The organism is Caballeronia sordidicola (assembly GCF_000729995.1).
Taxonomy (GTDB): domain Bacteria; phylum Pseudomonadota; class Gammaproteobacteria; order Burkholderiales; family Burkholderiaceae; genus Caballeronia; species Caballeronia sordidicola_A.
Genome location: NZ_JNFG01000005.1, coordinates 169,430 through 284,772, shown reverse-complemented (window position 1 = coordinate 284,772; position 115,343 = coordinate 169,430). Strand labels below are relative to the sequence as shown.

Annotated in this window: 87 protein-coding genes and 3 pseudogenes (1 of these 90 cut by a window edge); 38 read left to right on the top strand and 52 right to left on the bottom strand. The window is 59.5% G+C overall.

Annotated features, from left to right (window positions below; all coding sequences use genetic code 11):
• Nucleotides 1-269, top strand: partial view of a LysR substrate-binding domain-containing protein gene (locus tag FH08_RS0105735; RefSeq protein WP_031357408.1) — the end only. The gene continues 658 nt to the left of window position 1, outside the view; 269 of the gene's 927 nt are visible here — the last part of the coding sequence; its start codon lies off the left edge, out of view; the stop codon is at nt 267-269.
• Between the two features lie 196 nt (nt 270-465).
• On the opposite strand, the gene FH08_RS0105730 is transcribed toward FH08_RS0105735, so the two are convergent.
• From FH08_RS0105730 to FH08_RS0105715, 4 genes are all read right to left on the bottom strand, one after another.
• A complete protein-coding gene (locus FH08_RS0105730) occupies nt 466-858 on the bottom strand; it encodes a DUF1493 family protein (protein ID WP_031357407.1) in 393 nt (130 codons plus the stop codon).
• Nucleotides 851-1,282, bottom strand: a complete 432-nt coding sequence (locus tag FH08_RS0105725) for an STM2901 family protein (RefSeq protein ID WP_031357406.1) — start codon at nt 1,280-1,282, stop codon at nt 851-853. The genes FH08_RS0105730 and FH08_RS0105725 overlap by 8 nt, the downstream gene beginning before the upstream one ends.
• A 9-nt stretch (nt 1,283-1,291) precedes the next feature.
• Nucleotides 1,292-1,765, bottom strand: coding sequence for an Hcp family type VI secretion system effector (locus FH08_RS0105720; RefSeq protein WP_031357405.1), 474 nt, complete (start codon nt 1,763-1,765; stop codon nt 1,292-1,294).
• 390 nt (nt 1,766-2,155) lie between these two features.
• On the bottom strand, nt 2,156-3,070 hold the full coding sequence (locus tag FH08_RS0105715; protein WP_031357404.1) for a LysR family transcriptional regulator: 915 nt from the start codon (nt 3,068-3,070) through the stop codon (nt 2,156-2,158).
• Between the two features lie 101 nt (nt 3,071-3,171).
• On the opposite strand from FH08_RS0105715, the gene FH08_RS0105710 reads away from it, so the two are divergent.
• On the top strand, nt 3,172-4,053 hold the full coding sequence (locus FH08_RS0105710; RefSeq protein WP_031357403.1) for an aldo/keto reductase family oxidoreductase: 882 nt from the start codon (nt 3,172-3,174) through the stop codon (nt 4,051-4,053).
• A gap of 12 nt (nt 4,054-4,065) precedes the next feature.
• On the opposite strand, the gene FH08_RS0105705 is transcribed toward FH08_RS0105710, so the two are convergent.
• On the bottom strand, nt 4,066-5,043 hold the full coding sequence (locus tag FH08_RS0105705) for a nitrilase-related carbon-nitrogen hydrolase (RefSeq protein WP_031357402.1): 978 nt from the start codon (nt 5,041-5,043) through the stop codon (nt 4,066-4,068).
• Nucleotides 5,044-5,145: 102 nt separating this feature from the next.
• Here FH08_RS0105705 and FH08_RS0105700 point away from each other — a divergent pair, with 102 nt between their 5' ends.
• Complete coding sequence (locus FH08_RS0105700; protein ID WP_031357401.1) at nt 5,146-6,024, top strand: LysR family transcriptional regulator; 879 nt, start codon at nt 5,146-5,148, stop codon at nt 6,022-6,024.
• A 292-nt stretch (nt 6,025-6,316) separates the two neighbouring features.
• Here the strand turns inward: FH08_RS0105700 and FH08_RS0105695 are convergent, their stop codons facing one another.
• The 3 genes from FH08_RS0105695 to FH08_RS53225 form a co-directional block, all read right to left on the bottom strand.
• Nucleotides 6,317-6,499 carry a hypothetical protein gene (locus tag FH08_RS0105695; RefSeq protein WP_031357400.1) on the bottom strand — a complete coding sequence of 61 codons (183 nt, stop codon included), beginning with the start codon at nt 6,497-6,499 and terminating at the stop codon, nt 6,317-6,319.
• 125 nt (nt 6,500-6,624) lie between these two features.
• Entirely contained in the window at nt 6,625-8,511 is a 1,887-nt protein-coding gene (locus FH08_RS52925) for a hypothetical protein (protein ID WP_200878709.1), read from the bottom strand.
• A gap of 1,088 nt (nt 8,512-9,599) precedes the next feature.
• A complete protein-coding gene (locus tag FH08_RS53225) occupies nt 9,600-9,941 on the bottom strand; it encodes a hypothetical protein (protein WP_031357398.1) in 342 nt (113 codons plus the stop codon).
• A gap of 153 nt (nt 9,942-10,094) precedes the next feature.
• Here FH08_RS53225 and FH08_RS0105680 point away from each other — a divergent pair, with 153 nt between their 5' ends.
• The gene (locus tag FH08_RS0105680; RefSeq protein ID WP_031357397.1) at nt 10,095-11,396 is read left to right on the top strand and encodes a hypothetical protein; all 1,302 of its coding nucleotides are present in this window, start codon (nt 10,095-10,097) and stop codon (nt 11,394-11,396) included.
• Between the two features lie 283 nt (nt 11,397-11,679).
• Here FH08_RS0105680 and FH08_RS0105675 read toward each other — a convergent pair whose 3' ends face one another.
• Complete coding sequence (locus FH08_RS0105675) at nt 11,680-11,925, bottom strand: BamA/TamA family outer membrane protein (protein WP_152602738.1); 246 nt, start codon at nt 11,923-11,925, stop codon at nt 11,680-11,682.
• 380 nt (nt 11,926-12,305) lie between these two features.
• On the opposite strand from FH08_RS0105675, the gene FH08_RS0105670 reads away from it, so the two are divergent.
• Both FH08_RS0105670 and FH08_RS48175 read left to right on the top strand, forming a co-directional pair.
• Nucleotides 12,306-12,863 carry a hypothetical protein gene (locus FH08_RS0105670; protein WP_031357395.1) on the top strand — a complete coding sequence of 186 codons (558 nt, stop codon included), beginning with the start codon at nt 12,306-12,308 and terminating at the stop codon, nt 12,861-12,863.
• 215 nt (nt 12,864-13,078) lie between these two features.
• A pseudogene (locus FH08_RS48175) lies at nt 13,079-13,393 on the top strand (alpha/beta fold hydrolase); the annotation flags it as partial.
• A 42-nt stretch (nt 13,394-13,435) separates the two neighbouring features.
• Here FH08_RS48175 and FH08_RS0105660 read toward each other — a convergent pair.
• A complete protein-coding gene (locus FH08_RS0105660; protein ID WP_031357394.1) occupies nt 13,436-14,188 on the bottom strand; it encodes a tetratricopeptide repeat protein in 753 nt (250 codons plus the stop codon).
• 554 nt (nt 14,189-14,742) lie between these two features.
• Complete coding sequence (locus FH08_RS0105655) at nt 14,743-15,084, bottom strand: DUF4760 domain-containing protein (RefSeq protein WP_031357393.1); 342 nt, start codon at nt 15,082-15,084, stop codon at nt 14,743-14,745.
• 65 nt (nt 15,085-15,149) lie between these two features.
• Here FH08_RS0105655 and FH08_RS0105650 point away from each other — a divergent pair, with 65 nt between their 5' ends.
• Complete coding sequence (locus FH08_RS0105650; RefSeq protein ID WP_031357392.1) at nt 15,150-16,124, top strand: hypothetical protein; 975 nt, start codon at nt 15,150-15,152, stop codon at nt 16,122-16,124.
• Nucleotides 16,125-16,393: 269 nt separating this feature from the next.
• Here the strand turns inward: FH08_RS0105650 and FH08_RS53220 are convergent.
• The 4 genes and pseudogenes from FH08_RS53220 to budA all read right to left on the bottom strand — a co-directional run.
• Nucleotides 16,394-16,636, bottom strand: a pseudogene (locus tag FH08_RS53220) (IS5/IS1182 family transposase); the annotation flags it as partial.
• Between the two features lie 770 nt (nt 16,637-17,406).
• Nucleotides 17,407-19,044, bottom strand: coding sequence for an alpha-keto acid decarboxylase family protein (locus tag FH08_RS0105640; protein ID WP_200878713.1), 1,638 nt, complete (start codon nt 19,042-19,044; stop codon nt 17,407-17,409).
• A 163-nt stretch (nt 19,045-19,207) separates the two neighbouring features.
• Nucleotides 19,208-20,884, bottom strand: coding sequence for an acetolactate synthase AlsS (gene alsS / locus FH08_RS0105635; RefSeq protein ID WP_031357390.1), 1,677 nt, complete (start codon nt 20,882-20,884; stop codon nt 19,208-19,210).
• Between the two features lie 10 nt (nt 20,885-20,894).
• A complete protein-coding gene (budA, locus tag FH08_RS0105630) occupies nt 20,895-21,725 on the bottom strand; it encodes an acetolactate decarboxylase (RefSeq protein WP_031357389.1) in 831 nt (276 codons plus the stop codon).
• A gap of 549 nt (nt 21,726-22,274) precedes the next feature.
• Here budA and FH08_RS0105620 point away from each other — a divergent pair.
• The 4 genes from FH08_RS0105620 (at nt 22,275) to FH08_RS0105605 (ending at nt 25,375) form a co-directional block, all read left to right on the top strand.
• Entirely contained in the window at nt 22,275-22,964 is a 690-nt protein-coding gene (locus FH08_RS0105620) for a YoaK family protein (protein WP_031357388.1), read from the top strand.
• A 279-nt stretch (nt 22,965-23,243) separates the two neighbouring features.
• The gene (locus tag FH08_RS0105615; RefSeq protein WP_031357387.1) at nt 23,244-24,644 is read left to right on the top strand and encodes an amidase family protein; all 1,401 of its coding nucleotides are present in this window, start codon (nt 23,244-23,246) and stop codon (nt 24,642-24,644) included.
• 33 nt (nt 24,645-24,677) lie between these two features.
• Nucleotides 24,678-25,001 carry a DUF4148 domain-containing protein gene (locus FH08_RS0105610; RefSeq protein ID WP_031357386.1) on the top strand — a complete coding sequence of 108 codons (324 nt, stop codon included), beginning with the start codon at nt 24,678-24,680 and terminating at the stop codon, nt 24,999-25,001.
• A gap of 176 nt (nt 25,002-25,177) precedes the next feature.
• Nucleotides 25,178-25,375: a hypothetical protein gene (locus FH08_RS0105605; RefSeq protein WP_031357385.1), complete on the top strand. Its 198-nt coding sequence runs from the start codon at nt 25,178-25,180 to the stop codon at nt 25,373-25,375.
• A 186-nt stretch (nt 25,376-25,561) separates the two neighbouring features.
• Here the strand turns inward: FH08_RS0105605 and FH08_RS52920 are convergent, their stop codons facing one another.
• The 8 genes from FH08_RS52920 to FH08_RS0105570 form a co-directional block, all read right to left on the bottom strand.
• Nucleotides 25,562-25,702, bottom strand: coding sequence for a hypothetical protein (locus FH08_RS52920; protein WP_200878708.1), 141 nt, complete (start codon nt 25,700-25,702; stop codon nt 25,562-25,564).
• A 9-nt stretch (nt 25,703-25,711) separates the two neighbouring features.
• Nucleotides 25,712-26,710: a cytochrome d ubiquinol oxidase subunit II gene (cydB, locus tag FH08_RS0105595; protein ID WP_031357384.1), complete on the bottom strand. Its 999-nt coding sequence runs from the start codon at nt 26,708-26,710 to the stop codon at nt 25,712-25,714.
• The gene (locus FH08_RS0105590; protein ID WP_051887803.1) at nt 26,707-28,143 is read right to left on the bottom strand and encodes a cytochrome ubiquinol oxidase subunit I; all 1,437 of its coding nucleotides are present in this window, start codon (nt 28,141-28,143) and stop codon (nt 26,707-26,709) included. The genes cydB and FH08_RS0105590 overlap by 4 nt, the downstream gene beginning before the upstream one ends.
• Before the next feature lie 87 nt (nt 28,144-28,230).
• On the bottom strand, nt 28,231-29,952 hold the full coding sequence (gene poxB, locus FH08_RS0105585) for a ubiquinone-dependent pyruvate dehydrogenase (protein ID WP_031357382.1): 1,722 nt from the start codon (nt 29,950-29,952) through the stop codon (nt 28,231-28,233).
• A gap of 105 nt (nt 29,953-30,057) precedes the next feature.
• On the bottom strand, nt 30,058-31,878 hold the full coding sequence (locus FH08_RS0105580; protein WP_031357381.1) for a cytochrome c biogenesis protein DipZ: 1,821 nt from the start codon (nt 31,876-31,878) through the stop codon (nt 30,058-30,060).
• Nucleotides 31,879-32,500: 622 nt separating this feature from the next.
• Nucleotides 32,501-32,845 carry a response regulator transcription factor gene (locus FH08_RS50260; protein ID WP_326928929.1) on the bottom strand — a complete coding sequence of 115 codons (345 nt, stop codon included), beginning with the start codon at nt 32,843-32,845 and terminating at the stop codon, nt 32,501-32,503.
• Between the two features lie 273 nt (nt 32,846-33,118).
• Nucleotides 33,119-33,790, bottom strand: a complete 672-nt coding sequence (locus FH08_RS0105575) for a response regulator transcription factor (protein WP_031357380.1) — start codon at nt 33,788-33,790, stop codon at nt 33,119-33,121.
• Nucleotides 33,791-34,172: 382 nt separating this feature from the next.
• Nucleotides 34,173-34,496 (bottom strand): DUF4148 domain-containing protein, encoded by a 324-nt coding sequence (locus FH08_RS0105570; protein WP_031357379.1) that lies wholly within the window; start codon nt 34,494-34,496, stop codon nt 34,173-34,175.
• Between the two features lie 802 nt (nt 34,497-35,298).
• On the opposite strand from FH08_RS0105570, the gene FH08_RS0105565 reads away from it, so the two are divergent.
• Nucleotides 35,299-35,925, top strand: a complete 627-nt coding sequence (locus FH08_RS0105565) for a hypothetical protein (protein ID WP_152602737.1) — start codon at nt 35,299-35,301, stop codon at nt 35,923-35,925.
• 160 nt (nt 35,926-36,085) lie between these two features.
• Here the strand turns inward: FH08_RS0105565 and FH08_RS0105560 are convergent, their stop codons facing one another.
• The 3 genes and pseudogenes from FH08_RS0105560 to FH08_RS0105550 form a co-directional block, all read right to left on the bottom strand.
• A complete protein-coding gene (locus FH08_RS0105560) occupies nt 36,086-37,426 on the bottom strand; it encodes an ATP-binding protein (RefSeq protein WP_031357377.1) in 1,341 nt (446 codons plus the stop codon).
• Between the two features lie 405 nt (nt 37,427-37,831).
• Nucleotides 37,832-37,921 (bottom strand): annotated as a pseudogene (locus FH08_RS54310) (RidA family protein); the annotation flags it as partial.
• A 103-nt stretch (nt 37,922-38,024) separates the two neighbouring features.
• Nucleotides 38,025-39,062, bottom strand: coding sequence for an alpha/beta fold hydrolase (locus FH08_RS0105550; protein ID WP_031357376.1), 1,038 nt, complete (start codon nt 39,060-39,062; stop codon nt 38,025-38,027).
• A gap of 1,111 nt (nt 39,063-40,173) precedes the next feature.
• On the opposite strand from FH08_RS0105550, the gene FH08_RS0105545 reads away from it, so the two are divergent.
• Nucleotides 40,174-40,527 carry a BON domain-containing protein gene (locus FH08_RS0105545; protein ID WP_031357375.1) on the top strand — a complete coding sequence of 118 codons (354 nt, stop codon included), beginning with the start codon at nt 40,174-40,176 and terminating at the stop codon, nt 40,525-40,527.
• Nucleotides 40,528-40,866: 339 nt separating this feature from the next.
• Nucleotides 40,867-41,253, top strand: a complete 387-nt coding sequence (locus tag FH08_RS0105535; RefSeq protein WP_031357373.1) for a response regulator transcription factor — start codon at nt 40,867-40,869, stop codon at nt 41,251-41,253.
• Nucleotides 41,254-41,326: 73 nt separating this feature from the next.
• On the opposite strand, the gene FH08_RS50255 is transcribed toward FH08_RS0105535, so the two are convergent.
• Nucleotides 41,327-41,707: a DUF3331 domain-containing protein gene (locus FH08_RS50255; protein ID WP_326928928.1), complete on the bottom strand. Its 381-nt coding sequence runs from the start codon at nt 41,705-41,707 to the stop codon at nt 41,327-41,329.
• Between the two features lie 506 nt (nt 41,708-42,213).
• On the opposite strand from FH08_RS50255, the gene FH08_RS0105525 reads away from it, so the two are divergent.
• Nucleotides 42,214-48,180 carry an AAA family ATPase gene (locus FH08_RS0105525; RefSeq protein ID WP_031357372.1) on the top strand — a complete coding sequence of 1,989 codons (5,967 nt, stop codon included), beginning with the start codon at nt 42,214-42,216 and terminating at the stop codon, nt 48,178-48,180.
• Between the two features lie 109 nt (nt 48,181-48,289).
• Here the strand turns inward: FH08_RS0105525 and FH08_RS0105520 are convergent, their stop codons facing one another.
• The 3 genes from FH08_RS0105520 to FH08_RS49285 all read right to left on the bottom strand — a co-directional run bounded on the left by FH08_RS0105520 (nt 48,290) and on the right by FH08_RS49285 (nt 52,056).
• Nucleotides 48,290-48,754, bottom strand: coding sequence for a RidA family protein (locus tag FH08_RS0105520; protein WP_031357371.1), 465 nt, complete (start codon nt 48,752-48,754; stop codon nt 48,290-48,292).
• A gap of 191 nt (nt 48,755-48,945) precedes the next feature.
• Nucleotides 48,946-49,992, bottom strand: coding sequence for an alpha/beta fold hydrolase (locus FH08_RS0105515; protein WP_031357370.1), 1,047 nt, complete (start codon nt 49,990-49,992; stop codon nt 48,946-48,948).
• 411 nt (nt 49,993-50,403) lie between these two features.
• Nucleotides 50,404-52,056 (bottom strand): PAS domain-containing sensor histidine kinase, encoded by a 1,653-nt coding sequence (locus tag FH08_RS49285; protein WP_160172433.1) that lies wholly within the window; start codon nt 52,054-52,056, stop codon nt 50,404-50,406.
• Nucleotides 52,057-53,589: 1,533 nt separating this feature from the next.
• Between FH08_RS49285 and FH08_RS0105500 the strand changes: the two genes are divergently transcribed.
• The 14 genes from FH08_RS0105500 to FH08_RS0105440 all read left to right on the top strand — a co-directional run bounded on the left by FH08_RS0105500 (nt 53,590) and on the right by FH08_RS0105440 (nt 68,421).
• Complete coding sequence (locus FH08_RS0105500) at nt 53,590-55,161, top strand: hypothetical protein (protein WP_051887801.1); 1,572 nt, start codon at nt 53,590-53,592, stop codon at nt 55,159-55,161.
• Nucleotides 55,162-55,196: 35 nt separating this feature from the next.
• A complete protein-coding gene (locus FH08_RS0105495; RefSeq protein ID WP_031357367.1) occupies nt 55,197-55,523 on the top strand; it encodes a hypothetical protein in 327 nt (108 codons plus the stop codon).
• Nucleotides 55,524-55,579: 56 nt separating this feature from the next.
• Nucleotides 55,580-57,277, top strand: coding sequence for a tubulin-like doman-containing protein (locus FH08_RS0105490; protein ID WP_051887799.1), 1,698 nt, complete (start codon nt 55,580-55,582; stop codon nt 57,275-57,277).
• Nucleotides 57,278-57,336: 59 nt separating this feature from the next.
• Complete coding sequence (locus tag FH08_RS0105485; protein WP_031357365.1) at nt 57,337-58,314, top strand: CobW family GTP-binding protein; 978 nt, start codon at nt 57,337-57,339, stop codon at nt 58,312-58,314.
• A 39-nt stretch (nt 58,315-58,353) separates the two neighbouring features.
• Nucleotides 58,354-58,563, top strand: a complete 210-nt coding sequence (locus FH08_RS50250) for a CbtB domain-containing protein (protein ID WP_075583289.1) — start codon at nt 58,354-58,356, stop codon at nt 58,561-58,563.
• Between the two features lie 13 nt (nt 58,564-58,576).
• The gene (locus tag FH08_RS0105480; protein WP_031357364.1) at nt 58,577-59,332 is read left to right on the top strand and encodes a CbtA family protein; all 756 of its coding nucleotides are present in this window, start codon (nt 58,577-58,579) and stop codon (nt 59,330-59,332) included.
• Between the two features lie 862 nt (nt 59,333-60,194).
• The gene (locus tag FH08_RS0105475; RefSeq protein WP_031357363.1) at nt 60,195-61,349 is read left to right on the top strand and encodes a transporter substrate-binding domain-containing protein; all 1,155 of its coding nucleotides are present in this window, start codon (nt 60,195-60,197) and stop codon (nt 61,347-61,349) included.
• A complete protein-coding gene (locus FH08_RS0105470; protein WP_035565368.1) occupies nt 61,350-62,003 on the top strand; it encodes an ANTAR domain-containing response regulator in 654 nt (217 codons plus the stop codon).
• Between the two features lie 709 nt (nt 62,004-62,712).
• Nucleotides 62,713-64,062 carry a flavin-containing monooxygenase gene (locus FH08_RS0105465; RefSeq protein ID WP_031357361.1) on the top strand — a complete coding sequence of 450 codons (1,350 nt, stop codon included), beginning with the start codon at nt 62,713-62,715 and terminating at the stop codon, nt 64,060-64,062.
• A gap of 283 nt (nt 64,063-64,345) precedes the next feature.
• Nucleotides 64,346-64,783: a RidA family protein gene (locus FH08_RS0105460; RefSeq protein WP_031357360.1), complete on the top strand. Its 438-nt coding sequence runs from the start codon at nt 64,346-64,348 to the stop codon at nt 64,781-64,783.
• 17 nt (nt 64,784-64,800) lie between these two features.
• A complete protein-coding gene (locus tag FH08_RS0105455; protein ID WP_031357359.1) occupies nt 64,801-65,478 on the top strand; it encodes a DUF1028 domain-containing protein in 678 nt (225 codons plus the stop codon).
• Nucleotides 65,471-66,619, top strand: a complete 1,149-nt coding sequence (argE, locus tag FH08_RS0105450) for an acetylornithine deacetylase (protein ID WP_031357358.1) — start codon at nt 65,471-65,473, stop codon at nt 66,617-66,619. The genes FH08_RS0105455 and argE overlap by 8 nt, the downstream gene beginning before the upstream one ends.
• A complete protein-coding gene (locus FH08_RS0105445) occupies nt 66,588-66,818 on the top strand; it encodes a hypothetical protein (protein ID WP_031357357.1) in 231 nt (76 codons plus the stop codon). The genes argE and FH08_RS0105445 overlap by 32 nt, the downstream gene beginning before the upstream one ends.
• A gap of 178 nt (nt 66,819-66,996) precedes the next feature.
• Nucleotides 66,997-68,421, top strand: a complete 1,425-nt coding sequence (locus FH08_RS0105440) for a purine-cytosine permease family protein (protein ID WP_035565365.1) — start codon at nt 66,997-66,999, stop codon at nt 68,419-68,421.
• Between the two features lie 246 nt (nt 68,422-68,667).
• On the opposite strand, the gene FH08_RS0105435 is transcribed toward FH08_RS0105440, so the two are convergent.
• From FH08_RS0105435 to kdpF, 10 genes are all read right to left on the bottom strand, one after another.
• Entirely contained in the window at nt 68,668-69,450 is a 783-nt protein-coding gene (locus FH08_RS0105435; protein ID WP_031357355.1) for an EF-hand domain-containing protein, read from the bottom strand.
• Nucleotides 69,451-69,725: 275 nt separating this feature from the next.
• Entirely contained in the window at nt 69,726-69,893 is a 168-nt protein-coding gene (locus tag FH08_RS52455) for a hypothetical protein (protein WP_160172432.1), read from the bottom strand.
• Nucleotides 69,894-70,447: 554 nt separating this feature from the next.
• On the bottom strand, nt 70,448-71,878 hold the full coding sequence (locus tag FH08_RS0105420; protein WP_051887797.1) for an ATP-binding protein: 1,431 nt from the start codon (nt 71,876-71,878) through the stop codon (nt 70,448-70,450).
• Entirely contained in the window at nt 71,875-73,536 is a 1,662-nt protein-coding gene (locus FH08_RS0105415) for an FAD-dependent oxidoreductase (protein ID WP_031357352.1), read from the bottom strand. The genes FH08_RS0105420 and FH08_RS0105415 overlap by 4 nt, the downstream gene beginning before the upstream one ends.
• A 434-nt stretch (nt 73,537-73,970) precedes the next feature.
• The gene (locus FH08_RS0105410; RefSeq protein WP_031357351.1) at nt 73,971-74,669 is read right to left on the bottom strand and encodes a response regulator; all 699 of its coding nucleotides are present in this window, start codon (nt 74,667-74,669) and stop codon (nt 73,971-73,973) included.
• On the bottom strand, nt 74,666-77,344 hold the full coding sequence (locus FH08_RS0105405; RefSeq protein ID WP_031357350.1) for a sensor histidine kinase: 2,679 nt from the start codon (nt 77,342-77,344) through the stop codon (nt 74,666-74,668). The genes FH08_RS0105410 and FH08_RS0105405 overlap by 4 nt, the downstream gene beginning before the upstream one ends.
• Nucleotides 77,345-77,432: 88 nt before the next feature.
• Nucleotides 77,433-79,517 (bottom strand): potassium-transporting ATPase subunit KdpB, encoded by a 2,085-nt coding sequence (gene kdpB / locus FH08_RS0105400; protein WP_081889367.1) that lies wholly within the window; start codon nt 79,515-79,517, stop codon nt 77,433-77,435.
• 14 nt (nt 79,518-79,531) lie between these two features.
• Nucleotides 79,532-80,200 carry a potassium-transporting ATPase subunit KdpC gene (kdpC, locus tag FH08_RS0105395; RefSeq protein WP_031357348.1) on the bottom strand — a complete coding sequence of 223 codons (669 nt, stop codon included), beginning with the start codon at nt 80,198-80,200 and terminating at the stop codon, nt 79,532-79,534.
• A 10-nt stretch (nt 80,201-80,210) separates the two neighbouring features.
• Complete coding sequence (gene kdpA, locus FH08_RS0105390) at nt 80,211-81,914, bottom strand: potassium-transporting ATPase subunit KdpA (RefSeq protein WP_031357347.1); 1,704 nt, start codon at nt 81,912-81,914, stop codon at nt 80,211-80,213.
• Nucleotides 81,915-82,054: 140 nt separating this feature from the next.
• Complete coding sequence (gene kdpF / locus FH08_RS54305; protein WP_075583288.1) at nt 82,055-82,135, bottom strand: K(+)-transporting ATPase subunit F; 81 nt, start codon at nt 82,133-82,135, stop codon at nt 82,055-82,057.
• Nucleotides 82,136-82,727: 592 nt separating this feature from the next.
• Between kdpF and FH08_RS0105380 the strand changes: the two genes are divergently transcribed.
• The gene (locus FH08_RS0105380) at nt 82,728-83,162 is read left to right on the top strand and encodes a GNAT family N-acetyltransferase (RefSeq protein ID WP_031357346.1); all 435 of its coding nucleotides are present in this window, start codon (nt 82,728-82,730) and stop codon (nt 83,160-83,162) included.
• Nucleotides 83,163-83,613: 451 nt separating this feature from the next.
• Nucleotides 83,614-84,771, top strand: a complete 1,158-nt coding sequence (gene dinB, locus FH08_RS0105375; protein ID WP_031357345.1) for a DNA polymerase IV — start codon at nt 83,614-83,616, stop codon at nt 84,769-84,771.
• 100 nt (nt 84,772-84,871) lie between these two features.
• On the opposite strand, the gene FH08_RS0105370 is transcribed toward dinB, so the two are convergent.
• A complete protein-coding gene (locus FH08_RS0105370; RefSeq protein ID WP_031357344.1) occupies nt 84,872-86,104 on the bottom strand; it encodes a sensor histidine kinase in 1,233 nt (410 codons plus the stop codon).
• Nucleotides 86,105-86,283: 179 nt separating this feature from the next.
• Nucleotides 86,284-87,243 (bottom strand): LysR family transcriptional regulator, encoded by a 960-nt coding sequence (locus FH08_RS0105365; RefSeq protein WP_031357343.1) that lies wholly within the window; start codon nt 87,241-87,243, stop codon nt 86,284-86,286.
• A 117-nt stretch (nt 87,244-87,360) separates the two neighbouring features.
• On the opposite strand from FH08_RS0105365, the gene FH08_RS0105360 reads away from it, so the two are divergent.
• Together FH08_RS0105360 and FH08_RS0105355 are read left to right on the top strand one after the other, a co-directional pair.
• Nucleotides 87,361-88,281, top strand: a complete 921-nt coding sequence (locus FH08_RS0105360) for a dihydrodipicolinate synthase family protein (RefSeq protein ID WP_031357342.1) — start codon at nt 87,361-87,363, stop codon at nt 88,279-88,281.
• A gap of 44 nt (nt 88,282-88,325) precedes the next feature.
• On the top strand, nt 88,326-89,909 hold the full coding sequence (locus FH08_RS0105355) for an aldehyde dehydrogenase (NADP(+)) (protein ID WP_031357341.1): 1,584 nt from the start codon (nt 88,326-88,328) through the stop codon (nt 89,907-89,909).
• 27 nt (nt 89,910-89,936) lie between these two features.
• On the opposite strand, the gene FH08_RS0105350 is transcribed toward FH08_RS0105355, so the two are convergent.
• Both FH08_RS0105350 and FH08_RS0105345 read right to left on the bottom strand, forming a co-directional pair.
• Nucleotides 89,937-90,686 carry a TenA family transcriptional regulator gene (locus tag FH08_RS0105350; RefSeq protein WP_031357340.1) on the bottom strand — a complete coding sequence of 250 codons (750 nt, stop codon included), beginning with the start codon at nt 90,684-90,686 and terminating at the stop codon, nt 89,937-89,939.
• Nucleotides 90,686-93,145, bottom strand: a complete 2,460-nt coding sequence (locus FH08_RS0105345; protein ID WP_051887795.1) for a putative bifunctional diguanylate cyclase/phosphodiesterase — start codon at nt 93,143-93,145, stop codon at nt 90,686-90,688. The genes FH08_RS0105350 and FH08_RS0105345 overlap by 1 nt, the downstream gene beginning before the upstream one ends.
• A 561-nt stretch (nt 93,146-93,706) precedes the next feature.
• On the opposite strand from FH08_RS0105345, the gene FH08_RS0105340 reads away from it, so the two are divergent.
• Both FH08_RS0105340 and FH08_RS0105335 read left to right on the top strand, forming a co-directional pair.
• Nucleotides 93,707-95,398 carry a zinc ribbon domain-containing protein gene (locus FH08_RS0105340; RefSeq protein WP_031357338.1) on the top strand — a complete coding sequence of 564 codons (1,692 nt, stop codon included), beginning with the start codon at nt 93,707-93,709 and terminating at the stop codon, nt 95,396-95,398.
• A gap of 136 nt (nt 95,399-95,534) precedes the next feature.
• Nucleotides 95,535-96,611 (top strand): TAXI family TRAP transporter solute-binding subunit, encoded by a 1,077-nt coding sequence (locus FH08_RS0105335; RefSeq protein ID WP_031357337.1) that lies wholly within the window; start codon nt 95,535-95,537, stop codon nt 96,609-96,611.
• A 66-nt stretch (nt 96,612-96,677) separates the two neighbouring features.
• Here the strand turns inward: FH08_RS0105335 and FH08_RS0105330 are convergent, their stop codons facing one another.
• Genes FH08_RS0105330 through FH08_RS0105315 form a run of 4 tightly spaced genes read right to left on the bottom strand, consistent with a single transcriptional unit; the run spans nt 96,678 to nt 103,232 of the window.
• Nucleotides 96,678-99,410 (bottom strand): MGH1-like glycoside hydrolase domain-containing protein, encoded by a 2,733-nt coding sequence (locus FH08_RS0105330; protein WP_035565360.1) that lies wholly within the window; start codon nt 99,408-99,410, stop codon nt 96,678-96,680.
• Between the two features lie 41 nt (nt 99,411-99,451).
• On the bottom strand, nt 99,452-101,419 hold the full coding sequence (locus FH08_RS0105325) for an amylo-alpha-1,6-glucosidase (RefSeq protein ID WP_051887794.1): 1,968 nt from the start codon (nt 101,417-101,419) through the stop codon (nt 99,452-99,454).
• Nucleotides 101,416-101,892, bottom strand: a complete 477-nt coding sequence (locus tag FH08_RS0105320) for a nuclear transport factor 2 family protein (protein WP_031357334.1) — start codon at nt 101,890-101,892, stop codon at nt 101,416-101,418. Before FH08_RS0105320 ends, FH08_RS0105325 begins: the two co-directional genes overlap by 4 nt.
• 59 nt (nt 101,893-101,951) lie before the next feature.
• Nucleotides 101,952-103,232, bottom strand: a complete 1,281-nt coding sequence (locus FH08_RS0105315; RefSeq protein ID WP_031357333.1) for a DUF445 domain-containing protein — start codon at nt 103,230-103,232, stop codon at nt 101,952-101,954.
• Between the two features lie 212 nt (nt 103,233-103,444).
• Between FH08_RS0105315 and FH08_RS49280 the strand changes: the two genes are divergently transcribed.
• Together FH08_RS49280 and FH08_RS51670 are read left to right on the top strand one after the other, a co-directional pair.
• Nucleotides 103,445-104,359 (top strand): hypothetical protein, encoded by a 915-nt coding sequence (locus tag FH08_RS49280; protein ID WP_051887790.1) that lies wholly within the window; start codon nt 103,445-103,447, stop codon nt 104,357-104,359.
• A gap of 65 nt (nt 104,360-104,424) precedes the next feature.
• Nucleotides 104,425-104,670: a hypothetical protein gene (locus FH08_RS51670; RefSeq protein WP_235210289.1), complete on the top strand. Its 246-nt coding sequence runs from the start codon at nt 104,425-104,427 to the stop codon at nt 104,668-104,670.
• An 873-nt stretch (nt 104,671-105,543) separates the two neighbouring features.
• Here the strand turns inward: FH08_RS51670 and FH08_RS0105295 are convergent.
• A complete protein-coding gene (locus tag FH08_RS0105295) occupies nt 105,544-105,948 on the bottom strand; it encodes an ACT domain-containing protein (RefSeq protein ID WP_031357329.1) in 405 nt (134 codons plus the stop codon).
• Nucleotides 105,949-106,039: 91 nt separating this feature from the next.
• On the opposite strand from FH08_RS0105295, the gene cynS reads away from it, so the two are divergent.
• The gene (gene cynS, locus FH08_RS0105290) at nt 106,040-106,489 is read left to right on the top strand and encodes a cyanase (protein ID WP_031357328.1); all 450 of its coding nucleotides are present in this window, start codon (nt 106,040-106,042) and stop codon (nt 106,487-106,489) included.
• On the opposite strand, the gene uvrA is transcribed toward cynS, so the two are convergent.
• The 3 genes from uvrA to FH08_RS53215 form a co-directional block, all read right to left on the bottom strand.
• Nucleotides 106,483-112,317: an excinuclease ABC subunit UvrA gene (uvrA, locus tag FH08_RS0105285; protein ID WP_031357327.1), complete on the bottom strand. Its 5,835-nt coding sequence runs from the start codon at nt 112,315-112,317 to the stop codon at nt 106,483-106,485. The two genes, cynS and uvrA, sit on opposite strands and share 7 nt — an antisense overlap.
• Before the next feature lie 187 nt (nt 112,318-112,504).
• Complete coding sequence (locus tag FH08_RS0105280) at nt 112,505-114,724, bottom strand: SulP family inorganic anion transporter (RefSeq protein ID WP_081889366.1); 2,220 nt, start codon at nt 114,722-114,724, stop codon at nt 112,505-112,507.
• Nucleotides 114,725-114,988: 264 nt separating this feature from the next.
• Nucleotides 114,989-115,147 (bottom strand): helix-turn-helix domain-containing protein, encoded by a 159-nt coding sequence (locus tag FH08_RS53215; RefSeq protein WP_235210288.1) that lies wholly within the window; start codon nt 115,145-115,147, stop codon nt 114,989-114,991.
• Nucleotides 115,148-115,343: the final 196 nt, after the last annotated feature.

Here is a 115,343-nt window from a genome sequence, read left to right as displayed (position 1 = left end):
CGGTACGCGGCGCGCGCTATGAATTGTTCACGATGCTCACCAGCGCGGCTCAGGCGGGCCTGGGGGTCGCGCTGCTGCCGGAGATTTTGCTCGCGGATGAATTGTCGTCTGGCCGGCTGGTCGTGCCGTTGAACAAGCCGATGTCCGGCACGTCCGGCTATTACCTCGTCGCCCCCGATGAAATCGCCCACGACGAACCGTTCGTCGCGCTCTCGGACTGGTTGAGTTCGATCGTGCCGCAAGCGCAACGCGAGGCGGAGGCCACCTAAATTCATTCCGTAACTTTCTGAAGCGAGACTCCTTAAACTCACCCGCTTCATAAGTCCCGTAACAGGTAAGCGCCCGCCGCGCGAGAGGGTATTTAGCAACATGACGCTTACTGCGCTTGCGCGCCGGGTCAAGGCGGAAATTGATACGCCGCAAGGTCTGGTGGACCCGTCCTCCTTCTTTCGACTCCGGCACAATCTACGTCTGCGGTCGTTGACTCGCTTCAATCGCCTCAGTGTCCCAACGTCCGGCGCGTGTTGCTTCGAGCAACATTCCAAGCGTCAGAGATTGCTTTGTTTCAAAGCGCTTGCCTGTTCGCATCAGGTGCAACAACGCGGGAATTGCGCCGAACAATGCCGGGGTGTCAACGCCTTCGCCGCTGAAGTAGCGATTGAGGGGAAAGCCCTCCACATTCGCGATGTTGAACGTGTCAAACAGCTTTTCAAGGAATTCGGTCGCATCATCGCCATCGATGCCAAGGTCGTAATTAACGCGGGTTGACGGGGTAAGCGTCGGTTCCTTGCCGAACAGCGGACGCCCGACTTCTTCGCGGGTGAAATCCTTCAGTGCTTCCCAGAGCGGATCATCCAAGCCTGTCCTCCGGGTCTACCGTTGAGTTGTAACGGGAGACGGTGCGATACATGATAACGGTCGCGTCGTACCCCAGGAACACGACGTCAAGGACAGGAATCGCCCTACCGACGAATCCGCCAAGGCTTTTTGTATAGATGAATCGGAATTCTGTAACGCTTTTCCATGTCAAGGTCGGGAGCCGCATTGGCGCTCGCTTCTTTATCACGCTTCGAAAGAACATAGACAGAACAGACGTTCCTTCCGTTGCGGTTTTCATTTTCCCCGAAACCGGCACGTCGTTGACGCTAAGCAACCAAGTCGCAACAGCGGCAAGATCGGCAAAGCCCAACTGTGTTTTGGTTTGATCGAGTGCGATCCATAGAAACAGTTCGGCGGGCGACAGGTTGTTGTGACTTTGAAAATAATAGGTGTTGTTACTCATGCAGATGCCTTATTGAGTAACGTTCTGTTTGACATCAATCAACGCCGTCACCGTGCCGCCGTTTCCACCCAACGCGTTTTGAAGGACGTATTCTTTTTTCATTCTCGCAAAGGACAGCCGAACGCATTCAATAGCGCCATTTGCATCAACGAAGGGTTCAACGTGCGAAATGATGACATCGGACAGGGTGATGCGCAAAAATTCGTGCGGAATTCCGCCCGCCTTGCGCATGACAAGCCTTGCTTGGGGAAGGTGTTTCCCGGTGAAACAGTATTGAGCGAGGTTAGGACTCGCCTTGTCAATTTGATGCGTAAACTCCAGGTCCGATACTGTGGCCTTTGCCGCGCCGCCGCCTGAACCGGACATCATGTTTGATTGCTGCGTCACCTTCCACGTCCAGTCAATCACGTCGATCTCGTCAGTATGTGCTGCGTCCCGCGATTCGCCGGCGATTCCATCAATCTTGAGAAAAATATCAGCCATTCCGGCTCCGGTTGCGTTTATGATCTTCCAGCATATTTCGTACTTCTCAACGAATTCTTGAGGAATCTTCAACCTTTCGAGTCGTTGTCATTTTCGTTTTGACAGGAAATTCCAGACCTGGCTTGGACCGTCAACACTTAGCAAAGCTGATTCAATCGCGACCAAGTAAACCTATCAGATTGCGCGATGCCCATGTTTTTGGGATATCCGTGGCCGACAAAAATACGACCCTTGCAGGTAAGTTGGGATCTAAGCCTGCGATCAATGCCAGAGGGAATCGCCCCAAACACGTGCCTGACGATGAGCCGAATGCTGGACCGACAAAAACAAAAACCCCGTAAGCTCCAGCACTTCTTGGGTTTCATCCTCCTACTTTGACAGAGGCGTAAATCAAAGGCCTGAACGGTCCGATGCCCCACCACTCTTGAGGAAATCCACAAAAGCGCGCAACGGCGCGGGCAGGTGCCGACGCCCCGGATAGTAAAGAAATGGCCCCGAAAAGGACGGCCACCACGGTTCCAGGATTGGCTCCAACGCGCCGCTATCCAGATACTGGCGCAGCATTCCCTCGAACAGGTGAATCACGCCCACGCCTTCCACGGCCATGCTGATTGCGAGGTCCATTGCCGCGCCGGGCCTGACCAGGAGCGGTCCCGCAGGATCCAGCCGCACCACTTCCCCGTCCCGCTCGAAATCCCATGTAGGCTTCGCGCCGCCGGCAAACTGGCCACGCAGACACGCATGCGAAAGCAGCTCACGGGGGTGCTCGGGCCTGCCGTGCGTATCGAGATATTCCGGTGCCGCAGCGGTCGCGAAGCGCTGCACGCGTGGCCCGATCGGAATGGCGATCATGTCCTGCTCAAGCCGCTCGTCATAACGAATGCCCGCATCGCAGCCGATCGACAGCACATCGACGAAACCATCCTCGACCACCACTTCCACGCGGATGTCGGGATAAGCCTTCAGGAACGGCGCGATGACAGATGGCAACACGATGCGCGCGGCGCTCGACGGCACGTTGAGCTTCAGCGTGCCGCTCGGCTTGTCCCTGAACCCGTTCAGGACATCCAGCGACGCTTCCATCTCGCTGAACAACGGCGCCAGCTTTTCGATGAGCCGCAGCCCCGGTTCGGTCGGGGCCACGCTGCGAGTGGTCCGGTTGAGCAAACGCAGGCCGAGTTTCGCTTCGAGCCGACGCACGGCGATGCTCAGGCTCGAGGCGGAGACACCGCTGATCCGGGCTGCATCGCGAAAACCGCCGGCGCGAGCGACTGAAACGAACGCGGCAAGATCATTTAATTCCATGGTCACTGTGCACTTTTTTAAACAACCCGTGCAATTTAGACCGGATTATCTAACAACACAATCGCCTCCATACTGGCTTCACATTCACCAAGGAGCACTTCATGCCGAATTTCACACCCGCTAACACCTTTGAATTCGCCGGCCGCCCGGTGCATCGCCTGGGTTACGGCGCCATGCAGCTGGCCGGACCCGGCGTCTTCGGGCCGCCGAAGGATCGTGGCACTGCCATTGCGGTTTTGCGCGAAGCGGTGGCGTCAGGTGTCGATCACATCGATACCAGCGACTTCTACGGGCCGCACATCACCAACCAGCTCATTCGCGAAGCGCTTCATCCGTACCGGGATGATCTGGTGATCGTCACGAAGCTTGGCGCGGTCCGCGGCGAAGACGGTGCGTGGCTACCGGCGATGGAACCGGAAGACCTCCGGCGCGGCGTCCACGACAACCTGCGCAATCTCGGTCTGGACGTGCTCGACGTGGTCAACGTGCGCATCATGGGGAACATTCATTCCCCGGCGGAAGGATTGATAGAAAAGCAGGTTACAGCGCTTGCCGAACTCCAGCGCGAGGGGCTTGTCCGACACATCGGACTGAGCAACGTGACCGCGGCCCAGATCACCGAAGCACAGGGCATCGCGGAGATTGTCTGTATCCAGAACCACTACAACCTCGTTCATCGTGAAGACGACACGCTGATCGAGGAACTGGCGAGCCAGGGCATTGCGTACGTGCCGTTCTTCCCGCTTGGCGGATTCACGCCGATTCAATCGTCCGTGCTGTCCACGGTCGCACAAACGATCGGCGCGACACCGATGCAAGTCGCGCTCGCCTGGTTGCTGCATCGCTCGCCCAATATTCTGCTGATTCCGGGCACGTCGACGCTTACGCATCTGCGGGAAAACTTGGCGGCGGCGCAGTTGAATTTATCGGACGCGGTGCTTGCTGAACTGGACGCGATCGGTGAAGCCGGCGGTGGACATTGATGGGATGGCGCACTAGGTCTGACGGATGCGGCTGACCTGAGCAAAGCTCAATGCGATCGCGCCTCTCGGCGCGGTTCCGTTGCGCTCCGCATATCCGTTTGCGCTTGGCAACATCGAACGGGCGCGCGGCGCGTTGGTGTCAGAGCGACGGGCCGCCAGACATTGCTGGCCGACGCTTCCCGCTATCAGGCCGAGATCCACGCTTGCGCAAAGCATCGTGCCAGATGAGGAGCCGTGGTCGGCCAGCACTTGTCCGCCGGGATCGATGATCATGCCGTCTTGATGGGCGGCCACGTCCGACCCATTGCTAAAGACTACGAAAATTCCGTTGTCGGACGCTCGCGCGATCAACGAGCGCCGCAGCCAGCCGGCACCTCCCACGCTCTCTGTGGCGTGCGACCGAGTTCGTTGCTCCGTGGAGAGCCGCTGCAACGCAGCCTCTCCATTGCTGTCTGAACCATATGTTCGATGCGGCGCGACGAGCAATGTCGCGCCCATCAGCGCCGTCATGCGAACGTTTTCGACGAGATAATTATCTGCGCCAATCAGAATACCGATTCGAACGCCCCACTTCGTATCCAGCACGGTGTACTGCTCGCCACATTCGATAACGGGATGTTCGACCATATGCAGTTTTCGATGACAACAACGCACGCCTCCCGGCATGCAAATCACATAGCTGTTGAACAAGCTCCCATTCGGAGCACGCTCGAGAAATCCGACGCCCGCCGCTACGCCGGAGCGTTCCACTGCCTTGGCGACTTCATCGATCGAACGACCATCGAGCGGTTCGGCGAGCGTTTCAAGTTCGCGGCGACGAAGGTTCAGCGTATCGCCGTATCCGACGAGGTTGGCCTCGGGAAAAACCACCAGCGAGATTCCTTGAAGCGCGGCATCGGCGAGTCGCGCAGATACGTTCGCGACGTTCTGCGACGCATCCCCCCGTACGGAGACGAGCGGGACCGTTGCAACCTTAAAAGGAGAAGCCATATCGTTTTCCGCCTGACTAAATAGTCCAATGAAGAGTCCATTGGACCGCCGCGCATTCAATAAGTAAAATGAATCATTCGACACATTCAATTACCTGACGGAATGGAACTCAAACTACTGCGCGCCTTCCTGACCGTGACCGAACTCCACCATTTCGGCCGCGCCGCCGAAGCGCTCAATGTCACTCAACCCGCACTTAGCAAGCAGGTAGCGGCCCTGGAAGACACCCTGGGTGCGCGGCTTTTTGAACGCGGCAGGCACGGCGCCGAACTGACGTCATTTGGCGCCGAGTTCCTTGGCGGAGCGCAAACGCTGGTACGCGATGCAGACGAACTCGTCGCACGGGCGCGCGAAGCGAGCAGTGGAAAGCGTGGATATTTGCGCGTAGGGCTCGGGCTCACGACCTTGACCCTGGCGCCGCAACTGATTGCGCAATTTCGAAGACTGAACCCGAACGTCAGCGTGTCGCTCAATGATCTTTCTTCCGACGAGCAAACCCGCCGGCTTCTCGCAGGGAAGCTCGACGTCGGCTTCCTTCGCATGCCGGCCGATAGCGGGTTATCGTGTGTACCGTTGCTCACTGAGACATTAGCGCTAGCCGTGCCTCAACACGCGAAATGGAAGCGTCTTCCGTCTGACCTGAATGATCTCAACGAACTTGGCTTGATCGCGCTCGCGCGCAGCCGTGGCCCGGGGTTGGCAGCGCAGATCGATCGCTGGTGCAGTGAGCACGGTTTCGTGCCGCGGGTGATCCAGCAGACCGATGATATCCAGTCGGTTCTTGCCGCTGTCGCTGCGGGCGTCGGCGCTGCATTCTTGCCGTCCAGGGCAAAGTATCTTTTGCGCGATGCCAGGGTGCTTCCTTTGCGCGATGCAGCCGCGCGTTGGCAAGTCGGGCTGGCGTGGCAGACAAGCCGTGATAACGCAGTGGCCACACGCTTCATCGAATTCGTACGCGCGGCGAAGATACCGGCTTCGTGAATCATCGATTGTTTGAAATCGATGACGTAGCGTTCACTGCCTCTCTCGAGGCGACGTGTGAACTGCGTTACTTTCCGGCAGAGCGTGACTTTATCCCGGCTCCGGACCGCCGCTCGGCACCGCAAGCGACCGCGGTATTGTCGGGAAACGGAATTCGTTGGACTGGCGCGCAGTTAGCTGGACTCGAAAGCACAGATTAGAGAGGGTGGCGCGGCTTATCCGTCCAGGTTATCGACGTCATTTGTTTCGACCACGCCCTACTCGTCGTTCAACTTCTAATGTGGCAGCGCCACTACCGCTTACGAACGATGCTATAGGAACCATCCTCATTCCGGACGACCATCTGGTCCGGTCCCACCTGATGAACCTGATCCTTGGGAAGTGGTCCGGCTGGAGTGAGAACCTTGCCCGGTTCCTCCGGCGGCAGTTTGCGCTTCTCGTGGGCCCGCTGACGCGTCGCTTTTGCCTTGGGCATATAAGCATCTCCTCCTGATAACGACGCGGCGATCGCTACATGATCATAAATCGACCCTGCCCCCTCGCGTAGTGCAATCGGGAGAAAACAGGGCCCACAACGCGTCAAACCGCTGGTTCGGCGGGTCAGCCCACCGCTGGGTCGTCTACCAGCACTCCGCCAAGAGAAGCCCACGCTGACCAGGGACCGGCATGCGGCACTGTCTGCCAGATATGCCACAGCGCGTTGTCAGTGCCTCGGGCAAATAGCTCCAGACGGCCATCGGCGTTGTCGATCGCCACTGGATCGCTGGTAATCACGCCCCCCAGCGAAGCCCAACCCGACCAGGGGCCCGCATGCGCTACAGTCTGCCAGGTGTGCCAGAGCGCGTTATCGGTCCCGCGCGCAAACGTCTCCAACCGGCCATCAGAGTTGACGTATACAGCGGGATCGCTTGTTATCACACCTCCCAGCGATGCCCAGGCCGACCAGGGACCTGCATGCGGCGCGGTCTGCCAGATATGCCACAGCGCGTCATCCGTACCGCGCGCGAACACCTCCAACCGGCCGTCAGAGTTGTCGACCACTGCGGGATCGCTGGTGATGGCTCCGCCCAGCGATGCCCAGGCGGACCATGGACCTTCATGCGCTACAGTCTGCCAGGTGTGCCAGAGCGCGTTATCGGTCCCGCGCGCGAACGCCTCCAACCTGCCGTCAGAGTTGACGTATACAGCGGGATCGCTTGTTATCACACCTCCCAGCGATGCCCAGGCCGACCAGGGACCTGCATGCGGTGCGGTCTGCCAGGTATGCCAGAGGGCGTTGTCGGTGCCACGCGCGAACACCTCCAACCGGCCGTCAGAATTGTCGACCACTACTGGATCGCTGGTGATGGCTCCGCCCAGTGAGGCCCAGGCCGACCAGGGACCTGCATGCGGTGCGGTCTGCCAGGTATGCCAGAGGGCGTCATCAGTGCCGCGGGCGAATACCTCCAACCGGCCATCAGAGTTGACGAACACGGATGGATCGCTCGTGACCACTCCACCCAGAGATGCCCAACCGGACCACGGCCCTGCGTGCGCAACCGTCTGCCAGTTATGCCAGACCGCATCGTCGGTGCCGACCCCGAACACCTCAAGCCGGCTATCCGAGTTGCACGCGGCTGATGCGACCCGGGTCAGCGCAACCGCGAAGTTCTCATAGGAGATGTCGACTTCGCCGGCGCTTGCCGAGTTGCTGACAACCACGCAGTGCTGGCCACAGTCCGTCACAGCGCTCTGGGCTGTCCACGTAATTGCCGGCGTCGTAGCTCCACAAGCTATGGCGATATTGCGCATGGAAGTGAGCTGGCAGTCCGGGTAGTCCGAACAGTGCTGAACGCTGTAGGCCTCGAGTGTCTGGGCGCACCACGTCAACTGTTCGACGTTCTGGATGGGCAAACCGGTGTTGGCGACCCCTTGAAATTGGCAGTTGTAGCTGAACCCGCTTGCCGACTGTGAAGTCAAGGTCATGATGCCGTCCAGGACCTGGCCAGAGTTCACACGGACAGGGGACGTATAGAACGCCTGTCCGCCCTGACCGTCCGCATACCAACTCGCAACTGACCAGTAGTTGCCACCACCTGCCGCAGATGGCCCCCATTGAAGTACTGGCTGGTAGATCATCGTGGCATTCTGAATGCCGTTAAACAAAAAAATGGTCTGCCCGGATTGTGTCGCCGGTTCAGGTGGAACGACCCACGTGGTCCGGAAAGACGAGATTGGCTGTCCCGAGTTGTTGCTCCAGTATGCGTAGCTAATCCACCCGCTGCCGAGCGATGGTGTTATCCCCTCAGGGACGAAGACGTTTTCGGGCATCAGGGGACGGCCCCCGGCACGCGGTGCGATCGCACCGAAATCTGCCAACATGTCACCCGACGGATGGATTTTCTGTGCACGACCAGCCTGCATCTTCAGCGAATTCCCCGCCTCAATTAAATGGACCTGAGACTTCGGCCTGTAACCGCCGGGGGTGAGAACCTGTTCTTCGACCATTTTGTATCTCCTGTGTGTCGATCAATGGGCACTCGCCGAGGATCAAAAAGCGCACACGGGACAGCCCAGCCCCGAACATCGAGCCCCGATGACACAGAGCCCGCCGGCGTGCTTAAAAGCCAAAACGATCTGTCATATCCTTTTTCAACCTTTGCCGTACCATTTCCGATGCCCAAATTTGTGTACCGCGCGAAACGAACCCACGGGTTAAATGCCAAAAGCGCACTCACCCCAAAACAAAGGTAACTGAGCAGGCTAACAACGGAAGTGCATGCGCGTTGTTACTGGTCAGCGCAAGCCAATGCCGGGCGCTCCTGGACGCCCTCGGTCAAAAAGAGACCCGTAACGGTAAATTAAAAATGTTAGTTAGCATCTCTAATAATCTTTTATTTATAAAGTAACTTAAAAATGAATGCGGCACAAACCACGCGGGGAAGGCGTCGTCGCCGACTGATTTCAGTACCTGTCGCTATGCGTGTGATGCGCAACATTGTGTCATTACGATGGCACGACCGTGACTAGAGAAAGGTCCTCACAAGTGATTTCGCCAACTTGCAGTTCAAGGTTCATTGCAAACCCTTGCGGACAAGGCGCAGCGACAGGGAATTTTTTATGTTCTTCTGCCTTCACTGACAGGCAAATACTTCACAGCCGGAACGCCTGCCATTTATCCTAGGTTAAGCGTCACCGAAGTCAAGGGCTAGCTCGGCCGTCGAAAACCGCATATTTAGTTACGCCACTTCTTGCGGCTTGGACCGGACCCATGGCTAGCCCCGTGAAGTTCAATATAGAAAGGCGCGCCTACAATGGATAGGCTATTCCTTGTTCCAGGAATAGCGTCCGGAAGTCGCCGTTAACGTTTGCAAAGGCCAGAGCCGTGCCCGTCCCCGAAATCGTTCGCTCCGAAAGTTTGTACCCCGCACGCTGACAAACGCCCCGCGACGACGCCCGCGTGCCCGGCAACATGGGGCATGAATGCAAACGAATTCTCACGTCAATTTTTGAACGGTATCCGCAAAGTGACGGTCACGGCCCGTCGAAGGCGCGCTTTGCCGCGTAGCAAGCGGCGATTTGATCGCCGAGCGAATTCAATGGTTCATCCCGTTCGCGGGCGAAACGATCGAGTGGCTTGCGCCCTCAATCGGCGAAGGGGTCATGCTGTCGACGATGACATGCTCGTCGGTTTCGAGCGTGAACAGGTTGTCCGCTGCGAGCGTTGTCACGGTGCAAGAAATTCTGGATGCTTTGGCGAACGCCTTGCGGGCGTTCTCGAGGCCGAACTTTTCCGCCGGCGGCAGCGCAAACCGGCGCGTCAAAGACGCTAACATCGCAAAACCGAGGCGCCAGCGTGTCGGATGCACGCCATGACCGCCGGAGCAGGCAAAAATTTCCGGACCGGCAACGTCGGTACCGCTATGGTTGTTCTGCATATAGTCTTTCGCTCGGGTTATACCCGGAAACAGTATCCTGGGCCCTTCAGGACGTGCTAAAAAGAGTCGATATCCCGGTAGCACGACTGAAAGTCCGGTCCGGAGATTGGAGAATCCCACGCGGTCTGTCGCACGGAATTCCGAGGTGAAAGAATGGAAAAGAAAGTGCTCGTCGCGGTAGCCGCTGCGCTGATGTCTTCTGTGGGCGCGCTGCATCCCGAATCCGCCTGTGCCGCTGATGCTGCAGCCTCGGCCCACGAAGACGCGACCGTCGATGCATCTCTCGATCCCGGCGAAGAACGCGTCTCCGCCGATGCCGACAATCAGGCGCACCTGAAAGACCTGCGCTACGCGTATTTCATCGGCTATAACGCGCGCGCCAGGGAAGACTCAAAATCCTATTCGACCCTGGCTGACGAGGTGAAGCATCCGCAGAAGCAGCTTGCCGCGCCGGCCATGCCCGCACCGCCGAAGCCGGTTGCTGAACGTGTTACCGAGCGGGTTGCGCCGCCAAGGCGGGTCGTAGCGCAAGCCGCGTCGCCGAGGCAAGTATCCGCGCCGGTCGCATCGCCGAAGCGGGTCGCTGCTGCGCGAGCCACGCCGTCCAGGCAGGTCGTCGCACACGCCGAGCCTGTGCCGCTGAAGCGCGTTCCCGCGCAAGTCGCACCCGTGCCGCAGAAGCATGTTTACGCGCAAGTCGAGCCTGTGCCGCAGAGGCGGGTCGCGGCGCCGGTCGTGTCGTTCAAGCAGGCTTCGGTGCAGGTCACGCCGCCTAAGCGGGCTGAAGTGCAACCTGTGCATCTGAAGCAGGTTTCTACGCGGACTACGCCGTCGAAGATGTTTGGCCCCGAGTCCGAGCCGCCGATACTGATTCCGACGCAAGCCGTGACGGCATTACCGGACGAAAAATCGGACAATGACGACGACGCACAGGTAGCGCAGAGCCGCCATTCGCAGAACGCTCAGCGGGCGGTGCCGCAGTATCGGCCGGCAGATGAGGAACCGCAATACGCCGCGGAGCCGGGAACTCAAGCGGCTCCGGCGATGCAGGCGACTCAAGCGGCGCAGAACTGGCAAGCTCGGCAATATCAGAATCGGCAGCCCCAGCAATATGCGGCAGCGCCGGCCTATAACCCGGTGTCAACAGAGTCTCGGGAGTCAGGTGGGTATTCCGGGCGGGAATACGGACCACCGCCGTTGCCGCCTCGAACCGTTCAGGCTAACCAGTACGCGCCCGCGCAGTATCCCTCCGCTCAGTACCAACCGGCTTACGCGCAGTCCGCCTATGTACCTCGGCCTCCCACTCAGGCTGCGGCGCAGCAGGTCGTCATAGTGGCCCGCCCGCCTGCCTATCCTGCATATAACCAGATGTACACGCCGCCTGAACTGCGGCGGCCGTACCCCGCCGGTTACGGTAATCCGGCGCAGCCAGCCGGGTATCAGGGATGGGAGTAGGCAAACTCGGTCGCACTATTCGCCGAGTTCCTGGCTCCGATCTTTCATTTCATCGGTTTGTCTGTCTTCAAGTTCACGGCGCTCTTCGTGCTCCTGCAGGTTCTGCAGGTCCTGTCGCTAAGCGCAGTTTTTTTGTGTAGCCCAGCGCTCAGTGCGCGAGCCTGCCGCCAAGAGCGCATTTGGGCTCGCCTTTGTGATGGTCACCTTCCAGACTTCGCTGTGGCTCATCAACATTCGTCAGCCCTATTTTCATTGTTGGCTCACTCGGTTCTTTTGGCCGGCCCTAACTCCCCACCACAAGCATCATCAAAACCATCGGCGCTTTCGACCCATTCGGCACGCCCGCCTTAAGCGGCACCCCATAAGTCATTCGAAAATCAACAAACCGGCCGAGCTGGAATCGCAATCCCGCACCCACACTCGCCAGCAGACCACTCTGCGTCTCCGCCGGCTCATCGATACGATTCCATACATACCCAGCATCGAAGAAGACGAACAGCCGCACGGTCGCTTGCTTGACTTCTGAAATGCGAAATCCTAACTTGAGTCGTGTCCAACACGAGTTTCAACGCGATATTGATCCGTGTTCAGAGAGCTACTTGTTTGAGGATGAGTATGCAATCAAGGATGGGCTGGCCCTTACTGTTTATCGAACTGGTCGACAATCAAAAATATAGGATTCCGTAAGGATACTTGTAAACGACATTACGATTTCAACCTAACCCCATCGATGGTAAGTTCAACCACAGCGCGACCATCGGTTCACGGCATGAATGCGCCGGTGCTCTCCTACTCACCTACTACTTGCTGACAATTCGAGCAGACCGTCCATCGAATGTAAGCGTTGGAAAGCCGATAGAAAAGAGGCGACAGACAGGATCAATTTCCTTAACCCCGCTGGAGAAAATCATGACGCGCGCACAGAAAATCATGGTCATTCGTCATGGCGAAAAGCCTGAGGGGACATCACCGCCATATGGCGTGACGACTGCGGGCGAACAGGATGTGGAATCGTTGCTGGTTGACGGATGGACGCGTGCCGGTGCATTAGCTGTTCTTTTCGCGCCTTCACGAGGACCACTGCAAAGCGCCACCCTCGCGGTGCCGCAATACGTGTTTGCAGCGGCGGATGAAGATGGAAGCGCGAGCCAACGTCCTGTCGAGACGGTGAGCGTGGTCGCTCAAAAGCTGGATCTCACGACCAATTCAACGTACAAAGTTGGCGACGAGACTGACCTGGCTGCCGCGGCCATGGCATGCGACGGAGTGGTGCTCGTGGGCTGGGAGCACAAGCATATTCCGCTCATCGCCAACGCGATTCTGGGTAACACGACCGCTCCGCAAAGCTGGCCGGGCAACCGTTTCGATATGGTCTGGGTGTTCGACCTGAAGGCGGGTGGCGGCGTGTACAGCTTCAGTCAGGTGCCGCAGCTACTGCTCGCGGGCGACCTGCCGAATCCGATCTGAGCCGCCGCAGCCGCAGCCGGACAATAGCGGTTTCGTACAGGACTTCGCGCAGACTCTCGCGTGGGAAACGAACCAACCCTTGCTTGATCCTGCCAGGCACGGTCGAGGCGAACATCATGGGCATGTTCACGCCAGCGATGCTCCCGGTCCTATCCGGGCTGGCAGGCCATGGATACGCAACTGCGCTGGCAAAATGTATCAACGAGGAGTACAGCATGAGCGAGAAACCTACAGTCATTTTGGTGCGCGGTTTCTGGGGTGGCGCGGCGCACTGAGGGAAGGTCATCGTCGAACTGGCGCGCAAAGGCTACACATCCATTCACGCCGTCGACATGCCGTTGACGTCCCTTGCCGACGACGCCGAGCGCACGCGCAAGATGATCGCGCAGCAGAAAGGGCCTGTCCTGCTTGTCGGCCACTCGTACGGCGGCGCCGTTATCACGGAAGCGGGGAATCAGCCGAACGTGGTCGGGCTCGTCTATATCGCCGCGTTCGCGCCTGATGCAGGCGAAAGCCCTGGCGGCATCACTCTTGCGCTCAAAGTCTGCCGCTCTGCCGCGGGGGGCCTTGGATTATCGGCTTAGGGCGGCCTGGGCCCGTTGTAGCCACTCGCTGTTATGTTCGCGGGCGTGGCGTGGCCAATGCTTGGCATCGTGCACGATCTCAGCGTAAAGTTCGCGCGCACGCTGGCGGTCGGCATCGTCGGGCTGCGCCGTTAGCCAATCGGCGTACAGGCAACGGGGTGCGGCGTCGCTTGCGCAGGTGAGCGCCGTCTCGAACGCGGCGCGCGCGCCTGGTGCGCCAATCGTAGCCAGGGCCCGTGCATACAGCAAGGCAGGTTCGGCTTGCTGGCGGGCAGGAGGATCGACGGCGAACAGTTTTTCCAGCGTGTCCTGCGTGGCCGAAGCTTGGCCGGTGGCAAACTGCGCACGCGCCAGCCCCTGGAGCAGGGCCGGATCGGATGAGAACGGCCCGCTAACTGCCGATCGGTAGTGCACCAGGGCTTCGGTGGCATTGCCTGCATCGAGCAGCGCTGCGCCCAGCCGCATTCGATGCGCGACGGTCGGCGTGCGATCGAAATCCGTGCGCGCCTCGCGCACCGCCCGGTTGGGATCGACAAGCTGCGAGATGGCCCTCGTTGCCGTCCTTGCACCACGCGACTGGCGCAAGGTCGGCAAGTAGATGACAAAGAAGTAGACCAAACTGCCAAGGCCAGGGAAAAGAAACAGGATCAGCAGCCAGTACATGTTCTGCTGGTTGCGCACGGCATGCACCGCAAAGAACAGGGCGATGATGACGTAAAGGCTAATTCCGAAAATGCGCATTGACGAAAAGGTCAGTTGTGGTGCGTTGCCAGCGGCACGTCAGCGAAACGGCAGGACGCTATTGTGACAGAAGCGCATTGTCATGCCTGGTAACTCAGTGGGCTCCCGGGGCACGCGCTTATTCCGGCGGATTGGCAGTTAGCCCGGGCCGACGGACAGCGCATGCACATTTCCGGTCGACGGTATCAGACGGGGTCATCGGTCTTTGCTGGCGTTCGACAGTCAACGTGATCCGTTTGCTGACAGACTCTTACCGGTCGCTTACGACACCGTCGCTGCGGATGTCAGCTTACGGCTGAGGCGAACGCGTACCAGCGACCCCTTTGAGACGCTCAAACAGACATTTCTCTATGTCCGCAATTGGCCCGACATGAGTCAAGCTCTCACAATACCGCCGCCTCATGTCCCATGACTTTGACTAATTTACGACCCCGGCGAGTGCACGCGATTGAAGCTTCAAACGAAAACGTCCCTTGCTTCGAGCGCCACGCCAAGCTGGCGGCTTTCACGTGACTATTGACGAACGGAGACTTGGCTTCAACCAGGCAGAACATCTAGACATTCGATGAAATCGTGGCATCCCGTTGTAACTCGTTCTTATAAAATTTTTTAAATTCCGGCCAGTCAAGGCTCCGAAGGCACACTGCTGTCCTGTATGACGAGTTGTTGGTAATTATCTGACCAAAAAACCGCTGCACCAAATCTGGATCTGCAAGCTTTGAATTATATGCTGCTGCAACGACCTCCAGAAAATTCAAGCGGCGCGCAAAGTAATTTCTCAAAAGCTCCGCCTCGCGTTTCGGGATGTTGATGATGCCATCTTTCGCGGCAAAATCTGGAGGGCCTTTCTGCAAAGACTGGCCGTCCTTGATAATTTGGAGACGCCGCCCCGACACGTAGTTGGCATCCTCGTTGGATGGCGCGGTGATTCGATCGAGTTCACCTCAAACGTGCTGTCCGTATGGGATCGGAACTCGCCGCCCAAATCGTATCGGCTGGCGCGGTGCAGGGGCTATTCGAGCGTCTTCACCGTTTCTACCTGGACCACTCGTGCCATCCAAGCGGCAAAAAACCGCTGTCTGGCAACGCGTCTGAATGCGGCAAAGTCCACATGCTCACGATCGGTCACAGCTATGGTGCGCTCTTTAATTTCCGATCGTTGCTCGGGAATATGGAGACTGGCCTCAGTACGCCACCGGGAGACCGTGTCTATTCGTTCGGCGATCTCGTTGTTCTCCTCAACCCCGCGTTTGAAGGTACACGTTACGCCCCACCTTACTATTCCGCCAAGCAGCGCCCCTCATATCTCGGGCCAGACGCCGTAACCGGTGGCGCGCAACTACCGGTGGTCGTGACGCTCCAGTCCGTAGGCGATTGGGCCACTGGCGATACGTTTCCCATCTTCCGGCACGTCACGACGATCGGAGGCAATCCGCTCGGCATCGAGAAAACTGAGAGCGATCACGCGATGGGGTGGGTTCCGGCGTTCGAAACGCATCGGCTCTACCTTTCGCCGACCCTCCATTCTCCGAACTACCCTGATGGGCGCCGCCCAAAGTCGCTTTGCGATGACGGCCTAGCCGATGTCGACGTGTGTGACGCGTCGCCGACGCCGGTGGACTGCCGAGTCAAGATCTGGGCGCCAAACGGGATCGGAACCGGCGCCTTCTCGATTTTCGGTAAGTCGTCGATATACGTCGGCAATGGCATGTCGCTTCTCGCAACCGTTCCGCCCACGGAAAAACGCCCTGGCAATTTTTTTCCATACTGGGTTGTCCAGGTCGACAAAGCCATCATGAAGGACCACGACGACGTGTGGAACCCTCTGACGACCGAGTTCATTGTCGAGTTGTATCATGCTGCCGTCGCGCAGGCGGAAGTACAGGCCAAGCCGATCAGAGACGCCAACAAGCCGCCTCGCGCGCCCGAGCAATAGCCTGACCGAATCGTCCCGGACGCCAACGGTGCCGGTTCGTCCAGAATTTAGTTCTTACTTTGATGACCTAGCAGCAGTTCGCCCCTACCAGCCGCTCGACGATGCATTCCTCGTTTCTATTATTTAGTTATCGGAACTACAATTCCATTTATGTCGAGCTCATTGAATATCCAAAACGGAAGCCGTCCTGGAATACCGTAGTCGACACCGGTGCAACGCGGAACCAGGTTATTTAAAATCGACGCCGCGTGGACGGAGTGAAGACTCGCACCGACGCGGATCGTCATATCGGTCGCTTGTGAACCGACGCGGCGCGAGCACGGGCGATTACTTGTAAGTTTCTTAAAACGGTACATCGCGTTCTCGACGCGCGAACGCCAGTGATAGCCCCTGCGCTTCTTCCATTCGCCTCGGCCGTTTCGCGCGATGTCTCTAATCGCCTCGTTGCGCCAGCTTGCGCCGGGCGTGGGCCCAGACCAAGGCTTCGCCCTTACGCGCGGCGGAACCGAGGGCGTCACCAGCGAAACGAGCAACTACTTCGTCTGACCGAAAACCACTAACGGGAAGAGAGCCGGCAACGTGCGAACAAGCGCCTTGCTATCGATAGCGGCCCGAAGTCCGACACGGCCGAGCCGACGACCTGGTGATGACCTTTATCGCGCCGGCGAAGCGTCGGTTATCGGTCAACTGATTGTCCTTCGGATCTTGATTTGGACATCCCCGAACTCCTGCACTGAATCTTCGCACCGCTGCGGCTCTCCTTCTCGCGTGCACGGATCGGTCGATGTACAAATCCTCGGGTTGATTCGATCCGATCGGTGGTTCCACGTGCGAAGGGTGCAACGACGGACGCCCTTTCCTTGCTGTCAGCGGCTGCGCAGTCGCGACCCTCATGTCCCTTCGTGAACCAGTGTCAGTCAGCAAGTGCCTGGATCACGTCATCGGACATCAGCGACATCAGCGCCCAGCACGGAAGGGAGGCCGTGACAGATAGCGAGTCTGCCACCGATCTTCGTGTCAATCTGATCGACGAGTGTGACAATCAAGCGAACCAATACCATGCCGGATGGTATCTTGGGGGTTCGCGATTTCTCGAAGCTGAAAATTTTCCGGACTGCCGAACTCGGTTAAGACCCTCGCTCGCATGAGAGCACCTCCTAGCATTGGCTCCAGCATGCTTTGCCAAAGGAGCCTTATCTACGGCAGCTTCCAAGGTGAAAGGGCCACTCGTCCGGTCACTCCATTTCGACCCTTTCCACACGGCAAAAGATCACCCTGGACGCTAGGCCGAATATAGCGAGTCACGTGTCTCATGAAGCTTCTGCGATAAGGGTGACGCCGCATACCTGTCCGTGACTACCTCGATATAGGCGCCCGTTCCGCACAACTCCGCCTTGTTAATAGCCTCGTCCAACTCGAAGCAGGTTGTCACCCGCGTCGTAAACCAGCCGTCGCAGCCGAGTGCCTCCGGAAGCCTGGCGTAGTGCCATTTCGCCAGATCGTTATAGTAAATTTCCGGGTCGTTGCAGAGTAATCGTTCGATCAGGTAGCCGTCGTTGTTCAGAACGAAAATGATGGGCTTGAGCCCGAAGCGGTGGAACTGGCTCACCTCCTGCGCGGTCAACTGATGAGAACCTTCCCCGGTAACCAGAATCGTCCTGCGATGAGGAGCCGCCATCGCTGCGCCGAATGCGGCTGGCGTCGCCCAGCCGATCGAGCCCCACAGCGTCTGATTCTGAAAGGTCGACCCTTTGGGCATGTGGGCAAAGCCGAGGCCCATCGACGAGGTTCCCGTTTCTGCAATCAGCATGTCGCCGGGCTTCAGCATCTGTTGCCAACGTGGATAGAGATAGTCCACGGTGATCTTGCCGTCAGGGTCGCCCTGCGGCGCGCCCAACCCCTCTACCCTCGGCGCTTGTACCTCCTTACGGGGAATCCTCTTGACCAGTTCGGTCAGCACGTCCTTCATGCCGATGTTGTTGTAGAACGCCGACCCGACACGCACCATGTCATGCATGACATTGATGCTCTTCGAGCGGTCGACCTGCGCGGTGAACGAACCCGAGTTGAAATCCGTCAGCATGGCGCCAATGCCGAAGACGCAGTCGCATCCCTCCACGAAGGCCCGGACCTGCTCGTTCATCAATTTTCCGTCATACATGCCGATGTAGTTCGGATGTGTCTCGTCAAGGACGCACTTGTCCATAAACATCGTCGTGAAAGGCAGGTTTGACGCGTCGACGATAGCCTGGGCCTCGTCAGCCAGTCCGCAGCGCGAAACCAGAATTCCAGGCACGATGCACGCTGTCTTGCAACCGGAAAGCGTATCGACGATGGCGGTGACCGCCGCGTCCAGTACCACCGGGTCAGCCGTGGGTGCGGCAACCGGTTGAACCGCACCGACAACCGGCATGATGGCAAAATCCGAAGGAAAACCCATGTAGACCGGACGACGGGAGTGCAGCGCCGCGGCAATCAGCCGCTCGGTTTCGGCGACACAGTTCTCCGGCGTGATGATGGCGCGCGCGCAAACCATCGGCTCGGCCATGTTGTAAAAGATATCGAATTCTCCATTGCCCAGCGTGTGATGGACAAGCCGCCGCGCCGCCTGGACCCCGCTTGCAGGCATTCCCACCAGATGGAAGACGGGCAAATACTCGGCATAAGCCCCCGCAATTCCGTTAATCGCGCTGAGCTCTCCAACACCATAGGTTGTACTAAGCGCTGCCATGCCATGGATACGCGCATAGCCGTCGGCCGCATACGCGGCATTAAGCTCATTGCAATTTCCAATCCACCGCATTTCATTGTGCCCGCAGACGGCGTCCTCTATCGGGAACGCATAGTCTCCTGCGACGCCAAAAACGTCCTTGATTCCAAGTTCGCGCAAGCGTGAAAGGACATGTTGTATCACTGTCATGCTCATGGGGTACTCCGCTCGAAATGTGCGGCAAATGTGCCGCCTGGCATGAACCTCGCTCCGCGATAGGGGTTCAATCCAGTCAATCGATATAAGTGATGCAGCTTGCAAGACGGTCGAAGGGCGATGGACCCTGGACGTCTGCAAACTACCCGTTCCAAAGTCAGTGAAATGCGTTGTCATGCACCATTTCGAATAGCTTGTGATTGTCCCGGTAGTCCACATGAACGCCAACGATAACCGGGCCGGGCGTATTGAGCGCCTTCTTCATGACCGGGGCGATCTCGTCGGCGGTTCGGATCATGAGACCTACGGCGCCGAAGGCTTCCGCATACTTCACCGGATCGACAGGGCCGAACGCGATCCCCGACGGGCGCCCATATTTGGCGATCTCCTGCACCGCGACCATGTCGTAGGTGCCGTCGATCAAGATCATGTGAACGAGGTTCGATTTGAGTCGAACCGCCGTTTCAAGCTCCATGCTCGAAAAGAGAAAACCACCGTCACCGGAGATCGAGATGACCTTCTCCGTGGGTCGCACCAACGTCGCGGCAATTGCCCACGGCAACGCTACACCGAGGGTCTGCTGACCATTCGAGATCAGGACCTGACGCGCCCTGAAGCTGTAGAGATGCCGGGCAAACCACAGATGAAATGACCCCATGTCGAGGCATAGCGTGACATCGGGATCAAGGAGTTTCTGCAATTCGTAGACGATCCTGAGTGGGTGAACCGGTGCCCCGCCAAGCCGCGCGGCTTCCTGGCTTAGTTGGGCACGTTCCTCCCTGATCGTACGCAAGATAGTCGATGAGATCGATGATTGCTCTCTGCGACGGATCAGCGGCCTCAGGGCCGCGAGGCTTTGCGCGATGTCACCGGTCAACTCGACGGCCGGACAATAGTACGAGTCGAGATCGGCGCAGAGCACGTCCACATGAATGATCTTGCGCTCTCGGTCCTTGTTCCAGAGGGACGGCCAATACTCGACAGGGTCGTACCCGACCGTGATCACCAGATCAGCGGATTCGAGGAGCCGATCAGCCGGCTGATTGGCGAGCTGCCCTACTCGCCCGCCGAAGTCTTCCAGCAGGTGTGCGGCGATGGCGCCTGCTGACTGGAACGTGCCGACCACGGGAAACTGATTCGCGGCGATCATCTCCCGCACGGCGCGTGCATTGGCAGGCTTGCTTGCCAACAGCCCAAGCAGCACGACAGGCGTTTGTGCGGCATTGATCAGGCGCGCGGCTTCCGCGATGGCGTCGCCGTCTGCCCGCCCCTGCCCCGAGAACACCGGCACGCTCAGTAACCTGCCTTCAGCCGGCGCTGACATGATGTTGCGCGGCAGGCTGACGAATGCAGCGCCGGGCCGGCCTGATTCCGCCGCGCGGAACGCATTGCTGATGACTTCCGCGACGGCTTGCGGTGCGCCGACCGCGCCGCTGAACTTGGTGACGGGCTTACAGATCGCCACCGAGTCCATGGTCTGATGGAGATGCTTCAACGCCTCCTCAGTCGCAACCGCGCCGCCTAGCGCGACAACTGGATCGCCTTCCGAGTTCGCCGTCGCGAGACCGGTGACGAGGTTCGAGACACCGGGTCCCGACGTCGCGATGCACACACCGGCTTTCCCGGTCATGCGGCCAATCCCGCCCGCGATAAAGGCCGCATTCTGTTCGTGCCGGCACACGACGGTCTCTATCTTCGAATCGACGAGCGCATCGAACACGGCATCGATCTTTGCGCCGGGAATACCGAAGACGTATTTGACACCTCGATCTTCCAGCGTCCGCACAACAAGTTCGGCGCCGTTTCGGGGCGCATGGTCATTTTCTCTGGACATCGTTTATCTCCTAATGAGCCTGTTCGGCGTACGCGAGTTCACCGGCGGAGTTCTTGCTCAGGTCCGCCTTGAGGAACGATTCGTTTTCGGGCAATGCGAGATGGAAATCCGTCAGCGCTTCGACACGAAGCCGCAAGGACCCGCTCGAACACGCCAGCAGATGGCCGCCGTGTACACGGTCTTCGGACAGGAAGTGAAAGTGATATCCGGCGATGCTGAAAGCGCTTGAGAAACCCGGAGACCATAGCCCGACGAGCGTGCCGTGAATCCTGCTGAGTTCGAACTCGGACTGCGCTTTGGCGGCGTCAATCAGCCGGCCTCCGCTTGAAGGCGGACTTACCGCGCGCATGCGGATATGACGGAATTCGCCGTCGAGGCGAAGCGCGTAGAAAATGTTGTTCGATCGCCGGTGCTCGTCGCAAAGTTGCATCAGGATATCGAGCGAGTCCGCCGGTTCAATCTGGAGATCGACATCGGGCGCGAAACGTGTCACGACCGCGAATGGCGCGCAAGCGTCCACAGGTGCCTGCGAGACCGTTCCATCACCACGGGCCCGATATATGCGCCCGTCGAGCACGACCATTTCTCCGTCGAGATTCTCGAACGTTCCCAAACCGAAATCTCCGTGCTTCAGGATCACGTCCGACGAGATGGCGCCCGTGTAGACGCCTTCAACCAACGCGCCTGAGGTTGAAACCTGGAAGAGCGTATGCAAAGGGGTATGAAAATACCCCGCCAGCGCTGATGCGACGATGGACGATGCGCTCGACCCGGTTCTCGTCATTTCATTTTTTAGCGCGCGGTCCACGAAGGCGGGAATGACCAGATTGAGTTCGGGCACGTGTCATATCCAATTGGAAACTGCGCGATGCTGCGCACGTTGGGACCATCGATCGATCGATGGATGGGGCATCTCCAGGAGTCGGGATGCAGTGGGACCAAGATATGCCTGGTCGACCTGCGGGGGAATCGCCTCTAAGGGTGCCTGCACGGAACCGATGTATAGGCCACCCTATACGAAGGCATGTCGACCCAACGCGCTGCTACATCCGAGTCATCAGTTTCGCAAGTGCGCAGAGGACGAGGATCGTGTCCTTCCAAATTTTAATTTTCGCGACCTGCTCGGCGTTCACTCGCTCCACTGACCGCACACTCTCGGCGCCGCGACTGCGTTGGCGGCATATACGCGCGTATGTTGCGCGCCAACTTAAGCACTAGTAGCGACACCGTCAGGTAGGCTGTCTATCCGCCTGGATTCCCCTTATCTTAAGGTTGGTAACAACGTGCCGCGAACGTGCCGCGAACGTGCCGCGCTCGCCGTTACGATGCCACGCACGCAGGCGTTAAACGACTCGACATCTTCTGCCCCAAATCACTTGCCGGAAACGTTATGAGCCAGGCGCCAGTCACCGCACAATCCGCCCTGGAATCCACGCTGGGGGCCGGTGCATTGTTGAGCGCGATAGGTGGTTTCCTCGACGCCTACACGTATATCGGACATGGAATGGTGTTTGCGAACGCGCAGAGCGGCAACGTGCTGTTCGCCGCCCTGGCAGTCGCCAATGCACAGTGGTCTGTAGCAGTCCGTCATATTCCACCCATTATCGCGCTCTTTGTCGGGACCTTCTTCGTCCGCGCGGTTCAACTGGCCGGACCACGCCTGAAATTCCGGGCCGTCTCCATCTGTCTTGCAGTCGAGTCACTTGTGCTGCTGGTCAACGCCGCGCTGCCGGTCAACATGAACGACTATCTAACCACCGTATCGATCTCATTCGCCGCGGCGCTGCAGTGGTCAGCGTTCGCGAACGTCGAAGGATGGGCTTACACCTCTATCGCGGCGACGGGCAATTTTCGCAAGCTCGCCGATGCACTATTTACCCTGATCATCGGTGCGGCGCCCGCTACAGGCACTTCATCTCGTGCTCGCGCATTTGCGGCAATTTGTACTGGCTTTGCGATTGGAGCAGTCATCGGCGCGTTGGCCACCCGCGCGATGGGGAACGCCGCCGCGATGCTGCCCGCGGTATGTTTGCTAGGCATGCTGGTGATGTTCGATGTCGCTGCGCGGTTCCCCTCGTAGGCCGGATACCTGTCTTCCTCATACGCGCCGATCGGGCCAGCGCCACACACAAAGCATGCCCTCGCCTGACATACCCGGAAATTAACCCTCTGTATGAGTGAGTCACTCGATGGTTAGGCAAGCGCTATCCGTTGATAGGATGGTGCATCGCTGTTGCGGACGATAGATTATTTCCTACGGAATGCTCATTAGATGCCTATCGCATTGAGACAAACTGTGCGAGCCCCGAGTACTGAGCGGGGACCCCCACCCAAAGCTTGACCCTCTATCGGAGGCATCGTGACGGACCTATGGCGTTTGCCCGCAACAGAACTTGCTCACCTCATTCGTACTCGAAAAGTCTCCGCACGGGAGGCGGCGGAGGCCGCGCTCCAACGGCTCAACGCAGTCAACCCGCAGATCAACGCGATCGTCGCGCACAGGCCCGACTGGGTGCTGGAACAGGCAGATCAGGTCGATAAACTCGTGGCCCGCGGCGAGGACCCTGGCCCATTGGCCGGTGTTCCGGTCACGGTCAAGATCAATACGGATCAGGCAGGGTTCGCTACGACCAACGGGACACGACTACAGGAGAATCTGGTGGCGCACGCCAACAGCCCGGCGGTCGATAACCTTCTGCGGGCCGGCGCGGTACTCCTCGGCCGCAGCAACGCCCCGACCTTCGCATTGCGCTGGTTCACCAGCAATCTGGTTCACGGGGCCACTCGCAACCCACGCAATCCGTCGCTCACGCCAGGCGGCTCATCGGGAGGCGCGGCAGCGGCCGTGGCAGCCGGCATCGGTCATCTCGCGCTCGGCACTGACATAGGAGGATCGATCCGTTATCCGGCCTATGCCTGCGGGATCCACGGACTGCGCCCCACGCTCGGGCGCGTTCCGGCCTACAACGCGTCCTCGCCGGAGCGCGCAATCGGTGCCCAGTTGATGTCATCGACCGGCCCGATCGGCCGCACGATCGAGGACCTTCGCGTGGGCCTCCTGGCCATGTCGGCCCGCGATCTTCGTGACCCCTGGTGGGTGCCGGCGCCCCTCGAAGGTCCCGCCATGCCGCTCCATGCTGCGATATGTCTTCGTCCGGGTGGATTGCAGATCGCCAAGGAGGTCGAAGCAGCGCTGCTAGACGCGGGGCGGCGGCTTGCAGATGCCGGATGGAAGGTGGAAGAAATCGAGGATACGCCAATGATTCGCGAAGCAGCGGAGGTGCAGGAACGACTGTGGCTCGGCGATGGTTTCGCCGCGCTCGTGGAAGCGGTTGCGCGCGACGGCGATCCCGGTGCACATGCGGTCGTCGAAGCTTCGCGTGCCAAGGTCGCAACACTTCCCGCCGATGTGATCAGCCGTGAGCTGGTACGACGCACGACCCTGACACGCCAATGGCGTGAGCTCCTGACCAGGTATCCGGTGCTATTGCTGCCTGTTTCGGCCGAATTGCCATTCCCTGACGATCTTGACCTGCAGGGAGAGGAGGGTTTCCGGCGCGTGTGGGAAGCGCAATTACCGATGAGAGCATTACCGGCCATGGGGCTGCCGGGCTTGGCCGTCTCCACCGGCCTCGTTGGTTCCGTCCCGGTCGGGGTTCAGATTGTCGCCGCTCATTATCGGGAAGATTTGTGTCTGCTCGCAGGCAAGGCAATAGAGGCACGCGGCACACCGCCCTCTCCAATCGATCCCGTTTTATAGACGGGTAGTGAAACAAACTCTGGAGGTACCGTCATGAAATCGCTCATGCAAGCCGTTGTTATCGCCGCTGCACTCGCCGCTCCGATCGCCTCTTTCGCGCAGTCGAACGGACCCGTGACCCGAGCAGAGGTCCGCGCCGAACTGTTTCAACTCGAACAGGCCGGCTACGACCCCTCTCGCGGAGAGGACGCGGACTACCCTGCCGACATCCAGGCTGCTGAAGCGCGCGTGGCCGCACAAAACGCCGAGACCGGCGGCGTCGGCGGTACCCTCAGCGGCACCTCCGGATCCGGCGCCCCTGCGGCGGCGAGTTACGCAAGCAACGACGGCATCAAGTCGATTTACTTCGGTCACTGAAACGAGTGGAACATGCCGGCCGCTGCACCTGAAGGCACCGGCAAGACCGCCTAAAGATTTGACTTCAACCGCATAGACCAGCAGTCGCACCGGATGCCGGCTTGATCCGTTCCGTCACGCATTGGTTCGATAGCCATACGGGCTGGCCGCGCTTCCAACCAACATCCGGAAAAGCCATGCGACTTATCGTTCTTGCCTGCCTCGGCGGCGCCCTGACCATCCTCAGTTTGTCGCCGGGCGCCACGTCCATTGGCGACTCTCCATCGAGTCATGCAGCGGCCGCTGCAACGGATGGCGATGCCACGACGGCGGCAAATCCCTCCGCGGCTTCGAGCACCGATCCTGACGCCGACGCAGGGTGCGGCCCTGAGTAAGCAATCTGAAGCAGGCGTTTCCGCACCTGTCCTGCAATGGCCCCGTGCTGTTGAAAACCACCGCCTCGCAAAACGTTACTCGACCCTGGCTAATGCGCTTACTTGACGGACATTTGCCAGCGCGACACCGTGAATGGATCCGGCGCCGGCGGTTCGATTAGTTCGATTAAATGCCACGGATGACGCTTAACGCATGGCCAGGCGCATCAGTATCTCGAACGGCAGCGCGAGCAGAAAAGTGCCACCCACGCCGAGACTCCAGAGCACGACGAACCAGACTATGCGCCCACGTTTATTAGCGCGCGGCCGTGCAACATGACTTTGCATCGCACACTCCTAGTGATAATCCGCACCGCGGGCAACCTTCCCTCTGAAGACCCAATATCCGGCCGTTGTGTACGCAATGATGATCGGCAAAATCACGACAGCGCCTACCAGCGTGAAGATCTGGCTCGACCGTGGCGCTGCCGCGTCAGCCAGGCTTAACGAATAGGGAATCGCATAAGGCCAGATGCTGACGAGCAAGCCTGTGTAGCCTAAAAAAACGAGAGCAAGCGCGAGGAGGAACGGCACGATATGCCGGCGCGCGCGGACTGCAGAAAACATGAACCACGCAACGATCGCAACAAGGAATGGGACTGGAGCCAAGCGCGATAACAGGCCCGAGTCGAACCATCGTTTGGCGATCTGCGGGTCCGACAATGGCGTCCAGACGGATACGGCGATCATGAAGATCAGCAGTACGACCGTGAGAGGCCGAACGAGGAGATGCAGCCGGCGTTGCAGGTCGCCTTCAGTCTTGATGACGAGCCAGCATGCACCTAACAACGCGTACGTAGCCATCAAGCCCAGGCCGCAAAACAGGCTGAAAGGTTCGAACCAGAAGAATGCATCGCCGGCAAAAGTATTGTTGGTGACCGGGATACCGTGCAGGTAGGTGCCAAGGATAATCCCCTGGAAAAAAGATGCGCCTGCAGAGCCGGCAATGAAGGCAAGGTTCCAGAGGTTCTTCGTACGATCCGCCTTGCCGCGGATCTCGAAGGAAACGCCCCGGAAAATGAGGCAGATCAGCATAAAGATTATCGGCAGATAAAGCGCCGACAGCGCGATTGAATACACCAGCGGGAACGCCGCAAACAGTGCTGCGCCTCCCAGCACGAGCCAGGTTTCGTTACCGTCCCACACTGGCGCAATGGCATGCATCATCATGTCGCGTTCCTCGTCGTCTGGAAAGAACGGAAATATCAGGCCGATTCCCAGATCGAATCCATCAAGCAACACGTACATGAAAAGACCAAAGGCGATGATCGCAGCCCACGCAAACGTCACGTTCATTTCGCACTCCCTTCGAAGTCACGTTCACTTGCACCTCGCCGCCCGGCAGCGGCCAACGGCCTGCGGCCCGTGCGGTCCATGTCCATCACCGGCCGCACAACCGGACTTCGCGGTGCGTCGGGTGCAACGGGCCCTTGCCGGATGAACCGCAATATGTAGTAGATGCCCGTTCCGAAAACGAGGCAGTACACAATGATGAAAGCCATCAGCGAAACCCCGACGCTTTGCGAGGTGACAGGCGAGACTGCGTCGGCGGTTCGGAACACGTTATAGACCACCCATGGTTGCCTTCCGACCTCGGTCGTGATCCACCCCGCAATCAGGGACACAAAGCCCATGGGACCCATCAGCAGCACAAAGCGCTGGTACCACCTGCTCTCGAAAATTCGCCCTCGTCGACGCAGCAACATGCCGGCAAGCGCCATCAGGATGATCAACACGCCAAGTCCCGCCATCAAGCGGAAGGTCCAGAAAATGATCGATGAATTGGGCCGGTCTTCCTTCGGAAACTCCTTGAGGCCGCGGATCTCGCCGGTCCAGCTATGCGTCAGGATCAGGCTGCCGAGATGAGGAACCTGCACCGCATAGCGGGTGACCTCTGCGTTCATGTCGGGAAAGCCGATCAGGTTTAATGCGGTTCCGCCTTTCTCCGTTTCCCACAGCCCCTCTATGGCCGCTATCTTGGCCGGCTGATATTTTCGGGTGTTCAAGCCATGCTGGTCCCCTACGATGGCCTGTACCGGTGCGAGCACAAGCAAAAGCCAGAGAGCCATCGAGAACATGGTCTTGACAGCAGGATCGCGCCGGCCCTTCAGCAGATGCCATGCACCGGTGGCCGCGACCACGAGGGCAGCGACGATGAACGCCGCAATCGTCATGTGGGCAAGCCGGTACGGGAATGACGGATTGAAGATGATCTTGAACCAGTCGACCGGTACAACATGGCCGTTCTCGATCCTGATGCCTTGCGGTGTCTGCATCCAGCTGTTGGATGCGAGAATCCAGAACGTCGAGATCAGCGTTCCGATCGCGACCATCAGCGTGGCGCCGAAATGCGCTCGTCGCCCCACCTTGTCCCAGCCGAACAGCATGACCCCCAGGAAACCCGCCTCAAGGAAAAAGGCCGTCATGACTTCGTAGGCTAGAAGGGGTCCCGTCACCGGACCGGCAAACTTGGCAAAGCCAGACCAGTTCGTTCCAAACTGGTAGGCCATGACAACGCCGGACACGACTCCCATGCCGAACCCGACCGCGAAGATTTTCGACCAATAGATGCAGAGGTCCTGGTAGTAGCGCTTTCCCGTCCGGATCCACGCTGCTTCCAGCACGGCCAGAAAGCTCGCCAGGCCAATGCTCAACGCCGGGAAAATAATATGAAACGAGATGGTGAAAGCAAACTGTATGCGTGAAAGATCCAGCGCGCTCGGATTCATAGCGGTAAGTACTCCATGCGAAGGCTGCCTTACTTACTAAGTGTCTGCGGCTCGATAATCTCGCGCCGCAAACGTCTCCGCCACCCGCTAGCGCAGGTTGGTTCTGGCAAGTTCGACGATCTCATCGCCTCGCCCGTTCAGGATGGCGCGCAACATGTACAAGCTGAAGCCCTTCGCCTGCGCAAGCTCGATCTTGGGCGGCATGGCGAGTTCATGCTTTGAGGTCACCACGTCGACAAGCGCCGGCCCCGGGTGGGCGAAGGCGGTTTTCAACGCTTCGGCAACGTCTTCCGATTCCTCTACCCTGATGCTGAAAATCCCGGCGCCCTTCGCGATCGCCGCAAAATCCGTCTTGCTCAGATCGACGTTGGTGTCGAGGTAGCCACCCGCCTTCAGCTCCATGGAAACGAACCCAAGCAGGCTATTGTTAAACACGACAACCTTGATTGGCAGGTCGAGTTGCCGTGCCGTCAGAAGGTCGCCAAGCAGCATGGACAACCCGCCGTCGCCGGACAGCGAAATGACCTGACGGCCCGGGTTGGCGCCTTGGGCGCCAAGCGCCTGAGGCATCGCGTTAGCCATGGAACCATGATTGAACGAGCCATGCAACTGACGCTTGCCGTTCATGGTCAGGTAGCGTGCCGCCCAGAGCGTCGGTGTACCGACATCGGCCGTGAAAATTGCATCTTCGCTCGCCGCTTCGTCGACCAGCCTGGTCAGGTATTGCGGATGAATCGGCCTGCCCGGCCCCGCCGGGACGGCAAGGTCGTCCAGGCCTTTTCTCGCCGACACATAATGCTTGCGGGCATGGTCCAGGAAATTCCGGTCGTCCTTGCGCTGCAAGCGCGGCAGGACGGCCCTGATCGTGTCCTTGACCGTGCCCACCAGCCCGAGCGTAAGGGGCGCCCGGTGGCCGAGCTGTGAGCCCTTCCAGTCGATCTGCACGATCTTCGCGTTGCTCGGGTAGAACGGACGATACGGAAAGTCCGTGCCGAGCATCAGCAGCGTCTCGCAGGATTCCATTGCGTGATAACCCGAGCTGAAACCGATCAGGCCGGTCATGCCGACATCGAAGGGGTTGTCCCATTCAACGAATGACTTGCCGCGCAGAGCGTGGACCACTGGCGCTCCGAGCATATCGGCCAACGCGACAACTTCATCGTGCGCGCCGGCTGTGCCGCTTCCACACAACAGCGTGACGTCTCTTGACCGGTTAAGCAGGTCTGCCAGCCGGTCAAGATCAGCCTGCGCAGGGACGATTGACGGTGGGGCCGTTTCGGTCCAGCTTCCGGCTGCCTCGAGACACTCCTGCAACGCGACGTCTCCCGGCAACACGATGACGGCGACGCCGCGCTCCTCAATAGCCGTGCGCATCGCACGCGCGAGCACGCGCGGAAACTGCTCGGGGTTCGTCACGAGTTCTGCAAAATGGCTGCATTCCTGGAAAAGCTCCTGAGGATGGGTCTCCTGAAAATAGCCGAGCCCGATTTCCGTTGACGGAATATGCGCGGCAATCGCGAGCACCGGTTGATGATTGCGATGGCAGTCGAACAGTCCGTTGATCAGATGAAGGTTGCCCGGACCGCAACTGCCCGCGCACACGGCAAGCCGTCCTGTCGATGCCGCATCGGCCCCGGCGGCGAACGCGGCGCTCTCCTCGTGGCGAGTGTGCATCCAGCGGATCGAGCCGATCTGGTCCAGGCTGAACGCCAGTCCATTCAAGCTGTCGCCCGTCACACCCCAGATTCTCTCGACGCCGGCGGCCTCGAGCGTTTTTGCCAGATACTCTGCGATAGTCTGTTTGCCCATGATTCGCTCCTGAAAGAAGAAATTCGCAATAGGGTTTAAATACCAGTCGAACGGCGCGCAACACGCCGGTACTTCGAACGCAGGCGCCCGCAGGAACTGCAGGCCTCAACCGAACGTGAACGCATACGCTTCAACGCCAGGGTCGAGAAACTCGATAGAGAAGGTGTGATCCGCGACCCCGTGCGTTTGCCGAACCAGCTGATACAACCGGTGCTCGGTTACAGTGCCGCTGCCGTCAGCCGCGACATCCGTCCCATGCGCGTTACCGGGCGCGGCGCCGTCGATGCTTACGCGAAACCGGACAGGTTTTCCGTCCGCACCCGGCCCCAATACCAGATGCAGGTCGCGCGCATGGAAGCGGTATACGACGTGTCCGGAAGCAGCAGCAAGCGTCGCACGGTCTTTCTCGACGTCCCATTTACCGGCCAGGCCCCACTCATTCAGGGCCGGCCGTGTGGGTGCAACGTACACGCTCACTTCGTCCCGAAGCTCGCCGCCCGGCGACGCAAAATTGTCCGCCTGCGCGTAACCGATGTAGGTTTCCGGCGACTGCAGATCCGCGCTGTCGGCGGCGATCTCTACGCCAGGTGTCGCGGTGTTCGCCAGGCCCGGAGCCGTCATTGCAGCATTTGCATCGCCCGCTTCTGTCAGCAATAGCTGAATGACCTGTTCCGATTTCGCATAGTTGCCTTCGCCAAAATTGTGGTGGCGGATCTGTCCGCGAGCGTCGACAAAATACTGTGCGGGCCAGTACTCGTTGTTAAGGCCCCGCCAGATTGCAAAGTTGTTATCGATTGCGACCGGATAATCCACACCGAGCTCACGCGTCGCCTTTTTCACGTTCCCGATATTGCGTTCGAATGCAAACTCGGGCGCATGCACGCCGATCACCACGAGCCCTTGGTCCTTGTATTTTTGCGACCATGTTTTCAGGTATGGGAGAGAACGCAAACAGTTAATGCACGAGTAGGTCCAGATGTTGATCACCACAACCTTACCGCGCAACGCCTGGACCGTAAGGGGCGGCGAATTCAGCCACTGGACGGCCCCGCTTAGCGTCGGCAATATGCCCTCGACCGGTAGTGGTGCGCTCTCTACGGCGGCGTTATAGTCCGGTGCACCCGCCATGATGTTCGCCACAACCTTGGTCATTGAATTGCCGAACCGACTGTCGGGCGAGACAACCCCGGTCGAATTCCTTGCAGGCGATAACCGGTCGACCAACTCCTGTTCGACGCCGCCCGTCGCGAAGGTCGATACGCGTGCCAGCACGCCGGTGTCCCACCCCAACGAGATCGCAAGCACACCGAGCAACATTGCCGCACCCATCCCCCGACGGATCCATTCACCCGCGCCGAGCCATCGCTTCATCAACGTGAATACCCGACCGCCGATCAACAGTGCTAACGCCAGCGAGGTCGCCGCGCCCGCCGCGTAGGCCACCAGCAGCAAGGTCGTGCTGAAACTCGTGCCACGCAGCGCTGCCGTCGTCAGCATCAGGCCAAGAATTGGCCCGGCGCACGGCGACCACAGCAAGCCTGTCGCAATCCCGATCAGAAAGGACGATCTCGGGCTGGCCGGCTTGCCACCGGGAGCCGCGGACTCGGCGATCTGGTTGCCCACGCTCATCAGCGGCTGCATCAGCTTGGCCGCAAGACGAGGTAGTAGCAGCATCAGGCCGAACACTGCGAGTAACGCGAGGGCAAGCCAGCGACCGTACTGGTTCGCTTGCGTGATCCAACTCCCGCCGACTGTTGCAAGGCTCGCTACAGCAGCAAAGGTCAACGCCATGCCAGTAAGCATTGGCAACACGCTGCGAACGAACGGTTGACCCGCGCGCGAAAAAACAAATGGCAGCACCGGCAGGATGCACGGACTGAGAATCGTGAGAACACCGCCAAGATAGGCCAGAACAATGAGCAACATGGAATTCACGGCGGTTAGGAATCTAAATGAGGTTCAGGCAAAAGCTCGCGTAAATCACGACGAGGCATTCGCTAGACAGCGAAAGTCGCTTGAATGGATTTTCCGAAAAGTTGTCGCCACTCGTTGCGGGTCTAGTCCGACGTGTGAATTCCCGGTGGAGTTTGAGAGTGTTCATCGCCGATGAGCAAGTGCTCAGCACGGTCCTCGTCAGGCTGGCGAAATACGTAAAAACTCGGGATTCGAGCGAATCGATTTGATGCATTCTGTTCATCAGTACTGCGGATCGAACCTGCCATGGGACCAAGATACGTGTCTGCGCATGAAAATGAAATAATACGAACCGGTGCTACCGCCCCTTCTCAGGCGTAGGCAGTTCATACATGCGTATGCGCCGCGTAGGGGATGTGCGATACGAACGACAGGCGTCGTGCTACAGATGCGGTGCAGTGCATAGGCCAAACGCGTTTCGACTCAGGGCGACATGCAAGGTGCCATACGCAAGTATGAAACCCCGAAACGCTCGTTGGATCGCAGACATCGGTCAATGCTCAGGTCTCGCAATCGCTTTAGACAAACCAGGCGGATGCCGGGTTGAAAGCGCCGCCGTAGCGCGAAAACCGGACTATGGTTTTCCCAAAACGAGATGGAGATAATGTTCGATGGTGGCAGGATCGACAGGCTTCTCCAACAGAGCCAACGCACCATTTGCCATGACCTTCGCCCGTAGAGCGGCAGTAGGGAACGCTGTGACAAAAATGGTCGGCGGTGCACAGCCTAATTGGAGAAGGCGTGCATGCATCTCGACACCGGACATCCGCGGCATTCGCACATCAGAAATGAGACACGACGTTTCGGTGATGTACGCGGACTGGAGAAATGCCTCTGGCGAGGAGAATATATTCGCCTGCCAGCCTAGCGAACGAATCAAAGCGGAAGTAGCGGCGCAAAGGGCGGCATCGTCGTCCACAATGGAAATAACGTGAGCGGTACGCACGCCACGGACCTCGCTCTTCAGATGAGATGTGCGCACAGAGGGGCTTGCGCCGTACGCATCTACAATAACCAGCGTAGCGTTTGAACGCTCAAGCCGAAATCATACCTACGTATAGGCGTATCAGGGTCGCATCGGCGATGTAACAGCCTCCCCACGGTAGGGTAGCCATCAGGGCGACCCGCCTTTGCAACCGCTTGCCGATTCCACATTGGCCTTCGGACACGACACGCCCGAGCAATAAACGCCTCAAGGAGACTTCGGGTGGTTCGGCGGGACATGAATCGCTTCGGCCTTTCTAACCAGGTCCGCGACGGAACGCGACTCCATCTTCTTCATCATCTGACCACGATGGATCTTCACAGTGATTTCGCTCAGGCTCATTTCCGACGCAATCTGCTTGTTCATCAAGCCAGCCAGAACAAATCCGAGCACTTCCTTCTCGCGCGGCGTCAGGGAACTGTAAGAGATCTTCACTGCTGTGAGTGTCCGCTCGGTCGCAATGCGTTCGCCATCATGTTTCAACGCGTGTGCGACCGCGTCCAGCATGTCCTGATCGCGAAACGGCTTCGGAAAGAAGTCGAGTGCGCCAGCCTTCATAGCCCTGACAGACATCTCCATGTCGCCATACCCCGTAATGAACAAGATGGGTATTTGCAAGCCTGCCTTGACAATATCTCGCTGAAAGGTGAGACCGCTCTCTCCGCGTAGCCTGACGTCAAGAATCAGGCAGCTCGGCACGTCATATTTCGAAAAGCTCAGAAATTGGTTGGGCGATTCGAACGCCTCCACGCGTAATCCGATTGAGCGCAATAGTCCGCCAAGCGCCTCGCGCATCGACTCGTCGTCGTCCACTATGTATACAACCGGCGTTTCGTTTGCGCTGCTTCGAGGCGGAGTCGAAAGTGTTCCCGAAATCATCTCGTGCTCCTTGAACCAATAAGATTATGCGGCGACGTCAGCTTTTGAAGCTCCGATTTTTTTCTGTCTGCAGGCATGAGGAAGTCTGAATAATTTTTTGCCATTATGAGACGCTGAGCATGGTGGCGCAAACGAATTGCTCCGTAAATCGCCAGTCCGGCAGCGCTTGAAAGCACTATGTTTTCATATGATGTTTGTGCCAGATACTGCGGGCCTCTGTAGGTCGTTCTATTTCTCGCCGACACAGCGCGGTCTTCGCACAGGTACCAACAACACGGCGAAAATACACCACGCATGAGTCGTGGGAAATGATCGGGTAGCGTGGCCAAGCTGAAATGCCTCGCTACCGAATGAGTGGAAGCCGGCGTGGCAGCCCGCCGAGTTACTGACCGAAGAAGATTAACGTAAAGTCGCGACTGGCTGTCTGAAGGGCCTCTGCAGCAGCTCCCGATGCCGACGAGTCGCTGACCGTTCCGCCAAAACCGCTCATTCCGCGGTTCTGTGCGGCCACGCGGGCTTCAGCTGCCTGAATGTCGTCCGGATAGTACGGGTCGGTGCCACGAGCCGGGTTATAACCGGCCTTCACAAGTTGCGCCAACTCGGCGCGCACTTGCGCCCGCGTCACGGGCACGTTCGACTGCGCGAACGAGGCGATCGGAGCGGCGAGCGCGGTGGCGAGAACAAGGGCTTGAACGAGCGATTTCATGATGAGTTGCCTTCGAAGGTTGTCATGTACTACCAGGAACACGTGCGGCTTTCAGGGTCCACGAGTCGCAGTCTGTTTGTGATCTGCGCTGTGGGATACATCTGGATTGCGGCCTTGATGCATTTGAGGCCGCTAACGTATCTGGCTTGTGTCAAGAAAACCGCTCAATTGCAAGTTCGTGTATCACCGTGACGCGTAGATACATTGCGACATAAATCTCCTTCCTCCGTTCGAGCTCGTGAGGTGAGTCGGTCGCATTTCCATACACCAAGGTGTTAGATGGCTAAACGAAGATGATGTGCAAGGTATCTCCATGTAGCATGGTTTATATCGGGATATGGAAGTACCTTTAATACAACGCGGTGCCCAGCAGGCCTTTGGCTTGATTCCCAAGCAGGACGCAGCACCCACGTGACAGCGTATGTACCGGGTCCGAAAACGACACCCCCGAAAATGCTCGGTTCGCGGTGTTTTACTCAGACGTCGGCGAACGTATCAACGACTGATTCAGGGTGCGAATATGTCAACGTCAATTATGCTTCTTGCCAATGGGTACATCGAAGTTGCCTGTGCAGACCCGTGGCTTTCAGCGCTTCTTCGGCACTACATCATCCGGCGCACCGTGGACTACTCGTCGGTCTGCATTCAGTAGTCAAGGCTGGACCCCATCCGCTGCGAATACAACAATCAATATCCTGGCAAACCAATCAGCTAGTCAGCGAGGTCCAGCATGCGCCTGAAAAACCCTTTTGAGCCTGCCCGATCAGGCCGTATGGTCACATCACACCTTCAGGACGGGAGCATGTGGCACGAGCACTATCACCACCCCGATGAACCGGCAGCCTGCAGCGAAGGCATCATGAACGCGCATCGTGAAATGCAGCTCTCACCTATTACCTGGAACCCTCGCCTCCGCATCTACGAAAGTCACGAACCGATTGACCAGCCCAACCCAGCCCTCGCGACAATCACGCAATCTATAGTGGTTTTCACGGCTATCTGGTCGATATGCGAATTGCCCTTGGAACTATTGGTCAGTCCAACAGCCATTGAGAGCGCCGCATCCATCATAGGGAAACTGATCTGGCTGTCTTTGACACTTTGGGCGTTGACCGGCGGCCAGCCGGCGAAAACAATCTTTGCGTTGTGCTGCGGCGCGAGCGCGCTAACCATTGCTTCCGGGTTACTGGACGAGCGGCAGTTCTTCGCTTGGGGATTTTGTATGTCGACAGTCGAGTGCGGGTTGAAAGCTGCGGCGTTCTTCTTGATCGTCTGGACGGCCGCCCGGCAAACTGCGCTGCAGACTGCCGGTTTGCCTCATCCTGCCCTTCAATGCATGTCGCGCAAATCGCATCAGAGGCCAGTTGACGCGGTGACGGTAGATATAAAATTGCTTTCCCCTCCTATCGATCCTCCATTTCTCACCTGAATTTTCGGATTGTCGTTTTTCAAGTGTCTTTCGACGATATGCATAGGTTTCCTATCTAATTTTGGAAAATTCTATTTCAATTTTTCAGCGCACTGACGCCATACCGCCCACGCCCGCCGGACAGACATGCAAAACGACACCAAGGAAAGTCTCGTACGCTTCACGATGCCGCACGGATCCTATTCGGTCTGCTGTTTAGCGTGAGACACGCCTCAAGCCCTCCACCGTCACGATTTCGCAGCATCAAGCTGGCGTTCATCGCTTCAGCCAATTGCTTCGCAATGGCAAGCCCCAACCCCGTACCACCCGCTTGTCCGTTGCCCGAAGTTTCGACACGATAGAAAGGCTGGAATACGGCGGCCAGTAGTTCGTCCGGGATGCCAGGGCCTCGATCAAGCACCGTGATGTAAATCCTCTGCTCCTGGGTCGATTCAATTCTGACTTCGGCCGAACCCGAAAACTTGATAGCGTTATCGATCAGATTGCCAAGAACACGCCGCAACGCATAGGGCTTGACGAGTAGTACTCGCCCCACATGCCCGGCTAACGACACTGAGTCACCGGCGTCGACGTAGTCGCCGATCAGGCTTTCCATGAACGCATCTGGATCGACACGGCGCGCAACCTCGGCCGTGCCGTGCAGCGTGCGCGCGTAGGCGACACCCTCGCGTACAAGGGACTCCATCTGCTTGAGGTCGTGTAGTATTTTTGCACGCTCGGACTCATCGTCCATCAGATCGGCGCGTATGCGCATGCGGGTAATGGGTGTTTGCAGGTCGTGAGAAATGGAGGCCAGAACCTGGATCCGCTCTTTCATATACCCACCGATGCGCTCCTGCATCGCATTGAAAGCCTTGGCGGCGCCGGCAACCTCCACGGGTCCGTTCTCGGACAGCCACTCAGCGCTCAGATCGGGACCCAACGTGTCCGCTGCGTGCTCGATCGCACTCAGGGGGCGTATTGCGAGCCGAACTGTGACCCAACAACATCCGGCTAGCAGCGTGAATTGCGCCAGCGCTGCGAGTGCTAAACGGCTGGACAGAGGTATCCCGCGCGCGGAATGAAAATCAGCTGTCAGAGGAGAGTCTCCGACAAATCGCTGATAATCCTGCAGATGTTCCCGTTCACTCGGAAATGCGCTTACGCCAACCGGATAACGCGAACCACCACTTTGCTCGAACGCCCCGTTCGTCGCGAAGGCAACCTCTGCGTTCGGCGGCAAGTCGCTTTCATCCGGGCGGAGAATAAAACCATAGGTACGGGCCGCCAGTCGCGGCAGCCATCCCGGGTGCCCGGCTAGTGTAAGTCGGTCAAGAAGTGCGAACGGACCTGCAACTTCGCGCTCTATGTAAGACGCCGTCATGGAGGTCGGCGCCTTGTCCTGCTCGTACAATGTCAGCCAGAACGACAAACCCTGTGCTGCGATGACACCCGCAAGCATGATCAGGCTCAGGCGCATGAAAAGCGTACGTGGCCACTTAAGAAGGCGATAGAGGTTCATTCAACGTGGTCTTGCTTTATAGCAGCGGAGAACACGAAGCGCTCGTTCCGCAGGGTCCGATATAGCCTGGCCCTCGCGTGCGGTCACCGATAAACTCGCTCCAGACAACCAATTTTTAAACGCATGCGGACCGGCCCCCTGCGCCTCTCGGGCAACGGTGAAAGATCGAGTGTATGTTGTTATCGTCATGATGCTCTCCGGTTCGCAACTTTAAGCTTTGTATCCCAAGCGCCCCATTGCCTCAGGTCGCCATATGTCTCTTCACCACGGTTATGTAAATAATATGTTGCCGCCAAGTGTCGACCACGCGTGCAACGCGAACGGTATTTCCCGCTCGTACCGTCGCGTCCTTGAACCATCAGTCATTATTCTTTAGCTAACCTTAGCATCAAGGTAGATCTCGACCTACGCTCCAAAGGAGATTTGTGCCACACCAAATGCCGACCGTGCGTGTTTGCCAAGTTGGCTGAATACATCAGCGATCAGGTCGACCGCGACAGAACGCGCCGCGAGGCGGCCCTCTTCAGTCGACGTTGGATCGGAATGCGTGCCTGCCAATGAAACGTGCAATGCAGACCCGGTAGTCCGGGTACGCTCGTTAGTCGTTGACTTCAATGATTGCCTGGGCGAAGACTTGAGGCGCTTCCTGAGGAAGGTTGTGACCCGCGCCTGCGACGAGCTTATGCGCGTACTTGCCCGAGAATTTTTTGGCATAGGACGCAGGGTCCGGATGGGGTGCACCGTTGGCATCCCCTTCAAGGGTGATCGTGGGCACGGTGATGATTGGGGCTGCGGCCAGTTGCTTTTCCAAATTGTCGTATTGTGATTCACCTTGAGCCAGGCTCAGCCGCCAGCGGTAGTTGTGAATCACGATGCGGATGTAATCCGGGTTGTCGAACGACGCAGTGCTGCGGTCGAACGTGGCGTCATCGAAGGCCCACTTTGGCGACGCGGTCTGCCAGATCAGCTTGGCAAAGTTGTCCCGGTATTTTTCGTAGCCAAGCTCACCGTGTTCCGTAGCGAAATAGTACTGATACCACCACGCATACTCAGCCTTTGGCGGCAACGGCATCTTGTTGAATTCAAGGTTGTTGACCAGGTAGCCGCTGACAGAAACCAGCGATTTGCAACGTTGCGGCCACAGCGCCGCCAGGATGCAGGCCGTCCGCCCTCCCCAGTCATAGCCGGCTACGGTCGCCTCCCGGATCTTCAGGGCATCCATCAGCTTGATGATGTCGACTGCGACCACTGCCTGCTGGCCATTCCGGAACGTTCGATCCGAAAGAAAGCGAGTCGTTCCATGCCCGCGCAGATGTGGGACGATCACGCGGTAGCCGACCGACGCCAGCAAGGGCGCGACATCGACATAGCTGTGAATGTCGTAAGGCCAGCCGTGCAGGAGAATCACAACCGGACCATCGGCGGGACCAGCCTCCGCATATCCCACGTTCAGGACACCGGCGTTGACCTGCTTCAGCGTACCGAACGACGTGTTGGTCCCGGCCTTGACGGTCGGCAGATTCTCTTTACCCGACTGTGCGTGTGCCGAGCCAATCATGCCAAGTCGGGTCGCAGCGAGGGTCATGGCCGCAGTGCCCAGAAAACCGCGACGGCTGGGATCGATCTTGTCCGACATGTCTACCACTCCTATTGAGGTTTTGATGCAATCGCCTGAAAGCGATCCGCATGCCTTTCCGACGTGCACTTGTTGCCGGGAACTATGTGAAGAGCTCAGTGATTGGATGAGTCAAGTTCTTGTATCAACGCTCTCCAGGTCAGTCGCTCTCGCGACGCTTGGACGTCCCATGCCGGGCCGGCAGGCTCCCTTCTTGCACCGTCAAAGGAAAACGCAGGTACCTTGCGGATCGAGTTGCAAATCACGTCCGAGTTATGCCGCATGGCGGCGAAGAGCAGCAGCACATAAACGCCGGCAATGAGATCAGGATACGTTCGGGTGGACCAAATTTAAATGATACGAACCGGTGGCCACGCCGCTGCTTAGGTTTATGTCTCTCATACGGGCATATGTTCAATGCGAACTGTCGATTGACCTGAGGCGCCGCGCTCACAAGGGAACGCTGCGGGACCTGAATTGCTATTGCTCGACCGGTGCTGCAAGTTGCAGCATTGCCCCCGCATAGGGCGACGGTGGACCGCCGCAAATCCTTCGAGACGCGAAAGAGGCCATGTGGATGAAGCTCGCCCCTCAGAACGCACCCCGCGAGTAGTCACAAGTACACGTTGGAATCCGGGATTTAAAATTACTGGGCTAAGACCGGCGTGGCAAGCGGTTGCCAGCCTCGACCGGCCCGGCCAGAACGAGGACGGGATCACGGAAGAGGCGCACATCATCTCTAATATTAGTAGCAGTACGTATTATACAATTTATCCAGATACAATCTATCATCCAGTCTTCGCATCACCACTTCCGGAAACGTATTTCGAACTGCCCTATACAGAGGTATAGGTTGTCCATTCGCAGGCGCTATCTTTATAGACGCTTGAATTCTTGAGAGCGAAGGCAAGTACGGATACGCTCTACACCGAAGACTTAGATACACGATTCAATGGTGGGTCTGCTGATCACGAATTGACCAACGCCACTTACCTCGCACGATTACGTTCCAAATGCGCGCCACCACCTCCTCAAGTTCTCTCGCGGTAGAAGTCATGGCCATGCTCAGGCATTGGCGAACGAAGTAGGCAACAAACCACGCTTTCCACGTTCTTTCTTTTAGGAGTATCGAATGACTACACTGAAAAATATCGCGGTCACCTGCCTGGCAGTGACGGCGCTGATTGGGACCACATACGCAAGTGCCCAAACAGACTCGGGGACGGCGGACAGCTCGTCTCTGTCGCCGAAAAAAGAAATTCGCGCTCAGAATCGCCAACTCGCGAAGACGGTCCGCCACGCATTGACCCATACAAAGGATCTGACTTCGTCTGGTATTACCGTGCTGGCGAGAGGAGGCATCGTCACGCTCGACGGTACCGTGCCCACCGATGAAGAGATCCAGGTCGCAACCAATGTGGCGAGTAACGTGCCTGGGGTACACGCTGTCACGAACAACTTGCTTATGCAGGAAGAGGGCCATTAAGGCTAAATCCCCAGCAACAGCACACTCACCGCACGAGCGATCACGGCGTTGCCCAAGCGCGTGCTGCGCGGACTCACTGTGATCGCTGAGTCTGCGCGACCATCTGACGAGAAACTCGCATCGCATTGACATGCGCCGTTCTTCGGTGAGTCCAGGACATTCAATATGGCGTCTCGACCCTGTGCGCTGTACTCGAGGCCGCTGGCGGCGGAAATTGAAAACACGGTGGCATTGCCTAACGCCAACGTATTATTGCGCGAAGATCGAACGCCGCGTACGTTCAAGTGGTGGCCGACGTAGTCGCTGAAAATCCCTTTCGGCGCCGGCCCTTCGTGCAAGATGAACCAAATTTCGTTTTCTCCGGTTATATCGGTTGTCGACGACGACGAGTCGGTCAGAGCCGCGACAGCTAGTTTGCTGCGGTCATGCGGCTGGACCGTACGTAGCTATGCGTCCGGTGTCGATTTGCTAGCGGAAATCAACCAGGGCGATGTCCGCCTGATCATCGCAGATGTTCAGATGCCCGTCATGGATGGATTTGCACTTTTGGAAAAGCTCGGCGAACTGGCGCAAAAGATTCCGGTCTTTTTTATAACCGCGTACGCGACACCCGACATGGTCAAGAGAATCGGAAGTTCAGGCGCAGTGGGGCTTTTCTCGAAACCGCTGGACGACGTGAGATTTCTGGCGCGAGTGGCAGCGATCGTGAATATACCGGGCCGCTAACTGCCGGGGTCGGCAAGTCCAGTGGTCACGCAGGGACCAGACTTGAAGCCGCGTTGACCCGGTCGACAGCAGATCAGGTCGAAGTCACGTCGTCGAGTATGGAGGTCAGGATCATGGCATGCACGTTAAGCGGCGAGGTCCTGCATCGCCCCGGCTTGAACACCGCGTCGTTTGGGTTAATCACGCAACCGCTCATTGCGCAAACCCCCTTCGCGCGGGCCCGTGACGCGCGCCAAACCTGATCTCCATAACAGCAGCGGGTCGAATCGCGCCAGGAGATGGTCGCCGTTGAAGCATTGGGGCGGTCTATGAGTGTTACCAAGGCTCGGTGACCTTCCCCTGGCACCGGCGGCCTGCATACCTTGCATGCCGGCTTGTTCGTTGAGGCAGCGGGCAGCCTGACGCCTGGGACCGCCACTCCCGACAACAGCGAGAGCAAGCCAATCGTCTGCATCCAGGGGTCGGTAGCGTTGGAGTTTGCCTGCATCATCTAACTCCTCATCGAAAGAAATTTTATGACCATCGACTTCTTCGCTTCGAAGTACTGATGATCTGTGAGAGAAGCACGGTACCCGGTAAAGACTCCAAGTTATATGAACACGGGCCAGACAGCCAGATCTACAAACGGTTGGGTAGTTAGCCCAGAGGTTTCAGTGACTCATACCACGGTTGCAATTGTCTGAAGGATCTCTGCCCTGTTCGGTGTACAGGTTTTGCGCGTAGGTTGACGCGGAGCCAGGGCGCACGCCGATGCACAGGTCGACGCACTTCGCGGCTTCGGTTTCGCGTGGCGACGATGGCCGCGATTTGAGACGGGCCAGCAGTTGCGGCGATCTCGCTCGCCCCCGTTGCGCGTGTCTCGGACGCTCGCGCAAGCGCGGGCAGGCCGATAGCCAAGGGGTGCAAAAGCGCGCAGAATCGGAGCTGGATGAGGTCTGCAGCGAGGCAACGGTCGTGACTATGGATATCACCGGATACGAGCTGGAGCCGCTACGCGACGACGGAGACTTCTCGCTCTATCGCGCGCGGCAACCAGGCAATCCGGTCTCCGTACTAGCCCTGATCGCCGCGAGTTCGGCGCCAAGAAGCATCGCGCGCCTCGAACACGAATATGCCCTCGCGACACTGCTCGACCCCAGGTGGGCGGCGCAACCTCTTGCCCTAAACTGCCACAAGGCTCCCCCAACGCTCTTCCTCGACGACAACGGCGGCGAGCCGCTGGATCGCGCTCTCGGCCAGCCGCTGGAGCTGACACGCTTCCTGCTGCTCGCCATAAACCTGGCGATAACGGTTGGCCACGTCCATCGGCACGGTCTCATCCACAAGGACATCAAGCCGGCGAACGTGCTTGTCGACGGAGACGGCAACGTCCGGCTTACCGGCTTCGGGATCGCTTCACGGCTGCCCAACGAACGCCAGCCTCCCGCGCCACCGGAAATCGTCGCAGGGACGTTTGCCTATATGCCACCCGAGCAAACCGGCCGCATGAATCGCTCGATCGACGCTCGCAGCGATCTCTACTCGCTCGGCGTCACGTTATACGAGATGCTGACCGGCTCGCTTCCGTTCACCGCAACGGACGCGATGGAATGGATTCATTGCCACATCGCCCGCAAGCCAACACCGCCAAGCGAGCGCGTCAGCGGAATTCCCGCACCCGTCGAGGGCATTGTATTGAAGCTCCTCGCCAAGACCGCTGAAAATCGATACCAGACTGCGTCAGGGGTAGAAGCCGACCTCCGGTCGTGTCTTTCGGCATGGGAGGCACACCGCTGGATCGACGCGTTCCCCCTGGGGGCGCACGACACGTCAGATCGGCTGCTGATTCCGGAAAAGCTCTATGGACGTGAGACCCAGATCGGGGAGCTGGTCGCCGCCTTTGACCGCGTCGTGGCCAATGGCGCAACCGAACTGGTGCTCATATCCGGGTACGCCGGCATCGGCAAGTCCTCGGTCGTCAACGAACTGCACAAGGTGCTGGTCCCGCCGCGCGGCCTGTTTGCGGCCGGCAAGTTCGATCAATACAAGCGCGACATTCCTTACGTGACGCTGGCGCAAGCCTTCCAGTCGCTCGTGCGCAATCTGCTAAGCAAAAGCGATGCAGAGGTTGCCCCGTGGCGGAGTGCGCTGCTGGAAGCACTGGGCCCCAATGGCCAGTTGATGGTGAATCTCATCCCTGAGCTTGCCCTCATTATCGGCGAGCAACCGAGCGTCCCTACCCTGCCGCCGCAAGACGCGCAAAATCGCTTTCAGATCGTGTTCCGTCGATTCATCGGTGTGTTCGCGTGCGCGGAACATCCGCTCGCGTTGTTCGTCGATGACTTGCAATGGCTTGACACGGCGACGCTCGATCTGATCGAACACCTCGTCACGCACCCGGAGGTTCGGCACCTGCTGTTGGTCGGCGCCTATCGGGATAACGAGGTCGGGCCAGCTCACCCGCTCGCGCGGACATTGGGATTGATCCGCGACGCCGGCGGCCGGGTTCAGGAGACCACGCTGGCGCCTCTTACGCCTGAAAGCATCGGGCAACTGGTCGCCGATTCGCTTCACTGCGACCGCGAGACGGCGCGGCCACTCGCGCAGTTGTTGCATGAGAAGACCGGCGGCAATCCGTTCTTCGCAATCCAGTTCCTGACGGCTCTCACCGACGAGGCGCTACTCACTTTTGACGATGGCGCACTGGCGTGGACCTGGGACCTGCAACGCATTCGTGCGAAGGGCTTTACCGAGAACGTCGCGGACCTCATGGCCGCGAAACTGAGCCGGCTACCTGACACAACACGAGATGCGTTAGGGCAACTCGCCTGCCTCGGAAACACGGCCGAGGTCGTCACGCTGACGCTGGTTCAGGGCGGGTCCGCAGAAAAGATCCACGGGGAACTGTGGGAAGCCGTTCGGGCTGGCCTTGTCTTTCGCGCAGAGTATTCCTACGCATTCGTGCACGATCGCATCCATGAGGCGGCTTATGCCCTTATCCCCGAGGGCGAGCGCGCGGCAGTGCATCTGCGGATCGGCAGAATGCTCGCGTCACGCACGGCGTCCGAGGACCTTGAAGAGACTATTTTCGATATCGTCAACCATCTCAATCGCGGCGCTGCGCTTATCACGATTGACGCGGAACGGGAACGGGTCGTCGAGCTGAACCTCACCGCGGGTAAGCGGGCCATGAGTTCGACCGCGTACGCCTCCGCCCGCAACTATCTGGCGCAAGCCACCAGGCTGTTGTCGCCGGATGCCTGGACACAACGCTACCCGCTGACGCTGGACCTCTACCTTGCGTTCTCCGAGTGCGAATATCTGGTGGGGAATTTTCCTGCGGCGGACGCACTGTTCGACACAATCCTGGGCGAAGCACACGACAATATCGATCGGGCCAAAGTCTATAGCCTGCGCATGAAGCTGTATCAGGTCGCCGGTAAATATGACGACAGCTACGCGGCGGGACTCGACGCGCTCCGGGATTTTGGTGTGATCTTCCCCGAATCCGAGCATGGCATTCGGGAAGCAATCGACGCCGAGCTGAGGGACGTCCCGATCAATCTTGGAGGACGCCTGATTAGTGAACTTGTCGACGCTCCGGTGGCGTCAGACCCGGCTACGCAGGCGATCATCAATATCCTCGTTGAAGCGATGCCCTGCGCGTACATCGGGCGACCGATGCTCTTTCCCCTGATCACCCTCAAGGCGGTCAACCTCTCCTTGCGGCACGGCAATACTGACCAGTCGAGCTACGTGTATGGTAACTACGCGGTCATGCTGGTCTCGCTTGTAGGCGACATCGCCTCTGGCGTCCAATTCTCCGAAATGTCGCTGCGGCTGAATGAAAAGTTTAACAACCGGCGCTTGCGGGGAAAATTGCTTCACCTGCATGGCGACCATATCAATTTCTGGCGAAGCCATATCGCGACTGACCTGCCGATCCTGGAACAGGCTATCCTCGCCTGCCTGGAAGTCGGAGACCTGGTTTTTACCGGTTACCTCGCATTCGAGACGCTCTGGCAGTTGATCGAGAAGGGCGACGCCCTTGAGGATGTGAAGGTGCTATCAGCGAGGTATGCAGCGTTCGCCCGGCAGAGCCGCAACGATGCCGTGTGCGAGACGGTGCGACTGGAACAGCAATTTGTCGCGAGCCTACAGGGCAGCTTGAAGGACCCGCTGACCCTGGACGATAAAGCGTTCGACGAAGCGGCCTGCTTTGCCGCTATTGTGAAGGCCAACTTCGGCTGCGGCATCGTCTTCTATTACATCATGAAGCAGATTCTCGCCTTCCTTGACGGAAGGTACGCGGAGGCGCTGGACTGCCGCGCCCGCGCGGAGCCTGTGCTCGGCGCCGCGATGGGCATGCCGATCGAAGCCACCTATCACTTCTTCCATGCGCTCACCCTGACGGCGCTCTACCCGACAGCTTGCGCCACTGAGCAGCACGAATATGAGCACATGCTCGACGCGATACTCAGGAAACTCCAGCTTTGGGCTGACAACTCTCCCGACAATTATCGCAACCGCCATGCACTGGTCTGCGCAGAGATGGCACGCATCAAAGGCCGCGACCTCGAAGCCATGCGCTTCTATGAGGAAGCTATAAGCTCCGCCCGCGAGCATGGCTTCATCCAGAATCAGGGCATCGCGCATGAACTCGCCGCGAGATTCTATTCGGAGCGTGGCTTCGACACGATCGCTGAGACCTATCTCCGGAACGCCCGGTCTTGCTACGTCCGTTGGGGCGCGAACGGCAAGGTTCGTCAACTGGACCAGACCCACCCGCAACTGGGCCACGATTCGCCACGCCCTGACAGCACCATTGCAACTTCGGCAGAGCAATTGGATCTCACGACGGTCGTGAAGGTGTCGCAGGCGGTCTTCAGCGAGATCGACCTGAATGAATTGATCCACACGCTGATGGTTCTCGCGCTGGAGCATGCCGGCGCCGACCGGGGCTTGCTGATCCTGCCGCGAGGCGACGGGTTGCGGATCGAAGCTGAAGCCACGACGGTGCGTCATGCAGTCGTGGTCCAATTGCCACGAATGCGGGTTACGCCTGTGGCACTGCCCGAGTCGGTTCTGCGCTACGTCATGCGAACCCGGGACAGTGTGGTGCTCGACGATGCATCGGAACAAAGTCCGTTCTCGGGCGATGAGTATATCCGCCGTAACGACTGCCGGTCGATTCTCTGCCTGCCCCTGATCAAGCAGACGAAGTTGATCGGTGTGCTATACCTCGAGAACAGCCTGACCCCTCACGTCTTTACACCGGCCCGCATCGCTGTGCTGAGGCTGCTGGCTTCACAAGCGGCGATTTCGTTGGAGAATACGCGTCTTTACGCTGACCTGCAGCGCGCAGAAGCTTTGCTGGCCGACGCACAACGGCTAAGTCACACGGGTAGCTTTGACTGGCACGTAACGAGCGGAGAAATCTTCTGGTCGGAAGAGAGCTTTCGAATCCTTGAATATGATTCGAGCACAAGGCCCACTGTCGAACTGTTGTTCGCCCGAGTGCATCCGGACGACCTTGCTCTTGTTCAGCAGGCGCTCGATCACGCTGCAAACGACAAGCAGGGATTCGATATCGAGCATCGGTTGCGGATGCCCGATGGATCCGTCAAACACCTCCATACTTTGGCTCATGTCGTCGCAGATGAGCCAGGCGATGTGCAGTTCGTCGGCGCGCTCATGGACATCACGGTGGGCAAGCAGGCTCACGCGGCACTCGAACGCAGCGAGCAACGTTACCGCAATCTCTTTCGCGATATGCCGGTCGGCCTCTGGCAGACAGACGCCCAGCCTGTGATCGCGATGTTGACGCAGCTGCGGGCGCAGGGCGTGGAGAACCTGTCGGCCTACATTGACGAGCATCCGGAGTGGCTGCGCATCGCGCAAGAGGTGCTTGTCGTCGAAGAGGTCAACAACTACGCGGTGCAGATGTTCGGTGCGCGGGACCGCAGCGAGTTACTCGGTCCTGTGTCCTGGGTGTGGAATCAGAGCCCCGGCACTTTCCGGCGAGTCCTTGAAAGCAGGTATCGCGGCGAGGAGCGCTTTCAGGAAACCACGAGGCTTCCGACCTTCGATGGGCGAATCATCGATGTTCAATTCACCGTAGCACGCCCCCGGGCGACTAACGATCTTGGCATCGCGTTGATCAGCCTGGTTGACCTGACCGAGCGTGTCCGCGCTCAGGAAATGCTGCAGCGGTTGCAGGCCGACTTTGCGCATGCGGCGCGCATCTCAATGCTGGGCGAACTGACTGCCTCGATCGCGCACGAGTTGAAGCAGCCACTTGCCGCCGTCGTGACGAATGGACAGGCCGCGCAACGCTGGCTTGACCGGCCGGTTCCCGATATCGAAGAGGCACGCCTGACGAACACACGCATAGTCGCCAATGCGCATCGTGCCGCAGACATTGTTAGCCGCATTCGCGCGATGGCGATTCGGCAAGCGCCCGAACACACGGTGGTGTCGCTTGACGAACTGATCGATGGGGCGCTCATGTTTCTCCGTCACGAAGTCAAGATGCGCGGCGTCACGGTATCGCACCATGTCGCTCCGGGGGCCCCTCACGTACTTGCCGATCGCGTCCAGTTTCAGCAAGTCATTGTCAATCTCGCCGTCAACGCCATGCAGGCAATGGAGCATGCACAAAGCCCCGAGCGCAGGATCGGCATCCGCACCGCCATGTCTGATCCCGCAACGCTTCGCTGCATGGTCGAGGATAGCGGCCCAGGCGTTGCCCCAGAACATCTTGACTATCTGTTCGAGAGTTTCTTCACGACGAAGCAGGATGGCATGGGCATGGGTCTGCCCATCTGCCGCTCGATTATCGAAGCGCACGGCGGGCGCATCGCGGTGGACAGCGAATCGACTCTCGGCGGAGCCCGCTTCTATTTCGAAATCCCGGCCGCCGGTTTCGTCCAGAGCGCGCAGCCTTAACACGCTACGAGAAGCTCGCGCCACGCTTCTCGCGGCAAGCTGACGGACACCTGTCTTATCGGCGGCGGTATGGAACTACCTTGAGCTAACCCGGTACGCACGAACCGGATCATTTCACCTCGACATTCATCTCGATCTCGACGCACGCACCCAACGGAATCTGCGCAACGCCAAACGCCGAACGCGCGTGTTGGCCGACCTCACCGAATACGTCGGCGATAAGTTCGGACGCGCCGTTCGTTACCAGATGCTGCTCAACGAAATCGGGTGTGGAATTGACGAGGCTTACCACTTTCACGACCCGGGTAACGCGATTCAAATCGCCAATGTGCGCGTGCAGTGTAGCGAACAGATCGATAACAGCATGGCGCGCAGCGATGCGCCCCTCTTCAGTCGTCAGCGTATCGCCAAGTTTTCCCGCCCATACCTTGCCGTCTTTCTTGGCGAGATGACCAGACAGATAAACCATGTTGCCGCTTTCTGCGCTCATCACATAGGCGGCGGCGGCGCCGCCGGCGGTCGGCAACTCGATGCCGAGTTCTTTCAGTCTGGCGTAAACGTCGTGGTGACTCATGAAATGCTCCGCAAAAAATGGACTGTTGGGGACGAACAACCGGTCGAAGCCGGCCATGCGTGTTCAGCTCTAAATGAAGAGGCGGTCAATCCCGCGTGGCGTTGCTATCAAGAATTGAACTCGACGGAAGACCTCACGAAGGAGGTCTTCCGTCATACCGCCCATTCGAATCGTGCCTCAGGAATCGTGCATCAGCCAGCAACTTCAATGACTGCTTCGGCAAATGCTCGGGGCGCCTCCTGGGGAAGATTGTGACCGGCACCCCTGACGAGCTTGTGTGAGTACTTGCCTGAGAACTTCTTCGCATACGATGCCGGGTCGGGATGCGGCGCACCATTGACATCACCTTCGAGGGTAATCGTGGGCACGCCGATATCCGGGGCGGCGTTGAGCCGCTTTTCCAACGCGTCGTACTGCGGCTCACCTTGCGCCAGGCTTTGCCGCCAACGATAGTTGTGAATTACGATCGCAACGTAATCCGGGTTGTTGAAGGCTGCTGCGGTGCGGTTGAACGTGGCGTCGTCGAAGGCCCACTTCGGCGAGGCGATCTGCCAGATGAGTTTCGCAAAGTCATCCTTGTATTTTGCGTAACCCACCTCGCCGTGTTCTGTAGCGAAATAGTACTGGTACCACCATGCGTACTCGGCCTTCGGTGGTAGCGGCAACTGAGTGAGTTCGAGATTGGTAATCAGATAGCCACTCACGGAAACCAAACCGTTGCATCGTTCAGGCCACAGCGCCGCGAGGATGCACGCAGTCCGCGCTCCCCAGTCATAGCCTGCGACGGTCGCTTTATCGATCTTCAGCGCATCCATCAGTGCGATGATGTCGACTGCAACAGCGGCCTGCTGTCCATTGCGCATTGTCGCATCCGATAAAAAGCGCGTCGTGCCATGGCCGCGCAGATAGGGGATGATCACCCGATAACCGGCCGAAGCCAGCAAAGGCGCTACATCGACATAGCTGTAGATATCGTAAGGCCAGCCATGAAGAAGCATCACCACGGGGCCATTGGCAGGTCCCGCCTCAGCGTATCCAACATTCAGGGGACCCGCATTGATCTGCTTCAATGCACCGAACGACGTGTTCGTGCCCGGCTTGATTGCGGGCAGATTCACCCCCTTCTCCGGGCTGGATTGTGCACGTGCAGAGCCAATCATGCCAAGCTGGGCGGCAGCCAAAGTCATAGCCGCAGTACCCAGAAAGCCGCGACGGCTGGGGTCGATTTTATCCGACATTGATAACTCTCCAATTGAGGTTTGGTTGCGGTCGCCAGAACGCGACTCGCGTCCCTATGGGCGAATTTTTACTGATATGAAGTACTAAATGACCTTGTTTTTCTGAATGATGCGAATGAATGTGCAAACGGCTATCGCGCTCGATTGATGCGTGCAGATCCTCTATTCGATTAAGACCCGCACTCTGTTTTCGCGATATGTATCGACAATGATTTGCAGCACGTAAGCACTGGCGATGAGATCAGCATACGTGCAGCAGGATCGAATTTAAATGATACATAGCGGTGCCGTGCCCACTGCTTACGCGTGTGCTCCTCATACGTGCGTATACTTATTCGCCAATGCGCCAATGCGAATTTCCGAAGTCGTTTGGTTTAAGCTGCGGTGGCGGGTCCAGTTCGCCTGCGCCGCTTAGCTTGAGTCACGAGAGCCGCAAGACGTCTCTGAAGGAATGGAAAACTGAAAAATGGAACCACCCGCCGGGTTGTCTGAAACCCATAACCGCCCGCCGTGTGCTTCGACAATTGAGCGGCAAATCGACAACCCTATTCCCATGCCGGCCGGCTTCGTCGTGTAGAACGGTTCAAAGATCTGCTTCAACGCGTCCGGGCCCAGGCCCGGACCCGAATCGCGGACAGCGACGAGTACGTTGCCCTGAGCATCCGTTCCCGTCTCGATCGACAACTCGCGCGGGCCGCCGCAGGTACTCATCGCTTCGATTGCGTTTATGCTCAGGTTGAGCATGACCTGCTGTAACTGCACCCTGTCTCCGTGAATGAGCGGCAAGCTTTCGGCAAGCTGGGCGCGCGCCGACACCGCGTTTTTCTCGACCTCGCCGCTAATCAGGTTCATCACTTCCATAATGGCGTCGTTGACACGCAGAAAGCCCTCGCTCATCGGCGTCTTCGTGACAAGCCTGCGAATCCTGACGATCACGTCGCACGTCCGCCGAGTGTCATCCACAATGTAGCTGAGTGCGCGCTGTGCCTCATCGAGATTGGGAGGCTGCGTGCGCAACCAGCGAACGGCTGCGGCCGCGTGGGTCGCAGCAGCCGCAATTGGCTGCTTGATCTCATGCGCGAGCTCGGCCGTGAACTGCCCGACGGTCGCCAGCCTGTTCGCATGCGCGAGCGCCATCGGCATCGCACGAACACGCTGCTCGCTCTCGGCAAGGCGCTCCTCGGCCCGTTTGTGTTTGGTGATGTCCTGAATTGTGCCGAACATGCGTCTTGGGTGCCCAGATTTGTCCGTCACGAGATCGCCCTGCTTCCGAACGATACGCACGTCCCCATCCGGCCGAAGGACGCGGAACTCGACGTCGAAACGCGCGCCGCCATCCAGCGCTATCAACACCGCACGCGTCACGCACGGACGGTCTTCCGGATGGATCGCGGCGAGTTCGTCCGCAAAGCTGCGATTGGAAAGCCGCTGCGCGGTACCCATGATCCGACAGGTTTCGTCCGACCAAGTGACGCGATCGGTGTCCAATTCGCGATCCCAATATCCGACATGCGCCATTTGCAGCGCGCTCTCCAGACTATCTTCGCGCTTTTTCGGATCACAGCGCGTCAACAGGCTCGTCCGCCGCTCGCCTTCCGTATTGACCCCCACCGCCATGTCGCGTGCGACACCGCGGAAGCACAATTCGCTCTCCCATAACGCCGCTTCCCTGTGCTTTTCCCTGGCGACACCGGAAACGTTCGCTTCAAGGAAAAGCATGTCACCTGTTTCACTGCGCACCGCCCTTGCACTAAGGAACACCCAGATGTGGCTTCCGTCCGCCCGCACCAGTTCTACTTCACATCCGCTTGCCGCACCCTGCGTGCGCAGTGCTCGGACCAGACTGTCCCATTCGTGCAGATCGAGCCAGCATTGCCGCCCGAAGTCGGTGATGCTACGGACAAGTTCTTCGGAATGCTCATATCCCAGCATTCGCGCAAATGCGGGATTCGCACTGAGAGCCTCACCGCGCGGCGAGAATCGCGCGATGCCCTCCAGCGCATTTTCATAGATGCCTCGATAGTGTCTTTCACGGCGGCGAATATCATTGACGATCTTTCGCATGTTCTCTAAAACCTTGACTAATGTCCACGACCGAAGCGTCTTACGATTCAGGACCGCAACGTCCATGCAGTCTTTACTGTTCGAAATATCATCGCGTCGCATGTTTGCTCTCCAGCAACAATTTCGGGCTGTCAGGCCGTAAGAAAAACGTGGGACTGCCTATGTCCACGTCTTCGAACGCTCCGTCCACCGAACACCGAACGATATTAAAAAACTTGTATCCAGAAAACTTTGAAGGGCCATCTTCAAAAAGCAAAAGCCCCGTAGAGACGATTGAACGTCTTTACAGGGCTTTTTTGCCACGTGCCTGGCCGACATTTTTGGCGGCGGGCATCAATCCGACAGAGTTTTTAAAACCTGATCCTCAAACGACTTTTCTCCAATTTATATTCGTTCGTATTTCAAAGTAATACGACGGAATCTAAACACCGGATATCGATTTAGTGGCCTCGTCTTCGCGGGCATCAGCCGAAGACGGCGTTTGAATGGAGCACCATTGTGGGCTTCATTCAAACCTTCCGGTCACACACCTTCGCGCGTCGAGTAAACAAAAAAAGCCCCAACCGCGTTATTTACGGTTGGGGCTCTTTTGCCCGTGACCTGATCGGCAATGCTGGCGATCGGTCTTAAAACCTGAGTGCCACTGGACCTGCACATCTCATGAGTTGAGTTATAGGCATGTCAATTTCAGAAGTCAAGCGCAGTTTGTTTTCGGATTCCAACGCTCATGGTTTTGCATGAATGGATGCGCTTTCGCGCGACTGCCGCAGTCGTTGTTTTGAACGGCGACGACGTTGACTTCAGCCTCATTTCGACACGAGACGTTCGACGCGCTCGGCGTGATGATCGGTTAACCCGACGCGAGTGTTGGCGAGCGACAGGATCATTTGATCACCGGGAGACAGCGAGGCCCAGCGGGGGCGCTTCCGGGCTCTAGTGCAAACAGGCGGAAGGGTATCGTTAGCGTGTAGAAAGCCACTGTTGTCAATTAGTCAGGATAACTGTCCGTTGAGATGAACAACATAAATAAAATTGTTCAGAACAGAAACAACTATCACGTAAGCAATTAACTGACGAGGTGCCGTCGTCACCGATCTTTCTATCTACTTCCCCGCTATCTTATGAAAACGGAGTTCGTTCCAGCAACCGGAAAAGAGGCGTGAGCAGACTGCAAGATGACGCCTCAATACGGCGCTGACCCGAGAAGGTCGTGGGTCCAATGCAACGCAGCGGCAGGCGCAGGAACGCGCATGGCGTTCCTGCGCTGGCATCAGCGCGAACGCTCTGATATCTGCCGTTATCATTTTGGATCCAACCAAGCCGCGCTTGACTTGTGAAATCGAGGTGCCTATAACTCAACACAAGTGACGAGCGGGGTCTGGCGATACCCGAGTTTTGAGGCCGATCGCCGGCATTGCCGATCAGGTCACACAAAACAAAAGAGCCCCAACCGAGAATAGCGTGGTTGGGGCTCTTTGTTTTGTGTGACGCGCGCAAGTGCACGCCATGGTCCGTTCCATAAAGGAGGCCAGGTTGGCCATAAATGCAGGTATCGATCCTCTCGGAGGCCGGCCGACACCTGGTCTTGTTAGCACGGCTGAGAAGATTCAGCGGCGCAAGCTCGACGCATTGAAGCGCGGTATCCATCGGATCGACGACAACGCCGGCATGCCCTATACGATTCATCTTGTCGGGATCGGCGGCGCAGGAACCGCAGTCGTCGCCAGAACAATGGAGCAGATCTCCAATGTAATGCTTGAGGCAGACGGTGCTCGTTTGAGTGTTCTGGCGATTGACATTGGCGCTAGTGCGCATCTTGAGGTGATTCGCCGGAACCGGACGAGACTTGAGGGCCCCCATGCATCCGTGGAAGTCCTGCAACTCGAAGTGCCAACGAAGGAGGACCTGTTTGCAAGCCTCAAACGGTACCCCGAATTTTTGCAGCTCGAGTATCCGTTCGCTGCGCGCGCATCTGCATTTGAGCCATGGATTGGATCGGGCGACAAGATGCCAGATCCGGGAGAATCAGTTCCTCGTGCGATTGCAAAAGCCGTATATGGTCAAGCCTATTACGATGGCGACAGGCACGCAGCGGAAGCAATCAAACGCTTTTCTAACAGTGTGATTGCGACGCCAGGCGAATCACTGGTCTGCATTTTATTCGGGCTGGGTGGTGGAAGCGGGAGTGGCATCGCAGTAGACGTCGCTCGACACATTTCCAACGTCAAATTCGGACGCCGGATTCTGGTAGTTGGGATTGGTATAGCGCCATGTGAAGGTGATATCCCGGAACATTCTGGAGGGCACCTTTTCCCTGTACTAAACGAATTGGATTGCATGAGCGATGAAACCAAGAATCGCGGCGTCGTTGCAGCGTGTGGCGATCTTTACCGGAACCCCTTCACGGCAGGATTCCTGCTCGTTCCGCAGCAGCATGTGTGGAACGCAACGAAAAACCTGCAGGCCACACATGACCGGGTGGACGACGAAATTGCCTCATTAATTACGTCTCGCAATGGCGCCAATCTCTGGGAGACGATGAGACTCCTGAACTGGGTCGCCGCGCCGTCCACGCAGCATTCAGCCGCCCGAACGCCGTACGGCACGCGATGGATACATGCTTTCGCATTTGCAGACGTCGAGGGTGGAGCGCTTCCACTCCACGCCGACCTCCCGAGAAAACTGGGACTACGGTCAACTTACCGACCAGAATTCGTCGAAGCGAGGATCGCTTTGAAGGGAACTGACAAAACAAACGACATGGCCGCACAGATTGATATTGCTTTCGGTCCGTCGATTCGGCCGGATCTTTCAGAAGGGGGCCGTGCTGGCTCGGTGCAATTTGTGCTGCCTCAAGTAAGCAAGGATGATCTCGAACTCTTTGCTCAGGCAAGGTCAACCTACGACCAGCAGAGTCGGAACGAAAAGCTGCTGGGACACTCATGGTTGCTTGAGCAAGGTGTAGTGCTTTGTGAACCTTCGACAATACTAGACGGTATGGCCGGAGCTAGTCTTTGGGGATGCCAGAACTGGATCGCAGTGCGGTATGCAGCCGTTCGAGGTGAAGATCAAGTGGATACCGAAGAATCCATCGCTACGGGTTGATAGACATTCAAGCTGCCCCACTCAGAGGAGGTGATATGCCGCTCAATTGGTCTCAGGTGATCGCCAAATACGGAAATGGCGCGCTGGTTCCAACCGTGTCCGGCGGAAAATTCTTAAAATTGGTGCGCGTAGATAACGAGGCTATTTATATAGAATCTCCTATTTGGTCCGCAACGCTCCGCAGACACAATCTCGAGAAAGGCGTTGATCTGATTGAAAATGGAACCATATCCCGCGATCCGGGCCTATTCGTCGAAGACTACATCTTGTATGTGGCCAATGAACGCGCCACGTCGGTCGCCCATATTTTAAGAGATCTCGGTTTTCTGGATAAGACGGAGACGTTCTCGATCAGATGCTAGCGGCAATGTAACGCTCGCAATGAGGTCGCGTTCAAGTTCTGGAAGGAGATGAGGCTATGGCAAAGTCGCTTTATCACAGCGCTACAGGTAACCAGTCCGAACATTGCATCCACGTTGTCGGAATTGGTCGAACCGGCGCTGCATATGTCGAAGCACTTCTTCGTACCGGTGAGATGGAGGACTTACTCGAAGATCCGCGTGCCCGATTCGCTGCAATGGTCGTAGACATCGGCGACCAGGACATGGGCGTTGTCATGGATTACGCCGGCGCGTTCTGTAAGAGGCTCGAGTCGCGCGGAATTCCGCACGAACGTTTCTTCTTCCGGGCAATTGCACTTGAGGTTCCCTCGAAGGAAGACCTCTTCAATACAACCAGCCGTATGCGTGAATTCCTTAAATTGGAGTACCCCCGGTACTACTGGAACCCGAACTATGAATCGTGGGTGAACAGAAATCTACCTTTCCCCAAAGCAGGTGACCACTTTCCCCGCGCTGTCGCGAAGGCCATCTATGCCAAAGCGTATTACGATGAGCCTCGGGTACTCAGTGAGGCGTTGGACGAGTTCGTAGCGCATATTGAAGAAGCTCAAATCCCGTCGATGATTCTTGTGCCATTCAGCCTCGCAGGGGGAACGGGGTCCGGGATTGTCGTCGATCTCGCGCGACATCTGTCGAACGTGAAGCTTGGTCGCCGTTTGCCCGTTATTGGGGTGGGGCAACTTTCTTCAAGCGGTGACTCGGACGTACACCGCAACACGGCGACCATGTATACCGCCCTGAACGATCTCGACTGCATGCTGGACGACGACAAGAACAACGGGGTCATAACGGTGTGGGGCGATCTCTATAAGAACCCCTTCACGGGTGGATTTTTCGTGGTCAACCCCGAGCAAAGCTGGCAGCGCCTCACCGCCTATACGGACACAGGCGAACAACGCGTCCGGGATACTTTCAGGCACATGGTGACCAATCGGTTCGTCGCCGATTGTTTCATGAGGTTTGCTGCCGATGAACATGGACGTGTGTTGTTCAGGGCACTTCGTCCACTCGGATTCACGGGTGCGCCGCACGAAACATTGAGCGCAAAGGCTCGTAACTGGACGCTTTTTAACGTTGCCAAGCTCACTCACCCTGGCGTGCAGGTTCTGCCCGGCGAGCATGGTGAGAAATGGGAAGCCGTGGTTGAGCAATGGATAGACTTTGCTCCGAAATATGACGGTTTAAAAGGTGAATTCCGTACCGACTATGTAGAAGTCCATGTATATGTCCCTCGCGATATGGACGTTAATGCCATCGACATCAAGACCCGGGATATGGTCACCAAGACGTATCTGTTGAGCGACGGTGACAAACCTGTTCAGATTTTCAACCACGAGTTCTTCGACGCGCTGACGTCGTATGCGGTCATCATTCTGCCAGGGATGGCCAAGACCGACCTTGAAGCATTCTGGGCCAGTCGCGATGCGTATGACAAGTTGACCTGGGAGGAGAAGCTTAACGAGCATTCGTGGCTTCTGGATATTGGGCCAATGATCTCGGAGCCTGCCATTCGCTTCCAGGGACTGGCGGGCGAATGCATCTGGGGATGCGCATGCTGGATCGTGGTTCCCTATGATGAACTGCGAGGCGACAAACTACCCCCTCCAACCCGCAAGGAAATATTTGCCAACGCGATTTCCCCGATGACAAGGACAGTTGTCAAAACGCCAGGCGGAGAGCCAAAGGTAGCGCCCCCTGCTGTGAAAGCGGTTTGATCGATGAACCTGCCGACGGCATTATCGCCGGTACGTCCCGGGGATAAGAAGGAGTGGTCATGGACAATGCGCTAACAGACTTCCGTATCCCCGCGACGGTCATTACGGGTTTCCTGGGCGCGGGGAAAACAACCTTGCTCAACAGGCTTTTACAGAATCAGGCTGGGCGAAAGATAGCCGTGATCGTGAACGAATTTGGCGAAATCGGAATCGACGGCCAACTGATCTTCGATGACGAAAATGAACAGTTGATCGAGTTTAACAACGGCTGTCTCTGCTGCACAGTACGGGGGGACCTCATCGAGACATTGGAACGCATTCGTGAGCGTGCGCCTGATATCGATGCAATCATGATTGAAACAACCGGGCTCGCAGATCCTGCACCGGTTGCATCGACATTCTTTGTATCGGATGGAGTGAAATCCATCGCCCGCCTCGATGCGTTTATCACGGTAATCGACGCAGTGAACTTTGACCGCAGCCTCGAGGAGAACGAGGAGGCTCGCGAGCAACTCGGTTTCGCGGACATCGTGCTTGTGAACAAGATAGATCTCGTTTCGGAGGACGAATTGCGGGGTATCGAGAGCCGAATTAGCCGTCTTAATCCGCTGGCGAAGGTATATCGAACATCGCAGGCCGACGTGAATCCGTCCCTTGTGCTCGGGACAAATGCGTTTCAATTGGCAGCGAAACTCGAAGTCGATCCTCTATTCCTCGATGAGCATCCGCATGAACACGACGCATCCATTGGATCAATCGTTTTACGCGCGCAAAGACCGATCGATTTGAACCGGTTTATGTCATGGATCTCTGAGCTACTTCAGACGCAGGGCGGTTCGATTCTTCGCTCGAAGGGAGTATTCAACGCAATTGGCTTCAACGAGCGAGTCATTTTCCAGAGCGTTCGTATGCTGACAACGATAAGCCGGCTGGATGCATGGGGGGAGACCGCAAGAACAACAGAATATGTCCTTATTGGCCGCAATCTCGATCACGGATTGTTAGAGGCCGGATTTTCCGCATGTGTTGGATCTTGAGCGCTTTGTTTGAGACTTTATTTTTTGGGAGGTTCGACTATGAACGATGCGATTCTTAACCCTGTCGCCTTGCCGGCTCCAATTCCCGTGAAAGAACTGTTGCCCTGGGTAATTTTCGGTGGACTGCTTCTACTCCTCACGCTCTATTTTGTTGGCGCCGAGCAAGGCGCAACTTCATTGATTCGAGGAATGTACGTTCACGAGTTTGTGCATGATGGGCGGCATCTCCTCGGCTTCCCTTGCCATTAACCGGGAGGTGATCATGGTGGGAAAGATGTTGATACAGGGCCTGCTTGCCGGCTTATTAGCGAGTCTGATCTCCTTCGGGTTCGCCCGGACGATCGGCGAGCCTTCAATTGATCGTGCCATTGCATTCGAGCAGCAACAGAATGCAAAGGAGGCCGCAATGAGCGGTGTACACGGCCATGATGAAGAACTGGTTAGCCGTCAGACGCAAGCAGGTTTGGGCTTGTTGACGGGTGTGGTGGCCTACGGAACCTCGGTTGGCGGATTGTTCGCCTTGACTTTCGCGGTCCTATACGGGCGTGTGAAGAGCATGAAGGCATCGAAGCTATCCATGGTACTGGCCGGCGCTGCCTTCATCGCATTAGTGATTGTTCCAATGCTCAAGTATCCGGCTAATCCGCCATCAATAGGCGATCCCGAGACAATCGGTGCACGAACGGCACTGTATTTCCTCTTCCTGGCTTATTCCGTGGCAACAATGATCGTATCTATCCTTGCGCGTTACGCGTGGATTCAGAGACTTGGCGAATGGAACGCGTCGCTTGTGGCAACGGGTCTTTACATTGGTTTGATCGCCGCTGGGCTGATTTTCTTTCCAACCGTCAATGAAGTTCCGGCGCAGTTTCCCGCACAGGTGCTGTGGGAATTCAGAAAGGCAGCCGCTGGCGTCCAGTTTGTCATATGGGGAACACTTGGCGTTTTATTTGGCGCCTTTTTTGAGCACACGACGATGGTTGCGAGCTCGTCTAAAACACGGGGAGTGGGCTTGTGACCGGTAGGTTTGAATGGAGCACGCTACTGCGCTTCGTTAAAACGCTGTCGTTACTACCGATGCCAAGGAAGACAGGCCATCGCACGGTGTCCTCTTTTTTGCTGCAAGGTAGTTTATCTACGAACGAAGATACGTTGACGAAACGTCTCCTGCAAACTAAGCTTTAAGGACTCTATCGGATTCGTGCCCGCCGCCAAAAATGCCGGCCAGGCATACGGCAAAAAAGCCCTGTGAAGACGTTCAATCGTCTTCACGGGGCTTTTTGTTTTCTGAAAATGACCTGTCGAAATTTTCCGGACAGAAGCTTTTAGTATTGTTGGGCGTTTGGCGGGCGAAACAGAGTTCGAAGGCGTGGATACGGATACGGTCCACGTTTTCCTTACGGCTTAGCAGCCAGGGATTGATGCTTGGAGAATAGATATGCGACACGGTGATATCTCGAGCAGTAAAGACTGCGCGGCGGTTCACAACAAGTGGATTCAGGATACCGAAGGAATAACGAGCGAGGCTGTCGCGGTGAAGACGCGCAGTGCGCGAGGTACTCCGGCATGCCCTATCGGAGGAATTCCGACAGAGGTTCCACAGCACAGGTAGCAGGTCTCCACGCAATAAGTAGAAATGGCCTCACTGCACGTGGGCGCCGGGGTCAATGCATTTGCGTTGATCCGTTCGAACACGAAGACATGTGTGAAATATTTGGCTGGCCCAATACGTTTTCATTGACGCAAAGCGCGACTTCTGGACATCTTGCCGAACTTGTTGTCGAAACTTGCGGTGTAAGTAAACCCGCTTTCGACGACGAAGTATGGACTAGGATTGGTTTAGTGAGGCATGCGAGCGTTTTAACCGAGTCGAGGATTCCGTGGCACACAACGACCCCATTAAAGTTGGCATGCTGTACTCCGAAACCGGCGTGACATCGTCTATCGAGGCGTCACAACGTTTCGGGACACTTTTTGCAATCGAGCAGGTCAATGAAGCAGGCGGCGTGGATGGCCGCGAAATCGTACCTGTTTCTTACGACTCGCGTTCGGAACCGGCGCTCTACGCCACTTTGGCCGAACGTCTTATCACAGCGGACAATGTGAAGGTCATATTCGGCTGCTACATGTCGAGTACGCGCAAAGCGGTGATTCCCGTGGTGGAACGCTGGAACCGTCTGCTGTTCTACGCTACGCTGTACGAAGGGTTTGAATGCTCTGATCACGTGATATATACGGGTGCGGCGCCCAACCAGAACAGCGTTCAGCTCGCGGAGTACATGACGTCAACATTTGGTCCACGAGTGTACCTGGTTGGCTCAGACTACATCTATCCTTACGAGTCGAATCGGATCATGGCGGATCTTGTGGGTCAATGCCCCGGCGGGACAAAAGTCAGTGAACGGTATGTTCCGCTGAATGCAGCCGAGCGGGATTTCGATGAGATCCTGGCAGATATTCGCAACGCACAGCCCGACTTCATTTTTTCAACGGTAGTCGGCAATTCAACACAATGTTTCTATCGTGCTTATGCGGACGCCGGTTTCGATCCAGCGAAAATGCCGATAGGCAGCCTGACGACCTCGGAGGTCGAAGTTGGGCAGATGGGGGCGGCCGCCGCCGAAGGACACTACACAGCAGCGCCTTACTTTCAGACTATTCAAAGCGCCGCGAACGTAAGTTGCCTGGCCAAATTTCGGGCGAGGTTTGGAGACAGCGCCGCACCAAATTCATGCTGGGAGGCGGCGTACTTTCAGTTCCACCTATTCGCTGCCGCAATGCGCGCCAGCGGAAGCGATGACATTGACGCTCTGATGCCACATTTGCTTGGATCGTCGTTCGACGCTCCGCAAGGTATTGTTCGCATAGAAGCGTCGAATCACCACGCTTCCCTTTACCCTCGGATTGGACGGGCTAACTCGGAGGGACAGTTTACGATCATGCGGGAGACGCGCGAGTCAGTTTATCCGGACCCTTACCTCGTGGCGCACGACCTCGGAAGTACGGCGTCGCAAATGACTTCAGTGGAGAATTAAGTGCGCGGCGAAATCGGATGTGCCAGCACCAGCGGTCGGGCCGAAATTTCTTCGTTGCGAAGTGGATCCCGCGTCCTTAGGGATTTACGAACGATGCGTATCTGCATCTTTCATCCCCACAACCGCGACGGGGAGATGCTGACACAGCAGCTCGAGCGCATCGGATGTCAGGCGCATTGTTTTTGGCCGCCGCTCGAAGCCCCCGTAGAGGGAACGGACCTCGTATTCATTGGCCTTTATCCCGACACGTTAGGTTATGAGTACGCCTGGTGTAGCTTCGAGGAAGCACCGCCTGTTGTGGCGGTTGTGAATTACGAGAATCCAACGATAATCGACGCAGTCCTCCGCGTCGGAGCAAAGGCCGTAGTAGCCGCGCCAGTCAGGTCTTTCGGCATACTCAGTGCTGTAGTGATCGCTCAACAGCTTTCCGGTGACATCAAGAAACTTAGAAAACATGTCATACGCCTCGGAGACAAAGTGGAGAGCGTACGTAAGATCGCTGAAGCGCAGGAAATCCTTGTTCGACAGCAAGGAATCACACGAATTGATGCGTATCGTGCCATCCGGGCCCAAGCGATGGCCAAGCGAGTGTCCGTGGAAGAAATCGCTTCTGCGATTATTGCTGCAGACCAGTTTCTGTCATTGCGCCGGTAAGCTACTGTGACTCCGGTCCAGCTCGTAACCGATTGCCGTGATAACACGGTCCTTCTTGTCATTTTTCTATTCGCGCTTGATGCATGGCGCCCACACGGTTGAGAGCTTCAAGGCTGTTTCTGCTTCACAACGAAAAACCGCAACTGGCGCAGCGAATACCGAAGCGGCGGCCTTTCCGTTGATACGTGCGTAAGAGCCAAGGAATTGGTGGGCGCCGCGCGACCGTGCAGCCTCAAGGCTAAACGTGCGCGCCGCTGCATAGGATAAACATATTTAATGCATCTTTTAAATATGTTTTCCAAATGCTCCCATTCCGCGTAGATTTATTCCATCGGTAAGCCAATGCCAGCCCATCGAAGTCGACATGCCTGCAGAAGATGCAACGACGTAGCTACCTGGCGGTGAAGGCTGGCGCGCCGGTTTAAGAAGCAGTGCAATCGCTGACGGAGAAATAATCGCCGCTTCCCGAAAAGGATCTGCCTGGCGAAGACTTGAGCCATTGTGGTGGGTGCAAGAAACCCTATTTTCGCGAATCCTTAGTTCTCGATGGAGCGCGACCTACGCCAACTCGTACAGCCGCAAGAGCGGGATAGCAATGATCAAATCCGGCAAAGAGTGCCGCGATTCCATCCGCGACGGTCGCGAGCCCTACATCAACGGCGGAACCATGACCGCCCCGAATCAAACCGCCTTTTAGAAGGAGACAGCGGTGACAGTTGAAACAATATCAATCGATACGCTTATTGTTGGCGCCGGTCAGGCCGGTGTAGCCATGAGTGAACACCTGTGCAAACTTGGGGTGCCTCACCTCGTCCTGGAGCGCAATCGTATCGCCGAACGGTGGCGCACGGGTCGGTGGGATTCGCTGGTTGCCAATGGCCCGGCCTGGCACGATCGCTTCCCGGGTCTGGAATTTGAGAACCTCGATCCCGACGCTTTCGCCTCGAAAGAGCGTGTTGCGGACTATTTTGAAGCCTATGCCAGGAAGTTCAACGCCCCCATCCGCACTGGTGTGGAAGTGAAGAAGGTTGTACGCAATACCGGCCGGTCGGGCTTCATGATTGAAACATCTGAGGGCGTGATCGAAGCCAACCGCGTGGTTGTCGCGACCGGACCTTTTCAGCGACCTATTATTCCGCCGATCGCGCCTAAAGCTGAGCAGCTCGTACAGATCCACTCTGCCGAATATCGTAATCCAGGGCAATTGCCAGAGGGTGCGGTTCTGGTGGTCGGTGCCGGATCGTCAGGGGTACAGATCGCCGATGAACTGCAGCGTGCTGGAAAGAAGGTGTACCTCTCGGTTGGACAGCACGATCGTCCTCCACGCACATACCGCAACCGTGATTTCTGCTGGTGGCTGGGCGTTCTCGGCGAATGGGATGCGGAGGCGGCGAGACCGGGCACTGAACATGTCACCATCGCTGTAAGTGGTGCTCGTGGCGGGCATACGGTTGACTTCCGGGCTCTTGCCAATCAGGGCATAGCGCTCGTCGGCCTGACGAAGGCGTTCAATGACAGCGTAGTGAGCTTCGAATCGGATCTTGCAGCCAACCTTGCTCGCGGCGATGAGAACTATTTGTCGCTGCTCAATGCAGCTGACGCCTATATTGCCCGCAATGGTCTCGACCTTCTGGAAGAACCTGAAGCCCGCAACACGCTCCCGGATCCGGAATGCGTGACCCATCCCATTCTTGAGCTCGATCTGGCCGAAGCCGGCGTTACCTCGATAGTCTGGGCAACCGGCTATGCAGTCGATTACGGTTGGCTGAAAGTCAACGCCTTCGACGCAAACGGTAAGCCGCAACATCAGCGCGGCGTTTCGACAGAGCCTGGCGTTTACTTCCTGGGTCTGCCATGGCTGTCGCGTCGTGGCTCCGCTTTCATCTGGGGCGTCTGGCACGATGCCAGGCATATTGCCGACCATATCGTCACGCAGCGCAAATATCTCTCCTATCGTGATACGTCGCAACGGCAGGCAGAAGACTGTCGCGAGGAAAGTCCCAATAGCAGTTGCCCTGATTCGCAAGGTCAAAAAGTCAGCGAAATGGGACTAAGTTGATGCCTGTTCATGCCTGAGCAATGATCGAAAGGCCGAGCAGTCGCGCAACTCCATTCGCGACCCTCGCGAGATCTACAGCAACGGCAAAGCCACTAAGGGCGTCACCACGCGCCCGGCTCTAGCGGCGCCGGCAGCAACGAAGGGCGTATCGGCCTGAATCCTTATCCCCTCGCCTCCCCGTTCAAGGGCGCCTGGTCAGCTTCGCGGCTGCGCGTTTGGCATTCCCTTCAACGCCTTGAGGCGGATTTTTCTTCTGAGTTCTTTTGAGTATTGAGGTGCATTAATGAGTCAACCTACGCACACCCGCATCCGCATGTTCAACACCAAGGAAACCTACCCGAACCAGACGCTGGATAACGATCTCTGTCAGGCCGTGCGCGCCGGCAACACCGTCTACGTGCGCGGTCAGGTGGGCACCGATTTCGAAGGCCGCCTCGTAGGGCTCGGCGACCCGCGCGCCCAAGCCGAGCGGGCGATGAAGAACGTCAAGCAACTGCTGGAAGAAGCGGGCAGCGATTTGTCCCACATCGTCAAGACTACAACCTACCTGATCGACCCGCGCTATCGCGAGCCGGTGTACCAGGAGGTCGGCAAGTGGCTTAAGGGCGTGTTTCCTATTTCCACCGGCCTGGTTGTGAGCGCCTTGGGCCAGCCGCAGTGGCTTATGGAGATCGATGTGCTCGCGGTGATCCCGGATGACTGGAAGCCCAAGCAGGCCTGAGGCCTAAGGAGTAGGACATGACATTCTCGATCGTCGGACGTTGCCCGGAAACCGGACAGCTTGGGATCGCCATCAGCTCTTCCAGTATTGCGGTGGGTGCCCGATGCCCGTGGGTGCGTGCAGGTGTGGGTGCAGTGGCGAGCCAGAACGTCACCCTGCCGGCTCTTGGCCCCCAAATCCTCGACCTCCTCGAAACCCTCCAGTTTGAGCCCGCGACTGCCCTGGATCGAGCGCTTAGCGCCAACGGGTGGAGCCAGTATAGACAGTTGACGGTGATCGACGGCCAAGGCCGTACCGCGTTTTTCAGCGGCACAGAAGCACTGGGCGTGCACAACGCTCTGGCTGGCGAGCAGTGCGTAGCCGCTGGCAATTTACTGGCTGGTGCCCAGGTCATCGAGGCTATGGTTCAGGCGTTCGAGAATGCGTCCGGGATGCTTGCCGGGCGCCTGCTGGTGGCCATGCATGCCGCGATGGCGGCCGGGGGTGAAGCGGGACCTGTGCACTCGGCGGCGTTAAAGGTAGTTGGCGACGTGAGCTGGCCGATCATCGACCTGCGCGTCGACTGGGCGGATGAAGATCCAATAGGCCAGCTCGACGGTCTCTGGCAAGCCTATAGGCCGCAGATGCAGGACTACCTGGCTCGTGCGTTGAATCCGACCGCAGCTCCGAGCTACGGAGTACTGGGCAATGAGTAAGGTATCCAGCCGTGAGCTGCTCGAACAGCTGATCGGTTTCGCCACGGTCAGTTCGGATTCCAACATTGAACTGATCGATTTCATTCGGCATTACCTGGCGGAACTCGGCGTGGAGAGCGAGCTTTTCTACAACCCGGAGCGCACCAAGGCCAACCTGTTCGCCACCATCGGTCCTCGCGACCGAGGTGGTGTTGTGCTGGCCGGCCATACCGATGTGGTGCCGGTGGATGGACAGGCCTGGACCTCCAAGCCGTTCCGTCTCACCGAGAGAGACGGACGGTTGTACGGTCGCGGCACGGCCGACATGAAGGGCTTCATCGCCTCGGTGTTGGCGGCGGTACCGGTCTTTCTCAAGCGGACGCTGAAGCTGCCCATACACCTTGCCTTCTCCTATGACGAGGAGGTGGGGTGCCTGGGCGTGCGGTCGATGTTGGCGGAACTGGAAAAGCGTCCGCTTAAGCCGCGCATGTGCCTGATCGGCGAACCTACCGAGTTGAAACCCGTGCTGGGCCACAAGGGCAAGCTGGCCATGCGCTGCCAGGTGAAAGGGGCCGCCTGCCACTCAGCCTACGCACCCAATGGGGTCAACGCTATCGAATATGCGGCACGGCTGATTGGCCGGCTCGGAGAGATCGGAGCACAGCTGGCGCAGCCTGAACATCACGATCGGCGCTTTGATCCACCGTTCTCAACAGTGCAGACCGGCTTGATCAAAGGCGGTCGAGCTTTGAACATAGTGCCGGCTGAGTGTGAATTCGATTTCGAGGTACGCACGCTGCCGGGCTTCGATGCCTACGAGGTGGCGAATGAGCTGCAGACTTTTGCCGATGTCGAGCTGTTGCCGAGGATGCGTTCGGTTCAGCCCAATACCGGCATTCGCTTGCAGCTGCTCTCCGCCTACCCGGGATTGGTCACCTCGCCTGACAGCGAAGTGGCACACCTGCTGGCGCTGCTGAGCGGTTCCACCGAGTTCGGTACGGTGGCATTCGGCACGGAGGGCGGACTGTTCGACCAGGCCGGCATTCCCACGGTGGTATGCGGGCCCGGAAGCATGGATCAAGGGCACAAGCCAGACGAATTTATTACCCTCGAACAGTTGACCCGCTGCGATGAAATGTTGGCTCGCCTATGCCTGGCGTGAGCTTATTGAACAGATACGTGAGGTCAGGCCGAAGACAGGTATCGAAGGGCGGCAACTGGTGGGACTATCGGGCGCTTGCGGTCCCCGCTTGATCGAGCAGGCGCACGAGGCAGACGAAGATATCGAGCTAGCGCAGGTCGACCGCTGTCTCGGCTTCCTCGTGCAACTCGCCAAGCGCTTTCCGAGCCGGGTCAGGTAGCTCGACCGTGCCTGGTTGACAGCAATGTGCTTTGCGGCATTTTTAAAAATTACATTTTAGATTTCAATCGAATTTGCAGCACCTACCAAGGGAATGCCAGTGCCCGTTTTTGAGGGCTTTCCCTGGTTGCACAGTAGGCCGGCGGATTCGCATTGGTCACCTATCAAGGAGAAGACACATGAGTCAGGAAGACGCGATTTCCCGTCTGGAGCAGAACACGATCCAACCCATTCCAGAGTCCATGCGGCACGGCAAGGCCGGCGACCTGTTCACGATCTGGTTCGGTTCCAACATCATGCTGCTGACGGTCGTCACCGGAGCGCTGGCCGTCACGGTATTCAAGCAGCCGTTTTGGTGGGGCGTGCTCGCCATCGTCATCGGCAATATGGTCGGCGCGGTATTCATGGCGCTGCACTCCGCGCAAGGGCCGCAACTCGGTGTGCCGCAGATGGTGCAGACTCGCGGCCAGTTCGGCTCGCTTGGCTCGCTGCTGGTGGTCGGGATCGTGGTGATCATGTACCTCGGCTTCTTCGCCTCGAATCTCGTGCTCGGTGGTCAGGCGCTGCGTAGCCTTACGCCCGCGGTTACGGTCAACGAGGGCGTGGTAGTGGTCGGCATCCTGAGTCTGGTCGCGACGATCTTCGGCTACAACCTGATCCACGCCTATGCGCGCCTGATGGCCTGGTGCTCGGGCGCAGTTCTTTTGCTCGCCTTTGTCTGGATCATTTTTGTGCACGGCTTGCCAGTCGATTTCCTGTCGAAGAACTCGCCGAACCTCGTAGGCTTTCTCGGCACGCTGTCGGTCTCCGCGCTTTGGCAGATTGCCTATGCCCCCTACGTGTCCGATTATTCGCGCTATATGCCGAAGCACACCGGCGCCAAGGACGCCTTCTGGGCCAGTTATTGGGGCTGCACACTGGGCTCGATCCTGCCGATGGTGCTGGGCGCCCTGGTCGGCCTGGTGGTTAAAGACGGCGATGTCGTGAACGGTCTGACGTCGCTCACGCACGGGGTCAGCGGACTAGTGGTCATCGTGCTGTCGATCGGCATCGCCGCGGCCAATGCGATGAATCTCTACTGCGGCACGCTCTCTACGATCGCAATCATCCAGACGTTGATTCCGACCTGGTCGGGTAAGGCACGCGCCCGCGTGATTGCGGCGCTGGTGCTTTTCAGCATCTCTCTGGTGATCGCGTTGTTCGGCCAGGCCAACTTCCTCGACGAATACACGAATTTCATTCTGCTGTTGCTGTATGTCCTGGTGCCGTGGACGGCGGTGAACCTGATCGACTATTACCTTGTCTGCCACGGCGAGTACGACGTCGATTCGTTCTTCCAGCAAGACGGCGGCATTTACGGACGCTTCAACGGCATCGCGATCGCCTCATACTTGTTCGGCATTGCCGTGCAACTACCGTTTGTCGCGACCGACATCTACACCGGTCCGATCGCCCATAAACTGCATGGCGCCGATGTCTCGTGGATCGTCGGTCTGGTGCTGACCTCACTGGTCTACTACGCCGGTTGCAAGTCTTATCCCCGCATACGCATGGGCACCATGCCTGAACATTCCCTCGCGCCCGATTCGAGCCGTGCACACTAGCGTCAAGTCGACGCTCAAGCCATTCGATCGTCAAGGTGTTCGTTTGATCTCCGGCACTGCCTCAAGCCCGATAACCTGGGGCATTGAAGTTCAAAACGGACACGTTGACCGAACGCCCGATATGCCGGATATGCCCCTTCGTTTACGAGTAAACCTTTTTAATCTACGACTCCTCGTGGCTTGTCGACTGTTCGAAGCGCCCGCCGCAGCGCCGCGCTCCAATCAATGACTGCCTGGCTCGACGTTTCAACCCGCGGGTTTTTCCGCTGCCACCATTGTCGATTCGAAACTGAGAAATTCGCTACCGGTGAGGGCGCTGTCCCCAGCGGGGACGAGCAGTTTCAGGAGTTCCTGGCCCGGCGAACCCGGCGCGCTGCTGCCAAGCTGGGACATACCGCTCAGCAGTTCTGAATTGGATATGGACGCGTTGTGGTCGGTGTCGAACAAAGCGAAGATTTGGGTAGCTTCCGTCGTCGTCCCGCCCATCTGCTGGATCACAGTTTTGAAGGCCGACTGTGAAATGTCACCGTCGTATTGGTCGCCGCTCGTAGGCGGCACAATATTTTGGTCTTGATCCTTCGCAATCCGCAGAATCTCGTCACCAGTCCCCGACCGTTCTGAATCAGTTATCTTCGAGATTCTCATGCTGATGCCACCCGGATCAGTCATCGCCACGTTGAGGCCAGTAGCGGAAAGCGCCGAACAAACTCGCATTGCGTAGCCATCGATCGACTCTCCAGACGATCGCGACGGCAAGGTCACTGCCGCGATACTTGCTGGCCCGACGGGGTTGCCTTGTGCGTCAGCTATCGTGAAGGTGATGCCCTCTGCCGCGAGCTGCGCAAGAATCTGGGCCTCGGGGCTGAGTGTCACCTGGGTCGACGACTCGGCCGCGGACCCCTTTGACGTCGATGCTGAATTCACGGCATTGGCTGCGATAGTCTCTGTGGATTTTTTGCTGGATGCGGATTTCGTGTCTGCTTGCCGCAGACTCGCGCCACTATTGTTGGTGACAGCGCTAACTGACATGTTGGATTCCTTGCTAGTTCTGGTGTCCGGCATCCGGCGTTAAGCGCGATGCCGTACGGATTGTCGGTCGCATAAATCAATCATTGGTTTTTGTTTGCCGCGACGACGGTACGTTGCATGGTGATGACGGTCTTCGGCCCGACGGCCTTTGCACTCTTCAACCTTAGCCCTCGCGCATTGATGCTCGCTGAGCAACACCAATCGAGCAAGAGCAATTAAGGTCACATATCGTTGCCCTCTGGTCAACGGACGACCGAAGGTCCGAGCGCAGCATTTCAGTACCACGGCACGTGCTGAGCCAGGCGCTCGAACCGGGCAGGCTCGTGATCGTTGATTCCAACGGACTCAAGGTCTACGGTGGAGACGAATGGCATCAGGAGAAGCACGACGTTCCGGCGCACCGGACCTGGCGCCAACCCCATCTTGCGATCGACGAATATCATCAGGTTATCTCCTGCGCGCTCACCGCGCAGAAAGTGGGCGAACCTTCGGTTGTGGCGGATCCATGCACATCAAAGTATTAACTGGCAAGACCAAGATGGCGGGCAACCGTCCGCTTGTAGCATGGTTTATGTTTGGAATCGGAAGTACCTTTAATACAACGCGGTGCGCACCAGGCGGTCTCCCAAATCCTCGAGCATGACGCAGCACCCACGTGACAGCGTACGAACAGAGTCTGATAAGCACACCCCGAAAGCCCGCTTTTCGGTGGGCTTACTCAGACGTTTGGCAACGCACCAGCGACTCCCTCAGGGTGAAAATATGTCGACGTCAATCACGCTTCTGGCCAATGGGTACCTCGAAATTGTTTGCACAGACCCTTGGCTCTCACCAACGGGCCGTCATTACTTAATCCGGCGCACTGTGGATTACACGTCGATCTGCATGCAATAGTGCCGCCGGGACGCAGCGCGAAACAACGATGCTTATCCTTAGTTTGGCTAACCAATCATCTTATCGGCAAGGTTTAGCATGCTTCGGCAAGACCGTTTTGAGCTCACGCGATCGGACCGGATGACAGGATCGAACCGTCAGGTTTTCTACCGACGCCGAAGGGCAGGCGCACCTGGAATTTCGTCTCGCCGGCATGAGACACAGCATTGATCGTCCCGTTGTGGCGGTGTACAACGGTGCGGTACGCCATATGAAGACCCAGACCGGTGCCCTTACCTAGCGGCTTGGTGGTATAGAAAGGCTCGAAGAGCAGCGGGAGGATCTCGGCCGGAATACCCGTTCCGGTATCACCAATTTCGACTACAACATAGTCGCCTTCCTGGTAAGAACGAATGGAAAGCTCGCCACTGCCCTCCATCGCGTCGATCGCGTTGTCTATCAGGTTGGTCCAGACCTGGTTGAGTTCGCTGCCGTAGACTGGCACGTGCGGCAAGGCGCGATCGTAGTCCCGCTTCACAATGATCCCGTGTTTGAGTTTGTACGACATGATGGTCAACGTATCTTCTATGCCGTCGTGAATGTCGACCTCTTGCAAGGGGGCTTGGTCCATGTAGGAATAATCCTTCATGGCTTTCACGATCTCCGAGATCCGGCCTGCACCAAGCCATGCCTGCTCTGCGAGGGAACGCAGTTCCAGTGTCGCGGCCAGCCAGCGGATGCCGGCGCAGGACTGTTCGGACGTCAGGCGTTCGGCTAGCGGCGCAAGACCTTCCGGCGCGAACCCTGCTGCCACGAGTTGCGGTGCAAGCAGCCAGGGTTTTTCGATGCCGCGTTCCGCCAGCCAGTCGGCGAGCAGGCTTTCCGCTTCGCTTTGCCGCAACGCAGCTTGAGGCGCGGTATCCGCCGCCGGCGCGGCACGGCTAGCCCAGTCGTTCAGCGTGTTCATCACTGCAGGCGGCATCGCGCTCATGACGAGTACACGAGTCGCCTCACGCAGGGTGTCGAGCGACTCGCGCAAGCTGTCCGCGGCACGCGCTACAGCCGCCGCCGGATTGTTCAGCTCATGCGCGAGTCCGGCCGATAACCGGCCCAGAGCGGCCAGCTTTTCGCCGGTAAGCATAAACGTGTCGTAGACGTTGACGCGTGCGTACATGGAACGGTAAATGATCCTGCTGAAGGACTCGCATTCGCGTACCAGGGTATGGAACATCTCCTCCGAAAGCGCAACCAGATGGCAGTCTGTCGCGGCGGTGTAGGTCCATGGCGCCGGCACTCCGGCAAGCAGCGAAGCCTCGGCAATCGACGTCGGCGCGGTGCGCGTTTCACTAAACATCTGCCGTCCACTCACCACTCGTTCCGTTACAAGTTCGCCCTCGAGCAGAATGAATTGGTGGGTGACGCATTGCCCTTCGCGCATCAGGACCTCCCCCTGCTTCAGGCGGCGCTCGCTCAGGTTTGCACTCACTCGTCGCTTGCACTCCTCGGACAATCCCGCGAAGAGCGGCATCTCGAACAATGTGGACAGATCGCTCATATGTTAGCCAGGTACTGGTGAATGAAATGCACCGCAATCGATCCCTCCCCCACAGCCGACGCGACGCGCTTGACCGAATCGGCACGTACGTCGCCGGCCGCGAAGATACCGGGGACGCTGGTCTCAAGGAGGAAAGGGTCGCGCCCGAGCCGCCATCCGGCTGGCGGTCTGCCTGCCTTGACCAGGCTGCGACCGGTCAATAAAAAGCCATGCTCGTCGCGCTCGACCACCCCGCGCAGCCAGTCTGTGCACGGCGCGGCGCCGATGAAAATGAATAGACCGTTTGCTTGAAGCGTCTCCACGCGCCTGGTCTGTACATCACGCAAGGTGATTTCGGTGAGGTGGCCCTCGCCGCCTACGCTGTCGACTTCCGTAAAGGGCCGCACATGAATGTTCTCGGTATCGTGAATCTGCTCGATCAAATAGTGCGACATGCCGGCAGTCAGAGAGGCGCGGCGGCACAGGAGCGTCACCGATCGCGCATACCTGGACAGGAACATCGCGCCCTGCCCCGCTGAATTGGCGCCGCCTACGACATACACGTCCTGCTTGACGCAAGCGACCGCCTCGACCAATGCCGCGCCGTAGTAGACCCCTGCTCCGGTGAGCGCATCGACGCCGAGGGCATCCAGCTTGCGATAGGACACGCCGCTTGCGACCACCAGGGCAAAACAGCTGACCTCGGAACCGTCGGACAGTGTGATGAATTTGTACGGTGCGTCGACACGCAAACCGACCGCATGTTGCGTCAGGATCATTTCCGCGCCGAAGCGCTTTGCCTGCATCAGTGCGCGGCGCGACAACTCCGCGCCGCTGACGCCGGCCGGAAAGCCGAGATAGTTCTCGATGCGGGAACTCGTTCCCGCCTGGCCACCTGGCGCGTCGTATTCAATGATCGCCACGCGCAGCCCTTCTGAGGCGCCATACACTGCCGCAGCCAGCCCGGCTGGCCCACCGCCGACGATCACCAGGTCGTAGAACGGCGTGGTCGAACGCGTGCGCAACCCCACCTGCTCGGCGATCTGCGCGGTCGAAGGGCGGCTGAGCACGGTGCCGTCCTCGAACACCACCGCGGGCAGTTGCCGATGCGCCGGATTCAGCGAACTCAGCAGTGGATCGGACTCGTCTTGCCGTTCCACGTCGACCCAATGGTACGGAATGTGATTGCGCGCCATGAAGTCGCGCAACTGGTGCCCTTGCGGCGACCAACGGTGATCGAGCAAGCGAATGCCTTGAAATGCCGGACGAAAGGAAGCCTGCCAGTCCGCAAGCAGATCGTCGAGCGCTGGATAGAAGTTCTGTTCCGGCGGATGCCAGGGCTTAAGCAGATATTGATCAAGGTGCACCGAGTTGATCGCGCGGATCGCGGCGTCCGTGTCTGCGTACGCCGTCAACAGCACGCGCTTGGCTTCGGGAAACAGCTCGACCGCCTGTTCGAGGAACTCGAGGCCGCTCATCTGCGGCATGCGCTGATCCGCGATGAAAAGCGCGATGGCTCGATTTTGCAGGCGCAGTTGCTGCGCCGCCTCGAGCGCCGCCTGCCCCGACACAGTGCGCACGATCTGATAATGCTCGCCGTAGGCGACCTGCAAGTCGCGCGCAACCGCACCGGCCACGATGGGGTCGTCGTCGACAGCCAGGATGACGGGTTTTTCCATTGCATCTCAACCTTACGCAGTTGTCGCGGCTTCTGAGCGTCGCCGTCAAGTCGCCGTCAATGCCCTGATCGAGCGGCGTGCGGTGCCCGAGATAACCGACGACGGACGATGCGTTCGGCCCCGTTATCATCATTCCGTTTTTCAACACTTGGTCCAGGACGGCGGGCTTCCCCAGCTTCAGTTCATCCACGGTCACATCCTCAAGATATCTGGTATCTGCGCGACGCCGCGCACCGTGAGGCCATCGGTCGATGGCTAAGCACCTCCACGAGTCGCCGATCCAGTGGAATCAGGATATTCTCGGTCGCGCTAGTGGGAAATCGTCTCTATGGGTACCGGCATCAAACAGGTGTTTAGGGCACCCTATACGAAGGCATGTTCACCAGGCGACGTGGCGCACTCAGACGTTTCGTCCGGGGCTCGAACATTGAGACCTAGGTCGATATGCCAGCCAGGCGATAGCCCACCTGCAACTCGGTGATCAGGTGCTTTGGCTGGGCCGGATCGTCTTCGAGCTTCTGGCGCAGATTGGTCATATAGACCCGCAGGTAGTGCGGGCGGTCTACGTAACCTGGCCCCCAGACTTCAAGCAGAAGCTGCCGGTGCGTAATGACCTTGCCGTAACCGCGGATCAGCGCGGTGAGCAGGCGAAATTCCGTTGGCGTCATATGCACCGGCACGCCGGCGCGGATGACTTCGTAAGTGGCGAGGTCGACGTGGATCGTCCCGAACTTCACAACGGACGACGTCCGCCCCACGCTCACGACGTTCGCGCGCCGCAACTGTGCGCGCACTCGCGCGATCAGTTCCGGCACGCCGAAAGGCTTGGTCAGGTAGTCGTCCGCGCCAACGTTCAATGCTTCAACCTTCTCTTCTTCCCTGTCCCGGGCCGACAGTACGAGCACGGGCGCACTGGACCAATTGCGCATGTCACGGATGAAATCCTTGCCGTCTTCATCCGGCAAGCCGAGATCGACGATCACCAGATGCGGCTGCCGGCTCGCTGACTCGATTCGCGCCTGCGCGGCCGTGGTCGCCTCGAAGACCGTCATGCCTTCTCGCTCGAGCGACAGGCGAATGAAGCGCCGGATATCCGCTTCGTCTTCCACTATCAGCACGCGTAGCTTACTCATGACAAAGTCTCTTGATCGATATGGGGTGGCGTTCCAAGCGGCAGGCGGATTTCGAAGCGCGTGCCATGCGGTACGCAGCGTTCGACGTCGATCGTGCCGGCATGGGCTTCAACGATGGTGCGGCACAGGGCCAGGCCCAGGCCGACACCCGTGATCGACGATTCCTTCGTACCGCGCGTGAAAGCCTCGAACAAGCGCTCAGCGTCGATGGACGGCAAGCCCGGACCGTCATCTTCCACGAACACATGCATGGTATCCGCCGACGCGCGCGCGTGAATCTGCACCGTCGAACCCGCGGGCGTGTATTTCGCGGCGTTGTCGAGCACATTGACCAGGACACGCTCGAAGCTGACCGCATCGAGTTCGACAAGTGGCAAGTCCGCGGCCAGGCGCGTGCGCACGACGTGCCCGGCGAGCACGCTGCTCAGCCGCCTGAGCGCGCTGCCGATGATCTCATCGAGTGCATGCCATTCCAGGTTGAGCCGCACGCCTTCGCTCTGCATGCGCGCCAGATCGAGCAGGTTGGTCACGAGCTGGTGCAGGCTCTCGGTCTGCAAACGAATGGCACGCGACACCGACGCTTGTTCCTCCGCCGGCAAATCGTTCGGCTCAAGCGTTTCGGCAAGTCCGCGGATTGCAGTGAGCGGCGTGCGCAGATCGTGCGACACCGCCGCGAGCAGCGCGTTGCGAAGCCGCTCACCTTCCATGCGCACGAGGGTGTCCTGCGCGATTTCGACGAAGTGCGTACGTTCGAGCGCAAGCCCGATCAGCGAGCAGCACGCGTCGAGGAATCGCCGTTCGTCGGGATCGGGAGACAACGATCCTTCCTCCATGCACATGACCAGCACGCCACGCATGCGCATGGGCGCCTTCAGCGGCAGATAGAGCGCTTCTGTTGCCGGCAGCACCTGAGTGCCGCTGCCGGCAGGTTGCGCATGATCGTAGACCCATTGTGCGACGGACGTATCGACGAATTCGGCTTGATCGGCGCACGTCAGATGCTCCTCCAGGTCCGGGACCACCAACGCTATGCGTGCAGCAAACAAGCGCGCGATGGTCCCGGTGCAAACGGCGGCGATCTGCTCGGTCTCGATCGCCCCGGACAATTCGCGCGCCACCAGGGCGACGGCCGTTGCACGCCGCTCGCCCTCGGTGGCCATCCGGGCCTTGAAGCGCAACCGCGCTGCCAGCTCGCCCGTGACGAGCGCCACCGCCAGCACCAATACGAAGGTGAACAGGTACTGCGTGTCGGAGACGGCAAACGAAAATCGCGGCTCGACGAAAAAGAAGTCGAAGCTCGCCACGCTCAACACGGCGCCCCAGGCGCCGGCGGCTCGTCCAAGCCGCAACGCCAGCAAGACGACCGCGAACATGAACAGCATCACCACGTTGGAAGAATCGAAAAACAGCAGCAGCAAGCTTGCGATGAACGTAGTGAACGCACAGGCGAGCGTCGCGAGCAGGAGTGAGCGCAGGTGCGGCCTAAGCCCGGTTCCGGCCGTCGACCGGGTTGCCAACGGCACACGGGCGCGCGGCGCTGGACGCTCTGCACTCAGCAGTATCAGGCCGAGATCCGGGTTCGCATCGGCGATACGGTCGGCAAGTGACCGGCTCCACGGCCAACGCAGTTGCCCCCTGTCGCGCCCCAACACCAGTTTGTTCGCATTGCGCGTACGCACGTACTCGAGCAAGGTCTGCGCCACGTCCTCACCCGGAAGGTTCGCGAACTCGGCGCCGAGGCTTTCAGCCAGCTTCGTCAGTCTCAGCAGCGCCTCGCGCATGCCCTGAGTGCGCGCGCCGCGAGGACGATCGACATGCACGACGATCCAGTCGGCCTGCAGATGCTGCGCGAGACGGACGCCCTCGCGGATCAGCTTTTCATGCGATAGCTCGGCCTTCACGCAGATCATCAGGCGCTCTTTCGTCGCCCAGACCGTATGCACCGATTTCCGGTCGCGATAGCTGCGCACATCGATATTCACGCGGTCCGCCACGCGCCGCAGCGCGAGCTCGCGTAGTGCGATCAGATTGCCTTTGCGAAAGAAATTGCGGCGCGCCTGCTCGGCCGCCTCAGGCAGATAGACCTTGCCGGCATCCAGGCGGGCCAGCAGATCGTCAGGCGGCAGATCGACCAGGACTACGTCCGCAGCGTGGTCGAAGCACTGGTCGGGGACCGTCTCGCGCACCCGGATGCCGAGGATGCCGCCCACGATATCGTTCAGGCTTTCCAGGTGCTGGACGTTGAGCGTGGTGTACACGTCCACGCCCGCCGCGAGCAGTTCCTCTACGTCCTGCCAGCGCTTGGCGTGGCGGCTGCCGGGCGCGTTGGCGTGGGCCAGTTCGTCTATGAGGACCAGCGACGGGCGAGCGGCAAGCGCGCCGTCGAGGTCGAATTCGTGCAGCGTAAGACCGCGATACTGCACGGTCCTGCGCGGCAGTCCGGGCAACCCTTCCAGCAGACGCCGGGTGGCTTCCCGGTCATGCGTCTGCACTTCGCCCACCAGGACCGCGACACCTTCATGCAGGCGCTGGCGCGCGGCCTGCAACATCGCGTAGGTCTTGCCGACTCCGGCGCAGGCGCCGAAAAAAATCTTCAGTTGCCCACGCGCGCTGTCTTTGTTTTCGTTAGCGATCACCTGAAGAAAGTGATCGGGATCGATGCGGGTTGCCTTCACGATGCGTCATTGCCGATGCTTGCGGGCTGACGCGCGGTGCGCCAAGCGTCAGCGATGCAACGCCGCCAGGAGCCACGCGCGGACAAGCTCATAGAAACGGTGTGATCAGCAGATCGATCAGCTTGATGCCGATGAAAGGAGCGATCACACCCCCTACACCGTAGATTAGCAGGTTGCGTGACAACAGCCGCTGGGCTGTCTCGGCGCGATACTTCACCCCTCGTAGTGCGAGCGGGATAAGCGCGACAATAATGAGCGCGTTGAAGATCACCGCCGAGAGGATCGCCGACGACGGGCTGTGCAGCCCCATGATGTTGAGCGCGGCAAGCGCCGGATAGGTCGCGACGAACGCGGCCGGGATGATGGCGAAGTACTTGGCCAGATCGTTCGCCACGCTGAACGTGGTGAGCGCACCACGCGTCATGATCATCTGCTTGCCCACCTCGACTATCCGCAGCAGTTTCGTCGGATTGCTGTCCAGGTCGACCATGTTGCCCGCTTCCTTGGCAGCCTGCGTGCCGCTGTTCATCGCCACCGCAACGTCGGCCTGGGCAAGCGCCGGCGCGTCATTGGTGCCGTCGCCGGTCATCGCGACCAGGCGTCCCTCAGCCTGGTACTGGCGGATCAGGTTGAGCTTGTCCTCGGGCGTGGCCTCCGCGAGATAGTCGTCGACGCCTGCTTCGGCCGCGATCGCCGCGGCTGTCAGACGATTGTCGCCGGTGATCATCACGGTCTTGATGCCCATGCGGCGCAGTTCGGAGAAACGCTCCTTGATGCCGCCCTTCACGATGTCCTTGAGCTCAACCACGCCGAGCACACGCTCGCCGTCCGACACCACGAGCGGCGTGCTGCCGCGACGCGAGATTTCCTCCACCGCCTGATCGACATCCTCCGGGAACAACCCATTCAGGCTTCGAATGTGCGCCCGGATCGCTTGAGCCGCGCCCTTGCGGATTTGCCGGCTGCCAATATCTACGCCGCTCATGCGCGTATGCGCGCTGAACGGTATCGGCTGACTATCCTGCAGATCGCGGCCGCGCAGGTTGAAGCGTTTCTTGGCCAGCACCACGATCGAGCGGCCTTCAGGCGTTTCGTCCGCGAGCGAGGCGAGTTGCGCCGTATCGGCCAGCAGTTGCTCGGCGACGCCCCTGGCCGGCACGAACGCGGCGGCTTCGCGGTTTCCGAGCGTGATGGTGCCCGTCTTGTCAAGCAGCAGCACGTCAACGTCGCCCGCTGCTTCAATCGCCCGCCCCGAGGTGGCGATCACGTTGGCCTTGAGCATGCGGCTCATGCCGGCGACACCGATTGCCGACAGCAGCGCGCCGATGGTGGTCGGAATCAGGCAGATGAGCAGCGCGATCAGCACCGTGATGCCCACCGGCGCGCCATTGCCTGTGACGGCGACGCTGAAGTTCGAAAACGGCAGGAGCGTCATGCACACCAGCAGGAAGATGATGGTCAGCGCCACCAGCAGGATAGTGAGCGCAACTTCATTGGGCGTCTTCGCGCGCTTGGCGCCCTCGATCATCGCGATCATGCGGTCGAGGAACGCTTCGCCGGGATTGGCTGTGACCCGCACGATGAGCCAGTCCGACAACACCTTCGTGCCCCCGGTGACCGACGACAGATCCCCGCCTGATTGACGGATCACGGGAGCGGATTCACCGGTAATCGTGGACTCGTCGACGGACGCCACGCCTTCGATCACTTCGCCGTCGGCGGGAATCATCTCGCCTGCCTGCACCAGCACGATCTTGCCCGCGACGAGTTCGTCGCTCGACAGGGGATACGACGGGCTGTCAAAGCGCGGCTCATTCAGGACCCTGGCATAGACGCGCCTGCGCGCCCCCCGCAAGGCCGCCGCCTGGGCCTTGCCGCGCCCCTCGGCCAGCGCTTCGGCGGCGTTGGCGAACAGCACCGTGAACCAGAGCCAGACAGTGATTGCCAGGATGAAGCCGGACGGTGCATCGGCGTGGCCGAACAGCGCTTGCAGCCACAATAGCGTCGTGACGATGCTGCCGATATACACCACGAACATGACCGGATTCTTCAATTGAGCCCGTGGCGACAGTTTCCTGAACGCTTCGCTCAGGATCGTGCTCCAGTTCAGCGGAATTGCGTGCACGTGCGGCGCCGCCACGTCGGATATCAAACTCTTGTTTTGCGAATTCATACCAAGCCTTTCGGTTACTGAGCAGGCCGCTGTGCCGCAAGGGCATCCAGAGCCAGATTGAGCTTAAGCACATTCACGCGGGGTTCGCCCAGCATGCCGAGCTGGAGCGGGGTTGACTCATGCCCGATGAGCGCTTTGACGCTCAGCGAGGGCATGCCGCGCGCACGGCCAACGCGTTCGGCTTGCGCGAGCGCGTTGGCCAGAGAGATATCGGGATCCAGGCCCGACGCCGACGCGGTGACGGCATCGACGGGCACGGGCGAGTTCGCCGCGAGCCCGTTTTCAGTGCGATAGGCCTGCGCTCTTGCGCGCACCTGGTCGATCAGTTTCTTGTTCGTCGGTCCGTAATTGCTGCCGGCGCTCAACGCGGCGTTATAGGGTTGAGCGATGGTCTGGCTCGACGACGCCGGATCGGCACCTGTGGTTGCGCTCGGGCGCGGGTGGAAATACTGCGGTTTCGTGAAATCCTGGCCGATGACGGCCGAGCCGATCGGCGCCCCGTCGCGCTCGATCAGGCTGCCGCGCGACTGATCTGGAAACAGCATCTGCGCCAGCCCGGTGGTCAGGAGGGGATAGGCGAGTCCCGTCACCCCCATGAAGAGAACCGCGGACACCAGCACCGGGCGCAACAGGCCCTTGGACACTGGCGCGCCGGGGCCACGCGTTTGATTGATTGCAGTCATGGCGATGTCCTTAGAAGAGATGGCTGCTCGAAAGCATCAGTTGCTCGACGATCGGCCCAAGTGCGAGCGCCGGGAAGAATGTCAGGCCGCCCACGAGCACGACCACGAAGACCAGGAGTCCGGTGAAGAGCGGCGTGGCGGTGGGCAGCGTTCCGAGCCCTTCCGGGGTGGTCTTCTTGGCCGCGAGCGCGCCCGCTACTGCGAGCATCGGAAGGAGCGTGAAGAAGCGGCCAAACAGCATGGCGAGGCCGATGGTTGTGTTGAAGAACGGCGTGTTGGTGCTGAGCCCGCCGAAGGCCGAGCCATTGTTGGCGGTCGCAGATGTGTAGGCGTAGAGCACTTCGCTGAAGCCATGCGGACCGGAATTGTTCAGGGCATCGGTCGTCCCGGGCACGCTGACCGCCAACGCGGTGAACGCGAGGATGCAAAGCGGATGAGCGAGCACAGCCAGCATGACGAGCTTCATCTCCCGGGCCTCGATCTTCTTGCCCAGGAATTCGGGTGTGCGCCCTATCATCATGCCCACCAGGAACACGGTCAGGATAGCGAACGTAATGAGGTTGATGAAGCCCACGCCGTCGCCGCCGAACACGTTGTTGAGCATCATTTCCGCAATCGGAACGAGACCGCCGAGCGGTGTCAGCGAATCGTGCATCGCATTTACCGAACCCGTTGTGCCGGCCGTGGTCACTGCCACGAACAGGCTGGTCTGGCCGATGCCGAAGCGCAGCTCCTTGCCCTCCATGTTGCCACCCGCCTGCAGCGTGCTTTGCTGCTGGTCGACGCCGAGCGGGGTGAACAGGGGATTGCCGTGTTGCTCGGCGCTGTAAACGATGGCAAGGAAGCCGATGAACATGACCACGAAGGCGCCGAAGAACGCCCAACCCTGCCGGCGGCGCAGCAGCATGCTGCCGAAGGTATAGGTAAGCGCCGCCGGGATCAGCAGCATACTAAGCATGTGCAACGTGTTGGTGAACGGCGTGGGATTCTCGAACGGATGAGCCGAGTTCATGCCGAAGAAGCCGCCGCCATCGGTGCCGATATGCTTGATCGACTCGAGACTGGCCACAGGCCCCATCACGATGTGCTGTTTCACGCCTTCCAGCGTGGTGGCCACGGCCTCGCTGCTGAGCGTTTGCGGTATGCCTTGCCATACGTAGACGAGGGCGAGAAGCAGGCATACCGGAAGCAGCACGCGATAGACGACCCGCGTGAAATCCACCCAGTAATTGCCAATGTCCTGCGTGCTCCTGCGGCTCAGTCCGCGAATGAAGCCGCCGCATGCCGCTACACCCGTCGCGGCGCTCACCACCATCAGGAAAGTGATCGCCGCCATCTGCGAGAAGTTGGACAGGCTGTTCTCACCCGAGTACGACTGCCAGTTGGTGTTGGTGACGAACGACGCAGCCGTGTTGAACGCGAGATCGGGTGTTTGCGCTGCACGCAGGAGTGAATCGAAGGGCAGCCAGTCTTGTATGCGCAGCAGGAAATAGCCAAGCAGCATCATGGCCGCATTGCTCAGCACCAGGGCCATGCCGTAGCGCTTCCACGACATCGCCTCGGCGGGATCGATGCCGAGCAGGCCGTAGGTCCAGCGTTCCGGCAGTCCATGATGCTTACGCATGAACACGCGGGTCAGCCACTTCCCCATAAGCACCGCAAGCGCGGTCATGGCGACCAGAAAAAGCGCGAATTGAACGAGATCATTGAGCATATCGGTTTCTCAGATCCTGTCCAATGCGCATACGAACGCTGCCGTGGTGGCGAAAAAAGCCAGCGACACGGCGATGAATATCAGATCGCTCATGAGTATTACCAAGGGTCATCAAAAAGTGTGGGAGGCGCAGCGCTTGATCAAAAGAGCTCGGGTCTGATGAGGGCGTAGAGCAAATAGGCGAACAAGGCGGTCGCGAGCAAACCGGCTAACCAGGTCATGATTGGAGCGCTCTTGAATGACTGATGCGAAGCTCGGGGAACGTCTTGATACAGACGGAATTGCGATTTCGTTTTGAGGGGGACAACTTATGCATGACTGGACTTTGGTTGTGAACATCCGCGGTAATTTACGGAAGTCCACATCAAGAGCGCACTGAGTTTCATGCGGTGACATTAAAACGGCGTAAAGACTGCGTCACTAGCCCGCGGCTGACGCGGCCAGCACGCGGCAAGGAGAAGATTCCCGTCGTGCAAATAGAGCCGGCGACCGATAAGCCGTCGTCTGTCCGCCGTCTCAACAAGCTGAATACGCTTGCGGCGCGTGTATGCGCGCCATCTTCAATACCGGCCCTCCCGTATCACATGGGTGAATGCAACTGTGTTGGTGAGAGCAAAGGCACTGTAGATGTCAAACGAAGGGCTTCGCCTTCAGAATCTTCGATAGACGTGTTGAGCCAAATGAGCCAAAAGTCAGGTTGACTCACGGTGGAGGCGCCACTAACAAGCGATGGCGCACCTATCGATGCGGCCTGATAGTCGCCTGACGAAGCTAGTCGCCCATCGCCAACTCCACGAGAACGGTACCGTGACCATGACTATCGCCGGATACGAAATTTCGACTGATGCAGCGCGCCTTGACCACGAAATGATTTTCAGGTTTCTGTCGAACGATTCGTATTGGGCCGCCGGCATACCTCGAGAGGTCGTCGAAAAGTCGATCGCTAATTCGCTGTGCTTCGGCATCTATCAGGCGGCGGCGCAGGTCGGCCTGGCTCGCGTCGTCACTGACAGGGCAACATTTGCACTCGTCGCCGATGTGTTCATTCTGGAGGCGCACCGGGGCAAAGGTTTGTCGAAATGGCTGATGCACGAAGTGATGCAACACCCGGATCTTTCGGGCCTTCGCCGTCTTCTGCTGCTGACATCGGACGCGCATTCGCTCTATGCGCAGTTCGGCTTCACCGAACTCGGGAACGCATGGCGTTTCATGGAGGTTTTGCGACCGGACGTCTACAAGCCATCTTGACGCATGCGCGTCACTTCACACCTGCCTCGTCAATTGGCGCGTGCCTGACGATAGCATCCACCGCGCCACGCGCCGGACGGTTTGTCGACGATTCACGTTCACGGATCGAATGACCGTAAGCGGCCTCACGCAGCCTGTCGCAACCGGCAACGCGCGCCGCTCTCACACTCCCGCCAATCCAACAAAATTCGCGTCACAAATCCCGCGAGCCCGATTTATTCGATTCCGCGTCATCTGCCGCGTGACCGAATTTGTTTGCATGCCTTTGATTTTGAATGACGCGCAGTCGAGCTAATTCCTCTCCCCCACGGTATTGCTCCCAGCACTTTTGATGTAAAATACTGTACATCCATACAGCCATTCAGGTCATGTCCGTTCCCAATGGAAATGTCGGCACTTGCGGTTTTAACGTGTCAATCGCGTCAAGCCTCTTGTGTGCTGGAGCGCAGCAATGACTGCCACACGGTACATCGCGCATCTCGACATGGACGCCTTTTATGCGTCCGTCGAACTGCTGCGGTATCCGGAACTGCGCGGCCAGCCGGTGGTGATTGGCGGCGGCAGGAACGCCACGCCTGAAACACTGCCTGACGGCACCCGGCGCTTCAAGCGTCTGCGCGATTACGTAGGCCGCGGCGTTGTCACCACCTCAACCTACGAAGCGCGCGCGTTTGGTGTGTTTTCCGCCATGGGCATGATGAAAGCGGCGCAGCTCGCGCCGGACGCCATCCTTCTGCCCACCGACTTCGACTCATACCGGCACTACTCGCGCCTCTTCAAGGAGGCAGTGGGCACGTTCACCACGCAGATCGAGAACCGCGGTATCGATGAAATCTACATCGACCTGACGGACCTGCCGGGGGACCCCGCCGAGACCGCTGCACGCATCAAGCAGGCCGTGCGCGACGCGACCGCCCTGTCATGTTCGATCAGCGTCGCGCCGAACAAGCTGCTGGCAAAGATCGGCTCGGAACTGGATAAACCCGACGGCCTGACCATCCTCACCCCCGCCGACATCCCGTTGCGAATCTGGCCGCTACCCGTACGCAAGGTGAACGGCATCGGGCCGAAGGCGAATGAAAAACTGGCGGCTCTCGGTATCGAAACCGTCGGTGACCTGGCGCGCGCGGACCCCGAGATCCTGCAAGCCCGCTTTGGCCGGACTTACTCGGCATGGCTCCTGGAAGTGGCGCAGGGGTTCGACGAACGGCCCGTCGTGGTCAGCTCCGAGCCGAAGTCGATGAGCCGCGAAACCACTTTCGAGCGCGACCTGCATGTACGCCACGATCGGGCAGAACTCTCGGCGGCGTTTACCGACCTCTGTACGCGCGTGGCCGATGACCTGCGGCGCAAGGGCTACGAGGGTCGCACGGTCGGCATCAAGCTGCGCTATAACGACTTCAGCACGGTCACGCGTGACCTGACGGTCCCGTTTCCAACGGCCGATGGAATGGAAATCCGCCGTGCTGCAACCGAGTGCCTGAAGCGCGTCCCGCTAGACCGGCGACTGCGTTTGCTCGGGGTGCGCGTGACGGCGTTACTGCCGACGGGATCGTACGTCGCCGAGCCGCAATCGGTTCAGGGTGAATTGCCGTTCGCGGCCGATTAGCCAGGAAAGAATGGGCGTGTTTCAAGGCGATCTTGTGGAAGACGCAGCAAGCAACATTCGCTACCCGGCCGGCCACGCAACATCAGATACCCGCCCGATCTCAAACCGCCTCAGCCCCGTCATTAATTTCAAGCACCTGCGGAAAACGCACTTCGAACACGCTGCCGCGGCCCTTGTACGATTCAAAGCGAATTACGCCGTGCAGTTCGCGCGCGAGTTCCTTCACGATCGCCAGCCCCAAGCCGGTGCCGGGAATCTCATCGGAAGCGGCGCGCTCGAACTCCTCGAATACCCGTTCGCGATCCTCTTCGCTGATCCCCATGCCCGTGTCCGACACGCGCAGCGTCCAGTGTGTCGCGCCCGACGTGACCATCGCCAGCTCCACCTCGCCGGTCGTCGTGTATTTGACTGCATTGGACAGCAGGTTCAGCGCAATCTGCTTCATCTTCAGCCGGTTGGACTTGACCATGCTCAACGCCGGATCAACGCGCCCCTTGAGCGTCAGACCCTTCGCGTGGGCCGACGCATGGCAGAGCAGCATGAGTTCGTCGAAAAGTTCGGTCAGGTCGAGACGCTCGATCGTCAGGATGGAGTCATCGCCAAGGACTTTCGAGTATTCGCCCATTTCATCGACGAGCGTGGCCATGTCCGCGACCTGCCGTTTCGCGAGCGCGATCGCCCGCTCGTTTTTCGCCTGTGAGCGGCCAATCAGTTGCAGCGCGGTGGCGAATACGTTCAGGAAGTTGCGCAGATCGTGAGCCACACGCCGGGCAACCTGCATGCGCGTTTCGTAAAGGTCGCTGATCAACTTTTGCCGCAGGGTCAGTTCGTGATTCGCGCGCTCCAGCATGCCGGTGTAATCGTCGAGTTTCCGGTCGCGTTCGCCCACCGCCTCGCGAACGGACGTGAGCGTCACGAAACTGAGCGTCTGATCGGTGATCAGGCGCGCCCGTTCCTCGCGCTTGCGGTCGAACGAGGGATGCCGATGTGCGTACTCGCCAATGGCCGCGAGCAGGACCTGACGCAACAGGTCGAGCTCACGAACCAGTTCATCTATTCGGTAGCCTTGCTGCCAACGCCATTTTCCGTGCTCGCGCGCGTCGTGCTCGATTGCCTGCTCCTGCGTGTCCATATCCTGCGATTCGAGCACCAGACAGATTTCGTCGAAAATGCGCGGGATATGGTCGGCAAGCTGCCGGTGGGTGAGATCGTCTGAATGCTCCACCTCGGCGTCGCCAAAGACCAGTTGCATCCAGCGCTCGGTGAGCTTTTTCTGCTGTCCACGCAAGGCAGTGGCCAGGCCATTCAAGGCGCCGATGGTGGGTTGGCTCATGCCCGAAATCCGTAAGCTGTAGCGCGCGGGGTCGGCGCCTGGAGTCATGCTAACGCCGGCGCGTGGGTGGATGGCGCCCGCCGGAACGCCCGGTCCGGGTAGCGGACTCGAGTGGCTAAAGTATAAGACGACACAATGGCGGGGTGAACAGATTGGCTTGCTCCCCCGCCTGGCCGGCGTCAGTCCCCGCTTGGGGTCGCAAGCGATATCGACGTGCTTGCGTCCATCAGGCGCTCGACAAACTGGCGCGCCGACGGTGACAGCACGCCCACCTTGCGCGTCACGATCCCGAACGTCTGCGACTTCGACTTGAATCCGATCGGCAGCGTGCGCAGCATGCGATGCTTGCAAAACAGCCGGGCCACGCCCGCGGGCAGCACCGACACCAGGTCGGCGCTACATTGCAGCAGCGCGACCGTCACGAACGTCGACGCCGTCGAGATCGCGCTCACCGGCACCTGCGCCCCGGCCAGATCCATCTCACGCTGCAACAGCGCCTGCATGGGCATGGCGCTCGGGTACGTGACCCACCGATGCCCGCCCAGGTCGGCAAACGTCAGCTCGCCGGATGCAAACGGCGGATGATCGAAGCCCACCACCACCGACAAAGGCTCATCGCCGAGCGGCTGATAGAGGTACCTGGACGGTTCATCGCTGACAATAGAGCGGCCGACCACCAGGTCCAGCCGCCCTTCGTCGAGCAGCGCCAGCATTCGCGCACTCGTGTCCTCCACGATTTCAATCGATAAACCCGGATTGCGCACCTGCAGCTCGTTCAGGATCGGCACGACCAGCTCCGGCACCGATCCCATGATCGCCCCGACCGCCAGCCGGCCGCCGGTGCCCGAGCGGATATCGGCGACTTCCTGGCACAGCGACGTCAAATCCGCCGCCAGGAGCCGCGCATAACGGATGACGCAAAAACCGAACTGGTTCGGCACCAGCCCTTTCTTCGCGCGCTCGAAGAGCGGCGCCTCCAGCATCGACTCGAGCTCGGCCAGCGCCTTGCTCGCGGCGGATTGCGTCATCGACATCGCGCTCGACGCTTTATGCAGCGACTTGTGGTCGTCGAGCGCAATCAGCAGCTGCAACTGCTTCATGCGCAAGCGGCCCATTAATACATCCAGCGTGGATTTCATGGCGCGGTGGTCAAACGTCGGGGTGAGTCGCAAAAGCGATCACTAGATGGAAAGGTTTCACTATACAGGGCCTTCTGCCAGCACCTATAGTTCCTCCAATCACAATGGAGACTTGCAATGCCCAATCAGCCCTACCGCGGCGTGTTCCCGGTCGCCCCGACCGTCTTCGATGCCTCCGGCCGCCTCGACCTCGACGGCCAGCGACGCGCGATCGACTTCATGATCGACGCCGGATCGCACGGCCTGTGCATCCTCGCCAACTTCTCCGAACAATTCGCGCTCACCGACGACGAACGCTCCGAGGTGCAAAAAGCCGTGCTGGAGCACGTGGCCGGCCGCGTGCCGGTGATCGTGACCACCACGCATTTCAGCAGTGACGTCTGCGCCGCCCGCAGCCGCGCCGCGCAAGACGCAGGCGCCGCGATGGTCATGGTCATGCCGCCGTATCACGGCGCGACCATCCGCGTGGGCGAACGCGGGATTCATGAGTTCTTCGGCCGCGTGTCCGACGCCATCGACATCCCGATCATGATCCAGGACGCACCGGTCGCCGGCACGCCGCTGTCTGCATCGTTCCTGGCGAAGCTTGCGAAGGAAGTCGCGAACGTGTCGTACTTCAAGATCGAAACGGCGCAAGCTGCCTCGAAGCTGCGCGAACTGATCGAACTGGGTGGCGACGCAATCATCGGCCCGTGGGACGGCGAGGAAGCCATCACGCTGATTCCGGATTTCGATGCCGGCGCGACCGGCGCGATGACCGGCGGCGGTTATCCGGACGGGATTCGCAAGATCGTCGACGCCTACACATCCGGCGACACGGAAGGCGCCGCCAAGCTGTATGAGCAATGGCTGCCGCTGATCAACTACGAGAACCGTCAATGCGGCCTCGCGGCCTGCAAAGCGCTCATGATGGAAGGCGGCGTGATCCACTCCGACACCACGCGCCACCCATTCGCCGCGATGCATCCATCGACCCGCGCCGGCCTGATGAAAGTCGCACGCCGCCTCGATCCGCTCGTGCTGAGCTGGGGCAAGTAAGGCAATCCGGACACTTTGATTACACCTACAGGATTCGAACCATCATGGAAATTTCCAGCGATCTGCTGATCGGCAAACAGACCATTCACGGCACGAATGGCTCGATCAAAGGCATCAATGCCGCCACAGGCGAGCCGCTCGCGCCCGCCTTCGGCGGCGCTTCGCTCGACCAACTGGAGCAAGCTTGCGCACTCGCCTGGCAAGCTTCCGATATCTATCGCGAACTGCCGCTTGAAACCCGCGCCAAGTTCCTGGAAACGATCGCACAGAACATTCTCGATATCGGCGATGTCCTGATCGAACGCTGCGTGGCCGAAAGCGGCCTGCCGCGCGGCCGCATTGAAGGCGAGCGCGGCCGGACTGTCGGCCAGTTGCGCATGTTCGCGGCCGTCGTGCGCGAAGGCGATTTCCTGGGCGTGCGTATCGACCCGGCGCAACCGGAGCGCAAGCCGCTGCCGCGCGTCGACCTGCGCTTGCGTTATGTGCCCGTCGGCCCCGTCGCTGTGTTCGGCGCGAGCAACTTCCCGCTGGCGTTCTCGGTAGCGGGCGGCGATACCGCCTCCGCGCTGGCCGCCGGTTGCCCGGTGATCGCGAAGGCGCACTCGGCGCACCCGGGGACGTCGGCGCTGGTCGGACGCGCCGTGCAGAAAGCGGTCGCGGACTGCGGTTTGCCGGAAGGCACGTTCTCCCTGCTCTTCGATAGCGGCCGCGACGTCGGCCAGGGCCTCGTCTCGGATCGTCGTATCAAAGCGGTCGGATTCACCGGCTCGCGCGGCGGCGGCACGGCGCTGATGAAGCTCGCGGCAGCCCGTCGCGAACCGATTCCTGTATATGCCGAAATGAGCAGCATCAACCCGGTTTTGCTGTTCCCGCACGCGCTGAAAAATCGCGGCGCGGCGATCGGCAAGGCGTTCGCCGGCTCGCTTGCGCTCGGCGCCGGCCAGTTCTGTACGAACCCCGGTCTGGTTCTGGCCATCGACGGTCCCGAACTCGATGCGTTCATCGAAGCAACGGCTACCGCCCTGAGCGAAACACCGGCCGCCACGATGCTGACGCCCGGTATTCACAAGGCGTATGAATCGGCTGTGAACAAAACAGCAGAGCATGGTGAGGTCAAGACGCTCGCGCGAGGCTGTGCGGCGAAGGGGTCAACGCAAGGGCAAGCAGCGCTGTTTTCGACTACCGCTGCAGCGTTCCGCGCGAATCCGGAATTGCATGAGGAGATTTTCGGCGCGGCTTCACTGATCGTGCGATGCCCGGATCTCGCCACCGTGCTCGAGTTGGTGGAACAGCTGGAAGGGCAGTTGACGGCGGCGCTGCATATCGATGAAGCGGATCATGACGATGCCCGCCGTTTCCTGCCGGCGCTGGAACGCCGCACCGGGCGGATCCTGGTCAATGGCTTCGGTACGGGCGTGGAAGTCGGACATGCCATGGTCCACGGCGGTCCTTTCCCCTCCACCGCCGACGGCCGATCAACGTCCGTAGGCAGTCTCGCCATCGACCGGTTCCTGCGCCCCGTCAGCTACCAGGACCTGCCCGAAGGCCTGCTGCCGGATGCGTTGAAAACCGCCAATCCGCTCGGTTTGAACCGGCGGCTGGACGGCAAGCTGCAGTTATCGAAGTAGCAAGGGGAAGTTAAGCGCGGCGGCCAATCAGACTTCGAGGCAGCAGTTCAGGCTGACCTCGAAGTATTCATAGCTGCGCTGGATGCTGCGTTTGACTTCACGGATATCAGCCACGCGCGGCGCGCGGCCCAGCAACGTGGCCACTATATCGAGCGCTTCCCACGGGTGCGCATCGTCGTAATGCGCGTGCAGCCTCAGCCAGCGCATGGTCTTCTTGCGGATCGATTCAGGGTAGCTGTGCGCGAGCGTGTCGCGGCTGCAGAGAAGCGTCGACCATTCTCCGGTCACGCCTTCAACGGCGAAATTGGTCGCCGCCATCGACGCATGCAGCGGGTCCGCATTGCTGCTTTTCCAGCACCAGTGGCTCAGTGCAAACGCTAGCGGTGGCGCTTCGCCGGCTTGCAGATCCTCGCGCGAAACGTCGTGGGCCGCGGCCCAGTCGACCCAGTAATCGGCGTGATTCTGCTCGACACGGATATTGCGCGTGAGATACCGCCGTGCCATGCGCGAGCCCGGTGTTTCTTCGGGTCCGATCTTCTGCAGATTCATGCCCATGTACTGCGGAAACTGATTGATCACCGGCCAGCCATTGATCAGGAACGCACGCATTTCACTCAAGCCAAGCTCGCCGTCCCGCAATGCCCGAAACAGCGGATGAGACGTCACACGGCTTTTTGCCGCGCCGGTTTCCAACAAAACTTCCTGCAACCAAAGTGGGTAGCTCGCTATGTTCTTGAGGTCGCCCTCTCTGATAAACCCACCCCCCACACTTCCCATTAAGCCTCCTTGGCTAATGTCAGAACGGCCGGCTCTGTCCAAAGCATTGGCCGTCCTATGTAATACCCTTGCGCATAATCCACCCCGAGCGCATGCAGCGCGCGCAGGATTCCTTCGCTTTCCACATATTCCGCAATGGTCCGGCATTTCATTGAATGACCCATCTCGTTGATGGCCGCGACCATCTCGCGGCTCACCGGATCGTGCACCATATCGGTCACGAAACTGCCGTCGATCTTCAGATACTCCACCGGCAGATGCTTCAGGTATCCGAACGACGACATGCCTGCGCCGAAGTCATCGAGTGCGAAATGACAGCCGAGCGCATTCAGCTCGCGCATGAACCGCGCCGCCGACGCCAGGTTGGCAATCGCGGTGGTTTCCGTAATTTCGAAACAGATCATGCCAGGAGAGACGCCCGTGCGCTGGAATTGCTCGCGCACGAAACCGAGGAAACGCTCGTCGCCCACCGAGGCGCCCGACAGGTTGATCGCATACTCCTTGAAGCGCTTATGACGGATACCTGACAGCATATCGAAGGCATTGCGGATCACCCACCGGTCGATAGCCGTCATCAGCCCATACCGCTCGGCCGCAGGAATGAACAAGGTTGGAGCGATCACGCCGTTGGGCACGGCCGGGTCGAGCATGCGCAGCAGCAGTTCGGCGCGCTGCCCTTCGGTGGTGGCGGGCAAGCCATCGCCCACGGCCACGATGGGTTGCACGTAGAGGCAGAAGTGATTGTGTTCGAGCGCCTGCTTGAGACGTCGTCCCCACGATACTTCGCTCGCGTGGCGCGCGAGTTCGCGGTCGCCCAGGTCCGCCAGTTGCACCCGGTCGCGGCCGCGCTCCTTCGCCATGTAACAGGCGATATCGGCGAGCCGCATGGCCTCTTCCACGCTCATTTCCGTGTTGCGCAAGTCGACCACGCCGACGCTCACGCTGGTCGTGAACGGCTGCGCCTCCCAGTGGAAGACAAAGTCATTCAGGCACGCGCGCAGGCGTTCCGCGACCGCCTGGATGCCCGGGGTATCGTAACCCTGCAGCAGCACGCCGAACTCGTCGCCGCCCAGCCGCGCGAGCGTGTCGTCCGGTTGCAGGCTGGCTTCGAAGCGCAACGCGACTTCACGCAGCATGGCGTCGCCGGCCGCGTGCCCGCAGGTGTCGTTGACCACCTTGAAGCGGTCGAGATCGAGAAACAGGAGGGCGGACGCCGCCGGCAGCCACGACGCCACCTCGCTCCAGCGCGTACCCAGCGCGTGTTGCAGACGCCGCTCGAATTCGGCGCGGTTAACGAGCGCCGTGAGCCCGTCATGCGTCGCTTGCCAGGCAAGACTCTCGATATATTCGTACTCGCGGGTCATGTTGCGCAGGATCAGCACGAAGCCGGCTTGCGCATCGGCCATGTTGGGACTTGCACCGGCTGCGCTGATCCGCGACGTCACCGCCTGCACGCGAATCTCGGCGCCGTCACGCTGCTGCAGCAGCATTTCTGCGGCTTCTCCATCCGGGCGCGTGCCCGCCCGGGCGTCCTCGATCGGGTCGAGCGGCTGGCGGCTGTGAGCGTGCAGCAGCCTGAAGGTCTGGACCAGCGGCCGTCCGAGACAGTCGTCCGCCAGACATCCGGCGATCCGCTCGGCCGCCGGGTTGATGAATTCGATATGCCCCGACGGCCCCGTCGCGATCACGGCCTCGCCGATCGAACCGAGCGTCGCCTTGGCGCGCGCCTCGCTCTGCTTGAGCGCCGCTTCAATGTGCCCGCGCTGCCTGATCAGCCGCCGCACATGCACCGTTGAAAGGCACACGAGCAGCAGCGCGGCGACCAGGTCGACGGTCAGCAGCAGCGACGCAGTCTTGCGGAATGCGGTACCCAATACCTGCGAGAAACCCCATGACAGCGGCGCAATGGTCGCGTTGATGGTCCCTATCTGCGACTTGTAAGCACTGACGAGACTCAAGGGCAAGCTGCCGCCCGCGACCCGCGCATGCAACTCATTGCCGACCCGCTCCAGCTTCGCCAGTTCGGCGTCGCCGCGCGACCAGTACCCGACCGCTTCACTGAAATAACTGACGTGGCGGAACATCTTGAAGGTCCAGATGACGTCGCCGACGTCGTCGGGATGCACGCCGCTTGCGATCAGCGCCCGGCGCGCGGTAGTCGGGTCGGGCTTGCTCTGGTCGAGCGCCAGACGGGCCGTACGCAGGTTGCGCGGGCCTTCCATGGCGGTCAGATATTGCTTGTAGGTGCTTTCGGAGCCGGTTTCGGCGTACAGGTTCAGATAGAAAGCCGCGTCTTTCTGGCCCTTCGACCAGATGCTTTCCCCGCCAATGTAAGCACGCACCGACGACATGATGTCGATACTGAAAATGGCGAGCGAAACGAGGACAAGAATGACGACCAGGAACGGCCAGGTGATCCGTATGAGCTGCGCATTCTCGCCCTTAGACGGCATGTCCATCGGTATGTCCCTTCTCCAGGCTTATTGCCGGGGTGAATTGCCGAGGTCGGGCGGCGAGCATCAGATGGTGAGTCATTTGTATTTTTGACCGCCTGTGGGGTGCTGCGCCCAGCCTCTCGCGGCGCGCTTACATCCTATCAAATTGCGAGTCTGGCTCAAATTTATTACGCAATGTGCTTTTCAGCGCCGACACCAGAAAATAATGGGCTTCGGTTGTTGTTTCCGGACGCGCAGGGGCCTGTTTCGGCCTGCCGCGAAGCGCCATATTCGGACAGAACCTAGGCGCTTGCCGACGAAACCAGCAGCTGCTTTTTGCCCGTTCGCCAGCGCCCTGAGCGGCGCGGCCAAAGCAGCCATTTGAGTCGCGCGGCACGGGTGTTGCAGCGCTGCTCACGCGCGTGTTGACGCCGCCTCGGAGATGTCACATATTGGTTCTGGCTCCCTCGGTGACTGTCCAGCCTAGGGAGTCCGAAGCATTTCATCATACGAGTGACCGTTTTGTCCGATTAAACCGGACACGAGAGCGGGAAGGACAACCTTGTGTCCCGGGAGGTTTCTGGCATGGCCCGTCTCTTCTTTCCCACATCCCGCGATACCGTGACCTGCAAGCGTTGCGGCAACGACATTCCGGGCGATGCCGACACTTGTCCGCATTGCGGCGCTGATCATGGCCCGAGCTTCGGCGCCGCGAAGACCGTCGCGCTCTCAACGGGCCTGCGCCTGCCCTTCGGCGCGCACCGCGAAGCCCTGAACATCCCGTCGCCCTACCCGAGCGTGTCCGAAGCGTCCGAACCGGCCGGCGCCGGAGAGCAGCGCTGGGAGACGTCGAAAATCGTCACGCTGGGCGCGGTAGCCGTGGCCCTCGCGGCCGGCGGCATCATCTATTCGCAGCACGGCGGCAGCGGTGACGACACTCCCCGTTCCGAGCCGCCCGCGAAACACAGCGCGTATGGCGCCATCGATATGAAACCCGCGCAAGGCACGCCTGCGCCCGCGGTCACAGCGGCGCCGATGGACGCCCTTGCCAGGTCTGCAGCAGCCGTCAGGCAGGCGCAAACGGCAGCAGCACCCTCCGTTGCCGCCCGCGAAACCTTGCCCACGGAACCCTCCGGCCGCTCGAGTGCGGCGCTGGCCAATCCGGCCGATAACCTGCTGGCCGCACGCGATGCCATCGCGCGGGGCGACCTGACCACGGCGCGCAAGCGTTTCTCGAAGATCCCGGCGTCGCAACTGAGCACCGCCAATTCGCAGCGGACCCTGGCGGACCTCACCGGACTGGAACACACTCGCGACGAGATGCTGCAAGTCGCACGCGGTTGCGAATCAACCGGCTCGTGGTTGTGCGTGCTTCAGAACGCCCGTGACGTGCTGGCGATCGATACCGGCAATGTCGAAGCACAAAAATTCGTCGAGCACGCGATCTCCCGCTCGGGCTGGCTTAATACAACCGCGCCCCCGACCACAACGGCGCATGCCCCACCCCACAACAAGACGCAGACAGCTGCCGTGGCGCCCGCCGCGCCAGCGCCCGTGGCGGCGCCCGGACCGCGCGTGGCGGCCACCGTGGCGGCCACCGTGGCGGCCACACTTCCCCCTGCGTCAACGCATAGGCCCACCGCCGCCGTCTCGGCCGCCGAGCATGCCCGTGCGGTCGCCGCGATGAGAGTGCCTACGCCTATCCGGACTCCCGTGCCAGTTGCACCGGCCGCGCCCGTAGTCGCCACGACCATGCGCGCGCCTGCCACCTCGCGGACCGTTCCGGAACCGGCACGCCTAGGCACGGGCTCGCAGGCTCAGCTCACATCGTCGCCGTATCCCCCGTCGCCGCAACAGGCCGCGCCGCCTCGTCCGCCAGCACCCGCGTTTGTCCCCATGCCTGACGGAACCGACGCGATGCCCGCCACGGCACCGGTACGCAGCGCGGCGACCGCTACCCAGGTTCCAGTCGATACCGCCTCGCCGCCGGTGGTGACACGGCCACTCGCACCGGTCAGCGAAGCCGTCCCGGTGCGGGCGGGCGTTGTGTCGCCTCGCGTTGCGGCAAACGGTCCGCCGGCAAGTGTGCAAAGCATGACTCGTCAACCGTCGCCCACGGTCCGCCGCACGCTCGCGTCAGGAGACAACGCGGCCAGTGCGGCGCAACCGCGTGCGCCCGCCTTCAAGGCGAGCAATCCGGACGACGAAGAGCGCGCGATCCTGGAGTCGGGATGGAGCAAGAAGCCGTCATCGGCCCAACGCTCGACGCCGCAGTAGAAGCCAAGGCGGGAGACAGGAGATTCTGAACAGGAGACTTTAAGGAGATTGAAGGCCGCGCCGGGAGACGCAGGCCACCGTGGTCTATCCGTGTAATGAAAGTTGGCCAACACATTAGAACGACTGAAACGACATCATGCACAAGACTTTCCTCATGCTGTTCGCCCTCTTCGGGCTCGCCGGCCTCGTTGCGGAGGCTCATGCGCAAGCCGACTACAAGATCGTCACCGGGCCGGAACGCGGCACTTACATCCAGATAGGCCAGGACCTGGCGAAGATAGTTGCTGATCCGATTGGCATGAACCTCGATGTGCTCGCATCAAAAGGCTCTGCCGAAAACGTGCAGCGCATGCGTTACGAGCCGGGCGTGAAATTTGCGCTCGTGCAGTCGGACGTGTACCAGGCTTACGTCGATATGGCGAAAGCCGGCAACGAGGAAGCAGGCAAGATCATCCAGCCGCTGCGGCTCATCATGCCGTTGTATAACGAAGAGATTTACTTCGTTGTACGATCAGATTCGCCGCTGAACTACATTCATGAGATCAAGGACAAGAACATCAGTGTCGGGCTGATCGGCAGCGGCACGGCGCAATCCGCGACCACGGTTTACAAGCTGATGTTCAACGAACCGATCCCCGACCAGAACATGCAGCACTACAGCAACGAGGAGGCGCTCGCGAAGCTGATTGTGCGCAAACTGGATGTAGCGATAATCGTGGTGGGACAGCCGGCCAAGCTGTTTCAGGATCTGAACTCGGACCTGCTGGGCCAGCTCAAGCTGCTCAAGCTCGATCCTGCAGTGCCAGAAACAACGCGTGCCGAGCAGACCTATTTCGCAGCCACCATCCGACCATCCAGTTATCCGAACTGGATCAAGGAAGACTCGCCGACGCTTACCGTCAAGGCGTTTCTCGTCACCTACGATTACAACCTGCGCGGCACCGTCGGGGCGATGACGCAATTCGCCGACTCGCTCTGCACCCACTTCGATGAACTGCAGGCCAACGGCCATCCGAAATGGAAGCAGGTGAAGATGGAATTGCCGCCGCTCACTCGCGGCTGGAAATACTATCCGCCAACAGAAAAGCGCTTGCGGGCATGCATCCGCAAGATGGCGTCTACGGGAAGCGACACGGCGCCCGTGACGCAGCACGCACCGAAGCGCCCATGCACCGATGCAGAGAAGGTGTTGATGTTGTGCAATAACGAATGACGCGGGTTTGGCGGCGGCGGTCGGCCTGCGGTGGCCGACTCGCCGCCCGCCTGCCCCGTCACTTCATCACTTCGTCGCCAGTTCCACTTCGGGCTGGACCCCGCCGCCGACCGGCAGGCTCTGCGCGATCACGCTCACACGCGGCTGCAACAGCAACGCGACCAGCCCGCTCCAGCCCGTCTGATGCGACGCGCCCACGCCGCGCCCTGTATCGCCATGAAAGTACTCGTGGAACAGCACGAGGTCCTCCGAGCGCGGGTCGGCCTGCAGTTGCGGATACGCGGCCATGACCGGGCGAACACCGCTCTTGTCCTTCAGGAACAGACGCGTCAGGCGTCGCGCGAGTTCATCGGCTATGTCGCTCAGTGAAAGGTTCTGGCCAGATCCGGTCGGATATTCCACGCGAAAATCATCGCCGTAATAACGATGGAATTCGTATAGCGACTCGATCAGCAAGTAGTTGACCGGCATCCAGATCGGCCCGCGCCAGTTCGAGTTGCCGCCGAACACGCGAGAATCCGATTCCGCCGGCAGGTACGCTATGCAGAAGCGGTCGCCGTTGTGCTCGAGCACAAACGGATTGTCCCGGTGCACCCGCGACAACGCCCGCACGCCGTAGTCCGACAGGAACTCGCTTTCGTCGAGCATGCGCCTGAGCAGCGCTTTCATGCGATGTCCGCGCAGCACCGACAGCAGCAGGCTATTGCCCTTGCCCGGCTCGTTCCAGCGTGACACCAGCTTGGCCAGATCGGGGCGGTGCTCAAGGAACCAGGTGAGCCGGTCCCGCAGCCCAGGCAACTGGCCGTGCAAATGCTCTTCCAGCACATGCACCGCAAACAGCGGAATCAGGCCGACGATAGAGCGAATGCGCATTGGCACGCTCGTGCCGTCGGGGAGCTGCAGCACGTCGTAGAAGAACTCGTCGCGTTCATCCCAGAGGCCGGTGTCGCAAGTATCGCTGGAACCCACCGCTTCGGCGATGTACAGGAAATGCTCAAAGAACTTCACGCCGATATCGACGAACACGTGATTCGCCACAGCCAGTTCCAGCGCAATGCGCATCAGGTCGAGCGCATACGCGGCCATCCATGCGGTGCCATCCGACTGGTCGATACGGCCGCCCGTTGGCAACGGCGCCCCGCGGTCGAAGATGCCGACGTTGTCCAGCCCGAGGAAACCGCCCTGGAAAATGTTGCGGCCGTCGGCGTCCTTGCGGTTCACCCACCACGAGAAGTTCAACAGCAGCTTGTGGAATACAAGCTCCAGGAAGTCGCGGTCGGGCTTGCCCGTGATCACACGATCGATTTCATAGACGCGCCATGTCGCCCATGCGTGAACCGGCGGATTGGCGTCGCCGAACGCCCATTCGTAGGCCGGGAGTTGCCCGTTCGGATGCTGGTAGCGATCTTTCACCAGCAACAGCAATTGTTTCTTCGCAAATGCCGGATCAATCAGTGCAAACGCCGCCGCATGAAACGCGAGATCCCACGACGCGTACCACGGGTATTCCCACTTGTCCGGCATCGAGACAATGTCCGAATTGAACAGATGCCGCCAGTCAGCGTCGCGGCCGCGCTTGCGCGACTCCGGCGGCGCCGGCTGCAACGGATCGCCGTCCATCCAGCGGGTGATATCGAAGTGGTAATACTGTTTCGACCACAGCATGCCCGCCAGCGCCTGGCGTTGTACGAGCCGCTGGTCGGCGTCGTCCATTTCGTGCTGCAGGCCCGCGTAAAAAGCATCCGCTTCGGCAATCCGGCGGGCGAACAGCGCGTCGATATCAAGCACTTGCCGCTGGCAGTCCGCATCCGACGCCGGGCGCCAGCGCAGGGTCATCACCGTGCGGCTTTTGGGTTCAAACTCGAGGTGTACATGCGCGGCGGCGCGGGTGCCGGTGTCGCGCCGGACAGCGCTTTCTTCGCCGTGCACGATGTAGTCGTTGAAGCCGTCCTTGAACGGTCCCGCCCCCTCCGAGCCGAACAGGCGCCTGACATTGGTTTCGTTCTCGCAGAACAGCCAGTTGACCGTGGCGTCACCACGCGCTTCGGCCGTCACCACCAGTGGCTCATGGCCGTCGCTTTCGGCGATCACGCGGCTGCCCTTCGCGTCCGATTGCAAGGTGAGTGAAGGTTTCTTCGACGGCTGCCACGCCCATGTATTGCGTGCCCAGATCTGCGGCAGCAGATCGAGCGACGCGGCGCGATCCCCGCGATTCTCGACCGTCACGCGCATCACGATATCTTCAGGCGTATTTTTCGCATATTCGACATGGACGTCGAAATACGCGTCGTCTTCAAACACGCCCGTGTCGAGCACTTCGTACTCCGGCATGTCCGCGCCGCGGCGGCCGTTTTCAGCGACGAGATCGTCGTAGGGGTACGCGGCATGCGGGTACCTGTAAAGCATGCGCATGTAGGAATGCGTCGGCGTGCCATCGACGTAGAAGTACAGCTCCTTGACGTCCTCGCCGTGGTTTCCCTGCGAATTCGTCAGGCCAAACAAACGTTCCTTGAGGATCGGGTCCTGGCCGTTCCACATTGCAAGCGAGACGCACCAGTTGAGGTGATCGTCGCCGAATCCGGCAATGCCGTCTTCGCCCCAGCGATAGGCGCGGCTGCGCGCATGATCGTGCGGAAAATAGTCCCAGGCGGTGCCGTTTTCGCTGTAGTCCTCGCGCACCGTGCCCCACTGACGCTCGCTGAGGTATGGTCCCCAGCGTTGCCAGCGTGAACAGTCGGTGGAATGGAGCCGGGCTCCTTCAATGGTGTCGAGTGACTTGGTGGCGCGCAGTGGCGGCATGGGACGTCCTTGACTAAAAGCGTGACGGAAAGACCGATAATCTAGCGCGTTTGCGGTATCTCGGCAGGATCGGCAGGATCTGGGGAATTGGCATTGAGCAGACGTTCGACGCGCATGAGTTCGCCGAGCGACCACGCCTGGAATGGCGTGCCGCCGGGCGTATGCGGTGCGTCGCCGTCCGCGACTTCGGAAATGTGGTCCAGGCCCGCATGGTGCAGATGGCCGCGCAGCGGCCTGAGAAAGCGCTCGCGCGCCACGGCTTTCGATGACTGATCGTCGCCATGAACCCGCAGCCATGCATCCACAAACGGCCCTATCAGCCACGGCCAGACGGTGCCCTGGTGGTAAGCACCGTCGCGTTCCAGCGGGGCGCCGGTGTAATGGCCCTTGTAGGCGGGGTCATTCGGTGACAGGGTCCTGAGCCCGAGCGGCGTCAGCAAAAGCTGCTCGCATTGATCGACGACTGCGCGAGCCGTCGCGCCATTGTCGATCACCGCGAACGGCAGCCCGCCCACGGCAAAAAGCTGGTTTGGACGGATGGAGCGGTCGAGCTTGCCCGGCTCGTGATCGGCATCGACTACGTCGTAGAGCGCACCGCTGGCGGGATCGATGAAACGTTGCTGGAAAAAGTGAGCGGCGCGCGCGGCCGGCTCCGTCCAGCGTGGGTTCCATGCAGCCGCTATGCGCAGTGCGTTGATCCACAACGCCTGCACTTCCACCGGCTTGCCGATGCGCGGCGTCACCACCCAGTCGCCCACCTTCGCATCCATCCACGTCAGTTGCACGCCGGGAACGCCGGCCCGGAGCAAACCATCATCGGGGTCCGCGGAGATCCTGAAGCGCGTGCCGCTTGAGTAGCCGTCGAGAATGCCATCAACAGCTTGCTGCAACCGGTCGCATGTTCCCGCTTGAGCGTGGCCCGTAGCGAGAAAGTCGTGCACGGCAATCACAAACCACAACGATGCATCCACCGAGTTGTATTCCGGCGCGCCACTGTCCGGAAAACGATTCGGCAGCATGCCTTCGGAGAGGGTGCCGGCCCATTCGAGCAGGATCGATTCGGCGTCGTCGTATCGGCCGGATGCGATCAGCAGGCCGCGCATCGCGATGAAGGTGTCGCGGCCCCAATCAGTAAACCACGGGAAACCGGCGAGGATCGTGCTGCCCTCGTTTCGCGCCACGATGTAGGCATCGGCGGAACGATGCAGCGGCGTCGGGTAGGCTGCGCGGCGCGACCGTTCAATGTCAGCGAGCTGCTTCGCGGTATCGACGGCGTTCGTCTTCGCGCCCTCGTTTGCGCTCAACACGAGCACCGCCTCGCCAAGCGATAAGTCGAACGAAAAGACCCCGGGCGTGGCGAGGTCTTCGTTGCAATCCATGCCGCGGTCGCGCTCCACGGTATAGCAGAAGTTGCGATACCAGTCGGGCGCGTGAACATACGATCCGTTCGATGCCGCGACCACGGCCGGCACGTCGCCATACGCTTGCCATCGGACCTGGTCAGCGGTCGCCGTGTAATTGAAATTAAATGCCTGGTTCTCGTGGTGCAGCGCGTGATAATCGCGCCCGGAAAGCAATGGCCGAACCTTCAGCGTGAATGCCTCGCCGTCGAGCCGCCAGCGCAGCACCGTCTGCGCGCTCTGCCTCGCGACGAATAGTTCGGCGGTCAGGATATGGTTGTCGCCGACCTGGAAGCGCCATGTGGGCCACGGCTCGGTATCGAAGGAAAGCAGGCTTTCAGATGGGTCCGGCCAGACCGAACCTGAGCCATAACGCTGCATGGACAGTGGAATGCGCGTCTGTCCCGAGGCATCCTCCAGCCAGGCCTCCACGCCGTTCACCAGCACCATGCGCCCCGCCGGCGGTTGCGTGGCCGTGAGAAGCAGCGCGTGATATCTGCGGGTCCGTTCGGTGCCGGCTGTGCCCGATGCAAAGCCGCCAAAAGCATCGGCTTCAAGCCATTCGTCGTTGAGACAGCCTTCGCTGGCCGGACATTCGAGGCGGGTCATTTTTGGGGTTGCTGCCGGTATGCCCGAAGACCCTTGCTCGCCTGCGCCCGGATCTTGTTCTGTACGAACGACGACCAGCCGAGCAGCACACCCTTGAGTCCAAGTGCCTGGCGGCTCCAGGTCCAGAGATCGAAGCTGTCGTGATGTTCGACAATCAGGCCATCCCGGATCGCAAAGCGCGCGTTGATACGATTGACCACCTTGCGCCCGGTCTGCGTGAACTGATAGGTCGCGACCCATTTCGCCGTCGCCGTCTGGCCGACGGTCTGGATGTCGCTGAAGGTCAGTGAGAATTCCGTGGCGCGAGAAATCAGCATGCGCCACATGTCCGAGGCCTCGCGGCCTCGCAACACGCCGAACACCGGATCGCTGAACTGCACGTCGGGCGCGTAGCACGCGGCCATGGCTTCAGCGTCGGAGCGCTGAAAGGCTTCGTAGAAACGCTGGATCAACGCGGCGTTCGGGTCCGTCATGTTCGGTCTCTTCCGGAGGAAATTAGCTGAGCGCGGCTACAAGGATCTTATTCCGCAGCTTAAACCATGAACATGGAGACTGCGTGAATGATCAGGCCGACCGCACCGCCCACCAGCGTGCCGTTCACGCGAATGAACTGCAAGTCGCGGCCCACGCTCAGTTCCACGTCGCGCACGAGCGTGGCGTCGTCCCAATTGCGCACGGTCGCGGCAATATGCTTGGCGATCCCGTCGCGCAGGTCCGGCGCAAGCGACTTGAGCGCATCGCGCATGTGCTCGTTGATCGATTCACGCAACGCCGGGTCGTTGCCCAGCGCCGCCGCGAACGATGCCGACGCGCCGGTCACCTTTTTGTGCAGCGTCGAATCCGCTTGCGCGAGATCGCGGCGCAACCAGTCCTTGAATTCGTCCCACAGGCCGTTCACGTAGGTGCGCAATTCCGGGCGTTCGAGCCATTCACGCTTGTGCTGGTCGATGCGCGCGCGGAATGCCGGGTCCGTTTTCAGGCGTTCGATGAATCCTTCCACCGTCCTGTCGAACGACTGACGGCGCTCGTGTTCCGGGTTTTCGCTGATGTCGTGCAGCCACTTGTTCGCGCCGCGCACCAGGCCGCCAGCGAACTTGTTGCCGAGGTCTTCGGCGCTCAGGCCTACGAAACCGAGCATGCCGATCAGCTTCGGATATTCCTCGCCCGCAACGTCGAGGATCTTGGCCGCGAGGATGGCCTGCACTTCCTCGCGATCGAGCCATTGCGCGAGTTCTCGCAGGCCCTCGTCGAGCAGCATTTGATGGCGCCGATCCGCCGTCAGCGTCGACAGCAATCCGCCTACCGCGCCCGCCAGGTCAAACTGTTCGGCGCGGCGGCGCAGGGCTTCGTGGAGCATCGTTTTGACGCGTTCATCGTCGACGAATTCGAGCATCTGGCCCGCTGCCGCGACGGCTTTTGCGCCCAGCAGCGCCGCGTTCACCGGTTCGGCCAGCCAGATCGCGAGGCGGCCGGCAGGATCGAAGGCGTTCACGCGGGCGACCAGCGCGTCGGTGCCCAGGAATTTGTCGCGGACGAATTCGGCGAGGTTATCGGCGACCCGCGCCTTGTTCGCCGGCAGGATGGCCGTGTGGGGGATCGGGAGTCCGAGCGGGTGGCGGAACAGCGCGACGACCGCGAACCAGTCGGCCAGCGCGCCGACCATCGCGGCTTCGGCGAAGGCCGAGACCCACGCCCAGGCGCCGGCGTCGTGCTGGCTCTTGGCGAGCAGGAATAGTGCGGCGGCCGCGACCAGGAGGCCGGCGGCGAACCATTTCATCTTCTTTAAAGCGAGTGCTTTGTCCTGCGTTGCCATCTTGAATTGGTGCTTTTCTGGGTGGGATGAGGCCGCCAGCATACCAGTGACGCGGGAGGGAGGTGGGTGGGGTTGGGGTCAAGGTGCTCGTTCCAGTATTTCTTGATGCAAACCCCAAAGGAGTCACCGCCCGCGTGCCCGTCCGTTTATTGAGATGGACGCGCGGAAAAGTGCGTTAGCGTCAGGGGCGTTGCAACTACAAAATAACTGAGATGACAACCGAACTGATGCGGTATGGCCGCTATCGCTTCCTGCTTTATAAAAAGTGGGACTACGCGCGAAACATGAGAACGGAAAAACAGCAGGAAGCGCTAGATGCCGGAAAAGCGCTGTTCAAGGCCGCTAATATCGAGCATTGGGCGAGCCAGCCCGAGCTAGTCGAGCGCGTGCAAAAGTTTCTTATCGATTCGTTCCCGTCTTACCGGCCTAGCCCATACGGTGAAAGCCCGAAGAACATTATCGACGCGCTTTGCCGGGAACTGCGCAACGGGGATGTGGTGATTGTGCGAGCGGAACCCGCTTACATCGCCCACGACGGTTTCGTTCCGGCGCGCGAATTCGACTATGAAGCTTATGAACGGGACATTGCCGAACGCGCCAGCAGCTACGCGGCCCGGTCGAAAGCATACCGAGATGACCTGAAGGCGTATAACCAGGAGATCGATGAGCGTATCGCACGGGAATCTCGGGCACTACAGAAACCGTTCCGGCACGTTGAAACGATGGCGGAAGCGCAAGCGCGAAACATTGCCGCGCGCGCCGCCAGTGAAAAGATAAGCGCGCTTGCATTGTCGGTTGTACGCGTGGTTTCTGATGTTGCGTCGATCCTGCCATCGTCCGGTGACAACGACGCTTGCGACCTTGGCGATGTGACCGGGATTGGCGGAGGAAGCACGCCGCTAGGCGATGCCGCGCCGTTTGAATACAGCGAGAGCGCTACCGGCAATGATGTATTGTCAATAGCGGCGCGCGGTGTCAGTGAGGCGCATGAAGCGGATTGTTTCGCAGAGTACGAGAGCGAGCTTGATTTTTGTAATGCACTAGCGCCGTCAATCGGGGGCGCAAGAGCCACGGCACTATGCAAGCAAAACGCTTTCGACAGATATCAACAATGCAGAGGTTATTAATGAGCCCATCTCACCCGATACGAAGTGTCCTAGTCGATTTTTCGCCCGACGATGAATCGATTTCGTTGTATCAAGTTAAGCGCGTCGAGGTCGAAAACGTCATCGCACATGCGCTGAAGTATCCGGTTTTTTTTGATGAAGTCGCAGCGCGGGGCGATCACGGATATTTGCTAGACGATGAGTTCGCGCGGCGCATCGGCGCGGGTATCCTTAACGCGTTGGCGCTCTCATATCCAGAACTGAAAGCGATTATAAACACAACTAATGAACCTATTCCACGCACGCCCACCGCTAGCCCGTCGCCCGAGTAGAATCATCGTCGCGGGATCCTTCTCACATCGCCGATCCCACGCTTCGGCGCGGCGGCGCGTAATCAACACCTTTCACGCCCAGTGCGAAGTTCGACCGTGCGGTCACCGCTCGCTTTTCATATGGGCGGCGCACGCATGACGACGTTATGCAAACAAAACGCTTTCGATAGATACCACCAATGGAGGGGTTATTAATGACGCCAAGCAACTCTGGATATGGAAGAGTGCAGCGCGTGGCGTGCGACTCAATCGTCCTCATGGGGCATGTGCGAGGAACGCGCGGCGGATCGTTTAGGCCGCTTTTTGGCAGGTAAAGGAGAGATATTTTGACCACGCGCAAGCCGAGGGTGGTGTTAATCACGTTCGATGAAGACAGTCAGAGCTTCAATATATGCACCGTCCCACGCACGTCAGCCGACGCTCTTATGAGTCAGGCACTTGTCAATCCGTGGCCACTCGCAGATTCAAATTTTAGACTCGATGACGAGGTCGCTCGGAGTATCGGCGGCTTGGTGTTTCGCCTGCTTGCGGCATCGCAACCAGAGCTAACCCCGATGATTACGGTAACGAAGCACGCGGACGCACAAGACACACCACCAAGCGATTAAAGCATCGGCCTACACCGCGCCCTTTGTTCGTCGGTAGCGGCGTGGGCGGGGTCTAGCCGCGTTGCTGGCGCTGTCATCGTTCGCGGCATACTTCTCGAAATGCCGTTCCCACGCCTCAGCGCTGCGGCGCGTAATCAACACCGCACGCGGCCGACGCGAAGTTCGACCGGGCCGTCAATGACTCTGACCACTAACCCTGGAACCTGGCAACTCGTCCCAACCCGAACCACCGTCCCCAACCCCGTCCACCATCGCGAGCAAACATCTACAGCCCATTGCGCTGAAGCCGTTGCAGCGCAGCCATGGCGGCATCCGCCGATTCGATCGGCACGAAGATGTGATCGTGGTACGCCCCCGCAACCACATTGCAACTGATGTTTGCCCTGCCGAGCGCGGTGGCGAAGGCTGCCGTCAAGCCGACTGCCTGAAGGTCAGAGTGGACGGTGAGCGTGATCCAGGCCGCACGGAATAAGGGCTCAATGCCCGCTCTCGATGCCTCGCCCTCTTCCACGATAATCGTCAGCCCTTCGCGCTCCCGGAACGTCGCAAGCGGGACAATATCCCCAAGGTCATGGCTAAAAGGCACGCTTGCATACACGAACACGCCCGGCTGAAGTTCGGGCGACATGGATGCAAGCAGCGTGTTCAGATCGGCGATAGGGTTAGTCATCGTTTGCGTCTTCCGCAGTTTTTTTGTCCACCAGCCAGCCGCGCGATTGGCCGATACACTCGTTTGAAACCACCCTCAAGGAGTGACCCGAATGATTTCAGATCGCAGCGAAGTGACTCGCTTGATTCTCGCCGCCAAGGTCAGCAAGGGGCTGAAATGGGCCGACGTGGCGGAGAAAGTCGGCTTGAGCAAGGAATGGGTAACGGCAGGCTGCCTCGGGCAGATGACGTTCTCCAAAGCACATGCCGAAGTGGTTGGTGGCCTCTTCGACCTCTCCGATGAAGCCGTCGCTTGGCTACAGATTGTGCCCTATAAAGGCTCGCTGCCGAGCGCCGTCCCGACCGATCCCCTGATCTATCGATGGTACGAAATAGTGAGCGTTTACGGGGGCACCATCAAGGAACTGATCCACGAGGAATTCGGCGATGGGATCATGAGCGCAATCGATTTTTCGATGGATATCCAGCGCGAACCCGATCCCAAAGGGGACCGGGTCAACGTGGTGTTATCAGGCAAGTTCCTGCCCTACAAGACTTACTGAACCGCCTCGGCCGTCTCTGTCCCACGCTCAAGCACAGGCCGCAGCGCCGCGCCCGTGTGACTTCTTGGATTCTTCGAAAGCGTATCCGGATCGGTCGCGGCCACGATCGCGCCGCCTTCCGTGCCGCCCTCTGGCCCGAGATCGATCACCCAGTCGGCTTCGGCGATCACATCCAGATCATGCTCGATCACCACCACCGAATGCCCGCCGTCGACCAACCGGTGCAGCACGCGAATCAGCTTCGCGACGTCGGCCATGTGCAGGCCGACGGTAGGCTCGTCGAGCACATACAGCGTATGCGGCGCCTTCTGTCCGCGCCGGCCGATATCGTCCCTGACCTTCGACAACTCCGTCACCAGCTTGATCCGCTGCGCTTCACCGCCTGACAACGTGGGCGATGGCTGCCCGAGCGTCAGGTAACCCAGCCCCACGTCCTTCATCAGTTGCAGCGGATGCGAGATGCTTGTCATCGCGGAGAAGAACTCGACGGCCTCGTCGATTTCCATTGTCAGCACTTCACCAATGTTCTTGCCGCGCCATGTCACCGCCAGCGTTTCCGGATTGAAGCGCTGACCATGGCAGACGTCGCACGGCACTTTGACGTCGGGCAGGAAGCTCATCGCGATGGTGCGCACGCCCTGACCTTCGCACGCCGGGCAGCGGCCGTCGCCGGTGTTGAACGAGAAACGCGACGGCGTGTAACCGCGAGCGCGGGCTTCCAGCGTGTCCGCGAACAGCTTGCGGATGGTGTCCCACATGCCGATATAAGTCGCCGGACACGAGCGCGGCGTCTTGCCGATCGGCGTCTGGTCCACTTCCAATACACGGTCGATGGTCTCGAACCCGGTCACTTCCGTGCAACCCTGCCAGCGATGCGTGACATCGAACTTTGCGCGCGGCGCCTCACGTGACAACACGCTCGACCGGTTGCGCGCGGGCATGTCGGCTTGTGCGGTCTTGCGTGCGCGGCGGGTCGCCGGCGACGACAACACCGAGCGGCCGACGGCATCGAGCAGATTGGTCATCAGCACGTCACGCGCGAGCGTGGACTTGCCGGAACCGCTTACGCCCGTGACGGCGATCAGGCGGCCGAGCGGCATGCTCGCGGTGACGTTGCGCAGGTTGTGCAGCGTCGCGCCGTGAACGGTGAGCCAGTTCTCGGGGATCGCGGCGCGCTTGGCAGTCGCGGTTTTTACATCGCGACGCGCCTGCAACGGATGCTGGATCGGGTTCGCCAGATACTGGCCCGTCAGCGAATCCGGCTGCGCCGCGAGATCGGCCACGCCGCCTTGCGCCACGACCGTACCACCGCGTTTCCCCGCCCCCGGACCGATATCGATGATGTGATCCGCACGGCGAATCGTGTCCTCGTCGTGCTCCACCACCACCAGCGTGTTGCCCTTGTCGCCGAGTTTCTTCAGCGCGTCCAGCAGGATCTTGTTGTCGCGCGGATGCAGACCGATGGTCGGCTCATCCAGCACATAACACACGCCCTGCAAGTTGCTGCCGAGTTGCGCGGCAAGGCGAATACGTTGCGCTTCGCCGCCCGAGAGCGTGGGTGCAGCACGATCCAGGCTCAGATAACCCAGGCCGACTTCTTCGAGGAACAGCAAGCGGCCTTCGATTTCACTGACCACGTCGCGGGCAATATCCGCGTCCCGGCCCTTGAGCTTCAGCTTCTTGATCCAGCCGCGCGTGGCGCTGACCGTCCAGCGGCCGACTTCCGTTATCGGCTGATCGCCGAATGTGACTGCCCGCGCGACTTCATTCAGGCGTGTGCCGTTGCAATCCGGGCAAGGCTGGTCGCCGACATCATCCGGTTCCTGTTGCGCCGATGGAATCGTCTGCTCGCGGCCACGGCCATCGTCGGAGAGCACAGTGTCGTCGTAGACTTCGCGCTGCTCGCGCGTGAGCGTGACGCCCGTGCCCACGCAGGTGTGGCACCAGCCGTGTTTGCTGTTGTACGAGAACATGCGCGGATCGAGTTCGGGGTAGCTCGTGCCGCAGACCGGACACGCGCGTTTCGTCGAGAACACCCGTATCTCGCCAACGTGCTTCGTCCCCTTCTTGCCGCCGTTCAACGCACCATGCAAATCGTCAAGCGGAGCAAGCAAATGCATCACGCCCTTGCCGAGTTCGAGCGTCTCCAGAAGCATCGCTTTCAGCGTGGCTTCATCGTTCGCGCTGACGGTCAGATCGCCGACCGGCAGCTCGATGGTGTGCTCCTTGAAGCGATCGATCTTCGGCCACGGATCGACGGGAAGGAACTCGCCATCCACGCGCAGATGCGTATGACCGCGTGTCTTCGCCCACTTCGCGAGGTCCGTGTAAATGCCCTTACGGTTCACCACGAGCGGTGCGAGCAAGCCGATATGCTGGCCTTTGAAATCCCGCATGATCTGCGCGACGATCGATTCAGGGCTCTGCGCCGTGACCGGCGCGCCGTCGTGGATGCAATGCTGGATGCCCAGCTTCACATACAAGAGCCGCAGGAAATGCCAGACTTCCGACGTGGTCGCGACCGTGCTTTTACGGCCGCCACGCGATAAACGCTGCTCGATGGCAACGGTCGGCGGAATGCCATAGACGGCGTCCACTTCCGGACGTCCGGCCGGTTGAACGATCGAACGCGCGTACGCGTTCAGCGATTCAAGGTACCGGCGCTGACCTTCGTGGAAAAGAATATCGAACGCTAATGTGGACTTGCCCGAGCCCGATACGCCCGTGATCACGTTGAACTTGCCGTGCGGGATATCGACGTCGAGCGACTTCAGGTTGTGCTCGCGCGCGTTGACAATCCGCACCACGTCTTCACCCTGCAACGCGCGCCGCGCGGCCGCGACTTCGGCTGCCAGTTGCAGCGGAACGCCCGCTGCGCGCTTCTGGGCCGCGCCGGGCGCCATAGCCTCTTCATAGTCGAGCAAGGCCTTTCCGGTATGCGATTGTTCGCATGCCGAAACATCGTCCGGCGTGCCGACGCAGACAACCAACCCGCCCGCATCGCCACCTTCCGGACCGAGATCGATGATCCAGTCGGCTGCGCGGATCACGTCGAGGTTGTGTTCGATCACGATCAGCGAATGGCCACGTTCCAGCAGACGTCTTAGCGCCTGCATCAGCTTCGCGATATCGTCGAAATGCAGGCCCGTCGTCGGCTCGTCGAACATGAACAGGCGGCCCGGCAGGTTGCCGCTCGCCTGTGCCGTTTCAGCCAGAAAGCCCGCCAGCTTCAGGCGCTGCGCTTCACCGCCTGAGAGTGTGGGGACCGGTTGTCCCAGCTTCACATATTCCAGTCCAACGTCGACAATCGGCTGCAACACCCGCAGCACTTCCTTGTCTTTCGCAAAGCACGCAACGGCTTCGCTCACGGTCAGGTCGAGCACGTCCGCCACGCTGAGCGACTTGCCGTCGCGCTCGATCTGCACGTCCAGGATTTCGGCCCGATAGCGGCGTCCATCGCAATCCGGGCAACGCAAATAGACGTCGCTCAGGAACTGCATCTCGACGTGTTCGAAGCCCGAACCGCCGCAAGTCGGACAACGGCCATCGCCGGAATTAAAGCTGAACATGCCTGCGCTATAACCGCGTTGCGCAGCCAGCGGCGCTTTTGCAAACAGCTTGCGAATCTCGTCGAATGCGCCAACGTAACTCGCCGGATTCGAGCGCGCCGTGCGGCCGATCGGTGACTGATCGACGAAGATCACTTCGCTCAGGGCATCAGCACCCTTTAGCGCGCGGAATGCGCCCGGCGATTCGGTCGCCTTGCCGAAATGACGCTGCAACGCGGGGGCGAGCACGTCCTGGATCAGCGTCGATTTACCCGACCCCGATACACCCGTCACGCACACCAGACGCTGCAGCGGGATCTCGACCGTGACATCGCGCAGGTTGTGTTCGGTCGCGCCTTCGAGCACGAGCCGCGGCGTCTTTGCATCGACCGCGCGGCGCTGCCAGTTCGATGCATGCGCCACGTGCTTGCGGCCGCCGAGGTACGCGCCCGTCAGCGTGTCGCTATGTTCGATTTCGTTCGGCGGTCCGTCGTACACAATCTGCCCGCCGCGTTCACCCGGTCCCGGACCCATGTCGATAAGACGATCCGCCGCGAGCATCACCGACGGATCGTGCTCCACCACCACGAGCGTATTACCCGCATCGCGCAAGCGGTGCATGGCTTCGACAATGCGATTCAGATCGCGCGGATGCAAGCCGATGCTGGGTTCATCGAGCACGAACAGCGTGTTCACGAGCGACGTACCGAGTGCTGTCGTCAGGTTGATCCGCTGGACTTCACCGCCGGACAGCGTCCGGCTTTGGCGATCGAGCGTGAGATAACCGATGCCGACATCGCAGAGATATTTCAGGCGCGTGCGCACTTCGTTGTGCAGGAGCTTGAGCGCGTCGTCGAGCAGCGTGCTTGGCAACGTCAGCGAATCGAAGAAGCGGCGAATGCGGTCGATCGGCATCAGCATCAGATCGTGCAGCGTGAGACCCGGCAGTGCTTCGAGCTGCGCACGCGTCCACTCCACGCCGGCCGGTAGAAAACGATCGGCCGGCTTCAGCACGGCGTCCGCTTGCTCCTTCGTGCCGAGACGCCACAGCAGCGCTTCAGTCTTGAGGCGCGCGCCCTCGCAGGTCGGACATTTCGTATAGCTGCGATATTTCGACAGCAACACACGAATGTGCATCTTGTACGCCTTCGATTCGAGGTAATCGAAGAAACGCTGCACGCCGTACCACTGGTTTTGCCACTTGCCGGACCAGTCGGGCGAGCCGCCGATCACCCAGTCGCGTTCTTTTTGCGTGAGCTCACTCCAGGGCACCCCAAGGCGAATGCCGGCCTTCGCGCCATAGCGCAGCAGGTCGTCCTGATTCTCTTTCCAAGCGGGTGTCTGCAGCGTCTTGACCGCGCCCTCGCGCAGCGTCTTGCGTTCATCGGGAATCACGAGACCGAGATCAACGCCGATCACCCGGCCGAAGCCACGACACGTTTCGCACGCGCCATACGCCGAGTTGAACGAGAACAACGCGGGTTGCGGATCGGCGTAGCGGATGTCGCTTTCCGGGCTGTGCAGGCCGGTGGAGAAGCGCCACGTTGGCACGTCGTTTCCTTCAGGCGTTTCCTCACCCGGCTCCGGCAGCACGTAGACATTCACGCGGCCCGTGCCGCGCAGCAACGCGCCTTCGATAGCTTCCAGCGCCCGCGAGCGCTCCGTCTTCTGCAAGCGGAATCTGTCTGCCACCACGTCGAGCATCTGCCGGCCGTCCACGTGCCGCTTTGCCTGCACGCGCGTATAGCCGCTGGCCGACAGCCACTGCGCGACTTCGTCGTCGCTCGCGGACTCGGGCAGTTCCACCGGAAACGTGATCGCGATGCGCGGATCATTCGCCTTCGTGCGCTCAAGCAATTCGACGTAGATGGTCTCCGGCGTGTCATGCCGGACCTGATGCGAGGTCTTTTTATCGAAGAGCTCGGCGGCGCGTGCATAGAACAGCTTCAGGTGATCGTTCAGCTCGGTCATCGTGCCGACGGTCGAGCGCGAACTGCGCACCGGATTGGTCTGGTCGATGGCGATTGCCGGCGGCACGCCGTCCACGCGATCCACCTGCGGACGGTCCATCCGGTCGAGAAATTGCCGCGCATAAGCGCTGAACGTTTCGACGTAGCGACGCTGGCCTTCGGCGTAGAGCGTATCGAACACGAGGCTCGATTTGCCCGAGCCCGAAGGGCCGGTCACCACGGTCATCTGACCCGTATGAAGGTCCAGATCGATGTTCTTGAGATTGTGCTGGCGAGCACCGCGAATGCGGATTGCGTTGTTGGATGCCAATTTTTCCTAACCGGTTCAATGAGTTAGATCGTCCGCCACTGACGCTTAAGCGAAGCGTGGCTCGCGCTTGAGAGCCGCCGTCCGACACGCATTAGCGAGATAACGGCCGATGAAGTCGACACTGTACACCCATACAGTATTTTCGACAGGGTGTGAGCCGGAGAAATGGCTAGAGGCAGTGCACCGCTCAATCGCCCTCGAGATCTCTTATCGTCTCCAGCAGGTCGCAGAGGCGATAGCCGATTTCGTTACTGAGATTCCGCATCATTTTCGCGTCAAGGCCCGGCATCGTCGTGCGCAATTGTTCGAGCGCGTCCGACGATAGCTCCAACAAGACCGCGGGCGTATCGGCCACGAGCTTCAACAGGCGCTGCCGCTCCAGCATCAACGGTAGTTCACCGAGCGCCATGCCGGCCCGGTAACTGGCCGTACGCAACGCCTTCCCGTCTCTTTCCCAGAAGGCACTCAGCCGGCCTTGCGTCAGCAACAACAAACCGCCACGCGGGTCCTCGCGTCCGATCACAACCTCGCCCGCTGCAAATGACCTGCGTGTCGCCAGGCTCAACAGCAGCGCTCGCTCGTCATCGTTCATCCCGTGCGTCACCGGACAAGCCGCAAGGTCGATTTCCTGATCGCTTTCCTGAGCGGCCAACGTATCGAGCAGTTCGTCTTCAGCCTGCGATAGCGCGACGTCCGTGCTTTCGAATACGCGCAACTCGGCTTCCGGCTTCGTCAGCCCCCATTCCGCCAGAAACTTTCTGCGGCGCCCACCGGCAAGAAGCGGCGCAAAAAACAGGCGCCGGCCGGACCTGACCAGCAGTTCATCGAGTCGCTTCAACATCAATACGCCGCTACTGTCGAAATGGCTGATGCGTTTCAGGTCGAGCAACACCCAGTCGCTACTGGATAATTCATCGCCGACCACTCGCTCCACCCTCTCCGCCGAGCCAAAGAAAAGTGGACCGTCAAGTTCGACGATAGCAATCCGGCGACCGTGCTGGCCGAGCGCTTCAAGCGAAGCACGCGAGCGTCGCGTTCTGGAACGAAGCTGCGTGGCGTGCTGTATGCGCCGGATCATCTGCGCATTCGAGCGGTAGATGAACGCGATCAACGCAGCGGCGAAACCCACACCGAGCGCAACCAGTACGCTGGTAAAGACGACTAGCGCGGTCACGACAAGCACCATCGCCAGGTTAAGAAAAATCTCCCAGCGGGTCGAAGAATGGCCGCCATAACCCACGGCGAGCAGCAGTTGATGCGTCCACTTGTCCATCGCCTCCGCGCTCGTCACGATCACCACGCCGGCCATGACCGAGAGCGGAATCTGACCGACGACGCGGTTCAACCCATAGGACAGCGCCAGCAGCACGCACGCGTACCCAAGGTTGGCCGCACCGGTACGTCCTCCGCTTGCATGGACGATGCGGGTAATGTTGGGCGATCCGCCGCTCGGCGCGCCGCCAAACAAAGCTGACGCAATGTTCGAGACGCCTTGCACGACCAGTTCGCGATTACTGTTATGGCGCGCCCCGAAGAGTTGTTCGGTGCTCGAGATGCTCAGCAGCGACTGGATAGACGACACGAGTGCGATCGTGATGCCGGTCGCAAGTATCACCGCGGCATGATTGCGAAAGCCCGCGGAGCTGACGAAGTTGAGGATGTCGGTCATGCGCAGGATCAGCGGTATGCCGGGCGGCAGCGCTCCAATCGTTGCGCCCAGGTTCTCATCTGGAACAAGCCGCAAGCACAGCATCTGAAGTGCGGTCCCCGCAAAGAGGCCGATCAATGCCGCGGGAACAGGCCCGCTTCTCTTTTTCGCCAGGATGACGAATGCACCGGACACGAGGGCGAAGCCCAACGCCCACCAGTTGATCGGCACCGTGCCGTTCAACGCCCGCAGCAGTTCTTCCGGCCCATCGATATCCAGCGCGCGGGGTAATTGATTCAGGATGATCTGGATCGCGAACCCGTTGATGAAGCCGGCAAGAACTGGATACGGAACAAACTTGACGAGCAAGCCGAGGCGAGAGGCACCCAGAATCGTCTGAACGATGCCGGCAACCAGCAATGCGGTCGCCGCTACCAGGATAAGCGCGGCTCCCCCGCCGGCGTTTACGGCGGCAAACGATGGATCCGTCGCCACGCTTGCGATCAGCCCCGACAAAATGGCGGCATGCGTGGTCTTCGGTGAATTCATGTGCAACGGCGCACGGCCCAGCAGTGCCGTGACGATGGCCGCCACCACCGCCGCGACAAAGGCAGCCGATATGCCGGCCGTCACCCAGGCTGCCCCCATGCTTTCGTACAGCACCGCGCCACAACTGAGGATGATGGGAACGACGGTCAACGCGCCGGCAAGGGCGCCGGTAGCGTCGCGGGTTATCGACTGGAGACGAGCTGATTTCATATTCACCGACCCTCTTGGCCAATTGAAGCCGTTTTCCGCCGGTTTGTTCGAACCGCTGGTCTCTCGCGTGCAGATCGCAATCCGAGACCAAATGGCGCAAGACTGTGCAATCTTTCGCTGACTTCGATTCGTATGCTGAGTGTGCCTTGACTCACCCTCGTCAGCGTCGCTGGCATTGCACGAGGATGAGCTTTGTCGCTATTTCGTTAGATCGCTGCTCTCTTCGCTGCTCTCTTTTAATGTCGGAGAAAAACGTATGACCGATTACAAAACCAACACTCTCGTCGTCGCAGCATTCGGCATTGCCGTCTCCAGGATTAGAGATTGAGCGCGCCGAATCCGGCATTGCTCGACAAAGCTGATCGCAGTCATACCCGTGCTTCGCTTGAACAAACGGGTAAAGTGGAAACGGCTAACATTCACTATGCTTGCAAGTTCAACGAGTCCTATCGGACCGTCCAGATTCTTCTATGTATTGAGTGAGGCGAGCCATTTCGACTCTGCTCAGCGCTGGCAGTACCTGTGGCACAACGGGTTCAAACGCGTTGTAACTTCGAAGCAAATGCGCTGGCAGCGCGAACGACACATGATCAACAACGAGAGTCTGCGCGGGGTTAGG

Bases quoted from the DNA above. Each gene is read 5' to 3' on its own strand.
- FH08_RS0105725 (WP_031357406.1), bottom strand. From the start codon at position 1,282: ATGAGTAACAACACCTATTATTTTCAAAGTCACAACAACCTGTCGCCC.
- FH08_RS0105720 (WP_031357405.1), bottom strand. From the start codon at position 1,765: ATGGCTGATATTTTTCTCAAGATTGATGGAATCGCCGGCGAATCGCGG.
- FH08_RS0105715 (WP_031357404.1), bottom strand. From the start codon at position 3,070: ATGGAATTAAATGATCTTGCCGCGTTCGTTTCAGTCGCTCGCGCCGGC.
- FH08_RS0105710 (WP_031357403.1), top strand. From the start codon at position 3,172: ATGCCGAATTTCACACCCGCTAACACCTTTGAATTCGCCGGCCGCCCG.
- FH08_RS0105705 (WP_031357402.1), bottom strand. From the start codon at position 5,043: ATGGCTTCTCCTTTTAAGGTTGCAACGGTCCCGCTCGTCTCCGTACGG.
- FH08_RS0105700 (WP_031357401.1), top strand. From the start codon at position 5,146: ATGGAACTCAAACTACTGCGCGCCTTCCTGACCGTGACCGAACTCCAC.
- FH08_RS0105695 (WP_031357400.1), bottom strand. From the start codon at position 6,499: ATGCCCAAGGCAAAAGCGACGCGTCAGCGGGCCCACGAGAAGCGCAAA.
- FH08_RS52925 (WP_200878709.1), bottom strand. From the start codon at position 8,511: ATGGTCGAAGAACAGGTTCTCACCCCCGGCGGTTACAGGCCGAAGTCT.
- FH08_RS53225 (WP_031357398.1), bottom strand. From the start codon at position 9,941: ATGCAGAACAACCATAGCGGTACCGACGTTGCCGGTCCGGAAATTTTT.
- FH08_RS0105680 (WP_031357397.1), top strand. From the start codon at position 10,095: ATGGAAAAGAAAGTGCTCGTCGCGGTAGCCGCTGCGCTGATGTCTTCT.
- FH08_RS0105670 (WP_031357395.1), top strand. From the start codon at position 12,306: ATGACGCGCGCACAGAAAATCATGGTCATTCGTCATGGCGAAAAGCCT.
- FH08_RS0105660 (WP_031357394.1), bottom strand. From the start codon at position 14,188: ATGCGCATTTTCGGAATTAGCCTTTACGTCATCATCGCCCTGTTCTTT.
- FH08_RS0105650 (WP_031357392.1), top strand. From the start codon at position 15,150: ATGGGATCGGAACTCGCCGCCCAAATCGTATCGGCTGGCGCGGTGCAG.
- FH08_RS0105640 (WP_200878713.1), bottom strand. From the start codon at position 19,044: ATGACAGTGATACAACATGTCCTTTCACGCTTGCGCGAACTTGGAATC.
- alsS (WP_031357390.1), bottom strand. From the start codon at position 20,884: ATGTCCAGAGAAAATGACCATGCGCCCCGAAACGGCGCCGAACTTGTT.
- FH08_RS0105620 (WP_031357388.1), top strand. From the start codon at position 22,275: ATGAGCCAGGCGCCAGTCACCGCACAATCCGCCCTGGAATCCACGCTG.
- FH08_RS0105610 (WP_031357386.1), top strand. From the start codon at position 24,678: ATGAAATCGCTCATGCAAGCCGTTGTTATCGCCGCTGCACTCGCCGCT.
- FH08_RS0105605 (WP_031357385.1), top strand. From the start codon at position 25,178: ATGCGACTTATCGTTCTTGCCTGCCTCGGCGGCGCCCTGACCATCCTC.
- FH08_RS52920 (WP_200878708.1), bottom strand. From the start codon at position 25,702: ATGCAAAGTCATGTTGCACGGCCGCGCGCTAATAAACGTGGGCGCATA.
- cydB (WP_031357384.1), bottom strand. From the start codon at position 26,710: ATGAACGTGACGTTTGCGTGGGCTGCGATCATCGCCTTTGGTCTTTTC.
- FH08_RS0105590 (WP_051887803.1), bottom strand. From the start codon at position 28,143: ATGAATCCGAGCGCGCTGGATCTTTCACGCATACAGTTTGCTTTCACC.
- poxB (WP_031357382.1), bottom strand. From the start codon at position 29,952: ATGGGCAAACAGACTATCGCAGAGTATCTGGCAAAAACGCTCGAGGCC.
- FH08_RS0105580 (WP_031357381.1), bottom strand. From the start codon at position 31,878: ATGTTGCTCATTGTTCTGGCCTATCTTGGCGGTGTTCTCACGATTCTC.
- FH08_RS0105575 (WP_031357380.1), bottom strand. From the start codon at position 33,790: ATGATTTCGGGAACACTTTCGACTCCGCCTCGAAGCAGCGCAAACGAA.
- FH08_RS0105570 (WP_031357379.1), bottom strand. From the start codon at position 34,496: ATGAAATCGCTCGTTCAAGCCCTTGTTCTCGCCACCGCGCTCGCCGCT.
- FH08_RS0105565 (WP_152602737.1), top strand. From the start codon at position 35,299: ATGTGGCACGAGCACTATCACCACCCCGATGAACCGGCAGCCTGCAGC.
- FH08_RS0105560 (WP_031357377.1), bottom strand. From the start codon at position 37,426: ATGAACCTCTATCGCCTTCTTAAGTGGCCACGTACGCTTTTCATGCGC.
- FH08_RS0105550 (WP_031357376.1), bottom strand. From the start codon at position 39,062: ATGTCGGACAAGATCGATCCCAGCCGTCGCGGTTTTCTGGGCACTGCG.
- FH08_RS0105545 (WP_031357375.1), top strand. From the start codon at position 40,174: ATGACTACACTGAAAAATATCGCGGTCACCTGCCTGGCAGTGACGGCG.
- FH08_RS0105535 (WP_031357373.1), top strand. From the start codon at position 40,867: ATGAACCAAATTTCGTTTTCTCCGGTTATATCGGTTGTCGACGACGAC.
- FH08_RS50255 (WP_326928928.1), bottom strand. From the start codon at position 41,707: ATGCAGACGATTGGCTTGCTCTCGCTGTTGTCGGGAGTGGCGGTCCCA.
- FH08_RS0105525 (WP_031357372.1), top strand. From the start codon at position 42,214: ATGGATATCACCGGATACGAGCTGGAGCCGCTACGCGACGACGGAGAC.
- FH08_RS0105520 (WP_031357371.1), bottom strand. From the start codon at position 48,754: ATGAGTCACCACGACGTTTACGCCAGACTGAAAGAACTCGGCATCGAG.
- FH08_RS0105515 (WP_031357370.1), bottom strand. From the start codon at position 49,992: ATGTCGGATAAAATCGACCCCAGCCGTCGCGGCTTTCTGGGTACTGCG.
- FH08_RS49285 (WP_160172433.1), bottom strand. From the start codon at position 52,056: ATGCGAAAGATCGTCAATGATATTCGCCGCCGTGAAAGACACTATCGA.
- FH08_RS0105495 (WP_031357367.1), top strand. From the start codon at position 55,197: ATGCCGCTCAATTGGTCTCAGGTGATCGCCAAATACGGAAATGGCGCG.
- FH08_RS0105490 (WP_051887799.1), top strand. From the start codon at position 55,580: ATGGCAAAGTCGCTTTATCACAGCGCTACAGGTAACCAGTCCGAACAT.
- FH08_RS0105485 (WP_031357365.1), top strand. From the start codon at position 57,337: ATGGACAATGCGCTAACAGACTTCCGTATCCCCGCGACGGTCATTACG.
- FH08_RS50250 (WP_075583289.1), top strand. From the start codon at position 58,354: ATGAACGATGCGATTCTTAACCCTGTCGCCTTGCCGGCTCCAATTCCC.
- FH08_RS0105480 (WP_031357364.1), top strand. From the start codon at position 58,577: ATGGTGGGAAAGATGTTGATACAGGGCCTGCTTGCCGGCTTATTAGCG.
- FH08_RS0105460 (WP_031357360.1), top strand. From the start codon at position 64,346: ATGAGTCAACCTACGCACACCCGCATCCGCATGTTCAACACCAAGGAA.
- FH08_RS0105455 (WP_031357359.1), top strand. From the start codon at position 64,801: ATGACATTCTCGATCGTCGGACGTTGCCCGGAAACCGGACAGCTTGGG.
- argE (WP_031357358.1), top strand. From the start codon at position 65,471: ATGAGTAAGGTATCCAGCCGTGAGCTGCTCGAACAGCTGATCGGTTTC.
- FH08_RS0105445 (WP_031357357.1), top strand. From the start codon at position 66,588: ATGAAATGTTGGCTCGCCTATGCCTGGCGTGAGCTTATTGAACAGATA.
- FH08_RS0105440 (WP_035565365.1), top strand. From the start codon at position 66,997: ATGAGTCAGGAAGACGCGATTTCCCGTCTGGAGCAGAACACGATCCAA.
- FH08_RS0105435 (WP_031357355.1), bottom strand. From the start codon at position 69,450: ATGTCAGTTAGCGCTGTCACCAACAATAGTGGCGCGAGTCTGCGGCAA.
- FH08_RS52455 (WP_160172432.1), bottom strand. From the start codon at position 69,893: ATGATATTCGTCGATCGCAAGATGGGGTTGGCGCCAGGTCCGGTGCGC.
- FH08_RS0105420 (WP_051887797.1), bottom strand. From the start codon at position 71,878: ATGAGCGATCTGTCCACATTGTTCGAGATGCCGCTCTTCGCGGGATTG.
- FH08_RS0105415 (WP_031357352.1), bottom strand. From the start codon at position 73,536: ATGGAAAAACCCGTCATCCTGGCTGTCGACGACGACCCCATCGTGGCC.
- FH08_RS0105410 (WP_031357351.1), bottom strand. From the start codon at position 74,669: ATGAGTAAGCTACGCGTGCTGATAGTGGAAGACGAAGCGGATATCCGG.
- kdpB (WP_081889367.1), bottom strand. From the start codon at position 79,517: ATGAATTCGCAAAACAAGAGTTTGATATCCGACGTGGCGGCGCCGCAC.
- kdpC (WP_031357348.1), bottom strand. From the start codon at position 80,200: ATGACTGCAATCAATCAAACGCGTGGCCCCGGCGCGCCAGTGTCCAAG.
- kdpA (WP_031357347.1), bottom strand. From the start codon at position 81,914: ATGCTCAATGATCTCGTTCAATTCGCGCTTTTTCTGGTCGCCATGACC.
- kdpF (WP_075583288.1), bottom strand. From the start codon at position 82,135: ATGACCTGGTTAGCCGGTTTGCTCGCGACCGCCTTGTTCGCCTATTTG.
- FH08_RS0105380 (WP_031357346.1), top strand. From the start codon at position 82,728: ATGACTATCGCCGGATACGAAATTTCGACTGATGCAGCGCGCCTTGAC.
- dinB (WP_031357345.1), top strand. From the start codon at position 83,614: ATGACTGCCACACGGTACATCGCGCATCTCGACATGGACGCCTTTTAT.
- FH08_RS0105370 (WP_031357344.1), bottom strand. From the start codon at position 86,104: ATGAGCCAACCCACCATCGGCGCCTTGAATGGCCTGGCCACTGCCTTG.
- FH08_RS0105365 (WP_031357343.1), bottom strand. From the start codon at position 87,243: ATGAAATCCACGCTGGATGTATTAATGGGCCGCTTGCGCATGAAGCAG.
- FH08_RS0105360 (WP_031357342.1), top strand. From the start codon at position 87,361: ATGCCCAATCAGCCCTACCGCGGCGTGTTCCCGGTCGCCCCGACCGTC.
- FH08_RS0105355 (WP_031357341.1), top strand. From the start codon at position 88,326: ATGGAAATTTCCAGCGATCTGCTGATCGGCAAACAGACCATTCACGGC.
- FH08_RS0105350 (WP_031357340.1), bottom strand. From the start codon at position 90,686: ATGGGAAGTGTGGGGGGTGGGTTTATCAGAGAGGGCGACCTCAAGAAC.
- FH08_RS0105345 (WP_051887795.1), bottom strand. From the start codon at position 93,145: ATGGACATGCCGTCTAAGGGCGAGAATGCGCAGCTCATACGGATCACC.
- FH08_RS0105340 (WP_031357338.1), top strand. From the start codon at position 93,707: ATGGCCCGTCTCTTCTTTCCCACATCCCGCGATACCGTGACCTGCAAG.
- FH08_RS0105335 (WP_031357337.1), top strand. From the start codon at position 95,535: ATGCACAAGACTTTCCTCATGCTGTTCGCCCTCTTCGGGCTCGCCGGC.
- FH08_RS0105330 (WP_035565360.1), bottom strand. From the start codon at position 99,410: ATGCCGCCACTGCGCGCCACCAAGTCACTCGACACCATTGAAGGAGCC.
- FH08_RS0105325 (WP_051887794.1), bottom strand. From the start codon at position 101,419: ATGACCCGCCTCGAATGTCCGGCCAGCGAAGGCTGTCTCAACGACGAA.
- FH08_RS0105320 (WP_031357334.1), bottom strand. From the start codon at position 101,892: ATGACGGACCCGAACGCCGCGTTGATCCAGCGTTTCTACGAAGCCTTT.
- FH08_RS0105315 (WP_031357333.1), bottom strand. From the start codon at position 103,232: ATGGCAACGCAGGACAAAGCACTCGCTTTAAAGAAGATGAAATGGTTC.
- FH08_RS49280 (WP_051887790.1), top strand. From the start codon at position 103,445: ATGACAACCGAACTGATGCGGTATGGCCGCTATCGCTTCCTGCTTTAT.
- FH08_RS0105295 (WP_031357329.1), bottom strand. From the start codon at position 105,948: ATGACTAACCCTATCGCCGATCTGAACACGCTGCTTGCATCCATGTCG.
- cynS (WP_031357328.1), top strand. From the start codon at position 106,040: ATGATTTCAGATCGCAGCGAAGTGACTCGCTTGATTCTCGCCGCCAAG.
- FH08_RS0105280 (WP_081889366.1), bottom strand. From the start codon at position 114,724: ATGAAATCAGCTCGTCTCCAGTCGATAACCCGCGACGCTACCGGCGCC.